Source organism: Giesbergeria giesbergeri (assembly GCF_054779375.1).
This window is the reverse complement of sequence record NZ_BAAGYJ010000001.1, coordinates 1-115,343: the sequence shown is the minus strand read 5'-3', so window position 1 is coordinate 115,343 and position 115,343 is coordinate 1. Positions and strand designations below refer to the sequence as shown.

Sequence of the window (115,343 nt, the reverse complement as noted above, 5' to 3'; positions counted from 1 at the left end):
CCTGTGTGGGATCGTGCTGCCCCTGGGCATTGGCCCAACCCCAGCGTTGTGCGGTTTCGCCCGGGTGGTGTGGTGCCAACGGAACCAAGGGCAGCACGGCTTGCAGACGGGCTATCAGTTCGGAATTGGGCACCACGGCAGCCATGTGCCAGCCGTTGCTTTGGCCCACATCCATGTACTCGATCAGCCGCAGCGTGATGCCTGTGCCCCGAAAGTGCTGGGCCATCGCCAATACGTCTTGTTCATTCACGCCCCGTTGCACCACCATATTGACTTTAGTGCCGGTAAAGCCTGCGGCCTGCGCTGCTGTCAGGCCCGCCAGTACCTCGCTCACGGCAAAGCCTACGCCATTCATTCGGGTAAAAATTGCATCGTCAAGTGCATCTAGGCTCACCGTCAGGCGTTGCAGTCCTGCCTTGCGCAGGGCGGCTGCTTTGCGCGCCAGCAGGGTGCCGTTGGTGGTCAGGGTCAGTTCTACGGCTTGGCCCTCTGGCGTGCGCAGCAGGGCTAACTGGGCAATCAAGGTTTCTAGTTGCGGGCGCAGCAACGGTTCCCCCCCCGTGAGGCGGATTTTGCGTACCCCTTGACCCAAAAACAACCTAGCCAAGCGCACGATCTCATCAAAATGGAGTTGTGCATGGCGTGGCAGGTAAGGGTAGTTAGGCCCGAATACCTCGGCAGGCATACAGTAGGGGCAGCGGAAATTGCAGCGGTCGGTAACGCTGATCCGTAGTTCACGCAGTGGTCTGCCCAGGGTGTCGGTCAGAGGCAGGGCTAGTGCTGACATGGGTCGTGGTCAGGGACAACAAGGGCTGGGCAGTGTGGCAGGTTCTTGCTTGCCGTGCAGTATTGGGCATCGGGGGGCGTCTGTGGGCTGTTGGGTACTGCAATGCGGGCCAGCTTGACTTGCATCATGGTACGGCCACCATGCAGGTTCCAGAATCACAGCATATTTCTTCCGCATCCACGACCCGGAGCATTTCATCGATGTTGTCTCTACCATCCTTGCCCGAGCGTTTGTTTTGTCCTAGCGTATCTGCCACCCCTGTGGTGCGGCGCAGGATGCTGTTGCAGATGGTCGGGGCGGTCGGCCTGTCGTCCGTGGTGGGGGCTGTGGGGGCACAGCCCCCTGGCCCCACGGCCAGCACTTGGTTGCATCGGGCCAGTCGCTTGGGGGCATTGGCGCAGCGCATGGCCAAGCTTTATTTGCAGCTTCACCTCAAAGTCCAGCCGGATGATGTCAAGGCCGCCCTCAGTGCTTCACAGCGGCTGGTGCAGGCTACGTTGGATGACATGACCAAGGTCTCTTGGCCTGCCGATATTGCCGGGCATCAGGCCCAGGTGCGCAAGCAGGCCGAAACGCTCGATGGACTGGTGCTGGTGCCAGCCACCCGTGAGGGGGCCACCGCAGTAGCAACCCAGGCCGATCAGATGCTGGTTGCCACTGAGGTGCTGTTTCATGGCCTAGAGCGTCTGGGCAAAGCGCCCATGCACCCTTTGGTGCAGGCCTCGGCAGGGTTGCGGATGCGTTCACAGCGATTGGCCAAAAGCTACTTTCTACAGGCTGCCGGACAGGATATGGCGGGCTTGCGCGAGCAGCGCCAAGCCGATCTGGACGAGTGCAAGCGTATCTTCAGCACCTTGGGTGCCGCTACCGTGACCAACACCAGCTTGCGCACCGAGTTGTCGGCGGCTGATATGCAATGGGTGTTTTTTGCCGCTTCTTTTGGCCGTGAGCCCGATGTTCGTGGCTTGCGTGCTATGGCCAGCGCCAGCGAGCGTTTGCTGGAGATTGCCGACAACCTCACGTTGCAGTATGAGGTAGCCCTCAAAGATCAGCGTGGTGCCGGTACTTTGTCGCCTCCCTGAATATGCGTACAGTGTTCACCATAGTGGCTTTGGTGCTGGCGTTGGCCGTGGTGGGCTTGCTGGCCCGTCAGCAGTTGTCTGCTTCTCGTGCGTCACTGCCATCGGCCCCAGGCGTAGCCCCCGGAGCGGCAGGACAGCCATTGCCACCCACGCAGCAGGTGCAGCAATACCGGCAGGCGGTTGAGGCCCAGATGCAACAGCCCAGACCTCTGCCTGCCGACGCCCAATAGGCGCTTTCTTGCCCCAAGTGCATTGCGCACCGGTCTATAGTGCAGGCCATGAATTTGCATGATGATGCCTACTGGATGCGACTGGCGCTAGAGCAGGCGCAAGCAGCTGCGCAGGCTGGCGAGGTGCCGGTAGGCGCCGTGGTGGTGCGTGCGGGCCAGTTGGTGGCTACAGGGCGTAATGGGCCAGTGGCGGGCCATGATCCTACGGCCCATGCAGAGATTGTTGCTCTGCGTGCAGCAGCGCAACAACTGGGCAACTACCGGCTAGAAGACTGTACCCTCTATGTCACGCTAGAGCCTTGTGCCATGTGCAGTGGTGCCATGCTTCACGCTCGCCTGCCACGGGTGGTATTTGGTGCTGCCGATGCCAAAACTGGTGTGGCCGGTTCGGTGCTCAATCTGTTTGCCCAAGCACAGCTTAATCACCACACCCAAATACAGGGGGGCGTGTTGGCGCAAGACTGCGCACAGATACTCGGGGATTTTTTTCGTCAGCGCCGCCGCCAGCGGCGGGCGGTGGCCTTGGCGGCCCATCCCTTGCGCGATGATGCCCTGCGCACCCCTGATGCACGTTTTGCTGCCCTGCCAGATTGGCCGTGGGCCGCACATTACTGTAGCGATCTGCCCGCATTGGCGGGGCTGCGACTGCATTATCTGGATGAGGGTGCCCCCCATGCCCCAACCGCTTGGCTGTGCCTGCATGGGCCACAGCATTGGGGTTATGTCTACCGCCACTTGGTCACTGCCCTCACGGCCCTTGACCAGCGGGTGTTGGTGCCGGATCTGATAGGGTTTGGCCGCAGCGACAAGCCCAAGAAAGAACGCTGGCATACCCCACAGCAGCATATGCAGGTGTGGTGTGAATGGATACAGCGGTTGGGCATTGCGCGTTGGGTGTTGGTGGTCGAAAGTCTGGGGCTGTATGAGGCCATGCTGCTGTCGCGGCAGCCTGTATTGCAGGGCTGTGTGGGGGTGTTGGTGCTGGAGGCTGGCCCCGCAGATCCCACTTTGGCGGCTGTGTGGCAGGCGCCTTTTCCAGATCGGGGTTTTGCGGCCGGGCCACGGGCTTGGGCATCCATGGCCCAGCACTCTTGTGGAGGGGCCATGGATGTGGCTGGTCTGCCAGTGTTGTATGGACAACAGCGCCACAGCAGTCGGGTCAAAGCAGCGGCGCTGGCGCAGCAGGCTATGGAATACTTCGGTGCCTGAATTTTTCTTTCTTGCAGGGTGCATCCAATGCTGGTGTACCCCTTTTTTAGCTTGCATGGAGCAGGCCCTTGTCGGGCCTGGATGTTTTGTCCGCTGACCACCCTTCCTGCCATTGCGGCCACCACCACAGCACCGGCCCCAAACACATTTATATCTATTCGCCCTCCAGTGCGGTGCGCGACAAAATCGCCTTCCGTCGGGGTGTGAAGCGTTTGCAGGCGCTGGGCTATGAGGTGGAGATTGATACCGATGCGCTGAGCAGCCATACCCGGTTTGCAGGCGATGACGCCACACGCTTGGCCGCCATTGGGCGTGCGGCCGCCAGTGGTGCCGATGTGGCGCTGATCTCTCGCGGAGGCTATGGCCTCACGCGCATTTTGCCGGGCCTGCCTTATGCGGCAGTGGCCAAGGCCATTGAGCGGGGCACACAGTTTGTGGGGGTGAGTGATTTCACGGCTTTTCAACTCGCTGTGCTGGCACAAACCGGGGCTACCACTTGGGCTGGCCCAGCCCTGTGTCCAGATTTTGGCGGTGTAGAGGCGCCTGATGACATCATGCAAGCCTGCTTTGAAGACTTGCTGGAAGGCCACGGCGAAGGCTCCGGTTGGCGGCTGCCACCTCTTCCCAAGCAGCCCATAGACCAACCACCCGCCCCAGCGCAGGAGCTGTATATCGAGTCTGGGCGGCTTTGGGGGGGCAACCTGACGGTGCTGTGCTCTTTGCTGGGCACCCCGTATTTTCCGCAGGTGCCGGGCGGCATCCTATTTTTGGAAGATGTGAACGAACACCCCTACCGCATTGAGCGCATGTTGACGCAGCTATTGCATGCCGGAGTGCTAGCGCAGCAACAGGCCGTGCTATTGGGGCAGTTTACGGGCTATACCTTGGCGGCCCATGACAAGGGTTTTAAGCTGGCTACGGTGGTGCAAGGGCTGCGCAGTCAGCTCCAAGTGCCGGTGCTGACGGGCCTGCCCTATGGTCATGTCGAGACCAAAGTATTGCTGCCCGTGGGGGCCACGGTAGAGCTGTCGGTGCAGGGGCGCGATGCGTTGCTGTATTGGGGGCATGTGCACGGGGCAGCCAGCCAGAGCCGTTGAGCCTGCCGCAGAAGGCATCCTCTTCTCCCCCAGCTACAGCCCTCCCGGTTGTGTGACCAAACTGGTGCTGCGTTGGGCGGCATACAGTCCCACGCGCACCATAGTGCGGTGGTTCAGTTCCATCGTTACGGTAGCGCGCGGCAGAGACGATTGGATCTGGGGTTTGCTGTCAGCGGTTTGGTGCAGGCGGGCTGGGCTGTATTGTTTGCCTTGGCGGTCGGCCAAACGGGCCACTAAGGGCAGGTTGGCTTTGTCGCTGCGGCGCAGCACGATGGCGGTATCGCCATTGTCCAGACGGACAAAGGTGCCCGGTGGACACAAGCCAATGCTGCGCACCAGCAAATAGCCTACCTCGTCACGCTGGTCAATGCCGGGGCCGACCAACGCCCGTACCGAGTCGGTGGCACTGCGCCCAGGGCGGCTGTGGCGTGGGCTGATCATGGCCGCATAGCGGTCGATGGTATTGAGCACACGGGTAAGGCGGTCTACTTCTTCCAGCGCCGCCAACGGTGTGCGTTGGGGCAGGTTGACATGGTGTTGGCCCACCACGTCTAGCCACAGGTGGTCGGTCACATACAGCCGCTCCAGAATGGCCTGCCCCTCTTCGGGGTGCTTGCGAATGGCTTCTTGCTGGGCGGCACTGGGGCGCTCGTGCTGATTGGCCAGTTCATCTTGCAAGGCCGTCATGCCGACGTTCATGGTCAGGGCGGCGCGCACCAAGGCGTTGCGCTCGCGCAGCGTCAGTGCCAACTCGCCTGCCATGATGTGGCACAGGGTGGCGCACACCAAGGCGTGCGAGGTGCTGTAGCCCACCGTGGAAGTGGACGCCAACTGAAACATCAAATACAGCGCAGCGTCAATGTCGTGCGCCACCAAGTCTTGCAACCAGCGGTCACATTGGCGCACCTTGGCGGCAAAATTCCGGGCCTGCATGGGATGCGCCAGCAACACCGACAGGGTGGATTCCAGATCGGCCCACAGACCTAGCAAATCTTCGTATTCCTCGTCTTGGGCGGCACGATGCTGTACTCTGGGATTCATGGTGGGCAGGCGCTCAACGGCGCTTCTCCAGCACCATCTGGTCTGGGGTGCGTGTCATCTGAAAATGGTTGAGAAAATTATTGCCCAGCAGCACATAAGGCATGGGTTGGGGCGTGACTACAGCCTCAATGCCATAGACCTGCACATCACCTAGGCGCACACTGTCGAGGCGCAAACGCCAGCCTTGGGCGGTGCCGTTGGCGGTGCTCATGCGCACGGGTTGACCGCTGCGGTAGTCTAGCCCTAGGCGCTGGGCTTGGGCCTGCCCCAGGGCAATGGTAGATGCCCCGGTATCGATCATGAACGGCATGGGCTGGCCATTGATTTGCCCTTGTTGGACAAAATGCCCTCGGGCATCGGCCATCAGCACCACACGCCGACCACTGCCGCCACCGCTGCCACCCACGCTCACAGGGGCTTGGCCCAGTTGTAGTGTGCTACGGCTGCCCGCCACCTCTACCACGGCCTCGTCTTTGCCTACCGAAATCACCCGCACTCCTAGGTGTGTTTCACCGGCTGCCATAGCCCGTGGCGCACCGTTGCCCACCACCAGCAGTGCCTTGTGCCCCAGCACGCCGCTCAAGGCTACGGTTTGTGCTGGCGTCAGTGTGGGGGCCAGCGCCAACAGCACCGCTGCCAGCGCCGAGCCGATGGGAGGCCGAAAGAGTGGGGGCATGGTGGGGTGTGCGCAGTGCTGTGGCGGTCTGGCTCAGTCGCGGAAGTTGTTGAACGACAGCGGCATATCGGCAATCTCTTTGCGGATCAGGGCCATGGCAGCTTGCAAGTCATCACGTTTGGCTCCCGTAACGCGCACCTTCTCGTCTTGAATGGCCGCTTGCAGTTTGAGTTTGCTCTCTTTGATGAGCTTTTGCAGCTTCTTGGCCAATTCGCCCTCGATGCCGTTGCGCACCTTGATGACCTGCTTGACCTTATCGCCGCCCACCTTTTGTGGCTTGCCAATGTCCAGAAAGCGCACGTCCACATTGCGTTTGGTCAATTTGTTGCGCAACAGGTCTTCTACTTGCTGGAGCTGGAATTCTGCATCACCAAACAGGGTGATTTCTTTGTCTTTGAGCTCAATGCCCGCAGAGGTGCCCTTGAAGTCAAAGCGGGTACCAATTTCTTTGGCCGCGTTGTCCACGGCATTCTTTACTTCGACAAAATCGGCTTCGCAAACGGTATCAAACGATGGCATGGTCGGTTTCTTTCCAAAAACAGGTGACGCACACAAGACTGTGCCCTATAGGGCTGGTGCGACAATCCGGGCGATGTTAGTCGAGAAAAACGTTTCCTTACAGCCTTGCAACACCTTTGGCATCATGGCCCGTGCCCAAACCTTGGTGCGGGTGCGCAGCGTAGACGATCTGTACGCCTTGCGCACCGACCCTTTGCTGGGGCGTCAGCCTTGGCTGATGCTGGGCGGCGGCAGCAATATCGTCTTTACCGGTGATGTGGCGGCTGTGGTGCTGAAAATGGAAATTCGGGGCCGTCGGCTGGTGCAAGAGACCGAGCGTGCTTGGATAGTGGAGGTAGGCGCTGGTGAGTCTTGGCACGACACCGTGGCTTGGACGTTGGCGCAGGGCTGGCCAGGGTTGGAGAACATGGCCTTGATTCCGGGCACGGTGGGCGCAGCGCCGGTACAAAACATCGGTGCCTATGGTGTTGAGCTGCAAGACCGTTTTGATGCTCTGGATGCCATCGACATGGCCACAGGCCAGACCTTTACCTTGGATGCCGCCCAGTGCGCCTTTGGCTACCGAGACTCGGTGTTCAAGCATCTGCCTGCACCCGGCACTGCCGATGGTTTGCCGCGCGGCATGGGGTTGGCTGGGCGTGCCATCATTACGCAGGTGCGTTTGCGTTTGCCCAAGCCCTGGAAGCCTGAGCTGGGCTATCTGGAGTTGGAGCGCCGCCGGGCCCAAGAAGGGGTGCAGCAACCCTGTGCGCAGCAGATTTTTGACTGGGTGTGCGAAATTCGCCGCGCCAAGTTGCCCGATCCGGCGGTGATTGGCAATGCGGGCAGTTTTTTCAAGAACCCCACGGTCACGCCAGAGCAGTGCCAAGACATCATCGCCAGAGATCCCAAGATCGTGCATTACCCTATGCCCGATGGCACCATCAAGCTGGCCGCAGGCTGGATGATTGATGCCTGCGGCTGGAAAGGCAAAACCGTGGGCCAAGCGGCTGTTTATGAAAAACAGGCGCTGGTGCTGGTCAATCGGGGCAGAGGTGAGAGCAGCGTCACTGGCGGCGAAGTGATGACGCTGGCCAAGGCCATTCAGACCAGCGTTTACGAACGCTTTGGCATCCGGCTGGAGCCAGAGCCTGTGGTGGTGTAGTGCGGTGCTGCTTCAGGAGTCCGGTGGCGTGCCATCGAGCAGGTAACGCTTGACCAGATCAAAGAAACTCTCGTAGAAGCTGTCGGAGGAGATGGTCTGGCTGCCCACCTTGACCAATGATTCGCCACCCGAAGTAAATGGCAGTGATACCGACCCCACACCCCCAACCCCCAAGCTGGCAGAGTTGTTGATCTTTTTGAGGGTGTAACTGTCTTGCACGGCCGTGACAAAGCCCAAGCTGACCGCACCGTTGTTGCCTTCGGGCACGCAGACAACCCGGATCAACATTTGCAGGTGGGTGTCGCCATTGGGCTGAAAGTTTTTCTTGCCCTCGATCAGGTCGGGGCGGCTGGTTTCAATGATGTAGCCCTGGCTGAGTAGTGCGCGGCGCGCAGCCTCGCAGGTTTGTGCCGGGGCAGCATCAAAGAGCCGTGAATAAGTCGCCACCGAGGAGAAATTCTCCTGTGGCCCCAGCACTTTGGTGCGGTTGGTTGCGCAGCCAGTCAGCAGTGCCAGACAGCACAGGCTGGCTGCCCAGGCCACACGGTGTTTGCCAGAAAAGGAGGGAAGGGGGTGAAGATGGCTCATTTTTCTACCGAGGCACTCCAACGGTCGCCCCAATCTCGGGCCCGTTCGAGTTCACGCCGGTTGCGTTTGGTGGGGCGGCCTTCGTGCAGGCTGGCGGCGGGTTCTGGGGCCAAGCGGCGCTGTTCGGCAGCCTGCTCGCGGGCCAAGAGGCTGTCAGCGGTTTCTTGGTACAACTGTTGTGCCACAGGGGCGGGGCCACGGGTATGGCTGATGCCTAGCACCAGCACTGTGCGTGGCACCTGTCCTTGGCGCAGAGACACCGTGTCGCCAGGGCGTACCTCGCGTGCGGCCTTCACAGCCTGACCATTGACGCTGACACGGCCTTTGGCAATCTCCTCAGCCGCCAGGCTGCGGGTTTTGAAAAAGCGCGCGCACCACAACCATTTGTCGATGCGCAAGGTTTCGGGTGGGTTCATGGCAAGGGTGGGTGGAGCATAGACTGGACAGATGTGGCTGGCACGGCAAAATCAAAGCCTGCAACTGTGCAACAAAATGGTGGTGGGGCTGGAATCATCAGGTGCATGGCGGTTGGGGCTTCATGCGGGGGCGTTGGGGTTGCGCATGGGATCGGTATCTTGTGGCACCGGGGCCAAGTCGGACAAGCGCGCCAGCCGCTCTGCGGCTTTATAGCCTTGCTCTACTGCACGGCGCAAGTCGCTCAGGCGTGCCAGCCAGTCGTATACCGCACTCACCTCCACCGCCCCGCCTGCACCGGCGTGCAACAAAGCGGCTTTGGCGGCCTGATAGCTGTCTTCAAAACTATCGCGTGCTTCGGCCAGCAGCCATTCATTGCCTGGGCCTTGCTGTTCTCCCTCGGGATCGGCGGCGGTAAAAAAATCCAGTGCCGCCTGAAACACCGGCACCACGCAAGCGACGATATCGCCGCTGGGCGTATGCGGGTGGTCGCCACTGGCATGGGCCGTATCCGCAGGCATTGCAGCGGTGGGGGTATTGGTGGGGGTCAGTATCTGTTGTAGCGCGTTGGGCAGTATCAGCAGTGAGGGGCCAGGGCTGGCCGTGGCCGGTTCGGGCCGGGGCATATGCCAGCCTTGCAGACCCACATGGTGCATCACACGCGCCAAGGTATCAAAGTGGGTGGCAATGCGCAACAGCTCGGGCAGTTGGCTCGACACATCCAAGGGCATGGGCTGGCGGCTGAGTTCGCCCACAAAGTGACCAATAGCGCGTTGCAGGTGCTCCACGGTCTCTAGCTCGCGGGCCAGTTGCTGGTCGGCGTGGGCTGGCGCAGCAGCCCAGGGCAAGGCCAAGGGGTTTAGGCGGGTGGCGTGGCTTCCCAGTTGGACTGCCAAATGGCCCATGCGGGCCAACTCACGCCGCAGGGCTTGCAAGGCCAGCACGGGCACGGCAGTGACGTTGCGGTCTAGGTAGCGTGGACGGGCCAGATCCTCATTGCTTTTGCCAAACCTGGCCAGCAGGAACGGAACCAGCCAGCGCGAGAGTGGCCACATGAGCAGGACACCCAGAAAATTGAAGGCGGTGTGAAACACCACCAGTTGTGTCACAGCGTCTCCACTGCCCACGGCACCCACGCTGATGGCATGGATCAGCCCCAGCAAGGGCGATAGCAGCGCCATGGCCACCACTGCCGTGACGGCGTTGAAAAACACATGCGCTGCGGCCAGACGCCGGGCATTGGCCGTGGCACCAATGGCGGCCAGAATGCCAGTCAGTGTGGTGCCCACATTGGCCCCAATCACCATGCCCGCGCCCACTTCCACCGTCATCATGCCCCCGGCCACGGCAGTGAGCACCAGCGTCAGGGTGGCTGATGAGGCTTGCAAAACGATAGTCAGCGCCAGCCCAATCAGCATGGCCGTGCTCACGCCGTGCCAGTCGTTGCCCAATTGGGGCAAAGATTCTGGCCCCAGCCCCGCAAAGCCGTTTTTGAGCATATCAATACCCAAAAACAGCACACCAAACCCCGCTAGCGCCATGCCCAGACCAGCCCGGCGCGTGCCCGATCCGGTGAGTTTGAGCGCCATGCCAATGCCGATAAAGGGCAGGGCAAAGGCGTCAATTTTCATTTTGAAGCCAATCCAAGCCACCAGCCAGCCCGTGACCGAAGAGCCTAAGTTGGAGCCAAACACCACCCAAAGTGCTGAAGAAAACGTGAGCAGCCCTGCATTGACAAAGCCAATGGCAGCTACCGTCATGGCGGTGGACGATTGCACCAGCGCCGTGAGCAAAATGCCCGTGATCAGTCCGTGCAGGCGGGTGCGTGTCCAAGCCGCCAAAATCCGCTCTAAGGCCCGACCTGCGGCCAATTTGAGGCCATCGGTCAGCATGGTCATGCCCAACAGGAACAAACCAATGCCGCCCAGCAGGGCGATGAGCATCATCGTGGGCGAAGGGGCCGCAGAGGTCATTGTTTTATCCTCCTGCAAAGGGCGATAGGCTGTGGGGGGACAGGTTTATGATGGGCGCCGTGATGGCCGTGTGCGTGCCGCAGCCTGACAGGCGCGGCGAAAGCGGCGCAGTGTTTGTTCGGCCAGTGCAAGCACGCTGCCTGTTTCTGCCGTCATGCGGGTGGCGTCCACGCCGGGGGTGCAGCCCGTGAGCAGGGCGATGCCATCACCCACATGGCTGGCCGTGTAGATATGAAATTGCCCTTGCGCCACCGCTTGCACAATGTGTGGCTCTAACATCAGGTGGTGGCGGTTGCGCGCTGGAATCAATACGCCTTGGCTGCCATCCAAGCCTGCTGCCGCGCAGGTGCGATACCAACCCTCGATTTTTTCATTGATACCACCCACGGGCAGCACCTCGCCATGCTGGTTCAAGGCACCAGTCACGGCAATGCCTTGTGCCAATGGCAAACCCGACAGCGCCGACAACAGGGCATACAGCTCGGCGCAGGAGGCCGAATCGCCCTCAACGCCGCTGTATTCTTGCTCAAACACAATCGATGCGTTCAGCGCCAGCGGGGCAATGTGTCCAAACAGCGCCATCAGGTAGCTGTGCAGAATCAGCACCCCTTTGTCGTGGATGGGGCCAGACATTTCTACTTCGCGTTCTATGTTGAGCAGTCCTTCGTGCCCCGCAAAGGCCCGTGCCGTGATGCGCACCGGAAAGCCAAAGCGGTAGTCGCCCAAGTCAATTTGTGTCAGGGCATTGATCTGGCCGATGTGGCTCCCGCGCAAACTCAGCAGCCGTTCGCCATCGGCGATGGATTCGTGCAGCTGTTCTTCGGGGTAGTTGTGGCGCAAGATGCGCGCTTGCAGGGCAGCGTCGATGTCGTAGGCTTCCACCAGTGTGCCATTGCGGCTGCTGCATTGGGCGGCACTCTCGATAGCCAGTGCCTCGGTTTGGGCAAACAAGGCGCTCTGGCGCGTTTGGTCGTCCGCCTCGCGGTGGCTTTGCTCTAGCAGCCGGGCCACAGCCGCCGCAGAAAAATGGGTGAGCTGGCGCTTGCGCACCGTTTGGGCGATAAAAACGGCAGTGTTGTGCCGGGTGTGTGCCGTAGCACGAAAAGATTCGACAAAATCGACCTTGACACGAAAGCGCCGGGCCACTTCGGGGTCGCCTTCTTGCAGGGCGTAATATTCTTCCACCGAGCCAATCAGCACAATTTTGACGTCTACCTGCACGGCCTCGGGTTGCAGCGCCACCGTAGCCAACTGGCCGTGTGGTGCGCCTGGCTCCTCAATTTGCAGCCGGTTGCAGCGCAAAAAGCGGCGCAGACGCTCCCACAAGCCCTCATCCTCTAGCAGGTCGCGCAGGTGCAGCATTAAGAAGCCGCCATGTGCCCGCAGCAAGCTACCGGCATGGATGCAGGAAAAATCGGCCAGCAGCATGTCGTCTTGGGCTTGGTATTCGATGCTGCCAAACAGGGTGCGCACCTGCGGGTTGTCTTCAATCAGCACTGGGGCGCTGTTCAGTCCGGCGTTGTCTACCACCAGATTGACATGGCAACGCGCCAGCAGGTCTTCCAGATCGTCCTTGCGCTCTTCTTCAGCAGCCTCGTTGGCGGACTCGCTGCCCACAAACAGTTCCAGATGCTCCAGTACCTCTTTTTGCACTTGGGCCAGCCATTGTGTCAGGCGGGTGTGGTTGGTCTCTGGAGTCTCTGGTGCCACTTGCAGACTGTGGAGCACCGTTTGCAAGGCCTGCTCTACCAAGGGCTGCGCTGTTTGGCGGCGCAATTGCTCTAGTGCCTCGTCGCGAGCGCGCTCCAATGGGCGGGTGGTATCGAGAAAATGGGCAATTTCTGCACGTAAACGCTGTTCAGCCGCCTCTATTTCAGTGCGGCGCTCACGGGGCAGGGCATGGGCCTCGTTCTCGGTGAGGGGGTGGCCTTTGGCGCCCAATAGCGTAAAAACCATGTGACCGTTATCGCGGCTGAGGCGAAAGTGCAGCGTCTCGGCCAAGGCATCCAGTGCGGCAAAGGCGGCGTTTTCTTGCGTTTGGTAGGTTTTTTCGATGCGTTCGGCTTCGGCACGAAAGTCGGCTCCCTCTAGCCGCTTGGGTAGCTCGGTTTGTAAGGTGCGGGTGCATTGCTCCATGCCTTGGCGCAACAGGCGGCCCTGGCCTGCAGGCAGACGCAGTGCATGGGGATGCTCGGGCGTATCAAAGTCGTGCAAGTAGCAGACGTCGGGTGGCACGGGGCGCTCTTGGGCCACTGCTTGCATGGCTTGGCGCAACAGGGAGGTGCGCCCGCTGCCCACTTCCCCCAGCACAAACAGATGGTAGTCGGGTTGGAGCAGTCCCAGACCAAATTGGGCTGCCGCTTGTGCGCGCTCTTGGCCTATCCAAGGTACTGGCAGCCCTTGCAGTTCTGCGGTGCTGGCAAAACCTAGGGTGGCCGGATCGATGGTCAGTCGCAGTTGGTGGGGGGCAAGGGCGGCAGCAGGCATGGATGGGTGTGGTGGAGGGGACAAGTGGTTAATCGGGGGCTTGGCAGACGCCGTTGGGCGCACCACCAGCCAAGGCGTGGGCCTTGGCGCTGGCCTGTGCTAGCCGGTCAGGGGCTTGGGTGGGCCAGCCCTGCAGGTGTTGCTGTGCAATGTGTTGCAGGGCCGCAATCCAGCTGGGGCTATCGTTGAGGCAGGCAATGTAGTGGAACTCTTTGCCCCCCGCGTGCAAAAAGGCCTCGCGCGCTTCTTGGTTGATCTCTTCCAGCGTCTCTAGGCAGTCGCTGCTAAAGCCGGGGCAGATCACATCCACCCGGCCTACCCCAGACTGGGCCAGTTGTACCAGAGTGGGTTCGGTATAGGGTTGCAACCACTTGGCCTTGCCAAAACGAGACTGAAAGGTGACTTGATAGTCGTCTGGGTGCAAACCCATGCGCTCGGCTAGCAGGCGCGCGGTTTTATGGCTTTCGCAGTGGTAGGGGTCGCCCAGGTGCAAAGTGCGCTCAGGCACGCCATGAAAGCTCATCACCAACTTGTCGGGGGGGCCGTGGTGTTTCCAGTGGGCCTTGAGGCTGGTGGCCAAGGCGTCGATGTAGCCTGCATCGTCGTGGTAGTGGTTGACAAAGCGCAGCTCGGGAATGTGGCGTGTGCGCGCGGCCCAAGCATAGACTGCATCCAACACACTGGCTGTGGTGGGGCCAGAGTATTGTGGGTATAGCGGCAGTATGAGGATGCGTGTGGCGCCTTCGGCTTTCAGGCTGTCGAGTTGGCTGGCAATAGAAGGGTTGCCATAGCGCATGGCATGTCGCACCAGCACCTGTTGTCCAGCATCGTCCAGCGCATCGTGCAGCAAGGCCGCCTGCTTGGCCGTCCAAACGGCCAGGGGGGAGCCTTCGGGCGTCCAAATGCTGGCGTATTTGGCGGCTGATTTGCGGGGGCGGGTGCGCAAAATGATGCCGTGCAGAATCAGCCACCACAGCGGTTTGGGAATTTCTACCACCCGCTGATCGGACAAAAACTGCCCCAGGTAGCGCCGTAGCGCCGATGCGGTGGGGGCATCGGGTGTGCCCAAGTTGCACAGCAAAATGGCTGTGCGGGCTGCCTGCCCGTGGGTGTAGGGAGGTTCGGTATGAAAGGGCATGGGCATCAATCCAGAGAGCGCACCAAGCGCAGAGCCAGGGGGGTGGTTTTGGGCAGGTCGCTCGTGGCCTCGCCGGTTCGGGTGTCTAGTGCCCAACCTAGCAGGGGGGATAGTCTGCTGCCGCCCTCGCCTGTGCGGCCTTGGGAAATGTTGGAGTAGTCGTACTGGTTGCCCGTGCTGTGCTGAATAGACGGGGTCGATGTCCAGTGCAGTTCGGTGGGCGATTTAGGAAACAGCCCCGGATGCAAACCGGGTGGTTTGCCATATTTTTCTACCAGATGCCGCAACTCGGCCACACGCGGCAGCCGCCAGCGCACACCCTCTGATTGGCTGCGTGCAGCTGCCAGCTCCAGTGCATCGGCATACTGGAACAACATGCGTTGCCCGATGCAGGTATTGCCCGTCCAGCGCATACCTTCGGCGCAGCGGGGCCATGCCAGTCGGCTGCGCAGGTCAAGGACATACTCGCCATCGGTGGAGATGATCAGGTGCGGCGGTGTGGGTGTGGCGGGGGGGCTGGGCAGTTCTGGGGTGATGGTCACGGTGATGCCACCTGATGCGGCCTGTGCCAGTGCCCGGACAGGAGCAGCACCCGCCACCAAACAAGCCAATGCACACAGAGCCGGGGAAAAAAGCATGGAGCTGAACATGGTAGGACGCCATCAACCAAAATAGAAAGATCACCAAAGCCTGTGCAGGGGCCAGACAGCGCCCGACCCCTGTAGGCTTTTAGTGTGCCTTGTGGTGTTGTTGTTCCCAGCGTGACTTGCAGGCCACGCAGTGCTGTGTTTGTGGCTCGATCTTGAGGCGCTCAAATGGGATATGGCAGCCACATTCGCCGCACAGGCCATAACTGCCGTCCTCCAAGGTCTTGAGGGCGTGGTCAATGCGTTGGATGTCGGCAGCCTCAATGTCGGTCAGCGCCTGTTCCACTTCGCGGGCCACATTGCGTTGCACCATGCCACCTTCATCGGCAGAAGGGGGGGCGAGGTTTTCGCGCTTTTGTGCGATTTGTGCCAGCAATTCGCTGCGGTGGGTTTGCAGCAGGGCTTTGAGTTCATCGCGTTGGGCTGCGGTCAGTGCTTGGGGCATGTGCTTCTCCTGTAGGGGAATGGGATCAAAAAAGATGGGCCTGGGGCCACGGTTCCAGAATACCCGCTTCAGCACCCGATGCAGGGCAAATGCAGCAACAATCGGGGTTTCTTGCGTGGGCGCGTGCATTGTGGCTGTGGTACTGCTCCATTCTGTGCTGCGTCTGTCCTTTGGTTTTTCTTTTGGTGCCCTGTCTTTCTGTGTCTGTACCTTGCCTTGATTTGGAACGTATCCGAGCCATCACTCTGGACTTAGATGACACCCTTTGGCCTGTTTGGCCCGCAATTGACCGTGCCGAGGTGGTGCTGCAAGCTTGGTTGGCCGATCATGCCCCCGCCACCCATGCGCTGTATGCAGAGCCAGGCGCCTTGCGGGCTGTTCGCAACCGCATGAATACTGAACGCCCCGATCTGGCCTACGATCTGAGCGCCTTGCGCCGTGAATCCATCCGTGTGGCTTTGCAGCAAGCGGGAGACAATCCGGCGCTGGCCGAACCGGCGTTCGAGGTGTTTTTTGCCGAGCGCCAACGTGTAGAGCTTTTTGAGGGTGTCGCGTCGGCGTTGGAGTTTTTGGCGGCCCGCTATCCAGTGCTGGCACTCACCAATGGCAACGCCGATGTGCATCGCATTGGTATTGGTCAGTATTTTTGTGGCAGCGTTCATGCCTTACAGGCGGGTGTGGCCAAGCCGGATGTACGTATGTTCCAACTGGCGGCCCAAACTTTGCAATTGCCAGTGGAGGCTGTGCTGCATGTGGGCGATGATGCCGTGTTGGATGTGCAAGGCGCACGCCGGGCAGGAATGCAGGCCGTGTGGGTTAATACGGCAGCGCAGGCTTGGTCGTGCCCGAACGAGCCATTGCCTGTGACGGTGCCGGGGCTGCCTCAGCTGTGTAGCTTGTTGGTCTGAGCATCAGGCGGCGCTCAAACTCAAACCCCTGTTTGTGCTGCTGCTTTGGCGGGCGCAGGACAATATGGCCCTTGCTTTCTGGAGGTGTTTTTCTGATGTTGTCGTTTCCCCTGTTGGCGTTGCAGCGGTGGCTGCCATGATTTTTGGCTTTACTGAAGAGCAGATCGCCGATTTCTTTCTCACCTACGGTGTGGGTGCTTTTATTTTGTTGATGCTGTTCATCATTGGGCAGTTGGCTTGGCAGTCCAAGGCGGGCAAGTTTGGCACCATGATCATGTTCATTGGTCTGGGGCTGGGCATTCTGGGCTTTGTGGCCAAAATGGTGTTGCAAGCACTCTTGCAGCCCTGAACGGTGCCTACGCCCTTCAGGTGGACGGCTGGTCTAGTACGCCCAAGCCCGCTGCGGTGCCACTGCGCACGGCACCTTCTAGGGTGGCCGGGTAAGGGCCAGCAATATAGTCGCCGCAGGCCCACAGACCATTAGAGATTTTGCGTGCAGGCCGTTGTAACCCCGGAGTGCAGGCAAAAGTCGCGCGCTTCTCTATCACGGTTTGTATGGGCACCAAGCCTTCCAAGCCCAGTTCGCGGCGGGCTTGCTCCAGCACCTGCTCTTGCACGCTGCTGCGGTCACCTTGGCTGGCGCTGGCTACAAAGGCCAGCAGTCCGGCAGGGCCGCCCAGTTGGCCTCGGTCAAACACAAATTGTGCTGGCCCATGCAGGTGGCTGCGCAGGGTCATCATGGGGCGTTGCAACACCGGCCCAGGGCCAGACTCGGGCACGGGGGCTTGGGCGTAGACGGTGGCAATGGCTTGGAACTGTAGTGCTTGCGCTGCTGCGGTCCAGTCGCACAGAGGCACCACCATCGCGGGGGGGGCCGTTTGCACACAATGCGATACCAGCCGTGCTGCTTCACTGCTGGAGCAGGCCAGCACCACGGCATCGAAGGGGGTGCCATTGATCAGCCAGCGGCCACTTTGTGGCATGGCGTTGAGGGTGCGTGCCCGCACTCCAGTGCGCACAATCGAGCCTTGACCCCGCAACCAACGGGCGGCCGCCTCCGGAAACACCTCACCCAGATTGACGCGGGGGAGTAATAAATTGGAGCCCCCCTGACCACTGAACACGCTGTCATGCAGCACCCGTAAAAAAACTTGACCACTGGCCTGCATGGCGGGGGTATTGAGTGCGGCCACACACAGTGGGTCAATGAACTCATCCAGCAGGCGTTGGGGCAGGGCAGAACACAACTCGGCCACCGTGACATGGGCATCGCAGCGAAAACGCCGCAGCCGCCACTTCAGTGCCGTGCGTAGCAAGGCCAGTCGCTCGCTGCGTTGCCAGCCTCGGGCGCTGGCAATAGCCAGCAAAGCATCCCAAGGCGGTGGGAGCCGAGACCATTGCAACCCACTGCCGTCGGCAAAGCGCAGCGCCAGCGGCAAGCGCAGCAGTGCGGCGTCCACATCCACACCCACTTGGCGCATCAGCCGCAGGGATTCGGTGTAGGCTCCAATCAAGATGTGCTGCCCATTGTCTAGCACCAGGGGGGTGTCTTGGTTGTCACTGTGGCACAAAATGGCCCGCGCCCTGCCTCCAATAACGCGTGCTGCCTCAAACACAGTGGCACGGTGCCCGCCCTGCACCACGGCTATCGCAGCCGCCATGCCCGCCCAGCCCGCGCCGATAATGGCCACTTTTTTCACAGGCGCCCCAAGGCTTGGACTTTCCAGGCCAGCCAGAATTTGCGCAGTGGTGTCAGGCTGATGCGCTGGTGCAGCACTTGGAAGTTTTCATCCTCAATCTCACGCAGCAGGGTGCGGTAGATGCTGGCCATCATCAACCCGGGCTTTTGTGCGCGTCGGTCGGCTGTGGGCAGCAAGGCCAGCGCCTCGTCGTACAGCCGGTGCGCCCGTTCGGCCTCAAAACGCATCAGCGCCGTGAAGCGGTCAGAATATTCGCGTTTGATGATTTCGTGGGCTTTCACATCAAACTGCTGCAAATCGTTCACGGGCAGGTAAATACGCCCGCGCAACGCATCTTCACCCACATCACGCAAGATGTTGGTCAGTTGCAAGGCTTGGCCTAGGCGGTGGGCATATTGCGTGGTGGCCGGGTCGGTCTGGCCGAAGATTTGTGCCGCTACCTCGCCCACGATGCCCGCTACCAAATGGCAATAGCGTTGCAGGCCGGCATAGTCCAGATAGCGGGTTTGGTCTAAGTCCATCAGGCAGCCATCAATCACAGCCTGCAAATGGCGCTGTTCCATGTGGTAGCTGGCGGCGTGTGGCATCAAGGCCTGCATCACCGGATGGCTGGGCTGGCCTTGGAAGGCCCGATGCACCTCTGCCTGCCACCATACCAATTTGTTGCGGGCCACACTGGGGTCAGAGACCTCATCGACCACATCGTCAACCTCCCTGCAGAAGGCATAAAACGCAGTAATGGCCGCCCGCCGTGGTGGGGGCAGGAACAGGAAGGCGTAATAGAAGCTGCTGCCCGAGGCGGCGGCTTTTTGCTGGACGTACTGTTCCGGATTCATGGTGCGGGATTGTCCCATGATGCATGACCGCTTCGGCAGTGGCTCTCGGGCGCTATCATCGCCGCCACCTTGGCCTGTTGGTGCCACTTCTTTCGCTTGTTCCCCATGTTCAATAACCTGCGTATCACCCAGCGTTTTATCGTTATTCTTTTTGCGTACTGGATATCCTTTACCGCTGTGGTGGGAGTCAGTTTTTCTGGGTTGGTGGCTGCGCGTGACAGTCTGCGCATTGTCCATGATCAAGCCATGCAGCGGGCAATGATGGCCGAGGAGTCCATGAGCGCCACCGTGAGCAACCGGCTACAGGTGCTGCTGGCGTTTCAGCACGCCCCTGAGAATCCGTTGGCTGCCGTACACAACCACCCTACCAGCAACCATTTGGAGGCCATTGCCGAAACCCGTGCCAAAGCCAATACCATCAACAAGGCAATGGAAGATGGGATCGTGGACCCTGAGGAGCGCAAGGTATATGACGCTACCAAACCGATCCGGGCTGCTTGGCGAGTCAAGCTCGATGAGGCCACAGAGGCCATTCGTGTAGGCAACTTCAGTGCCGAGGTGCTGGAGCGGTTTTTGGTAGCCAGCCGCACCGAGGGCGAGGCTGTCATGAAGTCGATGTCGCAGTTTCGTGATTACCAAATGGGCCGTGCCCACCAGGCCTACCAAGAAGCGCAACAACGTTACGAAACCGGCCTGTGGGTCTTTGGTTTGACCACCCTGCTCGGCGGCATCCCTGCCACCTTCTTGGCACTGACGCTGCTGTCGCGTTTGCGTTCGGGCTTTGGCATGGCCATTGAGACAGCCCATGAGATTGCGGGCAACGATCTGTCGCGTCCAGTACCCCACGCAGGCCATGATGAAATTGGTACCCTGTTGGGCCAGATGGAAATCATGCGCAGCAATTTGCACCAAATTGTCAGCCAAGTGCGCCGGGGGGCCGATGCTATTGCGGGCGCAGCCTCTGAGGTGGCCACTGGTACCCATGATTTGTCTGAACGCACCGAATCCCAGGCCAGCTCGCTTCAACAAACAGCCTCTGCCACAGAGCAGCTCTCCGGCACGGTGCAGCACAATGCCGACAATGCCAGCCAAGCCAATCAACTGGCCTCTGCCGCCACTGGGGTGGCACAGCGCGGCGGTACGGTCGTGGCCCAAGTGGTCAACACGATGGAGGCCATCAATACGTCTTCGCGCAAGATTGCCGACATCATCGGGGTGATTGATGGCATTGCCTTTCAAACCAATATTTTGGCGCTCAATGCAGCCGTAGAGGCTGCAAGGGCAGGGGAGCAAGGGCGTGGTTTTGCCGTAGTGGCCAGCGAAGTGCGCAATTTGGCGGGGCGCAGTGCCCAAGCCGCCAAAGAAGTCCGTGTGCTGATCACTGACTCGGTAGACAAGGTCGGACTGGGCAGCAACCAAGTGTCACAAGCGGGTGCGACCATGCAAGAAATTGTCTCAGGCATTCAGCGGGTATCCGACATCGTGGGCGAAATTGCCTCGGCCAGTGTGCAACAGTCTTCGGGGCTGACCCAAATCAATCAGGCGGTGGCCCAGCTCGATGGTGTTACGCAGCAAAATGCGGCCTTGGTTGAACAAACTTCGGCAGCCTCCAGTGCCTTGCAGGAGCAGGCACGCCAATTGGCAGTGCTGGCGGCCTCCTTTACCTTGGAGCCTGCTGCCGGCCAAGCTACTGCGCCAATGCAGTACGCTGCTGCGCGGGCACCCGTGGCGCTGCTGGGGCGTTGATGTATTGCAGGCATTGTGGGGCAGGGCCAGTGCTGCTACCGTGTTGCACGGAGCGGGCGGGCATTGCCGTTCTTGACGTTGATGATGGCCGATTATCTTGGGCCTTGTGCTGATTCAGTGGGGAAATCCATGTCCGTTCTTCAAATTCCAGGTCTTTCCTTTGAGGAAGCTGATAACCAGATCCTGCTGGTGGCTTTGCCCGCACCAGATCGTGAGCCAATAGATGGCAACACCCTGCACCACTTGTTGGAGCAGGCGGGTTATGGCAATTGTTCGATCAATCAAGAGGCAGTCCAGAGTGCTGCCGAGATGTGCAATGTGCAGAAAGAACCGTTTGGTATCGAGCTTGCACGCCGCTACGATGCCGAGTACCAGGTTCACATTGCCTCGGATGGCATGAATGCCACCCTGACCATCATTCCGCCCATCGGCGGTAAGGCAGCCAACACAGAAGATGCTTTGCGTGCGCTCACCAAGGTGGGCGTTACCTTTGGCATTGACCAAATTGCCGTACAAGACGCCTGCCAGCGTGGCAGTTGTACCAATGTCATTGTGGCCCGCGGGCAAGATGCAGTCGATGGCAACGATGCCTTGTTTGAAGATTTGACGCCCCACACCGTAGACCGTGAGCCTAAGGTGGATGAGAACGGCTTGATCGATTACCGCGAACGTGGCGAGATCGTGGCGGTGCAGCCCGGCGATCTTTTGATGCGGCGCGTGCCAGCCACCACCGGCACCGATGGACAAAGTGTCAAGGGTGCCGTGGTCAAGGCCCAGCCGGGCCGGGATCGCTCCTTTGCTGCTGGGCTTCAAGGGGCCGAAGTCTCTGCAGACGACCCCTTTGTATTGGTGGCTGCGGTAGGGGGCTTGCCTGTGCGTGTCGACGCGGGGGTGAATGTAGAGCCGGTACTGCGCTTCAAAGAAGTCAACATGGCTACGGGCAACATCCACTTTGATGGCAGTGTGCATGTCACTGGCGAAGTGGTGCAGGGCATGACAGTGCATGCCACTGGCGACATCGTGGTCGATGGCATGGTGGACTCCGGCATTTTGCAGGCGGGTGGAGATGTGCGCATTGCCGGGGGCATTATTGGACGCTCCAAAATCCAGGCCGAAGGCTCTGTCACTGCCCGGTTTGCCGAGGGGGTAGAGATTCGTGCCGGTACCGTGATTGCCCTGAAAGACATGGCCTTGGAGTGCGAATTGCACGCCATCAACCAAATCACCATTGGCACCGGATCGCGCAAAACGGGACGCTTGGTGGGTGGAACGGCTTCGGCCATGATGGCGATTCGCGTGGCCACACTGGGCTCGGACAAAGGGGGCACAACCAAAGTGACTTTGGGGGTCAACCCAGCCCTTGATGCAGAGTATGCGGCCCTGCTCAAGCGTATTGAGGAGGAAAAAGCCCAAGAAACCCGTTTGGAGCAATTGGTCAAACAGCTCAAAACGGCAGACCCCAAGGGGCTGTTGGAGCGTGCCCGTGCTTCTTGGCAACAGGCCGTGCAAACCTGGGGAAAATCGCTCAAAGAGCGTGAAGCCCTAGAGAAAGAATTGGAAAAAGCCCGCCTTGCGCGCCTAGAAGTTACCGTAGGTACAGAAGGCACTGTAGAGATTGCCCTGTGCAAGCTGGTGGCCCGTTTGCGCCAAGATTTCAGTGCGGGCGCCTTCAATTTGGATGAAGGCGGCAATCTGATCTTCACGGGCCGTGATGGCAAGCCCGTTATTTTGGCGCTGGGCTAAGCGGTCTAGTTTCTACATCGCCAGCGCCCGCGCCAGCATCAGCGGCGCATCCCAGGCGCGTATGCGGGGGCGTTTTTGCAGGCTGGCCCCGTGCAAACGGTCTACCTTGTCTAAGATGCGCAGGCCTCCTTGCACCACCAACCGCAGTTCCCAGCCAATGCGCCCCGGCAGTTGGTGTACCAACGGCGCACCACGCAACATTTCGCTGCGTGCCCATTGCGCACAATCCATGACCAAGGCCACGCTGGCGGGGGTGAGTTGTTGGGCCAGTAGGTCGCTTTGTTGCACACCGTGGCGGGTGCAGTCGGCCTCGGGCAGGTAAAACCGGCCCCGTGGAATATCCACACTCAGGTCTTGCCAAAAATTGATCAGCTGTAGTGCTGTGCAGATGGCATCGCTTTGTTGTAAGGCAAGGGCGTCATGCACACCATACAGGTGCAACAGCAGCCGTCCGACCGGGTTGGCCGAGCGGCGGCAGTAATCCAGCAGTTCTGGGCGATGGGCATAGCCTGCGGCAGCGGCTGTTTTTTGCACATCCTGAATGAAGGCACTCAGCAATTCATCTAACAACACCACCGGCAGTTGGTGGCTGCGCAATACAGCGGCCAGCGGTTTGAACACCCCTGCCCAACGGGCATGGGGGGCGGCACCAGCCGCCGTGGCATGCAGTTCCATGCGGTAGGCCGTTAAGTCGGCCAGCCTATCCGATGCAGGGGCATCGCCTTCATCGGCGATGTCATCTGCAGTGCGTGCAAAGGCATAGATGGCTGCAATAGGTGGGCGCAGTGCGGGCGGGCACAGCAGCGAGGCCACCGGAAAATTTTCGTAGTGGGTTATGGATGGGGATTGAGTCACAGGCTGGATTGTCGCTTGACAAGCAGGGCTACTATCCCCTAGATTACTAACCAGTCAGTCAGTAACTGCCCGCTACTCTGGATTCTTCATGCCTTTCTTGATCGCACCATCGTCCCGCAAGGGGCTTTTTTGGGTCTGTGCTGCCACGTTGTGTTTAGCCGCCTGTTCACGGCCTGAGCCTGCTCCCGAGCCTTTGCGTGCAGTCAAGCTCCTCACGGTGGGCCCCCAGAGTTTGCAGGCCCAGCATGAATATGCGGGTGAGGTGCGTGCCCGTGTCGAGTCGCGCTTGGGCTTTCGGGTGGCGGGCAAGATCGTGCAACGCCCAGTAGAGCTGGGGCAGCGGGTGCAGGCCGGTCAGGTGTTGGCGCAGCTCGATCCGCAGGACTACCAGTGGGCTGCACAGGCCGCACAAGCCCAAGTTACGGCAGCACAGACGCAACAGGACTTGGCTGCTGCCGATTACCAACGCTATGCCCGTCTGCAAGAGCAAAGTTTTATCAGTGGTGCCGAGTTGCAGCGGCGCGAAGCCACCCTCAAGGCAGCCCAGGCCACGTTAGCCCAGGCCCAGGCCCAGGCCTCTGTACAAGGCAACCAAACCCGCTATACACGCTTGTTGGCCGATGTAGCCGGAATCATTACTGGCATTGAGGCCGAGCCTGGCCAAGTGGTCACGGCAGGGACGCCTGTGGTGCGTTTGGCCCACGATGGGCCTCGCGATGTTGTTTTTGCCGTGCCAGAAGACAAGGTAGCCATGCTGCGCAATGGACAGGCCGTGCAGGTACGGCCTTGGGCGCAGGGTGTCGCTCCGCTGTCTGGGCGTGTTCGCGAAGTGGCCGCCAGTGCCGATCCTGTGACCCGCACCTATGCAGTCAAGGTAGGGCTAGAGGGCATGGAGGTGCCGCCGTTGGGGGCCACCGTCTACGTGGTGCCCCAGTCCCTGAGCCGTGCAGGGGTGTCGGCCATCACCGTGCCGACCACTGCCTTGCTGCAGCAAGGTCATGGTACTGCGGTATGGGTCTACGATGCGGCTACCGGCACTGTGCGCTTGCAGCCTGTGCAAATAGCCACTGCCGATGGCAATGCCGCAGTGGTAGCGTCTGGATTGAGCGTGGGTATGCAGGTGGTGTCCACTGGCGTGCATGTGCTGTCGCCGGGACAGAAGGTGGTGGTGTATCAGCCTAAGGCGGTGGCTGGTACAGCCAGCAAGGCCCAGACCGGCCCCGGTGATACGGTTCCTGCCAGCCCAGCGGCTCTTGTTTCTTCTCAGCATTGAAGCGGCCATGACCTTCAAGACCAAGCCCGAGGGCTTTAATCTGTCCCAGTGGGCGCTAGACCATCCGGCACTGACACGTTATTTGATGATCGTGTTGATGTTGCTCGGCTTTGCTGCTTATTTCCAGCTCGGTCAGGATGAAGATCCACCGTTCACCTTTCGGGTCATGGTGGTACGCACCTTGTGGCCCGGTGCCACCGCACAACAGGTGGCCGAGCAGGTGACGGACAAGCTAGAGCGCACCCTGCAAGAAGCCCCTTATGCCGACAAGATTCGCAGCTATTCCAAGCCGGGCGAGTCCCAAATCATTTTCCAGATCAAAGACTCCTCTCGGGCCAGTGAGGTGGCTAATGTCTGGTACACCGTGCGCAAAAAAATCACGGACATGCGCCACACCCTGCCACAGGGTATCCAGGGGCCGTTTTTCAATGACGAGTTTGGTGATGTGTATGGTGTGATTTATGCGTTGCAAGCCGACGGCTTCACCCCGGCTGAACTCAAGGTTTTTGCCGATGAAGCCCGCCAGCAATTGTTGCGCGTACCTGATGTCGCCAAAGTTGAACTCTTTGGCGTGCAGGATGAAAAGCTCTTTATCGAAATTTCGCAAAGGCGCCTGTCCCAATTGGGACTGGACATGAATGCCGTGCTGACCCAATTGGGGCAGCAAAATGCGGTCGAAAGTGCGGGGGCAGTACAAACACCCACCGACCAAGTGCAAGTGCGTGTGGCCGGGCAGTTCAATGCGGTTGAAGACTTGCAGGCCATGCCTATTCGGGGGGCTTCTGGGCGCCAGTTGCGTTTGGGTGATATTGCCGAAGTAAGGCGCGGCTATGTCGATCCGCCCAACGTCAAGGTGCGTCACGAAGGCCAAGAAGTGATTGCGCTGGGCGTCTCTATGGCCAAGGGGGGCGACATCATCGCCTTAGGCAAAGCCTTGCACCACACCATTGACGTGATTGGCAAGCAGCTTCCTGCGGGTGTTCGGTTGGTCAATGTGCAAGATCAGCCCCAAGCGGTAGCCCACTCAGTCAATGAGTTTGTCAAAGTGCTGATGGAGGCCGTGGTGATCGTGTTGCTGGTCAGCTTCATCAGCTTAGGTCTGCACCGTCGCCCAGGCAGCCAGCCGTGGTGGCGGCGCTGGACGCTAGATCCTCGGCCGGGCTTGGTGGTAGGCATCACCATCCCGTTGGTGCTGTCCATCACTTTTCTGGCGATGTGGTACTGGAACATCGGGCTGCACAAAATCTCGTTGGGGTCGCTCATCATCGCATTGGGTTTGCTGGTGGACGATGCCATCATTGCCGTAGAAATGATGGTGCTCAAGCTTGAAGAGGGCTACGACAAAGTGCGCGCCGCCACTTTTGCCTACGAGGCCACCGCCATGCCTATGCTCACTGGCACCCTCATCACAGCCGCAGGTTTTCTACCTATCGGCATCGCCAAATCGGTCACGGGCGAATACACCTTTGCCATTTTTGCCGTTACGGTGATTGCCTTGGTGTTGTCATGGGTGGTGTCGGTCTATTTCGTCCCTTACCTGGGCACCCTGATCCTCAAACCACCCCCGCATGTCCAACGGTTGCCCGCTGCACCAGGGACACCCGAAGGCATGCATGCCGACCCCCATGAAGTGTTTGACACCCCGTTCTACATCGCATTCCGTCGTTTGGTGCATTGGTGTGTCAGGCACCGCTGGCTCACCATTGGCGCCACTATCCTGATTTTTGTTTTGGGGCTGGCAGGCATGGGCCGGGTTCAGCAGCAGTTTTTCCCTGATTCCAATCGCCCAGAAATTTTGGTGGACGCATGGTTTCCCGAGGGCACCTCCTTTGCGGGCAACGAGGAAGTCACGCGCCGCATAGAGGCCCGACTGCGTACCGAGGCCGGTGTTACCAGCGTGACTACCTGGATCGGCTCGGGCGTACCCCGGTTCTATTTGCCCTTAGACCAAGTATTGCCACAAACCAATGTGTCGCAGTTCATCGTGATGTCCCAGGACTTGGCTACCCGTGCTGTTTTGTTGGATCAACTGCCTGCCGTTTTGGCCCGCGAATTTCCAGAAGTACGGGGGCGCGTCAAGCTCTTGCCCAATGGGCCACCAGTGCCGTATCCAGTGCAGTTTCGTGTAGTGGGGCCCGATCCACTGGTGTTGCGTGCCAGAGCAGACGAGGTCAAAGAAGTGCTGCGCACGTCACCACAGATGCATGGGGTCAACGACAACTGGAATGAGTCCATCAAGGTCATGCGTTTGGAGGTCGATCAAGACAAAGCCCGCACCTTGGGTGTGAGCAGTCAGGCCATTGCCCAGGCCTCTAGGGTGATGCAGTCGGGCGTGCAGATTGGTCAGTTCCGCGAAGGCGACAAACTGATCGATATGGTGTTGCGCCAGCCCGAAGAAGAACGCCGCTTTCTCACCGACATTGCCAATGCCTATCTGCCCACAGCATCAGGCCAGTCCATTCCGTTGATGCAAATTGCCAAGCCTGTATTTGCCTGGGAGCCAGGGGTGATGTGGCGCGAGAACCGTGACTATGCGATTACGGTGCAGGGCGATGTGGTGCAGGGCGTACAAGGGGCTACCGTCACAGAGGCTTTATCGCCCGCCTTGCGCCAAATAGAGGCGCGTTGGCACGCGGCAGGCCAGAATGCCTACCGCATTGAGGTGGCCGGTGCCGTAGAAGAAAGTGCCAAGGGTTCGGCATCGATTGCAGCGGGTGTGCCGGTCATGCTCTTCATCACATTCACCCTGCTCATGTTGCAATTGCACAGCTTTAGTCGGGCGTTGCTGGTGTTTATGACCGGGCCATTGGGAATTGCGGGTGTCGCGGCGGCACTGCTGTTGTTGGATCGCCCCTTTGGTTTTGTCGCCTTGCTCGGTGTGATTGCCTTGATGGGCATGATTCAGCGAAATTCCGTCATCCTCATCGATCAGATCGAGAAAGACCGGGCGCGTGGTGTGCCCGCTTGGGATGCCATTGTCGAGGCTGCCGTGCGCCGCTTGCGTCCCATTGTGCTCACCGCAGCGGCGGCCGTGCTGGCCATGATTCCACTGTCGCGCAGTGTGTTTTGGGGGCCGATGGCCATAGCAATCATGGGGGGATTGATCGTGGCTACGGTCTTGACCTTACTGGGCTTACCGGCCTTGTATGCAGCCTGTTTTCGGGTGCGCCAACCAGATCCTTTGCTGCCAGATGTCTGAAACCCTTTGCCAACAGGTTAAAATGACAAACTAACCAATTTCATACAGGTGGCAAATTGAGCTTTGCCACCCTGTTTGTAGAAGTGCGCGGGTGGCGAAATTGGTAGACGCACCAGGTTTAGGTCCTGACGCCAGCAATGGTGTGGGGGTTCGAGTCCCCCCCCGCGCACCACTCTTTTTTGTAAAACCTTGCCCCCTTCCGGCGCGCGCTATGGCGTCACAGGCAGGTTGAATCCCCCCAAAAAAATAGGAATCGCCATGGCTGTTACCGTTGAAACCCTCGAAAAACTCGAACGCAAGATCACCCTGAGTTTGCCTACCACTGCCATCGAGACCGAAGTGCAATCTCGCCTCAAGCGTCTGGCCCGCACTGTCAAGATGGACGGCTTTCGTCCTGGCAAGGTGCCACTGAGCGTGGTGGCCCAACGCTACGGCTATTCAGTGCAATACGAAGTGCTCAACGACAAGGTGGGTGAGGCGTTTGCCGCTGCCGCCAACGAAGCCAACCTGCGCGTGGCTGGTCAACCCCGCATCACCGAAAAAGAAGGTGCCCCCGAAGGCGAACTGACTTTCGATGCCGTGTTTGAAGTGTTCCCCGAGGTCAAAATCGGCAACCTGAGCGAAGTCACGGTAGAAAAGCTCACCGCTGAAGTCGATGACGGTGCTATCGACAAAACCATCGACATCCTGCGCAAACAACGCCGTACCTTTGCCCAACGCCCACAAGACGCTGCCGCCGAAGACAGCGACCGTGTAACGGTTGACTTTGAAGGCAAAATCGATGGCGAACCGTTCCAAGGTGGCAAAGCAGAAGACTTCCAGTTTTTGGTTGGTGAAGGCCAAATGCTGAAAGAGTTTGAAGACGCTGTGCGTGGCATGAAGGCTGGCGAAAGCAAGACCTTCCCGCTGGCCTTCCCTGAGGACTACCACGGCAAAGATGTGGCTGGCAAGACAGCCGACTTCTTGGTCACCGTGAAGAAGATCGAAGCCGCCCATTTGCCTGAAGTCAACGAAGCCATGGCCAAGTCGTTGGGCATTGCAGATGGCAGCATCGATGGTCTGCGCACAGACATCAAGAGCAACCTGGAGCGTGAAGTCAAGTTCCGTTTGCTGGCACGCAACAAGCAAGCCGTGATGGATGCCCTGCTGTCCAAAGCTGAACTGGATCTGCCCAAGGCCAGCGTTGATGCCGAAGTCGAGCGCCTGCGTGAAGGTGCCGTGGCTGACCTCAAGCAACGTGGTATCAAAGACGCCGACAAGGTAGAGATTCCTGCCGACGTGTTCCTGCCCCAAGCAGAGCGCCGTGTGCGTCTGGGTCTGGTGGTGGCCGAGTTGGTGCGTGCCAACGATCTCCATGCCAAGCCAGAACAACTCAAGGCCCATATTGACGAGTTGGCTGCCAGCTACGAAAAGCCCGAAGAAGTGGTGCGTTGGTACTTTGGCGACCGCCAACGTCTGGCCCAAGTAGAAGCGGTAGTGGTTGAGAACAATGTGTCTGATTTCGTGCTGGGTCAGGCCCAAGTGACTGAAAAAGCGGTAGCCTTTGACGAATTGATGGGCCAGAGCTAATCCACGATTCCATCATGCTGGGGTGAATTTTCGTTTCGCCCAAGCTCTTTGGCATCCTGGGGGCTTGTGCTGGTGCGCACAAGCCCCAATTTGTTTCTGGGTACAGTACCCGCCTGACAGGAGAAAAACATGAGCGCACTGGAAACACAAGGCCTGGGCATGATCCCGATGGTCATCGAGCAGTCGGGCCGTGGTGAACGGTCTTACGACATTTATTCACGTCTGCTCAAAGAGCGGGTAATCTTTCTGGTTGGCCCCGTCAATGACCAGTCGGCCAACTTGGTGGTGGCCCAGCTGTTGTTCCTGGAAAGCGAAAATCCCGATAAGGATATTTCGTTTTACATCAACTCGCCCGGTGGCTCGGTCAGTGCTGGCATGGCGATTTTTGATACCATGAACTTCATCAAGCCCGATGTTTCCACCCTGTGCACAGGCATGGCGGCTAGCATGGGCGCATTCTTGTTGGCCGCTGGAGCCAAAGGCAAGCGTTTTGCGCTGCCCAATTCCAAGGTCATGATCCACCAGCCCTTGGGCGGCATGCAAGGTCAGGCCACCGAGATTGAGATTCATGCCCGCGAAATCCTCAAGACCCGCGAGCAGTTGAATAAGATCTTGGCCGAACGCACCGGCCAGCCGCTGGAAAAGATTGAACGCGACACTGAGCGCGACTATTTCCTCTCGGCCTCTGAAGCCAAGGATTACGGTTTGGTCGATCAAGTCATTGACAAACGCGCCTGAACGTAGCCACTGTACCGTGGACGGCGTTTTCCCCACAGGGAAGGCGCCGTTTCTGTTTGGTTATCATCGCAGGCCCATTTTCTTCATTCTCGTGACAAGGCATTCTTCCCATGGCCGATAAAAAAGGCTCTCCCAGCGAAAAAACCCTTTACTGCTCTTTCTGTGGCAAAAGCCAGCACGAGGTAAAGAAGCTGATTGCCGGCCCGTCGGTTTTCATCTGCGATGAGTGCATCGACCTGTGCAATGAAATCATCCGTGACGAGTTGCCCGCCGATGCTGGCCGTGATGCACGCGGTGATCTGCCCACCCCCGCAGAGATCAAAGCCAACCTCGACAGCTATGTGATCGGCCAAGAGATGGCCAAGCGCACCCTGTCGGTGGCGGTGTACAACCATTACAAGCGTTTGCGCCACAAAGACAAGGCCCACAAAGACGATGTGGAGCTGTCCAAGAGCAACATCTTGCTGATTGGCCCTACTGGCTCGGGCAAAACCCTGCTCGCCCAGACACTGGCCCGGATGTTGGATGTGCCCTTTGTGATGGCCGATGCCACGACCCTGACCGAAGCGGGTTACGTGGGCGAAGACGTAGAAAACATCGTGGCAAAGCTGTTGCAAAGCTGCAATTACGATGTTGAGCGTGCCCAACGTGGCATTGTCTACATCGATGAAATTGACAAAATTTCGCGCAAGGCCGACAACCCCTCCATCACCCGTGATGTCTCTGGTGAAGGCGTGCAGCAGGCGCTGCTCAAGCTCATTGAAGGCACGATGGCTAGCGTCCCGCCCCAAGGTGGGCGCAAGCACCCCAACCAAGATTTTCTGCAAATTGATACCACCAATATCCTGTTCATTTGTGGTGGTGCCTTTGCAGGTCTGGAAAAAGTGATCGAAAACCGTACGGAAGCTTCTGGTATTGGCTTTGGTGCGGCTGTGCGTAGCAAGAAGCAGCGATCTTTGTCCGATGTGTTCACCGAGATCGAACCTGAAGATTTGATCAAGTTCGGCCTGATTCCTGAACTGGTGGGGCGGATGCCCGTAGTGACGGCGCTGGCTGAACTCAGCGAAGACGCATTGGTACAAATCCTGACCGAGCCCAAAAATGCATTGGTCAAGCAGTACAGCAAACTGTTGGCGATGGAAGGGGCTGAGCTGGAAATTCGGCCCACTGCGCTCAAATCTATCGCTCGCAAGGCGCTGGCACGCAAGACAGGTGCGCGCGGTCTGCGCTCCATTTTGGAGCAGGCCTTGATTGGCACCATGTTCGATCTTCCCACCATGAACAACGTGGAAAAGGTGGTGGTGGAAGAATCCACGATCGAAGAAAGTAAGCCCCCGCTGCTGGTCTACCGCGAAGCCGCCAAGCAAGCCTGATCTTTGATGGCCTTGCCCGGTTCAGGGCAGGCCAGCGTTCTTCTACAGGTATTGCTACGCTGGTGGGTTGAAAACCCCTGTCTGTGGGCCATCTTCCATCCAGTTTCATGAGAATTCCCATGTCCGGACACACCCCCTTGCCCGCTACCCCCGTTGATCTGCCACTGTTGCCTTTGCGCGATGTGGTCGTTTTTCCCCATATGGTCATACCGCTGTTTGTCGGTAGGCCCAAAAGCATCAAGGCTTTGGAGCTGGCGATGGAGGCCGACCGGCGCATCATGCTGGTGGCACAGAAAGCAGCCGCCAAAGATGAGCCATCGGTGGGCGATATGTTTGATGTGGGCTGCATCTCCACCATCTTGCAAATGCTCAAGCTGCCCGATGGCACCGTGAAGGTGCTGGTTGAGGGCCAGCAGCGCGCACTGGTCAAAGAGATTTAAGATGTGCAGACCCACTTCTCTGCCACCGTCCTACCGGTGGAGTTGGAGCTGACAGCAGGTAAACCCAGCGAGATCGAGGCTTTGCGTCGTGCGGTGATGCAACAGTTTGACCAATACGTCAAACTGAACAAGAAAATTCCCCCAGAGATCCTGACGTCCATCTCCAGCATTGAAGACCCAGGTCGCTTGGTCGATACGATTGCCGCCCATCTGCCGCTCAAGTTGGAAAACAAACAGGCGGTGCTAGACCTGTCCGACATCAAAGATCGGCTTGAGAACCTGTTTGAGCAGCTTGACCGTGAAGTCGATATCCTCAACGTTGATAAAAAAATCCGAGGCCGCGTGAAGCGCCAGATGGAAAAAAATCAACGTGATTTTTATCTGAACGAGCAGGTCAAGGCCATCCAAAAAGAACTGGGTGAAGGCGAAGAGGGCGCTGATCTAGAAGAACTGGACAAAAAAATCCGCTTGGCCAAGATGCCGCTGGAGGCGCGCAAAAAAGCCGAGAACGAGCTGAAAAAACTCAAGCTCATGTCGCCCATGTCGGCAGAAGCCACTGTGGTGCGCAACTATATCGACGTTTTAGTAGGCCTGCCTTGGAGCAAAAAGACTAAGGTCAAGCACGACTTGGGCCATGCCGAAACTGTGCTCAATGAAGACCATTACGGCCTTGACAAAGTTAAAGACCGTATTTTGGAATACCTTGCCGTGCAGCAGCGCGTGGACAAGGTGAAGGCTCCCATTTTGTGTTTGGTCGGGCCGCCTGGCGTGGGCAAGACCTCGTTGGGGCAATCTATTGCCAAGGCCACTGGGCGCAAGTATGTGCGTATGGCCTTGGGGGGCATGCGCGATGAGGCAGAGATTCGCGGCCACCGCCGCACCTACATTGGTGCCATGCCGGGCAAAGTGTTGCAGAGTCTGAACAAGGCTGGTGCGCGCAACCCACTGTTTTTGCTCGATGAGATCGACAAACTGGGTACCGATTTTCGGGGTGATCCATCCAGCGCCTTGCTTGAAGTGCTCGACCCAGAGCAAAACAGCAAATTTGCCGACCACTATGTGGAGGTCGATTTCGACTTGAGCGATGTGATGTTTGTTGCCACCTCGAACTCGATGAACATTCCTCCTGCCCTGCTTGACCGTATGGAGGTTATTCGCCTGTCGGGTTACACCGAGGATGAGAAAACCAACATTGCGACCAAATACCTGATTCCCAAGCAGTTTGGCAACAATGGCGTCAAGGCCGAAGAACTGCGCATTGAGGAGTCAGCCGTACGCGACATCGTGCGCTATTACACCCGCGAAGCTGGCGTGCGCTCGTTAGAGCGTGAACTATCCAAAATCTGCCGCAAGGTCATTAAAGGCTTGCAGCTCCAGCAGTTACAAGCCCCGGTGGTGGTGGGCGGTGACAATCTGTCCGACTATCTGGGCGTACGCAAATACAGTTATGGCCGTGCCGAGCAACAAAACCAAGTCGGTCAAGTCGTTGGTTTGGCTTGGACAGAGGTGGGCGGCGATTTGCTGACCATTGAGGCGGCCACCATGCCCGGCAAGGGTGTGATTACCCGCACCGGCTCGCTGGGCGATGTGATGAAGGAATCGGTCGAGACGGCGCGCACCGTGGTGCGCAGCCGTGCCCATGCACTGGGTATTTTGGATGAGGCTTTTGAAAAGAAAGATGTCCATATCCATGTGCCTGATGGTGCGACCCCCAAAGATGGCCCCAGTGCTGGTGCCGCCATGACCACAGCCTTTGTCTCGGCGCTCACGGGCATCCCTGTGCGTGGTGATGTAGCCATGACGGGCGAAATCACCTTGCGCGGTGAAGTCACGGCCATTGGCGGTCTGAAAGAAAAACTGTTGGCTGCCTTGCGTGGTGGCATCAAGACGGTGCTGATCCCTGAGGAAAACATCAAGGATTTGCAAGAAATTCCAGACAACGTCAAAAGTGGCTTGGAGATTGTGCCCGTCAAATGGATTGATAAGGTGCTAGAAATTGCCCTTGAGCGCCAGCCCGTACCACTGACCGGGGAGCAAGTGCAGGCACAGGTGGCTGCTGCATCCAAAGCAACCACTAGTGCGGTAGCTGCCACCGTCGCGGCTCCTGTCCCAGCAAAAACCAGAAAAGTGCCGGTGAAACACTAAAACTTGCGCCAAACACAAAAACTACGCTACAATAGCGAGATTGCAGCAATCGTTAGGTTGTTGCAGTATGCGGGATTAGCTCAGTTGGTAGAGCGATACCTTGCCAAGGTATAGGTCGAGAGTTCGAGTCTCTTATCCCGCTCCAAATTAGAATAAAAGGGAAGCGACCGCTTCCCTTTTGTATTCGGACAGTAAGGCGCGGTAGCAAAGCGGTTATGCCCCGGATTGCAAATCCGGTTAGTCCGGTTCGACTCCGGACCGCGCCTCCAAATTTAGAGCTTGTAAAAGCTCTGGTATAATCAGAAACCACAAAATTGTGGTGACTCTGCGGGATTAGCTCAGTTGGTAGAGCGATACCTTGCCAAGGTATAGGTCGAGAGTTCGAGCCTCTTATCCCGCTCCAAATTAGAATAAAAGGGAAGCAACCGCTTCCCTTTTGTTTTGGTTATTGCCTTGGCGTGAAGGCCGGGTTACGCTGTGGTAAAACCGTGTACACAGCGCCCATGCCCCGATGGTGAAATTGGTAGACACTGCGGACTTAAAATCCGCCGCTTCCTGAAAAGGGGCGTGCCGGTTCGATTCCGGCTCGGGGCACCATTACGATTCAATCATGTCAAATTACAACGCTCCCTTTGAAATCCATGTGCATGGCGAGGTGTTGCTGCGCCCCGATGTTCAATATGCACAGTTGCAAGAGGCGCTCAAGCCCTTGTGGCACTATGCTGGGGCGCGCTCTTTGGCTGCTGGGGCAAGCAGTTCCTATGAAGAGGAGCCAGGCATCAAGTTTGATGCCCAAGACCATGTGTTGCGCATGTGCTGGACGGTGCGCGGAAATGATGATTTCCGTCAATCCTTGGACGAGATGTGTATGGGCCTCAATGAGCTGGCCGAGCAGGGCGCTCCCATTGAGGTCACGTTCTACGACACCGATTTTGACGAAGACGAAGAGGATGATGGCACCGAGTCTCGCGACGACTTTTTGATGCTATTTGTGGGGCCAACGCCCGCAGCCATTATGCAAGTCCAGCGTGATTTGTTGGTGCGGGATGTGGTTCACATGATGGAGCGCCATTTTGATGGCGCCGAGTTGGGTGGGGTAGTGACAGAGATTGACAAGTTGTTTACCCAGCGGTTCGATGCTTTGGTGGACTCGCTAGAAATCAGCAAGCCCCCCCGTGGTGGTTCGGGGGGCGGTCATGGGGGTGGCCGTCGGCCCCGCCATTTGCACTGAGCAGTGGCCTTGGTTGGTCATGGGGTGCCAGCAGCAGCTTCGCCCCTCAAAGACTTTCCCTATTTGCAGGCTTATCCTGAAGCCTTGCGTCAACAAGTAGCGGCTGTGATGGCGCAGGATGGTGGCTTGGCTGCGCTATTGCAGCGCAAATATCCACAGGCACATGTAGTGCGTACCGACAAGGCTTTATACCACTACGCTAGCGCCTTAAAGAGTCGTTATCTGCGCAATGCAGAGGTGGTCAACAAGGTGGTGTTTGACAGCAAAATTCATGTGGTACGCCATGCACTGGGGCTGCATACCACAGTCTCTCGGGTGCAGGGAGGGCGCTTAGCGGCTAAGCACGAGATTCGCATTGCGGCCATGTTCAAGCAGGTGCCTGACGAGTTTTTGCGCATGATTGTGGTGCATGAACTGGCACATCTGCGCGAACGTGAGCACAACAAAGCGTTCTACCAACTGTGCGAGTACATGGAGCCTGCTTACCACCAATACGAACTGGATCTGCGCTTGTATTTAACCCATCTAGAGAAATCTGGAATGCGGCTGTGGCAAACCACCGGGCCGCTGGGGATGGAATAGGCGTTTTAGTTGTGGGGTAGTGTGATGGTTTGGCACCAAGTGGCTGGCACTTGTAGCCAGCGCATGGCTGCTGTTTGCAGTGCCGATAGGGTGCCCGTGGTGTACAACTGCACGGGAGTCTGGCTGGCAGACGGTGTGCCTTCATCGCATAAGGTGCCTGCCGCTTGCAACAGGCGCCGGGTTTGGCGGGCTACAGGCTCTCCAGTGGCAATCAGCCGTATCTCTGGGCCTAGCAATGCCCGGAAATCGTCCTGTGCAAACAGATAGTGTGTGCAGCCCAGTACGAGGCTGTCTATCTCCCCTGGTCGATGACCAAAATTACCCAGGGCTTGGGTGTAGCGTGCGCACAAGGCACGGGTAGCTGTGTGGCCAGGGTTGTTTTCTGACACGGTGTGCAGGGTGCTGCATTCGATTGCATGGGCCAACCCATCGCAGGCTTGCAAGACAAAATCGGCTTGCCCTTGCAGAGAGGCCAGTAGTTTGCCAAAGCGGGTGCTGCCCAACGTGCCACGGGTGCCTATTACCCCGATGCGTTTGGTCTGGCTTTGGGCCACAGCGGGTTTGAGTGCAGGCTCTAAACCGACGAGGGGGAGGTCTGGATACTGCATGCGCAGTTCATCAATGGCCGCAGCCGTAGCAGTGTTGCAGGCCACCACCAGTGCTTTGATCTGGTGTTGTTGGCATAGGTAATCAGCAATCGCACGGCTGCGTGCCGTGACAAAAGCGTTACCCCGTTCTCCATAGGGTGCATAGGCACTGTCGGCCAGATAGACAAATCGCTCATGTGGCAATTCGGCCCGCAGGGCTTGGAGCACGCTCAGTCCTCCCACACCACTATCAAAAACACCAATGGGGGAGGATGGGAGTGGCATGGTGCAAAACGGCCGGATGGACAAAGATCAAGGCCCGATTGTAGGAAAACAGTGCCCCCTTATACCCGTGACACAATGCGCAGGCATGGAGTGGGCCAAAAGAAAACCGCCCAAAGGCGGCTTTCTTGGCATACAGAGAGGGCTAGTGCAGGTTTAGGCTGCAGTGACTCCAATGCCCTTGAACTCGCCTGTGGCAATGCGTTTTTCCCATTCGGCAGGGCCGGTGATGTGGGCACTGGTGCCACCAGCATCCACTGCCACTGTTACAGGCATATCGACCACATCGAATTCGTAAATCGCTTCCATGCCCAAGTCTTCAAAGCCGACCACTTTGGCCGTTTTGATGGCTTTGGAGACGAGGTAGGCTGCACCGCCCACGGCCATGAGGTAGGCACTTTGGTGGTTTTTGATGCTTTCGATAGCGACCGGGCCGCGCTCGGCTTTGCCGATCATGGCGATCAGGCCGGTTTTTTCCAGCATCATGTCGGTGAACTTGTCCATGCGCGTGGCCGTGGTAGGGCCAGCGGGGCCAACGGCTTCGTCACGCACAGGATCGACCGGGCCAACGTAATAGATCACGCGGTTGGTGAAATCGACTGGCAGCTTTTCACCCTTGGCCAGCATATCTTGGATGCGCTTGTGTGCGGCATCGCGGCCGGTGAGCATTTTGCCGTTGAGCAGCAGGGTATCGCCGGGCTTCCAGCTGGCTACTTCTTCTTTGGTCAGGGTATCAAGGTTGACCTTTTTGCTCTTGTTGTAGTCGGGTTCCCAGTCGATTTTGGGCCACAGGTCGAGGCTGGGTGGGTCGAGGTACACCGGGCCCGAGCCATCCATGACAAAGTGGGCGTGGCGTGTGGCGGCGCAGTTGGGAATCATGGCTACGGGCTTGGAGGCCGCGTGGGTGGGATACATCTTGATTTTGATATCCAACACGGTGGTCAGGCCGCCCAAGCCTTGGGCGCCAATGCCCAAGGCGTTGACCTTCTCAAACAGCTCCAGACGCAGCTTTTCCACATCGTCCAAAGCGGCACCGCTGGCAGCTTTGGCTTGCAGCTCGTACATGTTCAGGTCGTCCATCAGGCTCTCTTTGGCCAGCAGCACGGCTTTTTCGGCCGTGCCACCAATGCCAATGCCCAACATACCCGGTGGGCACCAGCCGGCACCCATGGTGGGGACGGTTTTGAGCACCCAGTCCACCAAGTTGTCGCTGGGGTTCATCATGATCATTTTGGACTTGTTTTCCGAGCCGCCGCCTTTGGCTGCTACGGTGATGTCCACGGTGTTGCCTGGCACGATTTCAGTAAAGATCACGGCGGGCGTGTTGTCTTTGGTGTTTTTGCGGGCAAACAGAGGGTCGGCTACCACGCTAGCGCGCAGGGTATTGTCAGGGTGGTTGTACCCTTGGCGCACGCCTTCGTTGATGGCGTCGTCCAAGCTGCCGGTAAAGCCGTCCCAGCGCACGTCCATACCCACTTTCAAAAACACATTGACGATGCCAGTGTCTTGGCAGATGGGCCGGTGGCCTGTGGCACTCATTTTGCTGTTGGTCAAAATTTGGGCCATTGCGTCTTTGGCGGCAGGGCTTTGTTCACGCTCGTAGGCGCGTGCCAGATGCTCGATGTAGTCGCTGGGGTGGTAGTAGCTGATGTATTGCAGCGCAGCAGCGATGGAATCGATCAGGTCTTGTTGGCGGATAGTGGTGGTGCTCATGGCGTCGAGGGTGGGGAGTAGTCCGTTTTCGAAGCGTGGATTATCCCCCGGCCAGGCTTGCGTTGTGCTGTCGCTAGCCCAGGACTGCGCTAGCGGTATGCTGTGGCCTGTCCATCCGCCGTTTTCTTTTTCTCACATGCGTGTCGGATGCAGGAGCTAGGCCATGACGACAGAATCTTCCACTTCTACACGCACCGAATTCGATACCCTCGGCCCTATCGAGGTGCCAGCACAGCGGCTTTGGGGAGCCCAGACCCAGCGTGCTTTGGTGCATTTCGCTATTTCTGAAGAGCGCATGGCACCGGAGTTGCTGCGGGCGCTGGCACAAATCAAGCGCGCCTGTGCCTATGTCAACCATGCCCAAGGGCGTTTGCAAGCTGCCAAGGCTACCGCCATCATTGCCGCAGCCGATGAGCTGATCAATGGTGAGCATGCGGATGAGTTTCCACTGTCGGTGTGGCAGAGTGGCTCTGGCACCCAGACCCACATGAACGTGAATGAAGTGCTTGCCAACCGGGCCAGCGAATTGTTGGGCGGCCCCTGTGGGCAGGGGCGCTGGATACATCCCTATGAGGATGTGAACCTGGGGCAGGCCAGCAATGACGTGTTTCCCACGGCCATGCACGTTGCGGCTGTCGAGGTGTTGTTGCGGTGTTTGTTGCCCGCACTGCAATGCCTGCGCAGTACCTTGACCGACAAGGCACAGGCTTTTGCAGACTTGGTCAAGCTGGGCCGTACGCATCTGCAGGATGCGGCTCCTTTGACCTTGGGTCAAGAGATTTCGGGTTGGGCGGCGCAGTTGCAGCAAGCAGAGCAGCATGTGCGCGATGCTTTGCCCCACCTGTGTGAATTGGCCTTGGGTGGCACGGTGGTTGGTACAGGTTTACATGCCCTGCCCGACTATGCTCCGGAGGTGGCCCAAGAGCTGGCCGACTTGACGGGGCTGCCGCTGGTGACCGCCCCGAACAAGTTTGAGGCCTTGGCCTCTTGCGATGCTTTGGTGCATGCCCATGGTGCTCTCAAGACTTTGGCGACCAGTTTGATGAAGATTGCCAACGATATTCGTTGGATGGCCAGTGGTCCGCGTGCTGGTTTGGGCGAGATCACGATTCCAGAAAATGAGTCTGGAGCTTTTATCTTGCCCGGAAAGGCCAACCCCACGCAGTGCGAGGCACTGATGATGTTGTGCTGTCAGGTGTTGGGCAACGATGTGACGATCAACATCGGCGGCGCTTCGGGTAACTTTCAGCTCAATGCGTTTCGGCCTGTGGTGATTCACAATTTTCTGCAAAGTGTGCGTTTGCTGGCCCAAGGTATGCAGAGCTTTCATGACCATTGTGTGGTCGGTATCGAGCCACAGCGTAGCCATATTGCTGAGCTGCTCAGTCGCTCGTTGGTGCTGGTAGCTGCGCTTCGTCCCCATCTCGCAGAGGAGAAAGTGGCTGAAATTGCCCGCAAGGCCTACACCGAACACACCAGCTTGCGCGAGGCAGGCATTGCGCTGGGCTATCTGACCGCCGAGCAGTTTGATGCTTGGGTAGACCCTGGACATTTGGCAGGTTTTTGATAAAGCCCTGTGTTCTGCCCCGAAAGAAAGGCTTTGTGGGCTATATTCGCCCAATACCAGCAACCCGTTGATTGGGCACCTTACACATCATGAAAGTTAGCGACATCCTGCGCGTCAAGGGCAACACCCTCTACACCGTCGATCCCTCCCGGCATCTGTCCGAAGCTATTCAGATCATGTCGGAGCGGGACATTGGCTCTTTGGTCGTCATGGAGCATGGTGATCTGGTGGGTATGCTCACTTTCCGCGAAATTATCCAGAGCTTGGTCAAAAACGATGGCAGTGTTGGCACCCTGCGGGTGCGTGCCGCTATGGACGATGCCCCCCTGACCTGCACGATGGAAACCGATATGGATGAGGTGCGACGCATGATGCTCGATCGCCATGCCCGCTATATGCCGGTGATGGACAGTCGGATGCTGATGGGTGTCATCAGTTTCTACGATGTGGCTAAAGCGGTGGTAGACAGTCAGAACTTTGAGAACCAAATGCTCAAAGCCTACATCCGTGATTGGCCCGATGAGGACAAAGCCCAAGCCGCCGCTGGTGCTTGAGAGGAATGGCCGGTTGGGGCTGTGGCTCTGGGATAATCCTTCTCCATGAGTGGCAATACCTTCGGAACCCTTTTTACCGTCACCAATTTTGGTGAGTCCCACGGCCCGGCCATTGGCTGCGTGATTGATGGCTGCCCGCCAGGCATGGCCCTGAGTGAGGCAGATATTCAGCTGGATCTAGATCGGCGCCGCCCCGGCACCAGTCGCCATGTCACGCAGCGCAACGAACCTGACGCGGTCGAAATTCTCTCGGGGGTGTATGAAGGCTATACCACCGGCACGCCCATTGCTTTGCTGATTCGCAATACCGACCAACGCAGCAAAGACTATGGCGATATTTTGCAAACCTTCCGCCCCGGCCATGCCGATTACACCTATTGGTACAAATATGGCATTCGTGATCCGCGCGGCGGTGGTCGTTCTTCGGCCCGCCTGACGGCGCCTACGGTGGCTGCTGGTGCTGTAGCCAAAAAGTGGCTGGCCGAAAAATTTGGTACCCAGTTTCGCGCTTGCATGACGCAACTGGGCGAACTGCCCATCCCATTCGAGAGCTGGGAGCATGTGCCGCACAACCCATTTTTTGCCCCGGTAGCCAATGTTGCAGCCTATGAGAGCTACATGGATGCCTTGCGCAAGGCGGGAGACTCTTGTGGCGCGCGCATCCGCGTGCAGGCCCAAGGTGTGCCGGTGGGTTTAGGCGAACCTCTGTTTGATAAGCTCGATGCCGATATCGCCTACGCCATGATGGGCCTGAATGCCGTTAAGGGGGTAGAGATTGGGGCTGGTTTTGCCAGCGTTGCCCAGCGCGGCACTGTGCATGGCGACTCGCTCACGCCAGAGGGCTTTGCCAGCAACCACTCGGGTGGAATTTTGGGGGGCATCAGCACTGGGCAAGATATTGAAGTATCGATTGCCATCAAGCCAACCAGTTCCATTCTGAGCCCGCGCGATTCTATCGATATCCACGGCAAGCCAGTCGAGGTGAGCACCAAGGGCCGCCATGATCCGTGCGTGGGCATTCGTGCTGCACCCATTGCGGAGGCTTTGTTGGCGCTGGTGCTCATGGATCACGCCTTGCGCCATCGTGCTCAGTGTGGCGATGTTGTGCAGGCGGTGCCGCCGATTCCTGCGGCCATCTGATCGCTATGCTGTTGCGGCTGCCGGGGCTGGTGGGTGCGCTGGTGCTGGCTGGGTGTGCTGGGGTAGCCGCACCACCGTCCCCGCACATGGAGATTGCCCTGCTGGGCTTCAATGATCTGCATGGGCAGTTAGAGCCACCACGCCAGTCTGTGGTGCTGCCCAGCACCCACAAGGCCCAAGGCACTATCACCGTGCCCGTGGGCGGCTTGGCCTATCTGGCAGGCACGGTGGCGGCACTGAAGGCCCGCACGCCCCACCATGCAGTGGTGGCAGCAGGCGATGTGGTAGGTGCCTCGCCGATGATGTCGGCGCTGTTTTTGGATGAGCCAACCATAGAAGCCCTGAACCAGATGCAGGTGGATGTCAGCGCGGTGGGCAACCATGAACTTGATCGAGGGTGGCTGGAATTATTGCGTTTGCAAAATGGGGGCTGTGCGCGTTATACGGCCCGCCAGCCGTGCCAGCTCAATCCAGCCTTTGCCGGGGCTCGTTTTCAGTTTCTGGCGGCTAATATCGTGCCGGAGGGCCGTGGTGAGTCGCCATTGCCTGCCACTGCCATTAAGCGATTTACACAAGGCGATCACACCGTGACGGTGGGCTTTATTGGCGTGACCTTGCAAGCAGCCCCCAAGGTGGTCTCGCCCGCTGGTGTGCGTGGTTTGCAGTTTGCGGATGAGGCCGAGAGCGCCAATGCCCAAGCGGCGCGTTTGCGGGCAAATGGGGCCGATATGGTGGTGCTGGCTTTGCACGAAGGCGGTGCCACCACGGCCAGTGCCGTAGAGACCAGTTGTGCCGGTCTGCGTGGCGATATCGTGCCGATATTGGAGCGACTGAGCTCGGCCATTGATGTGGTCATTTCTGGTCATACCCACCAAGCCTATGTTTGCGATTACGCCAGCATCAACCCGGCTAAACCTTTTTTGCTCACCAGTGCTGGGGCTTACGGTATGTGGGTCACAGACATTGTGCTGCGCTTTGATTTGGCGACGCGGCGTTTGGTACACAAGAGTGCTCGCAATGTGGCCGTGCAGAACGGCGGTTACGAGAGCAGTGCAGGCAAAATCATGCCTTCACCGTTGTATCCCAGCTATGTGCCCGATGTGGGGGTGCAAGCGGTGTTGGATCGCTACCGGGTGGCTGCTGCCCCGTGGATCGACAAACCCGTGGGGCGATTGTTGGGCACAGTGACCCGCCAGACAGCACCCTCTGGTGAGAGTGCCTTGGGCAACTTGGTGGCCGATGCCCAGCTCTGGGCCACCCAGTCCCCCGATGCTGGTGGTGCCCAAATATCTTTGATGCATGCGGGTGGGCTGCGGGCGGATTTGCTGCCCGATGTGCAAGGGCAAGTACGTTATGGACAGCTTTTCGCGGTGCAGCCGTTTGGTAATCATTTGGTGGTGCAAACCCTGACGGGCGCACAAATTCGCACTTTGCTGGAGCAGCAGTTTGATCCATTGGCACAGCCATCACAGCGCAGCCGTGTGTTGTCGGTGTCCAGCGGTTTTAGCTACCGCTATGACCTATCAAAACCACCTGGTGCCCGTGTTATGGCAATGACATTGCATGGACAAGCGATGGAGGAGGCGCAAGACTATCGGGTGGTGGTTAGCAGTTTCTTGGCCCAAGGGGGGGATCGCTACCCCGTATTCACCCAAGGTCGTGACGTGCTGGGGGGGATGTTGGATGTGGATGCGCTGGAAGGCTATTTTGGTGCGCAGGGCATGGTGCAGCCACCAATGCCAGACCGCATCAAGCGCACCGATGTGCTCGTACGGCGTTGACGCTGGGCTACATGTGCAGCCACTGGCTTACTGACGCACTTCGTCTACCAAGGTTTTGAAGTCGTTGATGTCTTCAAAGCTGCGGTAAACGCTGGCGTAGCGGATATAGGCAACCTTGTCGAGCTTTTGGAGTGCCCGCATCACCAGCTCGCCGATGCGGCTGGAGGGCACTTCGCGTTGGCCCAAATTGAGCAGGGTCTCTTCAATGCCCTCGATGGCGGTGTCAATTTGTGCTGTGCTGACTGGGCGTTTGCGCAGCGCAATGTTGAACGATCCTAGCAGCTTGGCACGGGTGTATTCGGTGCGACGGCCATCCTTTTTGACAACCACCGGAAAGCTCACCTCTGGGCGCTCATAGGTGGTGAACCGTTTCTCGCAGGCGCTGCAACGCCGCCTGCGGCGAACGACGTCCCCTTCTTCAGACACCCTGGTTTCAACGACTTGCGTCTCTTGGTGGCTGCAAAAGGGGCATTTCATCGCATTAAACCGGCTTAACGGTACACCGGGAAGCGTGCGGTCAAGGCGTTGACCTTGGCGCGCACCGCTGCAATGTTGGCTTCGTCACGCGGGTTGTCCAGCACATCGGCAATCAGGTTGGCGGTGATGCGTGCTTCCTCATCCTTAAAGCCACGGGTGGTCATTGCAGGAGTACCCACACGGATCCCGCTGGTGACCATGGGCTTTTCAGGGTCGTTGGGAATGGCATTCTTGTTGATGGTCATGTGGGCAGCACCCAACACGGCCTCGGCTTCCTTGCCAGTGATGCCCTTGGCACGCAAGTCCACCAGCATGACATGGCTTTCGGTGCCGCCACTGACGATGCGCAGGCCGCGCTGGGTCAGGGTTTCGGCAATGATTTGCGCGTTCTTGACCACCTGTTGTTGGTAGGTTTTGAACTCAGGTTGCAGCGCCTCTTTGAACGCTACGGCTTTGGCTGCAATAACGTGCATCAGCGGGCCACCTTGCAGGCCGGGGAAGATGGCGCTGTTGATGGCTTTTTCGTGCTCGGCCTTCATCAGGATGATGCCGCCACGGGGGCCGCGCAGGCTCTTGTGCGTAGTGGAGGTGACCACATCGGCAAATGGCACGGGGTTGGGGTAGACACCAGCAGCAATCAGACCCGCATAGTGGGCCATGTCTACCATGAAGATGGCACCCACATCTTTGGCTACTTTGGCAAAGCGTTCAAAGTCGATGCGCAGGCTGTAGGCCGATGCGCCAGCAATGATGAGTTTGGGCTTGGTTTCGTGGGCCTTGCGCTCCATGGCGTCGTAGTCGATGGCCTCGTTGGCGTCAAGGCCGTAGCTGACCACGTTGAACCATTTGCCCGACATATTCAGGGGCATACCGTGGGTGAGGTGGCCGCCTTCGGCCAAGCTCATGCCCATGATGGTGTCACCTGGCTTGACAAAGGCCAAGAACACGGCCTCGTTGGCAGAAGCGCCGCAATGGGGCTGCACATTGGCTGCTTCTGCGCCAAAAATTTGTTTGATGCGGTCAATGGCCAACTGCTCGGCGATATCGACATATTCGCAGCCACCGTAATAACGCTTGCCAGGATAGCCTTCGGCGTATTTGTTGGTCAGTTGTGAGCCTTGTGCGGCCATGACGGCGGGCGAGGCATAGTTTTCGCTGGCGATCAGCTCAATGTGCTCTTCTTGGCGCTGATTCTCGGCCTGAATGGCAGCGTAAAGCTCGGGGTCGGTTTGCTCGACAAGGATATTGCGTTGGTACATGGTGTGTGGCAGTCCTGTGAATTGGAGTCCCTTGAAGCAAGGGCTGCCCAGGCGAACGGCGGAATCACCAAGGGTCTGACAGACCCCTGGCGGCACGCTTCCCAGTGGTTTCACCGCCAAGGTTTGGTCAGTTTCCACGTCAGCAACAGCATCTTGCAGTTGGAGATGCTATGCCTATCGCCAGTCGCGTGCTTGGTTAGTGTAGCTGACAGTGCAGATGGCTGTCTTGCTTCAAAGGCCCGACAGCAGCGCCACCTTTTCTGTGGTGTTGGCTGGTGCAGCCGCTTCGGCAGGTGGGGTGGCTGTGGTTGTCTTGTTGTCGGGCTTGCGCTCGGCCAAGAGTGGGAAGGGGGATGTGGGGGCTTTGCGCTGACCGGCTACTTGTCGCAGACGGGCATGTTCGGCTAGCACTTTGGCAGCATAACCCCCATCATCGGCCATGTCGGCGGCACCCACATAACAGCCCAAGCCGCCTTCGACGGAGCCGGTGCGGGTGATGCAGTCCATCAGCACTTTGACGCCTACGCGCAGGTTGGTCACAGGATCAAATGCGGCCAGTTTGCCGCCCACACGCTCATATTTATCGGTGTGTACGCGGGTCATGACCTGCATCAGGCCTTGCGCTCCCACGGAACTTTGGGCAAAGGGGTTGAAGCTCGATTCCACTGCCATGATGGCCAGAATCAGGGTGGGATCTAATTGAACCCGTGTGCCAGTCGCATAGGCTTCTGCCACCAACAGGCCCAGCGGTTCTGGGGCAACGCGGTATTTCTTGCTCAGCCAGTAGGCCACTTTGGCCTGCTCTTTGGGCAAGTCTTTGGGGTTGACGGCCAGTGTGCGGTCGCTGGGCTCAGGTTCTGGCTCGATTGGCCCCAGCAGGGCTTCCTGCCGGGCCTGTAACCAGCCTATCAGTTGTTCCTCTCCTGCTTGGCGCAGGTCGGGGCGTGCCACCAAGGTAGCGGTGGTAAAAACAACGAGCAGCCCAACAAGGGCAAAACTGTTGCGGGTGATGGCAAGAAATCCTGTGATCACATCGGTGGCAAAGGTATGCACACCGGAGACCCATTTTCCTGACGCTGTCATAGCTTTCCTTTCTCGGCGGCGGGGGCCTGGACATCGGGTGCCCTTGTGAGGCACCGCAAAGTCAGGAGATCTCGCCTGGATTGGTACGCCATCAAGTTCGTGCTGGGGCAAGGTGCCCGAAAGAACGCACGGAACTGACTTAGCCGGATTCGGCAGCGGTTGGGTTGGTACTGGCCTGCTGTGAGGCTGAGGCGATTCTAGGATTGGGTTAAATAGCAAGTCAATACTAACGATTTTACATTTAATACTTTAAAGTTATGAATTGAGGGGAATTCTGTGGCTCCCGCTGAGCGTGCAGAGTGGATATCCCGCAAAATCTCGTTATGCAAATTTCTTCTCTTCGTCACAAGTCCTGGGTGCGCTGGGGGCTTGTCGTGCTCGCTGGCTGGATGGTGCTTTGGCTGTTGGGCTGGTTGGTGTTGCCATCGGTGCTGCGCAGTCTGGGAGAAAAGATGGGCACTGAGCGCCTGGGGCGTACGGTGCAAATTGGCCAGATCGACTTTCGTCCTTGGAGTCTGGAGCTGACGGTGCGGGACATACAGATTGCCGGTACCGCTTCAGACCGGCCCTTACTGCAAGTGCAGCGTTTCTATCTGGATGCGCAATGGCAGTCGTTGTGGTATTTGGCGCCTGTGCTTGATGCTCTGGAGGTAGATGCGCCAGTGTTGCATCTGACCCAACAGGCACCGGGGCGTTATGACATTGATGACATCATGGCCCGGCTTGAGGCTGCAAGACAGCAGGAGCCTGACCACAGTGAGCCGATGGTGTTCGCCCTCTACAACATCGTGTTGCGTGGTGGGGAAGTGCATTTTCAGGATCAGACCGTGGGCAGCACCCATGCACTGCGCCATTTGCAATTGCAGCTTCCCTTGCTGAGCAATTTGCCTACTGAGCGCGAGATCAAAGTGCAGCCGCATTTGGCTTTTGAGCTCAACGGTAGCCCTTTTAGCTCCAGTGCCGAGGCGACGCCATTTGCACAGCAACGCCAAGCGGATATTCGCTTGCATTGGTCGGGGTTGGATCTCAAACCCTATTTGGGCTATTTGCCTGCCAGTTTGCCTGTGCGTTTGCAGTCGGCATTGTTGGATGCCGATTTGCGTGTGCATTTTGCGCAAGCCCAGACGCCTGTGCTGCGTCTGAGTGGTCGTGTGGGGGCGCGTGAATTGCAATTGACCGATGTGGCCGCCAGTGAACTATTGTCAGTGGCTGCGTTGACGTTGGAGTTAGAGGATGTGCGTCCACTGGAGCGCCGTGTGCAGTTGCAATCGGTGCAGATCGATGCGCCTCATGTTCATGTGCGCCGCCATCGTCAGGGGCACCTGAACTGGGCGGGTGGAGGGGCACCGTCTCCAACCACCACCACGGTGACACCTACATCACCCGATGACCAAGCCCCTACAGGCAGTGACTGGCGTCTGGACGTCAACCAAATTACTGTGCAGCACGCACAACTGGACTGGCAAGACGAAACCCTGCCAACGCCTGCACGTCTCAGGTTGCAGGAGCTGGGCTTGCAGGCCAGCAATCTCCGCTGGCCCTTAGAGCACCCCGTGCAGTTTGCTGGACAGATGCAACTGGTGGCCCCTGATGATAGTCGGGGGCCAGCAACACTGGCCTTTGAGGGACAAGCCACCCATCAAAAAGCCAAGGTGGCGTTGTCGGTGCAGGCACTTCCCTTAGGTTGGGGCAGGCCGTATTTGGCGCAATCGTTGGTGCCTCGTTTGGAGGGCATGCTCAATGCCGATCTGGGCTTGGCTTGGGATGATCCGGCGCTGGTGGCTCAGGTGGCACAACTGAACATTGATGGCTTGGAACTCGCTTGTGCGCCCAATGCCAAGTGTGTGCCAGCCGTGGCCTCTGGATTGGCCTTACGTGGTCAGAACACACTGGCCGAGCTGAAGAAACTTCGCATAGAAGGCGCACAAGTGCATCTGGCCAAGCGATCTGTGACGGTGCAGAGCATGGCCCTGACCCAGCCACGTTTGTTGGTGGAGCGTGACAGTGAGGGGCAGTGGATGTTTGAACGCTGGTTGCCTGCCAATGAGCCACAACCTGCCACTGCGACCAAGGCGGGGGAGGCGCCACTTCCTTGGTCGTTGCGCTGGGCTGATTTGGCACTGCATGGTGGCACAGTGGCCTTTCGTGACGGGTTTGTGGCCTCTCCGGTGGCTTTGCTGGTGTCAGGGCTGCAAGTGCAGCTCAAAGATTTTGCGCCATTGGCTTCCAACACACCCCCATCGGCATTGAGTGTATCGGCTCGGGTTGGGGCGGGGCGTACCGATCCAGGTCGACTGGAATACGATGGGACGGTGGGCTTAGCCCCCTTGGCCGTTCAAGGCAAGGTGCGGGCGCACCAATTGCCGTTGCATGCCTTCGAGCCTTATGTCACTAAGGATCTGAATGTGGACATTCGTCGGGCCGATGGCAGCTTTCAGGGGCAGGTGGCCTATGCCCAGTTGCCTGCTGGCCCTCAGCTCAGGGTAGAGGGCGATGCCGCCCTGGACGATGTGCGTGTACGCACTGTGGTCTCTCGCCAGGATGTGGGTGACAGCGCCTCACCCGATTTGCCGATGCTGGGGCGTGCAGAGGAGTTACTGAACTGGAAATCGCTGGCTGTGCGGGGCATTTCTATGGCCATGGTGCCTGGTCAGGCTTTGCAACTGGACGTGCGCGAAACGGCACTGATGGACTTTTTTGCCCGTGTGGTGGTGCAGGAAGATGGGCGTCTCAACTTGCAGGATTGGCGCAAAGCCGCACCAATCCCTGTTGCTGCCCCTACAGGGGAGGCCACAACACCGGCCAGCATGGCTGCTGGACAGGCCGCCCCGGCCCCCATCGTACGCATTGGCCCGATCACATTGACAGGAGGGCGGGTAGACTTTTCCGACCACTTCATCAAACCGAACTACTCTGCCGACTTGAGTGGATTGGCTGGGCGCCTCAGTGCATTTTCTTCGGTGCCAGCGGTGCCGGGGATGCCTCCACTCATGGCGGATTTGGAATTGCGGGGCCGTGCACAAGGAACGGCATCGCTGGACATCACGGGTCAGCTCAATCCATTGGCACAGCCTTTGGCGTTGGATATTCGGGGCCAGATGCGCGATTTGGAGCTGCCCCCCTTATCGCCTTACACCATCAAATATGCAGGGCATGGCATTGAACGTGGCAAGCTCAGTATGGATGTGAGCTACCAAGTGCAACCCAACGGGCAATTGACGGCAGGCAACAAGCTGGTGTTGCACCAGTTAAAGTTTGGCGACCCGATAGAGGGCGCACCGGCCAGCCTGCCTGTGCGTTTGGCAGTGGCCCTGTTGGCCGACCGCAATGGGGTGATTGATGTGGATTTGCCTATCAGTGGCTCACTCAACGACCCAGAATTTAGACTCGGATCGGTGATTTTGAAGGTGGTTGGAAATCTGATCGTCAAAGCAGTGACCGCCCCATTCTCTTTGCTGGCAGGCATCTTGGGTGGTGGCGCTGAACAGGGCGTGGTGGCCTTTACACCAGGCACGGCACAACTGGATGCGGTGGCCCGTCAAAGTCTAGACAAGTTGGCTCAGGCCATGAAAGACCGGCCATCGTTGAATATGACCGTGGTGGGGCAGGCCAGTGCCCCCGCAGAACGCCAAGCTTGGCAGCGCGACAAACTGCAACAGTTGGTGTTGGCGCACAAACGCCGCGTGGCGGTGCGGGCCGGACAGGACGTTGATACAGTGGAGGCGGTGAGTGCCGAAGAATATCCCGTCCTGCTTAAAGAGGTGTACCGTCGGGCCGATTTGAAGAAAGAGCGCAACCTGATCGGCATGACCAAGGATGTGCCTTTGGCACAAATGGAAGCGGTGCTGTTGGATAGTATTCCGGTGCCTGACGATGCCATGCGTGAGCTGGCGCTGGCCCGTGCGGTGATGGTGCGTGACTATCTGGCTTCGCGTGATTTGCCTCTGTCGCGTTTATTTTTGGGGGCACCAGAAACCATAGGTGCCGATGCCGACTGGAAGCCGCAGGCCAAGCTGGGCTTGGCAGTTCATTGATCCAATGGGGTAGGTGTCAGGCCAAATCCCGGTCAAAATAGCGCCTTCTTCGACATGGGTCAGTATGCTGATCCGCAGTTTGTCCGCTATTGCTGCCCGAGATACGTCTCGGGTGGTCGTTTCTTCCACAATCCATGCTTTCTTTTCTTTCACGCAATAAAATGTCCGACGCTCCCGAAAACCATCCGGCCCCTGCCAAGACCCCTGAAGCGCATCCCTTGGATGGTCTCACTGGTGGGGCTTTTTCGGCGGCAACGTCGGGCGAGCGTGCTGCGCGTATCCGCGAGTGGCTCTCTACCCAGCCCACCCCCGAACAATTGCAAGAAGTGTTCAAAGAGCTGAGCGGCCGTGACAAGGGCGCGGCGCGCGCCGTGCGCGAACGCATTGATGAGTTGCGCCGGGCTAAGAACCAAGAAGCCATCGCTGCCGAATGGGCTGACAAGGCCAACGCGTTGTTGGCTGCGGTCAAACTCAATATTGCCGATGCCTTGGCTTGGCAGCGGGATGCGGCCAAGGCCGGTGCTCCACTGTCGCGCGAGCCACTGTCGCTGCTGAAAGTGCAACTGGCTGAGCGTATCAAGGTGATTGAGGATTTGCAGCACCGTGTGCAGGTGCAGCGTGAGGCCGCTGTGCTGTTAGCCCAGCGCATCGAGGTGCTGTCTACCAAATCTTGGCGTGATGCACAGGCTGCACTGGAGGTGTTGCGTGCCGATGTGCAACATTGGCAGGATCAGGCGCAGGCCTTGGCCGGAGACCCAAACTGGGTCAGTGTTGAGGCGCGTTTTCCAGCCCTGTTGGATGCCTCTCGTGGCCAGTTGCTGGTCGTGTGGGATGCCTTCCAGCCCGCTTTGGCCCAGGCCGTAGCAGCAGCAGAAGATGCCGCCGCTCCCCTGCCACCTGTGCCCGTTTGGGCCGATGAATTGCGTGTTGCGCGTGGCCTGCCCACTGAGGCCGTTGCCGAGCGTCCGGCCCGTGTCGCTAAACCCAAGGTTGCTCCCGAAGTGGTCGCCAAGGCGGTGCAGTCGGTTCGCGATGCCCTGGCCAAGTTGGAGCAAGAAACTGCAGAAGGACATGGCAAAGCCAGCGCAGGTGCTGCGGCTGCCTTGCGTGCGGTACTGAAAGACCACGGCAAACACATTGATGCTGCCTTGGAGCAGCAGGTGCATAGCGCATTGGTGGCTGCGGGTGAACTCGAAGGCTGGCAGCGGTGGAGTGCTGATCAGGTGCGTGAAGAGTTGGTGACTAAGGCCGAAGCCTTACTCCAGCGTCCCGACGGTCAGTCTTTGGGTGGCCGAAAGATTCAGGAAAGTCTGCGCCAATTGCGCGAGCAATGGAAAAAAACGGACCAAGGCGGTGCCCCCAACCACGCACTGTGGAAGAAATTTGACGAGGCCTGCAATGCAGCGCACAAGGTCGTGGAGGCGTGGTTAGACAAGATTCGGGCTGAAGCAGCAGAACATAAAGCCCAACGGTTGGCGTTGATTGAGGAACTCAAAGCTTGGGCTGCCAGCCCTGCCGCCTCTTCCGACTGGAAAGCAGTCAATCGCGCGCTGTACCAGTTTGCCGACCGCTGGCGTGCCAGTGGTCATGTGGGTGAAAAGCTCTTTGCCGAGCTGCAACCGCTTTGGAAGCAGGCAATCACGGCAGCCGCGGCACCACTGGAGGCCGCACAAAAGGCCAGCATTCTGCGCCGTCAGGCCATGATTGAAGAAGCCACGGTGTTGGGCGCTGCCCCAACATTGCGCATTGATGCCATCCGTGCCTTGCAACAACGTTGGCAAGCCGAAGCCCAAGGCGTGCCCTTGGACCGTAAGCAGGAGCAAAAGCTGTGGGATACCTTCCGTAAACCCATTGACGATGCTTTCCAGCGCAAGACGGCAGATCGTGAAAAGCAGGCTACCGAATTGAGCGCCCGTGACCGTGCCGTCGTAGATGCTGCCAAAGCGTTGGAAGCGGCCAATGCCAGTGGCGATGCACAGCAAATTCGCCAAGCCATGACTGCATTGGAGGCAGCATTGCGTGGTCAGGCCCAAGCCCGTGCAGATGCTGCGGCACAGGCCAGCGACCAAGGGACAGCCGCACCAGCAGCAGAGACAGCAGCTACCCCAGACGCTACGGCGGCCGATGTGCAGGCCGTGCCAGAAGAGGCTGCCACGGCTGCCCCCAAGGCGGCCAGCCGTCCGGTGGTGGCTGTCCGTGGTGATGACCGCCCCGGTATGAAAAAAGACGCCCCCGCTGCCGCCCCTGTGGGCCGTAATGGCAAACCAGGTGGTGATCGCCGCGATGCCCGTCCAGGCCGTGATGGAGTTCGTCCAGATGCGCGTGGGGGTCGTTTTGCTGATCGGGCTCCCGCCTTCGAAGACCGTGGCCCCCGTTTGGGTGATGCGGCCTTCCGCGCCCAGCGTGAAGCCATGGAGCATGCCCAACAGGCACTGAAGAAGTTGGCTGCCCAAGCACATGGCGAAGCCTTGACCCAGCTGCTTACCGCTTGGGAAAAGCGTGATCCGGCTCTGTTGCCCTCTGCCCAAGAACTGGGTGGGCGGGTGGCACCCGCTGTGCGCACGGCATGGACACAGGCTTTGGGTAAGGCTGCTACAGGGGATGCTGCCCAATCTTTGCTGCGCCTAGAAATGGCTGCTGAAGTGCCGACTCCGGCAGAGCAGTTGTCGGCACGGCGTATGTTGCAATTGCAATTGCTCACGCGCCGCAACGATCCAGCACCCACTGAAACCTGGGGCCGTGATGTAGCCACAGTGTTGGCCAGTGCCAGCGAGGCCACCAGCGCCCGCCGTTTGCAGAACGTGCTCAAGGCACTGCTGCGCAAGGCCTAAGCCGATAGTTGCCTTGTGAGATAGAGGCCCACGGGTGCATGCGCCTGTGGGCTTTTTTGGGGCGTGGTGGAGGCGTTAAAAACAAAAAAGCCGTTGCGCAATGCAACGGCTTTTGAATTTGGTGCCCAGGAGAGGACTCGAACCTCCACGGAGTTACCCGCTAGTACCTGAAACTAGTGCGTCTACCAATTCCGCCACCTGGGCTTTCAGGAAAGAATGGGATTGTAAAACAATACCCAGAACTTTTTAAATTTTCTTAAAACTTCCAAGTCGAAAACAAGGCATAAAATGCTGCATGTCGTTAGACTTGGTGCCCAGGAGAGGACTCGAACCTCCACGGAGTTACCCGCTAGTACCTGAAACTAGTGCGTCTACCAATTCCGCCACCTGGGCATTTCAGGAAAGAACCAGATTGTATACCAAAAAAATGAAATTTAACACCAAGGCAGCACCTTCTTCGGACGAAATTGAGGGCAGCGTGCAGGGCCATCGGGATGGGCACGGTTTTTTGTTGCGCGACGATGGTCAGCCGGATGTTTTCTTACCACCCAATGAAATGCGGGCCGTACTGCACCAAGATCGGGTGCGTGTGCGCGTGGTGCGTCAGGATCGGCGTGGACGCCCCGAAGGCCGGGTGGTCGAAATCATCGAGCGTCCTGCACGTCCTCTGATAGGTCGTTTGTTGCAAGAGAGCGGTGTTTGGTTGGTAGCCCCTGAAGATAAGCGTTATGGTCAAGATGTGTTGATTCCGGCCAATGCGTTGGGGCAGGCACAGCCCGGTCAAGTGGTTGTGGTGGAGCTGACTGAGCCGCCTGCGCTGTTTGGTCAGCCGGTGGGGCGGATCACTGAAGTGTTGGGCGAGGTCGATGACCCCGGCATGGAGATTGAAATTGCCGTGCGCAAATACGATGTGCCGCACATTTTTTCTGAGGCTTGCTTGGCACAAGCGGCTGCCTTGCCCGATAAAGTGCGCGCTACCGACAAACGCCAGCGCATTGACCTCACCGATATCCCCCTGGTGACCATCGATGGCGAAGATGCACGCGATTTTGATGACGCCGTGTATTGTGAGCCCGCCAAAGTGGGGCGCAGTAAGGGGTGGCGCTTGTTGGTGGCTATTGCCGATGTGAGCCATTATGTGCAAACCGGCAGTGCCATTGATATTGACGCCTACGACCGCGCCACCAGCGTCTATTTTCCGCGCCGCGTCATTCCGATGTTGCCTGAAAAACTGTCTAACGGCTTGTGCTCACTCAATCCAGATGTGGAGCGTCTGTGCATGGTCTGCGATATGCTGGTCACGACCAAGGGCGAAGTCCATGCCTACCAGTTCTATCCGGCGGTGATGTTCAGCCATGCGCGCTTCACTTATACCGAGGTGGCCGCTATTTTGGCTAACACCCGTGGCCCTGAGGCGGCCAAGCGTGCGGAGCGTGTGCGCGATTTACTCAATTTGCATGATGTGTATCGGGCTCTATTGCAAGCACGCCAAGCGCGCGGTGCGGTAGATTTTGAAACCACCGAGACACAGATTGTTTGCGATGAGAATGGCCGTATTGAAAAGATCGTGCCGCGTACGCGCAACGATGCCCATCGCCTGATCGAAGAGGCCATGTTGGCCGCCAATGTGTGCAGTGCCGACTTTATTGCCCAAGGCAAACAACATGGCCTATACCGCGTTCATGAGGGCCCTACGCCTGAAAAACAAGACATTCTGCGCAGTTACCTGAAGGCGATGGCCGTGGGGATGTCTATCAGTGAGAATCCCCAGCCGTCTGAATTCCAAGCGATTGCTGAGGCCACCAAAGACCGCCCCGATGCACAGCAAATTCATACCATGCTGTTGCGTTCGATGCAGCAAGCCATTTACACACCCATCAATAGCGGACATTTTGGCTTGGCCTTTGATGCCTACACGCACTTTACCAGTCCGATTCGGCGTTACCCCGATTTGCTGGTGCATCGGGTGATCAAAGCGATTTTGAGCCATACCAAGTATCAATTGCCAGCACTGCCCACTCCTGGCGATGCCCATGCCAAGTTGACCAAACGGCTGGCCAAACGTGTGGCCCCACCGTTGGCTCCCGGAGAAAAGCCACGTAAGAAAGAAACAGGCGCAGCATTGGCCGAAACCCAGTCTTGGGAGGCTGCGGGCTTGCATTGCAGCGCCAATGAGCGCCGTGCCGACGAGGCCAGTCGCGATGTGCAAGCTTGGCTCAAGTGCAAATACATGCGCGAGCATCTGGGTGAGGAATACAGCGGTTTGGTCAGTGCGGTGACCAGCTTTGGCATTTTTGTCACGTTAGACAGCATGTATGTCGAAGGGCTGGTACACATTACTGAACTGGGCGGCGAATACTTCAAGTTTGATGAAGCCCGCCAAGAGTTGCGCGGTGAGCGCAGTGGCATCCGTTATGCCATCGGTACACGGGTGCAGGTGCAAGTGGGCCGGGTAGATTTGGATGCGCGGCGCATTGATTTCAGGTTGCTCCATGAAGATGAGGGGCTGCCTGCACGGCCGACGAAAGATTGGAGCAAAGACCGTCCTAAAGACAACCCAGCACGCAGCAAGGCCCAACCTGCAGGGCGCACCGATGCGGCAGGCGTGGTGGGGGCAAAGAAGGGCCACGCCAAGGCGCGGCGGGCGAAAAGTGGTGGTAGGCGTTCCTAAAAGGCTGGGCTAGACCCAGTGTGCCACCCAGGTTCAAGCCAGTGGCAATAGTCGGCAAGCCAGTGCGTTGGCGGTCAGTGGTAGGTTTGGTGGCCAGAGGTCTGCCGCCTCGCCGTGTGCAAAAACTGCACCGCAGGCTGCTGCATCTGGATTGAGACCCAAGGCCAGACAAGCGCCCACCATGCCGGCCAGCACATCGCCGGTGCCTGCACTGGCCAGTCGGGCATTGCCTGTAGGATTGAGTCGTGGGGGTTGATTTGGTGTGGCAATGATGGTGCCAGTGCCTTTGAGCACAGTGATACACCCAAAACGTTGTGCGAGTTGTTGGGCTGCCTGTAAACGCTGTGCTTGCACCCAGCCCACCTCCGTGCCAAGCAGCCGTGCTGCCTCTAGTGGATGCGGCGTGAGCACCGTGTGGTGTTGACGATGCGCACGCGCTTGCAGGGCTTCTTGCAGCAAGGGATCAACAGCGATTGCATTAAGCGCATCGGCATCAAGCACCAGCTGCGCCGAGTGGGTCAGTATTTGGTGCAGAACTGCATGGATGGCTTGGCCGCCGCCGCAGCCACAGACCACGGTCAACTGCTCAAGGTTCAGAGCTTGGATATGGCGCAGCATCAGTTCGGGTTGCACGGTGTCTATGCTGGGGCTGGCGTCATCGCACAGGCACAGCAAGACGCGTCCAGCACCGCTGTGCAGTGCTGCTCGGGCGGCGAGCAAGGCCGCACCACCCATGCCCATGCCGCGCTGGCCCAAGCCCTCCCCACCGATGACAGCCACATCACCATAGTTTCCCTTGTGACTGGCATGCAGGCGTGTGGCTGGTGCTGGGCGAGCATTGAGCCAGGCGGTGGGTTGCTGTGGGAGCTGAGGGCAGCCCAAATCATCAAACCAGACGGTGCCTGCGGCATCGCGCCCTGCCCCTGTGAATAACCCTGGCTTGAGCGTGAGCAAACTCAGGGTATGGCGAGGGTTGGCATTCAGGGTGCCAGGCGCTGGGGCCAGTCCTGTAGCAAACTGACCCGTGTCAGCCAGCAAGCCGCTAGGCACATCGACAGCCAGCACTGGCGCAGTGCAGGAGCGTATCTGGGCCAAGGTACTCAGCAGTGGATGATGGGCCGACAAAGGGCGTTGTCCGCTGGCGGACAGCCCCACCCCCAACAGGGCATCAATGCACAGATCTTGCGGCCCCAAGGCCGGAGGCTGGTTAGAGAAGCACACACCGGCCTGCTGGGCACGTTGCCAAGAGCGGAGCGCGTCTGCTGGGAGTCGCTCACGTTCGCCCAACCAAGTGACGACTACAGGCAGGTTGTGTTGGTGCAGGTGCATCGCTGCCTCAAAGCCATCACCACCGTTGTTACCGGGGCCACAGACTATCCAAAAGGTGCGTGCATGGGGTGCCAACGCTCTGGCTAACTGCGCTAGCGCCAGCCCCGCCCGTTGCATCAGGGTGTGCGGTGGCAACAGGGCTGCTGCGGCAGTCTCCAGTTGCCTTGTGCTCGCACTGTCCAGTAAGGCATGTGCTGGCCCAGGTGTGATGCGGTACATGGCAAAAGACTTTTAGAGCTTGTGGGTGACGAGCTTGAAGTCGGGGTCTTCTTCGTAAGACTTGATGGCGAATCCTAGGCTACGCATCAATTTGAGCATGGGGCTGTTGTTGGCTAATACCAAGCCTTCAATGTCGTTCAGACCCTTCTCGCGTGCTACGTCCATGATGCTGTGCATCAGGCGTGAGCCCAACCCCTTGCCATTGAAGTCATCGGCCACCACCAAAGCGAATTCGCAACTGGTGCGATCGGGGTTGGTGACGTAGCGCGATACACCCACCATGCGTTCGGTTTCATGGATCTCTCCATCTTCGGTAGCCGTGCGCTGTTTGTGGATGGCTACAAGCGCCATCTCACGGTCGTAATCGATCAGCGTGAAGCGTGCCAGCATCGAAGGTGGCAATTCCGCCATAGAGGAAACAAACCGGTAATAGCGGCTTTGCGGCGACAAGCTCTGCACCAGCGTTTGCAGCATTTGCGCATCGCCTGGATGGATCGGTCGAATAGTGTATTCACCGCCACCGCGCAGCGGCCAGATTTGCTCGTGGCGGGCTGGGTAGGGCAGGATAGCCAGATGGCTGTATTGCAGGTTGCCGCTGGTGTTGGATTGGGGTGCATGGTCAATTGCAATGCGCGCATCTACGGCCACAGCACTGTGTTCATCCACGATGATGGGATTGATGTCCATCTCGCGCAATTGGGGCAGTTCGCAGGCCATTTCAGAGACGCGCAGCAGAATTTGCTCGAGCGCCTCCAGATTGGCGGGGCCAGTACCGCGCCAAGCCCCCAAGGTTTCGGCCACACGCGAACGCTCGATCAGACGGTGTGACAAAAATTGATTCAATGGGGGCAATTCCATTGCTTTGTCGTTGATCAGTTCAATCATGGTGCCACCAGCACCGAAAGAGATCACCGGGCCAAAGGGGTCGTCGCAGACCAGACCAATGCAAATTTCGCGGCCCCGGTGTGTTCGGGCCATCTTTTGCACCGTAACGCCATTGATGCGCGCTTGGGGTTGTGCCTGGGCCACACGTTGCACCATGTCGGTAAAGGTGTCACGGGCGCTGGTGCCGTTCATGATGTTGAGGGCCACGCCCCCCACGTCGGATTTGTGTGTGATATCGGGCGAATCAATTTTGAGTGCCACCGGGAAGCCCAGCTGCGTGGCAATCATCATGGCCTCGTGGGCGCTGCGGGCCAAAATGGTCTTGGTGACTGGGATGTGAAAGGCCGCCAACAGCGTTTTCGATTCCATTTCAGTCAGTACCTTGCGCCGCTCGGCCAAGGCGCTTTCAATCACCAGCCGGGCACCCTCGATGTCGGGTTTGGCCAAGGTGGACAGCGGTGAAGGCGTTTGTTGCAGCAGTTGCTGGTTTTGGTAAAACGAAGCAATGTTGCCAAAGGCTCCAACGGCAGCTTCAGGTGTCCGAAAGCTCGGAATAACCGCATCTTTGAGTATGCTGCGTCCTGGGCCCACAGAGGCATCGCCCATCCAGCAAGTCAGCAAGGGCTTGGCCATGTGGGCTTTGGCGTTAGCCAATGCTTGGGCAATAGCTTCGGCATCGGCGCCAGGGCGTGGAGAAAAAATAGCCAGCACGCCGTCAATCTGGCGCTCTTTGTTGGCTGCCTCAATGGCGGCTTGGTAGTGTTCGGGGCCAGCACATTCAGACAGATCGATCAGGTCGGTGAGTGAGGCCCGGCTGGACAGCTGTGGTCGTAGTGCGCTGATGGATTCTGGCGAGAGCTTGCCCAGTTCTAGGCCAATTTCGTTCACCCAGTCGGCTGCCAGCACACCGGGGCCACCGCCATTGGCCACAATAGCCAGCCGTTTGCCCACTGGGCGGTAGCGCGAAGCCAGGCATTTGGTGGCAGAGAACAATTCGACAAATGAGCGCACGCGCACGGCACCAGCCCGCCGCAGAGCGGCATCAAATACATCGTTGCTGCCAACAATGGCGCCGCTGTGGGTTTGTGCTGCCTCGTTGCCTGCGGCCTTGCGCCCCCCCTTGAGCACCACCACCGGTTTGGCATTGGCCGCCGAGCGCAGGGCGCTCATGAACCGGCGTGCGTTGCTGATGCCTTCCATGTAAACCACGATGCTTTGCGTGAGGCGGTCGTGTGCCAGGAAGTCGAGCACTTGGGCAATGTCGATGCTGGTATTGGGGCCGAGCGACACCACGGAGGAAAAACCCACGCCATTGTTGCGTGCCCAGTCCAAAATGGAGGAAGTGAGCGCACCAGACTGGCATACCAGTGCCAGTGATCCTGTGTGCGCCAGTGCGCCTGCTGCGCTGGCATTGAGGTGCAGGGGCGGGCGTTGCAAGCCTAGGCAGTTGGGGCCCAGCAGATGAATGCCTTCACGCTCTGAAATATGCTTGAGCCGGGCAGCCTCTTCTGCACTGGTGCTGCTGGAGATGACCAGTGCCGAGCGGCACTTCATTCGTCCGGCCAGCTCTAGGGCATTGCCCACCTCGTCTGGGGGCAGGGCAATGATGGCCAAATCTGCCTTGGTTTGTGCCAGATCAGCCAGCGTGCCGGTGGACTGTATGCTGATGAACTGAAGCGAGCCGCTGTACTGTTGCGCCTTGAGCGATTCACACAACATCCGTGCTTGCGCCGTTTGGGTGTCTGGGGCATCTGGCTGGCCCGCAAAAACGACAATCGATTGAGGGGAAAAGAGCGGGGTAAGGTAGTGGTTGTCCATGTTTTCTTACTCGAAGGGCCATCAAAATGCCGACCCCGACCAAGTCGGGCGCACAGAAGATGCAGCCAAAACTACATCACAGACACTGTAGCCAGTCTTGGGCTGTATCTGGAGAAAAAATTAAGCCGTAGCGGGCTACTGCCGAGCCAGAGCTTCCTCAACACGCAGCCCAATATGCAGCACCGTATCGTCATGGAGTGCGGTGTGCCAGAGCATCAAGCCCACAGGCCATTCACCTTGCTGGTGGCAGGGCAGTGACAACGCACAGCCATCCAGCAAATTAACTACGCTGGTATTGCGCAGCAGCAGCGCATTGGTGCGGAAGAATTCGGCATCGCGCTCGGCATCTTGGGCAGCATCTTGGTGTCTGGCAGGCGCCACGGAGGCTATGCTGGGGGCCACAATCGGTACGGTGGGAGACAGCAAAGCATCGACATTGGCCAACTGACGTTGCATCCGTTCCATCCAGTGTTGGCGCGTGCGTAGCAGATCCAAATAATCAGCCGCCAACATGCTGGCCCCCCGCTCAATGCGGCTGCGCACGCGTGGGTCGTATTGCGGGCCATATTGGCTGAGCAGTTGGCGGTGCCAAGCGTAGCTTTCTGCCGCTGTCAGACCACCGCCTGTTTGCAAAGCCAGTACATCGGTGGTCTCTGGCAAGGCCATTTCGGTGATGTGGGCGCCTGCACGGCGTAGGGTCTGTAGTGTGCGGGCAAAGACATGGGCCACATGGCTGTCCAGAGACTCCAAAAAAAGTGCCCCCGGCACCGCCAGCCGCCAACCCGATAAGGGGACTGGATTGTGCCGGACGCGCCGTGCAGCCAATACCTCATGGGCCAGCACTGCGTCACGCACGGAGCGTGTCAGTGCGCCTACTGTATCTAAGGTGGGGGACAGTGGCACCATGCCAGCGGTGGGCACCAGCCTGGCCGTACTCTTGAAGCCAACAAGACCGTTGAGTGCTGCTGGAATGCGCAATGAGCCACCTGTGTCAGAACCCAAGCCAATAAATGCAGCCCCAGTGGCTACCGAGATAGCGGCCCCTGAGGAGGAACCTCCTGGCACAAGTGCTGGGCCGGGCAAGGCACCAAAGCGTCCATCCCAGGCGGCAGGGGTGCCAAAGTGCGGATTGGTGCCCACACCCGAGAAAGCAAATTCCACCATGTTGCTCCGCCCGATGAGCACAGCGCCTGCTGTGCGCAGCCGGGTTACGGCAGGCGCATCTTGTCGAGCCACTGGCGCATGGGCGAGCGCCACAGAACCTGCCGGAGTGGGCTGGCCTTCAATGTCAAACAGGTCTTTCACCGAGACTGCCAGCCCCGCCAGTGGCAACCGTGCCACCGCAGGCTGTGCAGCATGGTGGCGCGCCTCCTCAAACATCGTGCGGGTAAAGGCATGTGCACAGGCTGAAGACTGGGCGCTGGCAATGCTGCGCTCCATCTCGGCGCTGGCGCTGCTTTGGCCACGCTGCACCAGTTGCCGTGTGGTGTCAAGGTCGTTCATCATGGATATGCTAGAATATTAGGGTTTTGCCGACTGTCAGAGGCCGTTTCCTTGGGCACTACAGTCTAGTGGCAAGACTAATCCCAAACCAGCCCATTCAAGGTGTTGTCGTCCGTATTGGGCACAAATGTCGGGCTGGGTTTTAGACCCAACCTTTGGAAAAATACCATGTCCGTTACCATGCGCGAAATGCTGGAAGCCGGTGTCCACTTTGGTCACCAAACCCGCTTCTGGAACCCCAAGATGGCCCCGTTCATCTTCGGCCATCGCAACAAGATTCACATCATCAACTTGGAAAAGTCTCTGCCTTTGTTGCAGGACGCCGCCAAGTTTGCCAAGCAACTGTCGGCCAATGGCGGCACCATCCTCATGGTGGGTACCAAGCGCCAAGCCCGCGACACCATCGCTGCTGAAGCCGCCCGTGCTGGCGTGCCTTTCGTCAACCAGCGTTGGTTAGGCGGTATGCTGACCAACTTCAAGACGGTCAAGACTTCGATCAAGCGCCTCAAGGACATGAAGGCCCAGCAAGAAGCTGGTCTGGAAGCCATGAGCAAGAAAGAGCAGCTGATGTTTGCTCGCGAGATCGAAAAGCTGGAAAAGGACATTGGCGGCATTCAAGACATGACCGCTTTGCCCGATGCCATCTTCGTCATCGACGTGGGCTTCCACAAGATTGCTATCGCTGAAGCCAAGAAGCTGGGCATCCCACTGATTGGTGTGGTCGATACCAACCACTCGCCCGATGGCATTGGCTACGTTATCCCCGGCAACGACGACTCGGCCAAGGCCGTGGATCTGTACGCCCGCGTGATTGCTGACGCCATCATCGAAGGCCGTGCCAATGCCGTGGAAGATGTAGCCCGTGCCGTGGCTGCACCTGAAGGTACCGACGAGTTTGTGGAAGTGCAAGACGCTGCCGCCTAATCGGCCAGCCTCACTGCGCGGATCGCGGTAAAAAGCGGGGCTGATGTAGCCCCCTTTTTTTATCTTGAATCGATTGAACTGAATACGGAGAAAACAAATGGCTGCAATTACCGCAAGCATGGTCGCTGAACTGCGCGCTAAGACCGATGCCCCGATGATGGAATGCAAAAAGGCACTGACCGAAGCCGATGGCGACATGGCCAAGGCCGAAGAGTTGCTGCGTGTCAAGCTGGGCACCAAGGCAGGCAAGGCTGCTTCGCGCATCACCGCTGAAGGCGTGGTGGCTGTGCACATTGAAGGCAATGTGGGTGGTCTGATCGAAGTCAACAGCGAAACCGACTTCGTTAGCAAGAACGATAGCTTCATCGCTATGGCCAATGCTGCTGCCAAGCTGGTGGCACAAAACAATCCTGCCGATGTAGCAGCACTGGGCGCTCTGGCCTACGAGCAAGACAGCTTTGGCCCCACCTTGGAAGACGTGCGCAAGGGTCTGATCGGCAAGATCGGTGAGAACATGTCTTTCCGCCGCTTCAAGACCTTCTCGGGCGGTAGCCAATTGGCTTCCTACCTGCACGGCTCGCGCATTGGCGTAGTGGTCGAGTATGAAGGTGATGCTACGGCTGCCAAGGACGTGGCTATGCATGTGGCCGCCATGAAGCCCGTGGCCTTGACCAGCGCCGAAGTGCCTGCCGACCTGATCGAAAAAGAGCGCAGCGTGGCAACTGCCAAGGCTGCCGAATCGGGCAAGCCCGCCGACATCGTTGCCAAGATGGTCGAAGGCTCTGTAGCCAAGTACCTCAAGGAAGTCTCACTGGCTGACCAAGTGTTCGTCAAGGCTGCCGATGGCAAGCAAACCGTGGCTCAGATGCTCAAGGCCGCCAACACCACCATCAAGGGCTTTACCCTGTACGTAGTGGGCGAAGGCATTGAGAAGAAGGTTGACGACTTTGCTGCTGAAGTGGCTGCCCAAGTGGCCGCTGCCAAGGCTGCTGCCTGATTGTTGACTGGCCCCACCCATTTCCCCTTTCATCACCTACCCTTACGGAGAATTTCCCATGACCCTCGTGACACCGGCCTACAAGCGCATCCTGCTCAAGTTGTCGGGCGAGGCCCTGATGGGCGATGATGCTTTTGGTATTAACCGAGCAACCATCGAGCGCATGGTCTCTGAAGTGGCCGAAGTCACCGCCATGGGGGTAGAGGTGGCCGTGGTGATTGGTGGGGGCAATATCTTCCGTGGGGTTGCGGGCGGATCGGCAGGTATGGATCGCGCCACAGCAGACTACATGGGTATGCTGGCCACGGTGATGAATGCCTTGGCGCTGGCCGATGCCATGGATCGCCAGGGTCTGACAGCGCGTGTGATGTCGGCCATCTCGATTGAGCAGGTGGTCGAGCCTTATGTGCGTCCCAAGGCCCTGCAATACCTCGAAGAAGGCAAGGTGGTGGTTTTTGCTGCTGGCACCGGCAACCCCTTCTTCACCACCGACACTGCGGCTGCTTTGCGGGGGGCCGAAATTGGGGCCGAACTGGTGCTAAAGGCTACCAAGGTAGATGGTGTCTATTCTGCCGATCCGCACAAAGATCCTACCGCCACGCGCTATGTTCAGTTGAGCTTTGATGAGGCGATGGTGCGCAATCTGGGCATCATGGACGCTACCGCTTTTGCCCTGTGCCGCGACCAGAAACTGCCTGTAAAAGTGTTTTCCATCATCAAGCCTGGCGCCCTCAAGCGTGTGGTGCTCGGTGAAGATGAAGGCACGCTGGTTTACGCTTGACATGTGGGTCTGTATTGCCACGCTGTGTGGCACATGGGCCAGCATTGCATTTCAGGAAACAACATGACGATTGCCGATACCAAGAAAACCATGGAAACCAAAATGGATCAGTCCATTGTGGCTTTCAAAAGCAACCTGCAAAAAATCCGCACAGGTCGGGCCAATCCGGCTTTGTTGGATGTGATCCACGTCGAATACTATGGCTCGATGGTGCCCCTGAGCCAAGTGGCCAATGTGTCGCTGCTGGATTCGCGCACCATCAGCGTGCAGCCGTGGGAAAAGAACTTGGGCTCCAAGATCGAAAAAGCCATCCGTGAGAGTGATTTGGGTCTGAACCCCGCCTCGATGGGGGATTTGATTCGCGTGCCCATGCCTCCTATGAGCGAAGAGCGCCGCAAAGAGATGACCAAGTTGGCGCGCAACGAGGGCGAGTCGGCCAAAATTGCCATTCGCAACCTGCGCCGTGATGCCAACGAATCGGTGAAAAAGCTTGTCAAAGACAAGCTCGCTTCTGAAGACGAGCAAAAGCGATCTGAAACCGAAATTCAGAAAGTCACAGACCGGCATATTGCTGAGATCGATACGCTGGTAGCGGCCAAAGAGCAAGAAATTATGGCGGTTTGAGGCCAGGCAGCAGCGTTCTGTGTCTACCGCTCTTTCTGCACCAGTTCCCCACCATATTGCCATCGTGATGGATGGCAATGGGCGTTGGGCTCAGCGCCGTTTCCTGCCGCGTCTGGCCGGGCACAAACAGGGTGTAACAGCCTTGCGTCGATGTGTGCAAGCTTGTGCACAGCGGGGTGTGGCCGTGCTGACGGTATTTGCGTTTTCTTCCGAAAATTGGGGCCGTCCTGCTGAAGAGGTCACGGGTCTGTTGGACTTGCTGGCTTTGGCCTTATCGCGTGAAGTGCCCCAGTTGTGCAAGGATGGCGTGCGTGTGCGCTTTATTGGCGACCGCGTCAGTTTGTCCTCTAGGGTGCGTCAAGGCTTGGAGCAGGCCGAAGCCACCACCGCCCACAACAGCCGCTTGCTGCTCAACATTTGCTTTAATTATGGTGGCCGTTGGGATATTGCCCAAGCAGCGGCCACATTGGCTGCTCGTGGCGAGCCGATCACTGAAGCTAGTTTGAATGCAGCAATGGCTCTGTCGGGGGTGTCTGATCCCGATTTGCTCATTCGCACCGGTGGGGAGATGCGCCTGAGTAATTTTCTGCTCTGGCAGTCGGCTTACTCTGAACTGTTGTTCAGCGATAAACTCTGGCCCGACTTTGATGAAGCTGCATTAGACGCAGCGATTGCCGATTACCGCACGCGTGAGCGCCGTTTTGGTAAAACCTCCGAGCAAGTGCTGGCCGTGCCTAGCCCCTCTTTGCCAGCCTGAAAGGGCACCATGCTGCAACAGCGCGTACTCACGGCCTTGGCTTTGCTGGCAATTTTGTTGCCAGCCCTGATCTATCCCTCGTTTGTGCCTTTTGCCTTGGTGGTATTGGTGCTGATGGCGGCTGCCGCTTGGGAGTGGGGACGGCTCAATGGCTGTGCCATGTTGCCTGCTTTGTTGTTAGGTGCAGGCTGTGTGGCATTGTGTTTACTGACTTGGTGGCTAGGTTGGCTACAGCAAGCCCTGATGCCATTGTGGTTGGGCGCTGGGCTGTTTTGGGTGGTGAGTGTGGTGCTCATGTTGCGTGCGGGGGTCACGGGTTGGCCACGCATTCCGATGACAGTGCGGTTGGTCGCTGGGGTCGTGGCGCTGTGGCTGGCTTGGCTGGCAGCGGTGCAAGCCCGTCTGGTAGGTATCAATTTTTTGCTCTCGGCGCTGGCCTTGGTGTGGGTGGCCGACATTGCCGCCTACGGTGCAGGCCGGGCATTGGGTTTGCGTTTCACTCGCCAGAAGTTGGCACCATCCATCAGCCCTGGTAAAACATGGGAAGGCGTGGGTGGCGCGGCGGTGGGTGTGCTGTTGTTGGCTTGGGGCTGGGTAGCAGCCGAGGCTGCTTGGCATACACCCGTGGCCAGTTTGTTTGCGCGCCTAGCCCAGCAAAGCTGGTGGTTGCTGTTGCCTGTGGTGTTGTTTATGGTGGCGATGAGTGTGGCGGGTGATTTGGTCGAATCACTCATCAAGCGTGCTGCAGGTGCTAAAGACAGTAGCCGCCTGTTACCTGGTCACGGTGGTGTGTTAGACCGCGTAGATGCCTTGCTGCCGACCCTGCCTTTGGCGATGATGTTTTTCTCTTTGCTGTAAAAAGCGAGCACAAGAAGCCCATGAAACAACGGATTACGGTGCTGGGTTCGACCGGCTCGATTGGTAGCAATACCTTGGATGTGCTGGCACGCCATCCAGAGCGTTTTGAGGTTTTTGCTCTCAGTGCTGCCACCCAAGTGGACTTGATGCTGACGCAATGTGCCCAGTTCCGGCCCCGTTATGCTGTCATGGCCAGTGCCCCCCATGCACAGCTGCTGGCAGACAAAATGCAAGCCCAGGGGCTGACAACCCAAGTGCTCTCTACCCCTGATGCGCTAGAAACCATTGCAGCCCACCCTGATGTGGATGCGGTGATGGCCGCCATTGTGGGTGCGGCGGGTTTGGCTCCCTGTCTGGCGGCTGCACGGGCTGGCAAACGATTGCTGTTGGCAAACAAAGAGGCGCTGGTGGTGGGGGGCGAGGTGTTTATGCGTGCCGTGCGTGAAGGTGGTGCAACCCTGTTGCCCATCGATAGCGAGCACTCCGCTATTTTCCAATCCCTGCCCGAAGACCCTTCTACTTGGGAGCGGCGGGTCGAAAAAATTATCCTGACTGCTTCGGGGGGGCCATTTCGCAGTCGAGCCCCCGAAACCTTGCGGGAAGTGACCCCAGAGCAAGCTTGTGCCCATCCCAACTGGGTGATGGGGCGCAAAATTTCGGTTGATTCAGCCACCATGATGAACAAAGCCTTGGAGGTGATTGAGGCCCGTTATCTGTTTGGTTTGGCTCCGGCACGGCTGGATGTGGTCATTCATCCACAAAGCATCATTCACTCGATGGTGCAGTACCGCGATACCTCGGTGGTGGCACAGTTGGGTACGCCCGATATGCGCGTGCCAATCGCTTACGGCCTTTCTTGGCCCGATCGCATCGAGTCTGGAGCGGCTGCATTGGACTTTCATGCGCTCTCCGCCATGACTTTCGAGGCCATTGACGACCACGGTCACCCAGGGCGTTTTCCAGGGCTACGGCTGGCCTGGGAGGCGCTGGAGGCACCAACAGGCACCACAGCGGTGCTCAATGCTGCCAATGAGGTCGCTGTCGCCACCTTTCTGGAGCGCCGCATCCGCTTTGATCAGATCCATGCGGTGAATCAAGCCACCTTGGCGGCGGTAGTGCCGGCACATCCAGATTCTTTACAAGATCTGTTGGCACTGGATGCACAGGCCCGTGCCGCCGCACACCGTGCTGCGGCACGTATGGCTGCATGAAGCGGTTTGTCCTGCTGGAGACATCTCTACCATGCTGACCGTTGTGGCTTTTGTATTGGCATTGGGGATCCTGATTGCTGTGCATGAATATGGGCACTATCGGGTGGCAGTGGCTTGTGGTGTCAAGGTGCTGCGGTTTTCTGTGGGGTTTGGTCAACCGTTGTGGCGTTGGCAATCCCCTGTGTCCGGAACGGAGTTTGTACTGGCAGCCTTTCCTTTGGGCGGTTATGTACGGATGCTGGATGAGCGCGAGGCACCTGTGCCAGCCCATGAGCGCCATTTGGCATTCAATACGCAACCTTTACGGGTGCGGGCCGCCATCGTGGCTGCGGGGCCAGTAGCCAATTTGCTACTGGCTATCTTCCTGTATGCAGGGGTGAATTGGACAGGGGTGGAAGAGCCAGTAGCACGGCTAGCCAGTCCGGTGCCAGAGTCAGTTGCGCAAAAGGCCGGTTTGCAGGGTGGCGATTGGGTGCGCAATGCAGCTATGGGGAGCGAAGAACTCCGTCCGGTGCGTTCGTTTGAAGACCTGCGCTGGATGTTGACCCAGGCGGCACTGGACACAACCTCAATTCGGTTAGAGGTGCAGTCGGCAGAAGGTGCGCGCTTGCGTTCAGTGGTATTGTCTTTCGAGCAACTCGATGTGCGAGAGGCTGATGCCCAGCTTTTGCGCAAGGTGGGCATTGTTTCACCCTGGACTCGTCCACTGATTGGTAGCCTCAAGCCTGAAGGGGCCGGTCAGCGGGCTGGTTTGCGCGAGGGCGATTTGGTCTTGCAGGTGGGCGCTGTTGATGTGGTTGATGGGCAACAGTTGCGTGAACTGATCCGAACCTCTGTCCGCGCAGGTCAGCCCATCACACAGACTTGGCGTTTGCAACGTGCTGGGCAGGTATTGACACTGGAAGTGACCCCAGATTTGATGCAGGAGCCCGCCGGTATGGTGGCCCGCATTGGTGCTTATGTGGGCGCTCCTCCTGAACTGGTGGTGGTGGAATATGGCCTGGGGGAAAGTCTCTGGAATGGTGCTGTGCGCACTTGGGATGTAGCACTGCTGACCCTGCGCATGATGGGGCGTATGGTGGTGGGAGAGGCTTCGCTCAAAAATCTGAGCGGCCCACTCACCATTGCCGATTATGCGGGGCGTTCTGCCAGCATGGGGCTGACCCAGTATGTGTTGTTCTTGGCACTGATCAGTGTCAGCTTGGGTGTGCTCAATCTGTTGCCCTTGCCGGTCTTGGATGGTGGGCACCTGATGTATTATCTTTGGGAGGGCGTAACAGGCAAAGGGGTTTCCGATGCTTGGATGGAGCGCCTACAGCGTGGCGGTGTTGCTCTGCTGTTGCTCATGATGTCTATCGCCTTGTTCAACGATATCACCCGGCTTTTCGGCTAATCTTACGCACACCGCTGGATGGCAGCGGTGGCATTCGCTTGATCCATGAAAACACATATCCACCGCTTTGGCATGCGTACTGCATCGGCTGTTGCCGCCATGATTTTTGCTGCCCAGGCAGCGTGGGCACTGGAGCCTTTCCAGGTTCAAGACATCCGTATTGAGGGCTTACAACGCATTGAGCCAGGCACTGTGTTTGCCTCCATGCCGCTGCGGGTGGGTGAACAATACAACGACGAAAAGGGTGCCGCAGCTATCCGTGCCTTGTTTGCGTTGGGTGTGTTCAAGGATGTGCGCCTGCAAGCCAATGGTAATGTGCTGGTGGTGGTGGTTGAAGAGCGCCCTACCATTGCCGATGTGGATTTTGCAGGCACCCGCGAGTTTGATAAGGATGCACTCAAAAAGAGTATGCGCGATGTGGGCTTGGCCGATGGCCGCCCCTATGACAAGGCGCTGACCGATCGGGCCGAGCAAGAGCTCAAGCGCCAATACATCAACAAAGGGTTTTATGGGGCCGAGGTGGTCACCACCGTCACTCCTGTGGAGCGTAACCGGGTGAACCTCAGCTTCACCATTGTCGAAGGCGAGAGCGCACGCATCAAAGATATTCAGATCGTGGGCAACAAGGCATTCAGTGATGCCACCTTGAAAGACTTGTTCAATCAGGATACCGGGGGCTGGTTGAGTTGGTATACCAAGTCCGACCGTTATGCACGCTCCAAACTCAATGCCGATCTGGAAGCACTGCGCTCTTACTACCTGCAACGGGGCTATCTGGAGTTCCGCATCGATTCGACCCAGGTGGCTATTTCGCCCGACAAGCAGGATATTTCCATCACCATCAACGTCACGGAGGGTGAGCCTTACGTGGTGTCGGCAGTCAAGCTCGAGGGCAACTACCTGGAGCGTGAGAACGAATTCAAGGCATTGGTAGCCATTCGCCCCGGTGAGCCTTACAACGCTGACCAAGTAGCCGAGACCACCAAGGCATTCTCAGAGCATTTTGGTAATTTTGGTTTTGCCTTTGCCCGTGTAGAAGCCGCCCCAGAAATTGACCGAGAAAACAATCGGGTGGTACTGGTGTTGCAGGCCGAGCCATCGCGTCGAGCCTATGTGCGCCGCATTCAGTTGGCAGGTAACAACCGCACCCGCGATGAAGTCATTCGCCGCGAATTCCGCCAGTTTGAATCCTCATGGTACGACGGCGAGAAAATCCGTCTCTCCCGCGACCGGGTAGATCGGTTGGGTTACTTCACCAGTGTGGACATTGAGACTCAGGAAGTCCCTGGCGCTCCCGATCAGGTGGATTTGGTCGTTACCGTAGCGGAAAAGCCAACCGGATCGCTGCAATTGGGCGCTGGCTTCTCGAGCGCCGAGAAGGTATCGTTCTCTTTCTCCATCAAGCAAGAAAATGTGTTTGGTTCTGGCAACTACCTTGGGGTGGATGTCAATACCAGCAAGTACAACCGCAATTTGGTTTTTAGTACCACCAACCCATATTTCACAGCCGATGGTATTTCGCGCACCCTCGACCTGTACCATCGTACCAACAAGCCCTATCAAGACCAGGGCGGCAACTACGAGTTGATCAGCACCGGGGCCAGCGTCCGTTTTGGCATTCCGTTCAGTGAGACCGATACCGTATTCTTTGGTGGTGGTGCCGAGCGCAACCAGATTAAGGCGGGCACCAATATCCCAGCGGCTTACTTGGCCTACGCAGACGAGTTTGGCGATACCAGCACTTCCGTGCCTCTGACCATTGGCTGGGCGCGTGATGCCCGCGACAGCGCGCTGGCACCCAACACCGGCCGCTATCAGCGCCTGAATTCTGAATGGTCGGTGGCTGGTGACGCGCGTTACGTGCGTGCCAATTACCAGTATCAGCAATATGTGCCATTGAGCAAGCGATTTACGCTGGCTTTCAATGGAGAATTGGGCTGGGGCAAAGGGATGAACAACCGACCCTTCCCAGTGTTCAAGAATTTCTACTCGGGTGGTCTGGGTTCGGTGCGTGGTTTTGACCAAGGTACGTTGGGGCCACGCGATGTGACAGGGGCGTCTTTGGGTGGCCCGAAAAAAGTCACGCTTAACCTGGAGTTGATCACGCCCTTCCCAGGGGCGGGTAACGACCGCACTTTGCGCATGTTTACCTTTGTTGACGCAGGCAATGTGTTTGGCGAAAACGAGAAGGTCGCTTGGGGTGATATGCGGGCATCTGTGGGCTTGGGTTTGAGTTGGATTTCTCCCTTGGGGCCACTGCGTCTGGCCTTTGCACAGCCAGTGCGTAAGTTTGCTGGCGATAGAATCCAGAAACTGCAATTCCAGATTGGAACGTCTTTCTAATGAAAACATTTTCTCGCTCTCTGTCCCTGGCACTGGTGCTGGGTTCCTTGGTTGTGGCTGCACCTGTACAGGCGCAGGACTTCAGGGCCGGCTTTGTCAACACCGATCGCATCTTCCGTGAAGCTGGCACGGCCAAAGCGGCACAAGGCCGTCTGGAGCAGGAGTTTTCCCGCCGCGACAAGGAAATCATCGACCAAGGCAACGCCCTGAAGGCTGCTACAGAAAAATTCGAGCGTGAAGCACCCACGATGGCGGAGAGCCAGCGTTTGGCCCGCCAGCGCCAATTGGTGGATCAAGACCGTGACCTGCAACGCAAGCGCCGCGAGTTTCAAGAAGACCTGAACACCCGCAAAAATGAAGAACTGGCCCAAGTGTTGGAGCGTGCCAACAAGGTGGTCAAGCAGGTGGCAGAGGCAGAAAAATACGATGTGATTCTGGATCAGGCGGTTTACATCAATCCCAAGCACGACATCACTGACAAAGTGATCAAGGCGTTGAATGCCGCAGCCAAGTAAGGCGCAGTTTTGGCAGGTGGGTGGCGCGTGAGCTTGTCTCTTGGTGAAATCGTTGCGGCGCTGGGTGGCTCACTGGAGGGAAACCCTCAAGTCACCATAGAGCGTCTGGCCCCGCTGGAAGTGGCGGGGCCGCAAGAGCTCAGTTTCTTGAGCAATCCCCGCTATCGGCAGCAACTGGCCGCCTCCCGGGCGGCCTGTGTCATTGTGGCCCCTGCATTGCGGGAGGTTGCACTGGTGCGGGGGGCTTGTATCGTCAGTGACGATCCTTACGCCTACTTTGCCAGAACCACGCAGCTCTGGAAGCAGCGCCACGCTGTCCCAGTGCTTGCCGGTATTCATCCGAGCGCGGTGGTTGATCCCGCGGCTGTGATCGACCCTACGGCCTCGATTGGCCCTTTGTGTGTGGTCGAGCGCGGTGCGGTCATTGGTGCTGGTACGGTGCTCAAATCTCGGGTCACGGTCAGCGAAGGTTGCCAGATTGGTGCGCGCTGTATTGTGCATCCTGGGGTGGTGATTGGTGCTGATGGTTTTGGTTTTGCCCCCCAGCAGAAACAGTGGATCAAAATTGAGCAGCTCGGTGCGGTACGCATTGGTGACGATGTGGAAATTGGCGCCAATACCTGTATTGACCGGGGTGCATTGCAGGACACCGTGATTGAAGATGGTGTCAAGTTGGATAATCTGGTGCAAATTGGTCACAACGTGCGTGTCGGCCAACACACGGCCATGGCCGGTTGTGTGGGTGTAGCGGGCAGCGCCACCATTGGTTCTCATTGCACCATTGGTGGTGGTGCCGTTGTGCTGGGGCATTTAACCTTGGCCGATGGCGTCAACGTTTCTGCGGCCACTGTCGTCACACATTCACTCAACCGCCCCGGACATTACACCGGCATGTTTCCCATTGATGACAATGCGCAATGGGAAAAAAACGCTGCCACACTCAAACAACTACACCGGCTGCGTGAACGCATCAAGGCGCTAGAGCGCGGCCCTGACGCAGCCTGAACGGAACCGATCATGATGGACATCCACGCAATTCTCAAGCAACTGCCCCACCGCTATCCTTTTTTGTTGGTGGATCGTGTGGTGGAGTTGGAGCGCAATCAGCGCATCCGGGCGATCAAGAACGTCACGTTCAATGAGCCTTACTTCACAGGTCATTTTCCAGGCCGTCCGGTCATGCCGGGTGTGCTGATTCTGGAGGCTTTGGCGCAAGCGGCAGGGCTGTTGGCCTTTGATGCGATGGGGCAGGTGCCCGATGAGAACAATATCTATTATTTTGTGGGCATCGACAGCGCACGCTTCAAGCGGCCTGTAGAGCCGGGTGACCAGCTCATTCTCGATATCACCATCGATCGGGTGCGTGGCGGTATCTGGAAGTTCAAGGGCGTGGGGCGCGTGGGTGAGGAGGTCGCTTGCGAGGCTGAACTGATGTGTACCATGCGCAGCGTGGCCTAAGCGGGAGTGGCAGGTTTTGGCTGTGAGCACGATTCACTCTACGGCGTTGGTCGATGCTGCCGCGCAGATAGATAGCAGCGTCACCATTGGGCCTTATGCCGTCATTGGCCCCCACGTCACGATAGGGGCGGGTTCTACGGTGGGAGCCCATTGTGTCATTGAGGGGCACACCACTATCGGGCAGGACAACCGCATCTTTCAATTTGCCTCGTTGGGCGCCGCCCCGCAAGACAAGAAATATGCAGGTGAACCCACCCGATTGGTGATTGGGGATCGCAACACCATTCGCGAATTCTGCACCTTCAATACTGGTACGGTACAAGACCAAGGCATAACCACCATTGGCAATGACAACTGGATCATGGCTTATGTCCATATCGCCCACGATTGTGTGGTGGGTAACCAGACCATTCTTGCCAACAATGCAACATTGGCAGGCCATGTGCAAGTGGGCGATTACGCCATCATTGGTGGCCTGACGGGCGTGCACCAGTTCACTCAAGTGGGTGCCCATGTGATGGCCGGTTTTGCCAGCCATATCTCGCAAGATGTGCCGCCGTTCATGATGGTGGACGGCAACCCGTTGGCGGTGCGTGGCTTTAATTTGGAAGGGCTGCGCCGACGCGGGTTTTCTCCGGCCCGCATCGCGGCTGTCAAGCAGATGCACCGCCTGTTGTACCGGCAGGGTCTGACGCTGGATGCCGCCCGCAGCGCGATTGCTGAGTTGCCCGCCACCTACCCGGAAGCTACTGACGATATTGCCTTGTTATTGGCCTTCCTTGAGGCATCCGCACGCGGTATTGCCCGCTAGGCAGACACTGATGAGCAAGCATCTACCCCGCATTGCCATGGTGGCAGGCGAAGCCTCTGGCGATTTACTGGCCGGGTTGCTACTGGACGGTATGCAGCACTATTGGCCCGGCTTGCCCAGCCAAGGCATTGGTGGCCCACAAATGGCCCGGCGGGGGTTTGAGGCATGGTGGCCCAGCGACAAGCTGGCCGTACATGGTTATAGCCTTGAAGTGTTGCGCCGCCTGGGGGAAATCATCCAGATCCGCCGCCAGTTACGCACGCGATTGTTGCAAGACAAGCCGGATGTATTCATTGGGGTGGATGCCCCCGATTTCAATCTGGGGCTGGAACGTGATTTGCGGGCCGCTGGGATCAAGACCGTGCATTTTATTTGCCCTTCTATTTGGGCTTGGCGTGCCAAACGGGTAGAAAAAATTCGCCGGGCGGCCCACCATGTGCTGTGTGTCTTTCCATTCGAGCCAGAGTTGTTGGCCCGTCATGGGATTGCCGCCACGTATGTAGGGCACCCTTTGGCAAATGTGATTCCGCTGGAGCCAGACCGTTTGGCGGCCCGTAAGGCGTTGGGCTTAGAGCCGGAAGATACGGTGTTGGCTATTTTGCCAGGCAGCCGTGGGGCAGAAATCAAATACATCACGCCAGCCTTTTTGCAGGCGGCTGCTTTGGTGCGCCAAGTCTATCCGGGCTTGAAGTTGGTGCTGCCTGCCGTACCCGCATGGCGGGCGACGATTGAAGGCATGGCCCATGCTGCGGGTCTGGACGGAGTGTTGCAAGTGGTCACTGGGCAATCGCATACTGTGCTGGCCGCTTGTGATCTGACCTTGATTGCCAGTGGTACCGCTACCCTAGAGGCGGCTTTGTTCAAGCGACCGATGGTCATTGCCTACCGAATGCAGTCCCTGAGTTGGCAACTCATGCAGCGTAAGCAGTTGCAGCCTTGGGTAGGCCTGCCTAATATCCTGTGTGGTGAGTTTGTGGTGCCAGAGCTGATTCAAGGGGCTGCTACGCCTCAGGCTTTGGCCGGTGCGGTGCTCGAATGGCTGGATGCACGCCAACACGCTCCCGAGCGTATCGCGGGGCTGCATCAGCGTTTTATGGCTTTGCACCATAGCTTGCGCCGCAACACTTCTGCTTTGGCTGCCGATGCCATCCGACAAGTTCTTGCTGCCTGAACAGCATTGTTTGCCTTGGCATCCTCCAGGCTTGGTAGCCGGGGTGGATGAGGCTGGGCGGGGGCCGCTGGCAGGGCCAGTGGTGGCTGCGGCTGTCATTCTGGATGAATTGCACCCCATTGAGGGGCTGGCCGATTCTAAAAAACTGACGCCAACTCGGCGCGAGGCGCTGTTTGATGAGATTCGTGCCAAGGCACTGTGTTGTAGTATTGCCCAAGCCAGCGTAGAAGAAGTCGACCGCCTGAATATCTTGCAAGCTACCCTGTTGGCTATGCGCCGCGCCGTGCTGGGGCTGCGCCTCAAGCCAGTGATGGCGCTGGTCGATGGCAACCGTCTGCCCCAACTGGACATGCCCGCTGAGGCGATTGTCAAGGGCGATGCGCTGGTGCCCGCCATTTCGGCAGCCTCTATTTTGGCCAAGGTGTACCGAGACCGCTGGTGCCTGCAAGCCGATACACAGTATCCAGACTATGGTTTTGCGCTACACAAGGGCTATGGCACCGCAGCCCATTTGGCCGCCTTACAAGCGCATGGCCCTTGCCCGCTGCACCGCTACTCTTTTGCTCCGGTGGCTAAGGCCCAACGGGCCGTTGTTAGCGTAAAAGACGTTTTATGACCGCTCCTTCCGTCACTCTGATCCACTCCCGCGATAACCCCCTGCTCAAAGATTTGCGCCGTCTGGCCCAAGACAGCACCGCTTACCGTAAGCAGGGCCGGGTTTGGCTAGAGGGCGATCATCTTTGCCGTGCTGCCTTGGCGCGGGGTTTGCAACCGGCTGTCGCGGTCTTTGCAGAATCTTTCTGGTCGGCGGCACCGCCCGCATGGGCACAAGGGGCTGGCCGGGTGGTGGTGATACCGGACGGGTTGTTTGCTGACATCAGCGGCCTAGAGTCGCCAGCCCAAATGGGTTATGTGATGGATTACGCTGCCGCCCCGGCCGTGCTGCCCGATGCACCCACTGTGGTGCTAGACCGGGTGCAAGATGCGGGCAATGTGGGTTCCATTTTGCGCAGTGCGGCCGCTTTTGGCTTTGTGCAGGTGTTGGCCCTCAAAGGTACAGCGGCACTGTGGGCACCCAAAGTGCTGCGGGCTGGTATGGGTGCACATTTTGGTTTGCGCTTGCTCGAAGGTTTACAGCCTGAGGCCTTGGATGCTTTGCAGATGCCCTTGATTGTCACCAGCTCGCACCAAGGGGCCTTGATTCAGCACCAAACCCTGCCTTGGCCTTGCGCTTGGGCTTTGGGCCACGAAGGCCAAGGGGTGGGCGATGCGGTGGCGGCCCGCGCGGCTTTGTCGGTACGCATTGCCCAACCCGGTGGTGAAGAATCACTCAACGTGGCCGCAGCCGCCGCCATCTGCTTGCACGCCAGCGCGGTGGCGGCTTTTGCCCCTGCTTCAGCCACTTGAGGCCACGGGTTTTCCCTGAAACTGTCATTCAGAAATCATGGTCATTGGCTATAATAGGCGGCTTTTACGCATCCCTTACGCCTAGCGCAGCTTCATAGCCGACCCCCACAAGAGCTTTTGCACGAGACTCCATCCTGTCTCCTGCTCCGCTGGGCGTGCCCGTAACCAAACCGGAGAACCCAGTGCTATTGTCTCTACAGGGAACCTTCCCGCCCGCCATTCTGGCGCTCGCAGACGGCACGGTCTTTATCGGCAATTCGATCGGTGCCACCGGCACCACCGTTGGTGAAGTGGTGTTCAACACCTCTATCACCGGCTACCAAGAAATCCTGACAGACCCCAGCTATTGCCAGCAGATCGTGACCCTCACGTATCCGCACATTGGCAACTATGGCGTCAATGCCGAGGACATCGAAGCCGACAAAGTCCACGCCGCAGGCCTCATCATCAAAGACCTGCCTTTGCTGGCCAGCAATTTCCGCTCCACCGAAACGCTGTCGCAATACTTGGTGCGCGAAAACACGGTCGCCATTGCCAACATCGACACGCGCCAGCTCACGCGTTTGCTGCGTAGCCAAGGGGCGCAAAACGGCGCTATCGTTGGTTTGGCTGTGGGTGAAGCGGTCACACAGGCACGCATTGACGAAGCCATTGCTGCTGCCAAGGCCGCCCCCCCCATGAAGGGCTTGGATTTGGCCCAAGTAGTGACCACCACAGCCCCCTACCAGTGGGAACAAACCGAATGGAAGCTAGGCCAAGGTTACGGCCAGCAGACCGCCCCGCGCTTCCATGTGGTGGCCTACGATTTTGGCGTGAAGAAAAACATCTTGCGCATGTTGGCTGAGCGCGGTTGCAAACTCACGGTGGTGCCCGCCAAAACCCCAGCTGCCGAAGTGCTGGCGCTGAACCCTGATGGCGTATTCTTGTCCAACGGCCCCGGCGACCCACAGCCTTGCGATTACGCCATTGCTGCTGCCCAAGCCATCATTGAGTCGGGCGTGCCCACCTTTGGTATTTGCTTGGGCCACCAAATCATGGCGCTGGCCTCGGGGGCCAAAACCTTCAAGATGGACAACAGCCACCACGGCGCTAACCACCCGGTTAAAGACTTGGACAATGGCCGCGTCAGCATTACCAGCCAAAACCACGGTTTTGCGGTAGAACTGCAATCGCTGCCCGCCCATCTGCGTGCCACCCACATCAGCCTGTTTGATGGCACCTTGCAAGGCTTGGAGCGTACCGACAAGCCCGCCTTCTGCTTCCAAGGCCACCCAGAGGCTTCACCCGGCCCGAACGACATCGCCTACCTGTTTGACCGCTTCACCGCGCTGATGGAGAAGAAATAATGCCCAAGCGCACCGACCTCCAATCCATCCTCATCATTGGCGCTGGCCCGATCATCATCGGCCAAGCCTGCGAGTTTGACTATTCCGGCGTGCAAGCCTGCAAGGCCTTGCGCGAAGAAGGCTACAAGGTCATTCTGATCAACAGCAACCCTGCCACGATCATGACCGACCCGGCCACTGCCGATGTCACCTACATCGAGCCGATCACTTGGCAAACGGTCGAGAAGATCATTGCCAAAGAGCGCCCTGATGCCATCTTGCCCACCATGGGCGGCCAAACAGCACTCAACTGTGCTTTGGACTTGTGGCACCACGGCGTGCTGGAAAAATACAAGGTGGAGCTGATTGGCGCAACCCCCGAGGCCATTGACAAGGCCGAAGACCGCCTCAAGTTCAAAGATGCCATGACCAAAATTGGTCTGGGCTCGGCGCGCTCCGGCATTGCCCACAGCATGGAAGAGGCGTGGGCGGTGCAAAAGAGCGTGGGCTTCCCCACCGTGATTCGCCCCAGCTTTACGCTGGGTGGCACCGGCGGTGGCATTGCCTACAACCCCGAAGAGTTTGAGACCATCTGCAAGCGTGGTTTGGAGGCTTCGCCCACCAATGAGCTGCTGATTGAAGAATCGCTGCTGGGTTGGAAAGAGTACGAGATGGAAGTGGTGCGCGACAAGGCGGACAACTGCATCATCATCTGCTCGATCGAAAATCTCGACCCAATGGGCGTCCACACGGGCGATTCCATCACCGTAGCTCCAGCACAAACCCTGACCGACAAGGAATACCAAATTCTGCGCAACGCCAGCTTGGCGGTGCTGCGCGAGATTGGTGTGGATACCGGCGGCTCCAATGTGCAGTTCTCCATCAATCCCAAAGATGGCCGCATGGTCGTCATTGAGATGAACCCGCGTGTGTCGCGCTCCTCGGCGCTGGCCTCCAAGGCTACCGGCTTCCCAATTGCCAAGGTGGCGGCCAAGCTGGCCGTGGGCTATACGCTCGATGAGCTGAAGAACGAAATCACTGGCGGCGCGACTCCGGCCTCGTTTGAGCCGTCGATTGACTACGTAGTCACCAAGATTCCGCGTTTTGCCTTCGAAAAGTTCCCCGCTGCCGACAACCGCTTGACGACGCAAATGAAGTCGGTGGGCGAAGTGATGGCGATGGGCCGTACTTTCCAAGAATCCTTCCAAAAAGCCCTGCGTGGTTTGGAAGTGGGCGTAGACGGCATGAACGAAAAAACCCAAGACCGCGAAATCTTGGAAAAAGAACTGGGCGAACCCGGCCCCGAGCGCATTTGGTACGTGGGCGATGCCTTTGCGATGGGCTTGTCGGTGGATGAAGTCCACGACCTGACCAAAATCGACAAATGGTTCTTGGTGCAGATTGAAGAAATCGTCAAGATTGAGTTGGAACTAGACCAACTCACGGCCAGCCATGCAGATGCCGCTTTGGCCCAACTGGATGCTGCCACGCTGTTGGCACTCAAGAAGAAGGGTTTCTCGGATCGCCGTTTGGCCAAGCTGCTCAAGACCACGGAAAAAGCCGTGCGCGACCAGCGCCGCGCCCTGAAGGTGCGCCCAGTCTATAAGCGGGTTGATACCTGCGCGGCTGAATTTGCCACCAACACCGCTTATCTGTATTCGACCTACGAGCAAGAGTGCGAGGCCGAGCCTACCGATAAGAAAAAGATCATGGTGCTGGGCGGTGGGCCCAACCGTATCGGTCAAGGCATTGAGTTTGACTATTGCTGCGTCCATGCCGCTTTGGCGATGCGTGAAGATGGTTATGAAACCATCATGGTCAACTGCAACCCCGAAACCGTCTCCACCGACTACGACACCTCCGACCGCCTGTATTTTGAGCCAGTGACGCTCGAAGACGTGCTCGAAATCGTCGATAAAGAAAAGCCCGTGGGCGTGATTGTTCAGTATGGCGGTCAAACGCCACTGAAGCTGGCGCTGGGCTTGGAGGCCGAAGGCGTGCCGATCATTGGCACCACGCCCGACATGATCGACGCTGCCGAAGACCGCGAGCGCTTCCAAAAGCTGCTGCATGAACTCAACCTCAAGCAGCCACCGAATGCTACTGCCCGTACCGAGGCCGATGCGCTGGAAAAAGCCGCCGCGCTGGGTTATCCATTGGTGGTGCGCCCCAGCTACGTGCTGGGTGGCCGGGCGATGGAAATCGTGCATGAACAACGCGACCTAGAGCGTTACATGCGCGAAGCTGTCAAGGTGAGCAACGACAGCCCGGTGCTGCTCGACCGCTTCTTGAGCAACGCTATCGAGTGCGATGTGGATTGCGTGCGCGACAACACCGGCCAAGTGTTTATCGGTGGTGTGATGGAGCATATTGAGCAAGCGGGTGTCCATTCGGGCGATTCGGCCTGTTCTTTGCCCCCTTACTACCTCAAGGCAGAGACCGTTGCTGAAATCAAGCGCCAAACCGCTGCGATGGCCCAAGGGCTGAACGTGGTTGGCCTGATGAATGTGCAGTTTGCTATTCAAGAAGCCGACGGCCAAGACATCATCTATGTGTTGGAAGTGAACCCACGTGCTTCGCGCACCGTGCCGTTCGTGTCTAAAGCCACGGGCATCCAGTTGGCTAAGGTGGCGGCACGCTGCATGGCTGGACAAACGCTGGCTAGCCAAGGTATCACCAAGGAAGTGACACCACCGTACTTCAGCGTGAAAGAAGCGGTGTTCCCCTTCGTCAAGTTCCCTGGCGTGGACACCATCCTCGGCCCCGAGATGAAATCCACTGGCGAAGTCATGGGCGTGGGCAAAACCTTTGGCGAAGCCTTTGTCAAGAGCCAATTGGGGGCAGGCACGAAGCTGCCCACAGCGGGCAAAGTGTTCTTGACGGTGCGTAACAGCGACAAGCCCCGTGCCGTGGCCATTGCCCGCGAGCTGGTAGCCATGGGCTTTGCCCTGTGCGCCACCAAAGGCACTGCGGCTGCGATTGCCGAAGCGGGTGTGCCAGTGCAAACCGTGAACAAAGTGGCCGAAGGCCGCCCGCACATCGTCGATATGATCAAGAACGATGAAATCGTGATGGTGATTAACACGGTGGAAGAACGCCGCAACGCCATTGCCGATTCGCGTGCGATTCGCACCAGCTCTTTGCTGGCCCGTGTGACCACCTTTACCACTATTTTCGGTGCTGAAGCAGCGGTAGAAGGCATGAAGCACATGAACCAATTGGACGTCATCTCGGTGCAAGAGATGCACGCGCAATTGCAAGCGGCCTGATACGCTAGCGCATGGGGCTTGCATGCCCCACAAGCCCCTGCTCTGATAGGCAGGGGCTTTTTTCATGGTGAGGCGGTGTGTCTGCCCATTTCTGTATTGATGCGTTTGGCCGTGGCGACAAAATCGGCAGCGGCTACTGGGCGCGAAAACAGATACCCTTGGCCGTAGCCGCAACCCATAGCGCGCAACAGGTCGAGCTGCGCGGCTTCTTCAACCCCTTCAGCCACCACATTCAGCCCCAAACTGCCCGTCATGGTGATGATGGCGTCGACCAGAGTGTGGTCATCGTTCATGTCCATGATGAACGATTTATCCACCTTGACGGTATCCATCGGAAAACGTTTCAGATAAGACAATGAAGAATAGCCAGTGCCAAAATCATCCAGGTAAATGCGCAGACCGGCGGCGCGCAATTGTGCTATCCAGTTTTGGGCAACCGATACGTTGCTCATTAAGACGCCTTCGGTGATTTCGAGGGCGATGGCGTGGCTGGGCAGGCCGTAGCTGTTCAGGGTTTCCAAAATGGATTCTGGGGGCAGTTCTTCGGGGATTTGGCTGGCCGACACATTGACAGAGACATAAATCTCCAGTCCATCTCGACGCCAATGGGCTACTTGGCGACAAGCATCGTCAAGCACTTGGCGGCCAATTTCTCCAATCAGGCCGATACGCTCTGCCAGTGGAATGAACACCTCTGGCGAGACGGCACCCCGTTCGCTATGTTGCCAGCGCAACAGTGCTTCGGCACCAGCGAGCAAGCCGGTGTGCAAATCGACAATGGGCTGAAAGAACAATTTCAATTCTCGTTGCTCAACCGCAAGACGCAGATCATCTTCGAGGCGGCGGCGGTATTCCACCTGCTGGAGCAATTCAGGATGAAAGAACAGGTGTGGGTGGGTTTGTGCCCCATGGCGTGAAGCATGGGCACTGCCCAGTGCCAATTCAGCACAATGCAGTAGATTCTGCATATCCACTCCATCACCGGGAAACAGCGCCAGCCCTGCACTGGAGCCTATGGATATCGGTGTTGTATCGGTTTTGTAGGGCTCGCCCAACCGTGCTTGCAAGTGGCTGATCCATGCCTCGATGGCACTGCGCTCTGCCATGCCACGCAGCACAATGACAAACTCGTCGCCCCCCACCCGCGCTAGAAAAGAGTCGGGGTTGGTGGATTCACGAATGCGGTTAGCCGCCATCAAGAGGATTTGATCACCAACGCTAAACCCGAGGGCATCGTTGATTTGCCTGAACCCTGCAAGATCAATCATGGCCACCACCAACGGTGCGTCCGCAGTGACATGCATGCCCGCATGGGCTTGAAACAACCCCTCGCGGTTGGCAAAGCCCGTCAGTGGATCTGTGACGGCTAAGCGGCGCGCAGAAATCTCCTCGCGCTTGCGTGCGGTGACGTCAGTGACTGTCCCTTGCACAGTGCCATCCCCCAAGGGTAGCACTACGATATTGAGCCAGCGTTCATCACCGCGTCGGCCATGCAGCAGCAGGTCGGCGGCACACGATTCATGCTGTTGTGTGCTGTGTTCGATCAGTTGGAGCAGCTGTTGGCTTTCGGCCCAACGCGGTTCGCTCAGGTTGCGCCAAGGCTGTTTGGCAGAAGGTTGGGGCAGCCAAGTCAGCTCAATGAACGCTGGGTTGAAAGACAGCAGTTGACCATGTAGATCAGCGACAAAAATGCCAGAGGTTGAGTGATCAAACACATCTTGGTACATACGCTGGGCAATGTCTTGTTGCCAACGCAGTTCGCGCTCCTGATCGAGCGTGCTGATGAGACGCAGTTTCAGATCATTGATGTCTCCTACCAGCCGTCCCAATTCGGTTTTGTCGTGGCCTTCAGGGATGGTCAATGTTTCGCTGCTGGTGGCATCCAAGTGGTGCAAGCGGTCAGAAATCATCTTGATGGGCAGAACCACTACCCAAAAGACCATGCCTGCGGTGCCAAGGATCATGAGCCAGGTTTGGGCCGATAGCAACAGCATGGCATAGCGGGCATCGGCATCCACTTGGCTGTAGATGGCATTCCAATCGGCATCTAGGAGGCGGATATGCCCGATGACTTCTCCTTTTTTGAACGGTGACATCAAACGGCGCTGCACGGGAGGCTGGCTGGTGTTTTGCGGCCCCGAAGACTCAGCATGGGCCAGAGGAGCAGCCGCACCGTGGATGCTGACGCGGCGCACCTCGCTGTTACGCAGCAGCCCTTGCACCACTTCACGTGCCAGCTGCTCATCATTGGCAAAGGCGGCCACACTGGCAGTGTTCTCAACCGTGTCTAGCAATTGTTCTAGGCGACGCTGTGCATCGGTATGGGCGCGAACTACCACCTGCTCTCTGAGCATCAGACTGCACAGACCGCCGATCAGTGCGCTGAGCAAGGTGACGGCGGCCAAGCTGCGAAAGACGATCCCATTCCACCAATGCACTGCGTTGCGTTCGGCCATCATGTCACTCCGGCAATTGGAAAACCACCATAACACGGGCATCGACCTTGGAACGCTCCACATAGGCCAGTGCTCCCGGAGTGCGTGCCACCAGTTGCAGGGCTTGCTCGCTGTTGTGGACTACCCGTGGTGGCCGGGTCTTGCCAGAGAAAGTCAATCTTGACCAATAAGCATTGATTTCACCCACACTTTTGTCTACCAGATGGCGGTAGAAATGTGCCCGGATGGGGGCATCCATTGCCTGATCAATGGGTTCAGCCGTCAGACCTGAGGCCAGATAGCGGTAGCGGCCTAAGTAGATGTTGACCACCTCGTCGTGCGATAGTGCTTTCAGGCCCGATTGCGGATTGGCTACCAGTACCCAATCTGCTGCCATGGCCGGCATAGCCGACAAGGCAAGCAGCAGAAGCAGTTTTTGGAGTAAGGCACGCATGGTTAAAAGACGAAATCGAGCGTCAGGCTCAAAACATCGGTACGGCCATTCCAGCCCGGTTTTTCGGCCCGGTAGGGGAAAATGGAGCGGGGCTTGCCGCGTACAGCATCCCATTGGGCTTTCAGTGCCATATTGGGCATGATGTCCCAACGGGCGCCTAGCGTGTAGGTTTTTTGGTCACTGCCTGAATCGCGCACGATGCTGTCAAATCCTTGGTTGAGTGCGATCAGAGCCCCCGTGTGGGGCAAGCCCGTGGTCAAGTTTTTGGATTTGCTTTTCCACCATGAATAGCCTACATAGGGCGTGACAGCCCCCAGGCGGTAGGCGCTCATGAGGTAGCCCGCCCTGGAGTTTTCGAAGGCGCCTGTTTGGTGGTGGATCGTATTGACCATGCCTTGGATCTGTAGTGGCCCATCGTCATACACCATGCCCACGGTCATGAACTGGCTGGTGGTACCTCCTACGGCCAGTGCCTGGGCGGCCTCAATGGCTTGTGGAATGCCCAGTGCCGTGCCCGCTGCACGCAGGCTGTGGGGCAAAGGGTCGAAGGGCATGTCCCGAGACAGGCGGACTTGGGCCGTGCTGGCGCGCACCTGCCAAGGGCCGTTGAAATAATCGAATACCAGACCCTTCAGGGTGGAGTCGCTGGCATCCCAGACGATGCCGCCAGCCGAGCCTTTTTCTTTGCTTCGACCTGCATAGGCTTTGGTGCGCAGCAAACCGCCTGCCACAGGCAAGGTGGCACTGGCATCGACGCCATCGAAGTAGGAAAAAAGCAGAGGGCCAAAATAATCCACCGAAGGCCGCACGGGCAAATACGAATAACCCACCAGCCGTGAATCGGCACCGATCAAAAAATCAGCACCCAGTCGTCCGGCCCGCAGTTCAAGGCGACCATCGATGTCCCATTTGGCAAACCCCCACATCACTTCTAACGCACGGCTGCCATCGTACTGATAACGACTGACCACCTGTCCTACCAGTTCCAGCTCCTGTGTGGCTTGCCAATTGGCTTGTAACCCGATGACTGAATCAATGCGGCCCGACCAATGGTTGGCAATTCCACGCGGTTGTGACAGGTCACGCACAAACTCTGCCTGATCGGAAGACGAGCGCGCAAGACCCAACGTACCGAATCCACGCAGGGTGAGTGCCGACTCGGCCACTGTGTCTGGCAGCTCTTTGGGCCGTTCTGTGGCCCCAGCCGACGTGTGGAGGCCTAAGACAACGGTGCAGGCCAGGAGGGACAGATGCCATGGCCACCACTGGCGTGGGAGCCTGTGCAACGGATGCGTGGTCATAATTGAGGAGCCTCCTTGAACGGGATAGTATGCACCAGATTACTGACACTTTTGGCTTTGGGCTGAGGTTGGCGCAGTGTTTGGCATCCAACAGCGCCTTTTTCGTGGAGCGTTGAGAGTGCCCTAAAAGCCTTGAGGCATAATTACCTCTACACCGCCGACCGGGAACGATCGGCGGTTTGCTTTTGGAGAACACACAATGGCTACCATTCCCATCACCAAGCGCGGTGCCGAGTTGCTCAAGACAGAGCTACACCGCCTCAAGACTGTTGATCGTCCAGCCGTGATCGCTGCGATTGCTGAAGCCCGCGCGCAGGGCGATTTGAGCGAAAACGCCGAATACGAAGCTGCCAAAGATCGCCAAGGCTTTATCGAGGGCCGAATCCAAGAGGTAGAGGGCAAACTGTCTGCCGCACAGGTGATTGATCCTTCTGCGCTGGATGCCGGAGGGCGGGTCGTGTTTGGTGCTACCGTTGATCTTGAAGATGAAGACAGTGGCGACGCCGTGACCTATCAGATCGTTGGTGAAGATGAGGCCGACCTGAAACAGGGTTTGATCAACATCAGCAGCCCGATTGCCCGCGCCTTGATCGGCAAAGAAGAGGGTGACACTGCCGAGGTGCAGGCTCCTGGTGGTTTGCGCCGTTATGAAGTGGTAGGCGTGCGCTATCTTTGAGCGCACCACTTATTGGTTGACGATGCAAGAACGCCTGCCGGTGCTGGTGGCTGCCCTGTGGTGGGGCAGTTTGGGTGCTATCGGATTCATGGCAGTGCCCCTGTTGTTTGCCCACTTACCTAGTCCTGCAATGGCAGGCCACATGGCTGCACGCTTGTTTGCCGCCCAAACTTGGGTGTCTGTGGCCTGCTGTGTCGTTTTATTGCTGTTGTCCAGACCCAGAGGCAGCGAGGCCTTGGAGCCGTGGGCGCACAAGGCTATGGCCTTTGTGCTGGGCGGGATGTTGTTGGCACTGCTGGTGCAGTTTGGTGTGGCGCCGCGCATTGTGGCCCGCCAAGACCTGCGCCTATGGCACAGCGTGGGCACCGTGATGTACGTGGCCCAATGGCTGTGCGCTGCTGTGGTGCTGTGGCGTGCTGCTGCGTCTGTACGGCGGCGCTAAAGGGTGGCCTATTCGCGCCAGTGCTCGCCTACCCAAGTGGCCGGTTGGATAAAGCGCAAACGCCGGTTGCGTCTGCCTGCCAAAGCATCGGGTGGGTTGCATTCGCCATGAAAGATCACGATACGCGCGCCTGCAGGCACAAAGGGTGCTTTCCAGTAGTTGGTGGGCCAGCGCGGAATACCGTGGTATTTGAAGCTGGGGCACCAAGCTTTAGGCCAATAGGCCAGCTTGCCCTGCCGGTGCAGAAAGTCCGACAGATAGGCTTGCTCATTGCGAAATTGCTTGCGAATGCTGTCAAAGTGACCGCGAAAGTATTCCAGCACATCGGGATGCGCACCCAGCTCAAAGCGATACACCGACGAGTTGCCCGTGATGCGCCAAGGCCGTTTGTAGTCGTGGATGATGAGAAACTCGCCCGGTTGCGTGAAGAAATCGTCTAACGCTCCCGTGATGACCACATCCACATCCAAAAACAGTGCCGTACCGCGCAAGCCGTGTAGATCGGCGCTGAAGGTGGCCAATTTAGTCCAGCCACGCTCAGGAATGCCTGCGGGCAAGTCTAATGGTGGGATGGGCAAGCACTGCACTTCTGGGCGTATGCCAGCAGAGTTGTCTGTCAGGCAGACGAAGTGGAAGTCGCCGCGCAAATGGCGACGCACCATCGCGTACAGGCGGTTGACGTATTCTGGCCCGTACTTGGTACCCCACTTCATGCACAAAATATGGCGCTGCGGCGCCTGGGCTGCGACAGCACACATGGGATCAATCGGCCTGGCGTTTTTTGACCGAAGTGGGCTTGCGTTTTTTGGCCCGCTTGATTTGGCCCCCAGGCGTCAGGCGCTGGTTACCCAATACCCGCAAGGTTTTGATTTCGGGGCGCTGGCCGCCACGCTTGCTGTATTTGAGCACCCGCACATCTTTGGGGCCAGGCATCCGGTCTTCGTCAATGGCACGTTCCTTTTCAGGCATGGGGCGCCACAGTACCAGCAACTTGCCAATGTGCTGGATGGGCGCAGCATCAAGTTCGGCCGCCAGCTCTTGGTACATCAGCTCGCGTGCGGCACGGTCATCGTTGAAGACGCGAATTTTGATCAGGCCATGTGCGTTGAGGGCAGCATCTACCTCTTTGCGTACGCCAGGGGTGAGGCCATCACTACCGATCAGGACGACCGGATTCAGATGGTGGGCTTGGGCACGTTGTTCTCGGCGCTCGGCCGGAGTGAGTTCAATTTGGGGCATGGGCCGTATTATCGAGGCAGGACAGGAAAAGCTCGACATCCCCTCTGCTCTAAAGGACGGAAATTCCCTCTACAGGCGTGCGACGCCCCGCATGGGCGCTTGATTTGCTCAGAATATTTTTGGCGGTATTCACATCCCGATCATGCCCACCATCACCCCCCGAACAAACCCAGGGTCTTCTTGGGCGGAGCAGGGGCCATTCGTGATAGTGCCCTTGGGCAGGGGGTGCGAGTTGAACACCCAAAAGGTATGGCCTTTGCGCCCCAAGTCGCACGCGTATTCTTTCCGTATTGTTAACCCACAGTGCAGCCGATAGGCGGCTGCGCTCCTTTCCCTCCTTGGCATGTATGCCGGGGCTTCTCGGAGCATTTCATGAAGATCAAAACACAAAGCAAGAAGGTGAACAAGGCTTGGCTGAACGACCATGTTAACGACACCTACGTCAAATTGGCGCAAAAGGAGGGCTATCGTGCCCGCGCTGCTTACAAGCTCAAGGAGATTGATGAGCTGTTTGGTCTGATTCGCCCCGGCCAGGTGGTGGTGGACTTGGGCAGCACGCCGGGGGCTTGGAGCCAGTATGTGCGGCGGCGGCTGTCGCCGGGTGGGGCTGCCAGTGGCACGTTGGATGGAGCCATCATTGCACTGGATATTTTGCCCATGGAGCCGATCGAGGGCGTCAGTTACATCAACGGTGATTTTCGTGAGCCTGAGGTGCTGGCCCAATTAGAAGCCGCAGTGCAAGGCCGGGCCGTCAATGTGGTGGTGTCGGACATGGCGCCTAATTTGTCTGGCATTGGTGCTACCGATGCTGCGCGGATTGAGCATTTGGTAGAGCTGGCGGTGGATTTTGCCCGCCAGCATCTGCACCCCGAAGGGGCATTGGTGGCCAAATTGTTTCATGGGGGAGCCTATACGCCATTGGTGCAGTTGTTTAAGGACACGTTCCGCATCGTCAAGCCGGTCAAGCCCAAGGCGTCACGGGATAAATCGTCAGAAACCTTTCTGGTTGGAATTGGTCTTAAGAACCAAGGCTGAAACCCCTGAAACGGGTGGTGCAGACTAAATCCATGTCTGCACTATGGCAGTCTGGGGCTATTGCTGTTCCACCTTGCCTTGAAAAGCCTAAAATCCCGCCTTATCTTCTCTATCGCTCTTCGCACTCTCTCTGGAGTCCCGCTTGAATAATCAGTGGTTTTCAAAAGTCGCCGTTTGGCTGGTCATTGCCATGGTGCTGTTCACCGTATTCAAACAGTTTGACACGCGCGTGGGCGTGGCTGCTGGCTATATCGGATACTCGGAGTTTCTAGACGAAGTGCGCAACAGCCGCATCAAGAGTGCCACCATTCAGGAAGGGCAAGGCGGCACTGAGATTGTGGCTGTCACCAATGATGAACGCCGCATTCGCACCACGGCCACTTATCTAGACCGGGGTTTGGTGGGCGACCTGATTGCCAACAACGTGAAGTTTGATGTGAAGCCGCGCGAAGAGGGCTCGCTGTTGATGACGCTGTTGGTCAGTTGGGGGCCTATGCTGTTGTTGATTGGTGTTTGGATTTACTTCATGCGCCAAATGCAGGGTGGCGGCAAGGGCGGTGCTTTTAGCTTTGGCAAGAGCAAGGCCCGTATGTTGGATGAGAACAACAACAGCGTCACTTTTGCGGATGTGGCCGGTTGTGACGAGGCCAAAGAGGAAGTCAAAGAAGTCGTGGATTTTTTGAAAGATCCACAAAAGTTCCAGAAGTTGGGGGGGCGCATTCCGCGTGGTTTGCTGCTGGTAGGCCCACCCGGTACGGGCAAGACGCTGTTGGCCAAATCCATTGCGGGTGAAGCCAAGGTGCCGTTCTTCAGCATTTCGGGTTCGGACTTCGTTGAAATGTTTGTGGGTGTGGGTGCCGCCCGTGTGCGTGACATGTTTGAGAACGCCAAAAAGAACGCCCCCTGCATCATCTTCATTGACGAAATCGATGCTGTGGGCCGCCAGCGTGGTGCCGGTTTGGGCGGTGGCAACGACGAGCGGGAACAAACCCTCAACCAGATGCTGGTCGAGATGGACGGTTTTGAAACCAATTTGGGTGTGATTGTGGTGGCCGCCACCAACCGCCCCGATATTTTGGATGCCGCACTGTTGCGTCCGGGCCGTTTTGACCGTCAGGTGTATGTGACGCTGCCTGATATTCGGGGCCGTGAGCAAATCCTGAACGTACACATGCGCAAAATTCCGGTAGGCCAAGATGTGAACCCCGGTGTGATTGCACGCGGCACGCCGGGTATGTCGGGCGCTGATTTGGCTAACCTGTGTAACGAGGCGGCCTTGATGGCAGCGCGCCGCAATGCCCGCACCGTAGAAATGCAGGATTTTGAAAAAGCCAAAGACAAAATCCTGATGGGCCCAGAGCGCAAGAGCATGGTTATGCCCGAAGAGGAGCGCCGCAACACGGCCTACCACGAAGCGGGCCACGCGCTCATTGGCAAACTGCTGCCCAAGTGTGACCCAGTGCATAAAGTGACCATCATTCCGCGTGGCCGTGCTTTGGGTGTAACCATGAGCCTGCCCGCACAAGACCGCTATAGCTATGACAAAGACTACATGCTCAACCAAATTAGCATGTTGTTTGGTGGCCGCATTGCCGAAGAAGTGTTCATGCACCAAATGACCACTGGGGCCAGCAACGACTTTGAACGGGCTACCCACATTGCCCGTGATATGGTGATGCGTTATGGCATGACGGAGGCGCTTGGCCCTATGGTCTACGCTGAAAACGAGGGCGAGGTGTTTTTGGGCCGCTCGGTCACCAAAACCACCAACATCAGCGAAGAGACCATGCAAAAGGTGGATGCAGAGGTGCGCCGCATCATTGATGAGCAGTACTCGCTGGCCCGGCGCTTGATTGAAGAGCACAGCGACAAAATGCACGCGATGGCTAAAGCGTTGCTGGAATGGGAAACCATTGATACCGAGCAACTCGATGACATCATGGCGGGCAAGCCGCCCCGTCCGCCCAAAGACTGGACGCCTCGCAACACCCCTTCATCTTCTGGTGGAGACAGTGGTAGTGGTGGGGTGCCCGCCGTTACGGCAGACACAGCCACCGCTGGGCCAACGGCTTCTACCGTGGTGTAAGGCAACACCTTTTCTTTTGCATACGGGGCCGAGTGCCCCGTTTTTTATGGGCGCTGTGATGGCGTCTGAACAAGTATGTTTTGGCACACTACCCGCTTTCATATCGACCTCACAACGCCCCAAATCATGGGGATTGTTAACGTCACCCCCGATTCTTTTTCAGACGGTGGTCAGCACGCCAACAGCGTAGCAGCGTTGCGCCACGCCGAGCAGTTGCTGCACGACGGTGCCCATATTTTGGATATTGGCGGTGAATCTACCCGGCCCGGTAGCCCTGCCGTACCTTTGGCGCAGGAGCTAGAGCGCGTCTTGCCTGTGGTGCGTGAAGCTGTGCGTTTGGGTGTGCCAGTATCGGTAGATACCTACAAGCCCGAGGTCATGCAGGCTGTGCTGGATTTGGGCGCAGACATCATCAACGATATTTGGGCTTTGCGCCAGCCGGGGGCCGCACCAGTGGTGGCGCAGCACCCTGGTTGTGGGGTTTGCCTGATGCACATGCACCGTGACCCACAAACCATGCAGGCAGCCCCGATGGTGGGCGATGCTGTGGGGGAAGTGGTTACCTTTTTGGCACAGAGCGCCCAAAACCTGCAAACCTTGGGTGTAGAGCCGCAGCGGATTGTGCTGGACTATGGCATTGGTTTTGGCAAGACGGTAGAGCAGAACTTTGCCCTGCTGGCCCGTCAAGGCGCCTTGTTGGCGCTGGGTTATCCGGTGCTGGCTGGGTGGTCACGCAAGTCGTCGATTGGGGCGGTGACTGGGCTGGATATAGGCCAGCGTTTGGTGCCCAGTGTGGCAGCCGCTTTGTTGGCTGTGGAGCGTGGAGCGCGTATTGTGCGGGTGCATGATGTGCGTGAAACCACCCAGGCATTGCAAGTCTGGCAGGCTTCACAAATTGGTTGTTGACCGCTGTTCAGGTGCTGCTAGGCCGACGCACCATACAGACGGCGGTGGCACTCGCCACCAGTGTGTCGCCTTGCCAGAGTTCGCCACATACATTGCAGATATTTTTACCTTGGCGCTCAAAACGGGCTTTGCCGATCACTGGGCCGGCCTTGGCAGAGGATAGAAATGATGTGTTCAGACTCAGTGTGGCGCAAAAGGTGCCTGGTTCCAGTGTGGCAGTGACCAAGACGGCGGTTACATCGTCCAACATGGCACTGAGCATGCCGCCCTGCACTTGCCGCGCAGGATTCAGAAACTGTTCTGTGGCTTGGTAGTGAACCACAATGGTGCCTGCCGCTAAGTCCAGAGCTTGGATTTGCTGGTCTAGTAGGTGGGTGACGGGGGTTTGGCTCAACAGGGCTTGCAGGCTGGCAGGAATGGAGGCAGTGGTGCTCATGGCGGGCTGTACAGATTCAAAAAAATACTACGCTCTGGGGCGTGGCAGGATCAGGCGGTAGGCGTGTCAGGCCTTGGCCTGCCAATCGGCAAATTTCTTGCCCTCACGCACCAGTTGCTGCAACAAAGGGGCTGGCTGCCACCAATAACCATCTTGGGCATAAAAGCGTTCAATGTCTGCCAGAACCTGCTCCAGTCCGATACGGTCAGCCAAGTACATGGGGCCTCCGTGGTGGGCTGGAAAACCATAGCCGGTCAAGTAGGTGATGTCGATGTCACTGGGGCGCAGTGCAATACCCTGCTCTAGCAGTTTGGCCCCTTCGTTGACCATGCCATAAAGGCAGCGTTTGAGAATTTCTTGCTCGTCCAGTGGTTGACGCTGGATTCCCATCCGGACGGACTCTTCGGCAATGTATTGTTCGAGTTCGGGGTCTCGTTGTGGCGTGCGATCACCGGGAGCGTATTGATACCAGCCTTTGCCGGTTTTTTGCCCCAGACGGCCCAGATCGCACAGTTTCATGATCAGGTCGTTCCAGCGTCGGTCTTGGGGGCGGGAGGCCATCTGGGCTTTGCGGGTTTGGTAGCCTACATCGTTGCCCGCCATGTCGTGTACGGCAAAAATGCCCATGGCATAGCCAAATTTCTTCAGCGCCGCATCCACTTCATGGGGCAGGGCACCATCTTCTACCGCGAAGTGGGCTTCTCGGGTGTATTGACGAAACAGTGCATTGCCAATAAAGCCAGGATAGATCCGTGCCAGCACTGCAATTTTGCCCATGCGCCGACCCAAGTCCATCAGGGTGGCAATCACATCGGGGGCCGTTTGGCTAGCCCGCACAACTTCCAACAGCTTCATCACATGGGCTGGGCTGAAAAAATGTGCGCCCACCACGTCTTGGGGGCGGTGGGTTGCCGCGGCGATCTCATCGACGTCCAGCCCAGAAGTGTTGGTCGCCAAGATAGCGCCGGGTTTGCAGTGCTCGTCCAACTGACGAAAGATGCTTTGCTTGAGCCCCATGTCTTCAAACACGGCCTCAATCACCATGTCGGCATCTTGCACATCGGCCATTTGTATAGAGCCGTGGATGAGCGACAGACGTTGCTCCATGTCTTGTGGGCGCAGTTTGCCCCGTTGCACGCTGGTGGTGTAATTGTCTTGGATGCGGCGCAGGCCACGTTCTAGCCCTTCTTGGTTGGCATCGATCAGGGTGACTGCAATACCTATGTTGGCCAGCGACATAGCAATGCCGCCGCCCATAGTGCCTGCACCAATCACGGCCACTTTGTGAAGGGGCCGCAGCGTGGTGTGGGCCGGAATATCTGGGATGACGGCTGCTTGGGCTGCAGCCCATTGGGCATGGGCCAGTGCGCGTTCGCGTTCGGCATCACTGACGGTAAAGAAATCTACGGTATTCATCATGTCTCCTGCGGCTGGGTTCTCAGGCTGGGTGGCGCTGTAGTTTTTCGGCCTTGCCGTCAACAAAATCGCGCAGGCGAGCTTCGGCTTCTGGTGGGCGGGCCCGGGCCGAATTCAGTTGTTCAACAAACAGCCCGTCATCGTGGGACATGTCGTGAATGCGTGGCAGCACGTTGATGATCATCCAGTTGGTTTCTAGGCTGTTTTTGGCGATGCGGGCAGCCAGTTCTCGGGCTTTGTTCAAGGCTTCACCTGTGGGCACGAGATAGCGCACCACATGCTCTTGTAAGGATTCGGCGGCATTGAGCAGCCTGCCGGTGAGCATCATGTCTGTCATGACGGTGGTGCCGACCACCCGCTGGATACGCACAGTGCCGCCACCGCCGACAAAGATGCCGCGCTGCCCTTCGGGCAGGCCGCAGAGCAGGGATTCGTCACCCACCCGCACATGGGCTGCAGTAGCCAGTTCCAGCCCACCACCCACCACCGCACCATGCAAGGCTGCCACAAAGGGAATGGGGCCACGCGCAATCAGGTCAAAGACTTCATGCCAGTTGTGGCGGCGGCGCTTGCGTGGCGGCTTGATCTGACCCGTAGCCCGTGCCAGGGCTTCGGCCAGATCCAGTCCAGCGCAGAAGTTGCTGCCATGACCAAACAGCACGGCCACATCGGCTTCTTCGTGGGCGCGCAGCACGGCGCTGCGCAAGTCATCGATCAGGGGGTCATTGATCGCGTTGCGTTTGTCGGGGCGGTTGAGTCCGATCAAGGCCACAGGGCCGTCGAGTTGGTAGGTAATCAGTGATTCGTTCATGGGGTAGTCTCCAAAGTTGGTTATGGCCTGTGCCGGTGGTTACAAGTCCAGCACCAATCGCTCACTCTTGGCACCCGAGCAGCAGACCATCATGCGGTCGTTGGCTGCTTTTTCGGCTGGGCTCAAAACCAGATCTCGGTGGTCGGGGGTGCCGCACAGCACTTTGACTTCGCAGGTGCCACAGAGGCCTTCTCGGCATGAGTAGGGCGGCTCGGCACCAATGGCTATCAGGCCATCGAGGAGCGTTTGACCCGCCTCTATCTGAAGGGTTTTGCTGCTGCGCTGGAGTTCTACGGTGTAGCCGCCGCTCTCAGTGGCACCAGCCTCTGGGGCCGCGAAGTACTCCATGTGCACACGGTGGGGTTCGAGGCTGGCGGTGGCCTTGGTGTAGGCATCCAGCATGGCCACGGGGCCACAGCAATAGAGATGGGCACCGGGGGGCAACGAGGCTGCGATAGTGGCTAAATCCAGCAGCTTGCCCCCTGGTGCATGGTCAAAATTGAGCAACAATTCGGCACCGGGCTGGTGCTGGTAGCTTTCTAGCAAACCAACAAAGGCTGCATGCTGGCGGGTGCGGGCGCTGTAGTAGAGCTTCCAAGGGGTGCCCAAGGTGTGGCAGCGTGCCACCATGCTCAGCATGGGCGTGATGCCTATGCCTCCAGCAATGAACACATTGCAGGGGCTGGTTTCGTCCAGCGGGAAATGGTTGCGGGGGTGGCTGATCTGAAGGACGCTGCCAGTGCGCAATTCGTCGTGCAGATAGCGTGATCCACCCCGGCTATGGGCATCTCGGTTGACGGCAATCACATAACGGTGGCGTTCTTGTGGATCGTTCAATAACGAGTAACTGCGCACCAGTCCATTGCCCAAGTGCAGGTCGATATGGGCACCTGCGGTAAAGGCAGGCAGATTGGTGGCCGGGGGCAGCGGGCACAGCTCAAAAGACAGGATGCCTTCGGCTTCGAAGGTGGTGGCCCGCACACGGACTTGAAGAAGGGGAGTGCTCATCGCATCGTTCCTGTCGCTGCTCAGTCGGGTTGAAAGCCAGAAGCCTTGATGATGGGTGCCCAGGTGGCCAGTTCGTGGCGTTGTAAACGGGCCATTTCTTCGGCATTGCGGTAATGCGGTACTACCGACAGACGCTCCATCAGATATTCTTTGACTTGCGGTTGCGCCAGCACCTTTTGCAGTGCTTGTTGCATACGGGCAATTTCTGCCACGGGGGTTTTGGCGGGTGCCCACATGGCTGTCCAGGCATCGCCAGAAGATACTTTGTAGCCCTGTTCGGCAAAGGTGGGGATGTCGGGCACCAGTTCTGACCGCTGGTCACTGAAAATGCCAATAACCTTGAGCTTGCCGCTTTTGCGGTGTTTGATGAGCTCGTCCATCAGCGAAATGCCCGCAGGTACATGACCGCCAATCAGGTCGGTGATCATGGGCGGTGTGCCTTTGTAGGGGGTCATGGGCAGTTCAATGCCTGCCACTTTGGCAAATTGCACACCCAGAAAATGGTTTTGTCCCCCAGTGCCAGGGGTGCCAAAACTGGCCTTGTGTGGATGGGCACGAACCCATTGCACAAACTCTTGTACGTTGTGGATGCCAAGCTCCGCATTGACGGCCATGCCCAGGGGGTAAGAGGTCAGTCCTGCCACGGGGGCAAAGTCGCGCCAAATATCCCATTTGGTCTGTTTGCCAAACACCAAGGTCTGGAAGGTTGGGGTGGCGTTGGGGGCGATCATCCAGGTCAGGCCATCGGGGGCAGCCGTCATCAAGGCATCGCCTGCCAGACGGCCCCCAACCCCAATCCGGTTGTCAATAATGACGGGCCGCCCCAGAGGCTCGCGCAGCCGTTCTGCAATGTAGCGGGCAATGGCATCGGTGCCACCGCCGGGGGGCAGGCCCACCAAGATGCGAATCGGGGGCTTGTCTCCACCCTGGGCATGCAGGGCAGAGCCAATCAGTGCCAAGGCCGAAGCCGTCAGCCAGGTTCTGCGGCTCAGTGTCATTGCGCAGTCTCCATTGTTGTGCTGTGTTGTTCCTGGGGGGCGGGCAGGTGTTGCGCACCGACCGCCCTGGGCGCGGGGTTAGTCCACCAGTTGATGCCAATCGGCATCGGCAGGTAGCACACCACCCACCGAGCGGATTTGGCGGTAATTCAGATCTGGGTGGTGGGCCAGTGTGGGGGCCTTGCCTTCTGCAAACTCACGCGCGGCCTTGATGAGCAATTGGCGTACACGGATGACGGCACCATCGGCAGAGCACAGTTGTTCGTCGCTGCGGTCGTACACCGGCCCTTGGCTGATGAACATGGCAAAGTCTTCGGTGCCCAAGTGCTGGGGAAAGCCAGAAAAGTGGCCGCGTTTCATGATGTCGCGGTTTTGGCCCCAGTTGTCTTTGGCCTCGCCCGGTGGCAGTGGTGGGAAGTTCCAGACATCGGGCGAGGCCGACATGATGGTCATGCCCAATGGACGCTGGGGGTTGTAGTGAACAAACCAAGCCCGATGGTGGGTATCGTCCACGGGGGTGGAGAAGAACACGGTGGTAGGGCCGTTGGCATCGGGTGGACAGATGATGCCGTACCAAGGCATGACGAAGTTGTTGACGCGGGCATACACATTGCCATCGGGCAGTGGACGCAGTGCAGCGTAGCGGTAGCCGTAGGGGCGATCTTCAAAGTCGAGCTTGGGCGCGCGTGCTTTGTTCATGTTTTGGCGCTCGTTGCCGGGGCCAGCGGTGAGCTGTGTGGTCGATTCGTGCAAGAAACTCACATGCGAGGAGTCCATGGATGCCTCAACGCCTTGCACCCAATTGGTGGGGATTTCGACACTGGTGACCGAGCGTTGCTGTTGGGGCAAATCCATGAATGGCAGATCAGGAAAGGGGGGGGGCGTCTCGCCCTTGCCCAGCCAAACCCAGACAATCCCGCCACGGTCTACGGTGATGTAACGGTTGACACGCACATGGTTACAGAACTGCTCTTGGTTGCCGGTGTGGTTGGGGGCTTCTACCACCTCCCCTTTGACGTTGAACTTCCAGCCGTGGTAGATGCAGCGCAAGCCGTTGTCTTCGTTGCGCGCCAGCGCCAGGGATGCCTTGCGGTGCGAGCACTGTTCATCCAGCACACCCACTTCGCCATTGGTCGCACGAAAAGCGACGAGGTTGGTGCCTAGCAGGCGCACCCGCACCGGGGCGCCATCGGCCTCCAGCTTGACGGAGGGCACGGCGGGCAACCAGTAGTGTTGGCGAATCATCTCGCCCATGGGGGCGCCGTTTTCGACGCGGGTTAGCAGGTCGTTGTCTTCTTTGCTCAGTGGCATGTATGTCTCCTTGTGGGAAAGGTGGCGCAAACCCGCGCCGGGGGATGGACGCTGGCGGGCGTCTGGTTAACAGTCTTCGTCTTTGCGGAAGGCGCGTGAGTAGATGCGACGGCAGTTGCATTCGAAGATGTTCTGCCGCTGGGCTTCGGTGAGCCAGTCGATGCTCTCGATCACGGGTTTCATGTCGTCGTAGTCGCGGCCACTGATAGGGTCACGCGAGCTGCCGGTGCCGGGCTTTTCGGTGCCAAACAGCACGTTGTCGGTGCCTGCCACTTTGAGCAGCAGCTCGATGGATTCTTTGCTGTAGTTGCAGGTATCAAAGTAGAGCTTGCGCAGCTGCTCATCAAAGGTTTCTTTCTCGCCCTTGCGCACGCTCCAGGAGCGAAAGCGTCCCATCTGGTAAGGAATGGCACCGCCACCGTGGGCCACCACGATTTTCAGTGTGGGGAAGGTGTCGAAAATCTTCGCGTGCAGCAGCGAAATGATGGCGATGCTTTCTTCGTTGATGAACTTGAGCGTGTAGGACTCGCGGGCGCTGCAACTGGCGGCGGAATGGATCAGACCGGGCACATCCAGCTCGGTCATGGCTTGGTACAGCGGGTGCCAATAGGGGTCGCCCAAGCCGGGAGGATCGCCCAGCCCTTCGGTCGGGTCGGGGTTGATGAGCGTGCCCACAAATCCCAGCTCTTGAATGCAGCGGCGCAACTCGGGAATGACCCGTAGTTCCAGTGCCTCGTCCATGTACTGTGGCAGGCCAGCGACCCCCCGAAAACGGTCGGGAAACAGTTGAACGAACTGGGCGATCAGGTCGTTGCAATGCCGGTTCCACAGTTCGGCCACCCGGCCAGGCTTGACCGAGTGCATTTGCAAATAGGGCCGTGGTGAGATGAATTGCACATCGGTACCTACCGAATCCATGCCACGCACCAGCTCTTCGGCCACTTTGCGCACCGAGGCTTCGGGAATTTTGGGCAGGGTGTTGGGGTTGGCTCGGCCACCGACCAGTTCCGCCATGAAGCGAAAGCTCTCGGGGGGCATGACGATGTGGGCATGCGAGTCAATGATCATGGGGGCAGTCTCCTTAGCGTGGATGGGGGATGTGTGATTTATTGGATGACGGCCATGGCCTCAAGCTGCACAGCCATGCCGTGTTGCAGTTCATAGACGAGGATGTGGCGCGCTGGGCGGTCGTGTGGGTCGGGGAAGCAGGCGAGCCATTCGGTATTGATGGCTTCGCGCACAGCGTTGTCCCGGATGTAGACGGTCAGCTTGACCACATCAGAGAGTTGGGCACCACCGGCCTGTATGAAGGTTTTGAGGTTGGCAAAGGCTTGGGCCACTTGGGCTGCCGGATCGCTGGGCAGTTGGCCGGTGGCCGGATCTTTGCCCGAGATGGCTGAAGAGCACAGCACATTGCCCACGCGGGCACCCGCAGGAATGGGGGCATTGTGCGAGGCACCTGGAACCTCGATGGAGCGGTGGTGCAGGGTCATGGGGTGGCAGCTTTCAGAGGTCGTTGGATTCGGTATCGAAGAAACTGCTGGGCATGCGGGCCAGAAACTCGGAAAAGCCGGTCGAGCCTGCTGGCACATGCAGCAGCATGGTGTGTGAGGCCAATGATTCGTCACCTTCTTGGATGGCACGGGCCACCTTCAGGTGCTCTTGCAGAGATTTGCTGATCTGTGCCTTGGTGTGAAAGTCGCGGATGCGGTATCGCTGGATTTGGCGGCGGGCATTGCGGATCAGTTCGGCCAAATAGGGGTTGCGGCTGCCGGTGTAGATCGTTTCGTGAAAAAAGCTGTTGGCAATGGCGTACTCAGCCATGCCACCCTGCACCGCTGCATCTTGGCAGCGTTGCACCGCTTCATCGAGCTGGTGGCGCAATGGTTCATCCACGCGGCGGGCCGCTAGCTTGGCGCACAGTGCCTCGAGTTCACCCACGCTTTCCATGATGGAGCGCACCTGACTGACGGACAAGCGCGACACGCTCACGCCTTGGCGCGGGGCAATACGCACCAGATCGCGGGCGGCCAGTTGTTGCAAAGCCTCACGCACGGGGGTGCGTGAGACCTGAAATCGGGTAGCCAACGCGCGCTCATCCAGTGGTGCCCCAGGCGGCAAGGTGCCACTTTCAATTTCTTCTTGCAAGGTGGTACGAATTTCGTTGGCCCGACCACCGCGTGGACGCAACTCATCTGCGGAGCAAGGCAGTTCTGTCTCCAGTGGCAGGTGCTCCATCAGGGCGGTGGTGGGGTCGGTGTGTTTCATAGGCATTTGAAATATATCTCCAAAGTGTTGTGGTATGCAATAGTTTTTTTAAAAAATGCCACAAAGGGTTGGGTAAGGCCCGCAAGACGTGGGCTACACCAGCGGGTACCGCTTGCTATTGTGCGGTCAAGTGCAAGACGTTGATTTTTGTCTGCTGCTATAGGGATGTAAGAGAGAAAACAGCGGGCCATAGCCTCTGTTGGTCTGGGGGAAGCAGTACACCGGAAGTGGTGAGTGAGGCTTTTTGGTGTGCAAATACAGAAGTAACTAGCCATTAGTACAAACCCTTAAAACACCTAATTTGCATTTCTGGTGTATTGAAAATGGGTTTTATGTATGCCAGAATCGGCCCCATTCGGCGGTGCTGCTTTGGCAAACCGCGTTTCCCTTACTTCTCCCACAAGGATCTGTCTGCATGAACCCGTCTGCCCGGAGTCAAGAAGAGCCCAGCGTTTTTGCTGTTGATCACATCCTCCAGCCCCGTTCCATTGCCATCGTTGGGGCTTCTGCCGACCCTCGGGCTTTTGGTGGTTTTGTACTCGCCAATTTGGAGCGTTATGCCTACGGTGGGGTGATCCATCTGGTCAGTCGCAGCAGCACGGAGATTCATGGACACCCGTGCGTAGCCACGGTGGATGCGCTGCCTGAAAACATCGATCTGGCTGTGCTTGCCATTCCAGAGGCTGGGGTGTTGGATGCCATCAGGGCACTGGCGGCCCGCCGTTGTCGTGCGGCGGTGTTGTTTGCCTCGGGCTATGCGGAGGCGGGTGAAGAAGGCCAAGCACGCCAAGCAGAATTGGCCCAAGTGGCGCAAGAGGCGGGCATTTTGTTGGTTGGGCCTAATTGCATGGGGTTTACCAATTTGGCCGCAGGGGTGCCTATTACTTTTGAGCCGATGCCCGTGCGCGCCCGTGAAACCCGCCCTGGGGTAGGGGTGGTGGCACAGAGTGGGTTCATGGCAGCCAACCTGCGCGATGCTTTGTTGGGCCGTGGTGTTCCGGTGACTTCGGTGTTTTCTACGGGCAACGAGGTGGCGGTGGCAGTGGAAGACATCGTGGCGCACTACCTTGCCGATGCGCAGACCCGGGTGATCACCGTGTATGCCGAGCAGATTCGTCGGCCCCGTGTGTTTTTGCAACTGGCTGCCCGAGCGCGTGCGCTAGGCAAGCCCATTGTGCTGTTGATGCCGGGGCGCAGCGCCCGTGCGCGAGAGGCTGCCCAGTCGCATACCGGCGCTTTGGCGGGCGACCACGCCACGGCCACAGCCCTGTTGCAACGTGAGGCGGTGGTGGTGGTGGAGTCGCTGGATGAGCTACTGGATGTGAGTGCGGTTTTATTGCGTTACCCACAGCCACCGGCTGGAGGCACTGCCTTTATGACTGGCTCGGGGGCGATGAAGAACATTGCGCTCGATTTTGCTGACAGTTTGGGCCTGGATTTGCCTGCACTGACCCCCGCCACCGTAGAAAAACTGACAGCCTTGCTGCCCGGATATGCGGTGGCCGAGAACCCACTGGACTACACCACCATCAGTGTGCGCAACCCTGGGGTGGTGGGCGAGTTGTTGCTCACCATGTTGGAGGACGCCCACATTGGCAACATTGTGCTGGCCATCCCGGTAGGGCCAACCGTAGCGCAACAAGACAAGGCCGAACACATTATTCCCACCATCGCCCAAGCTACTAAGCCCACGGTGCTGGTACTGACGGGGGATACCAGCCCGGTAGAGCCATTCTTTTTGGAGGCCATCCAGCGCAGTGGTGTGCCGTTGTTTCGCTCGGCAGACCGGGCTTTGCGTGCTGTGCGCCGCGTGGCCGTCTATGGCGAGGCCTTGCAGCGGGCCGCTCGGGCCAGTGCAGCGCCAGTGCAGGCCTTGCCATTGCCCGGCGCAGTGCCCCCCAATGGGATTTTTGCTGAATACCAAGGCAAGGCTTGGTTGCAACAGGCCGGGTTGCCAGTGCCCCAGGGTATGTTGGCCCGTACCGCCCACGAGGCCGTGCAGATCGCGGCCGATATTGGCTACCCCGTGGTGCTGAAGGCGCAGGCCAGTGCTTTGCCCCACAAAAGTGATGTGGGGGGGGTGCTGGTAGGACTGGCCGACGAGGCTGCGTTGCGTGCAGGCTGGGTACAGCTGTTTGCCAATGTGCGCCAGCACCGCCCTGATCTGGTGCTGGACGGTGCGTTGATTGAGGGGATGGGGCCGCGCGGGCTGGAGTTGGTGGTGGGAGCCAAGCGCGATGCCGAATGGGGGCCAGTGGTGCTGGTGGGCTTGGGGGGCGTTTGGATCGAGGCCTTGAAAGACGTGCGCCTGATTCCTGCTGACATGGCGGAGCAAGACATTGTGGTGGAGCTGGGTCGACTCAAAGCGGCAGCGGTATTGCAAGGCGTTCGCGGGGCTGTGGGGGTGGATTTGCAAGCCATTGCCAAGGTGGTGGCGCTGGTGGGTGCGCAGATGCGGGCCAATCCGCAGATTACCGAGATCGACATCAACCCGTTGGTGGCTTATCCCGCAGGCAGCACACAACCCGTGTTGGCGCTGGATGCCTTGGTGCTGGCCAGCGCCTGATCCACCCCAAGGAGATTGACCATGAAATTACAGTTTTCTCCGGAAGAAGAAGCTTTTCGTCTGGAAGTTCGGGCATTTGTCCAACAACACCTGCCTGCTGATATTCGGCGCAAGGTGGAGGGTGGGTTGCGTCTGGAGCACCAAGACTATGTGACCTGGTTTCGCATTTTGGAAGCGCGCGGCTGGCTGACGCCCAGTTGGCCGGTGGAGTACGGTGGCCCCGGCTGGAGCCATGTGCAACGTTATATTTTTGACGAAGAGACCTTGCTCGGTGGTGCCCCACGCATTATTGCCAGTGGTATCCAGATGCTGGGGCCGGTGCTGCACGCCTTTGGCACCGAGGAGCAAAAAAGAAAGTATTTGCCCGACATTCGCCAGAGCAATACGTGGTGGGCCCAGGGGTTTTCGGAGCCGGGTGCAGGCTCGGATCTGGCGGCGGTGCGCACCACGGCGGTGTTGGAGCCAGATGGAAAGCACTTTGTGGTCAATGGGCACAAAGTCTGGACTTCCTATGCCCACTGGTGCTCGATGATGTTTGCACTGGTGCGTACCGACCCCCATGCCACCAAGCCGCAGGAGGGGATCTCTTTTCTCCTCATTGATATGAATTCGCCCGGGTTGACGGTGCGGCCTATTCGCATGCTGGAGGGCGGAGAAGACCTCAACGAATGCTATTTGGACAACGTGCGGGTGCCGGTGGACAACTTGGTGGGTGAGCTGCACAAGGGCTGGTCTTATGGCAAGTATTTGCTGGGCCATGAGCGCACTGGTATTGCGGGCATTGGTTCTTGCAAGCAGCAATTGGCCCGTGCGCGGCGGCTGGCACAGCAGCAGGGCTTGGGCGAAGACGGCCTGTTGCAGGCCCGTTTGGCGCAATTTGAGGTGGAGCTGATGGCGCTGGAGTTTACGGCGCTGCGCCTGCTCAGTGCCAACCAACAAAGTCGCATTCCGGCTGTCGAGGCTTCCATGCTCAAGGTGCGAGGCACCGAGCTGCGTCAGGCCATTTACGAAACCTTGGTGGACATCGCTGGCCCCGACGCGGTGCCCTTCTCGGTGGAGGCGCAGTGTCTGGAGCATCTGCACCAGGCTGCCACGGGCGAGGAGTTGGTGGCCTTGGCCGCCAACTGTCTGGATTCTCGCAAGGTCACGATCTATGGCGGCACCAATGAAGTGCAGCGCAACCTGATTGCCCGTGCCGCACTGGATGCCTTTTGACCCACCGATGCCCCATGAATGGCACAAGGATTAACGATGGATTTCGCTCTGAACGATGACCACTTGGCTCTGCGCGATGCTGTGCAGCGTTTTTGTGAGGGGGAGTACCCGGCTGAACACCGGGGCAATCCCGAAACGCCGCCACAGGCGGCCCAACGTTGGGTTGCAATGGCTGAGCTGGGTTTGCTGGGCCTGCCTTTGGCGGCCCATGTGGGGGGCAGTGAGCAAGGCCCAGTAGAGGTGATGTTGGTCGCCCAGGAGTTGGGCCGTGCTTTGGGGGGCGGTGCATTTGTCTCTAGCACCGTGATGGCCGGACAGTTGCTGAGCCGCTTGGGGTCTGCCGCACAACAACAGCGTTGGTTGCCTGCACTGGCCGATGGCAGCTTGCAGGCGGCTTTGGCCTTGTATGAGGATGGCGCACGTTATGACTGGCAACAGGTACAGACCCATGCCACGGCCAAGGCTGCCGGTTATGTCCTGCAAGGTCGTAAAACCTTGGTCTTGCATGGTGATACCGCTGGGCTCTTGCTGGTGGTGGCGCGGACTGAAGGCGCCGGGGCTGGCCCCCAAGGGCTGACCGTGTTGGCCGTAGAGGCACAGGCACCGGGTGTGCAGGTGCAAGGTTTTGACACCCTGGATGGGCGCCGCGCGGCCCATGTGGAGTTCAACCAGGTGCAGGTGCCTGCTGAACAGGTGATTGGCACGCCTGGTCAGGCCGCCGAGGGTGTGGAGGCCGTGCTGCAGGCCGGTGTGGCGGCCCTGTGTGCCGAAGCGGTGGGCGCTGTCGATGCCTTGTTGACCCACACCGCAGAGCATTTGCGTACCCGCAAGCAATTTGGCGTGCCACTGGCGAAGTTTCAGGTATTGCAACACCGCATGGCCGACATGGTGATCGCGTTGGAGCAACTCAAGTCTATGGCTTGTGCCGCAGCCATGGCAGTGCAGGCCGGTGATGCCGCCCAGCGTCGCCGCATCGTATCGGCGGCCAAGGTCTTGACCAGCCAGCAGGGGCGTCAGATAGGGCTGACGGCCATTCAGATGCACGGGGCGATGGGCATGACCGACGAGTGCCGTGTGGGGCATTACGCCAAGCGTTTGATGGTGATTGGGCAACTGCTGGGGGATTCTGCCTACCACCTGCAACAACTGATGGCCCCCACGGCACCTTGAGGTCTGCTGTGCCAGCGATTTTCATAAAAAAACCGGAGACAAACCTATGAAACTTTTACAGACATTCAAGGCCACGCTGGTGTGTATGGCGGTGGGCCTGAGCCTATCGGCCACGGCCCAAGACAAACACCCCATCAGGATCTTGGTGGGCTTTCCGCCCGGTGGCTCTACCGATACCGTGGCCCGCGTGCTGGCCGATAAATTGGCCGTTGTGCTCAAGCAGCCGGTGATGGTGGACAACAAGCCCGGCGCTGGTGGCCGTTTGGCCGTCCAAACCCTCAAGACCTCGGCCCCCGATGGTCTGACCTACATGCTGGCCCCCAATGCCACTCCGGTGTTTCAGATGCTGCTCTACCCCGAGACAGTGCTCAAGTACAACCTGCTGACCGACTTCACTCCGGTGGGCTTGGTGGTTTCTTACCCCTTGGCATTGGCCGTTAGCAACCACACCGGTGCCAAGACCGCCAAAGAATATGCCGATTGGGTGAAGAACAACCCTAAAGACGCTACGTTTGGCTCGGCTGGCGCTGGGGGCCATACCCACTTCACAGGGCTGCAATGGGGCAAGATCATCGGTCAAGAATTGCAGGTGGTGCCCTACCGGGGCAATGGCCCCTTGGCTACCGACTTGTTGGGCGGGCAAATTGCCGCTGGAATCATGACGGCAGGCGACATCATTCAGCACCAGCGCAGCGGCAAGGTGCGGGTGGTGGGGCAGTTCGGTGCCAAGCGGTCTCCGGTGCTGCCCGATGTGCCCACGCTGATGGAGCAGGGCTACAAGCTCGATGCTGGAGACGCTTGGACTGGCATGTGGGCACCTGCCAAGACCCCCAAGGCTGAGATTGAGCGCATGCAGAGCGGCCTCAAGCATGTGTTGGGCTTGCCCGAGGTGCGCGAGATTTTGGTCAACAAAGCCACGCTCAATCCCGATTTTCGCAGTGGCGAAGAGATGGACAAGCTCCAGCGCAAGGAGCTGCAATTCTGGGGCCCCATCATCAAAGAGTCGGGCTTCAAGCCGGAGTCTTGAGCCATCGGCCTTTCTTTTTGGGGGCTGTGGCCCTCCCACCCGTCAATAGTGAAGCACGCACCATGAGTTTGAACGGTTCCGCCTACATTGTGGGAGCCTATGAGCACCCCACCCGCAAGGCTGATGATCTGTCCGTTGTTCGCCTGCATGCCGATGTGGCCAAAGGCGCACTGGAAGATGCAGGCTTGTCCAAAAACGACATCGATGGTTATTTTTGTGCTGGTGATGCCCCCGGCCTAGGCACCACCACCATAGCCGAATACTTGGGGCTGCAATTGCGCCATGTCGACTCCACAGAATGTGGCGGTTCGGCTCCCATCTTGCATGTGGCCCATGCGGCTGCGGCCATTGCTGCCGGGCGTTGCAACGTGGCGCTGATCACCTTGGCCGGACGTCCGCGTGCCCAGATGGCGGCTGCCCAGCAGGCTGCCAAGGAGGGCAAGGGTGGCAAAGCGCCGCTGGCCTTGAAGGCCCCTGATCCAGATGCGCCCGAGCTGGCTTTTGAGTTGCCTTATGGCCCGGCCACACAAAATCTGTATGCCGCTGTGGCCAAGCGCCACATGTATGAGTTTGGTACCACCAGCGAGCAACTGGCGTGGATCAAGGTGGCGGCATCGCACCATGCCCAGCACAACCCCCACGCCATGCTGCGTGATGTGGTGACGGTGCAAGACGTGCTTGAGTCACCTATGGTCAGTGATCCATTGCATCGTTTGGATTGCTGCGTGATGAGCGATGGCGGTGGCGCCCTGATTGTGGCCCGCCCAGAAATTGCCCGCGAATTGGCCCGCAAGAATGGCCGCCCTCTGGTCAAAGTGCGTGGCACTGGCGAGGCACCCAAGCATGGCATGGGTGGCCGCATGGATTTGACTTACTCGGCAGCGGCTTGGTCTGGCCCCTTGGCCTTTGCAGAGGCCGGTGTAACGCCCGCCGATATCCAGTATGCCTCGCTCTACGACAGCTTCACCATCACGGTGCTGATGCAGCTGGAAGACCTGGGTTTTTGCAAAAAGGGCGAGGGTGGACGGTTTGTGATGGACGGCAACCTGATCTCTGGCGTGGGCAGGTTGCCCTTTAACACCGATGGTGGTGGCCTGTGCAACAACCACCCGGCCAACCGTGGTGGCGTCACCAAAGTGATTGAGGCCGTGCGCCAACTGCGCGGCGAGGCCCATCCTGCGGTGCAGGTGCCCAACTGTGCCCTGGCGTTGGCCAATGGCATTGGTGGGGCGCTGGCCTCGCGTCACACCGCTGGCACCTTGATTTTGGAAAGGGTCTGACACCATGAACACCCCCGCAAACACTCCAGAGAAACCAGCCCACCGGCGCAAGGTGCCCGCGCCCAGGGTATTGCCCGAAACCTTGGCCTATTGGCAAGCCGCTGATGAGGGGCGTCTGTTGGTCAAGCGTTGCCGCACCTGTGGTGAATTTCACCACTATCCGCGCGACATCTGTCCCCATTGCCTCAGCAGTGACACCGAATGGTGCCAAGCCTCTGGTATGGGCAAGGTCTACTCCTTGAGCACGATGGGCCGGGGCGAGGCGGCCTACACGCTGGCCTTTGTGACGCTGCAAGAGGGCGTGACCCTGATGAGCAATTTGGTGGATTGTGATCCTGCCCGCATAGCAATTGGTGATCCGGTGCGCGTGGTGTTTCAGCCCACCGATGGTCATGCGGTGCCCATGTTTACCCCTATTTGACAGGGAATGCCAATGTCTGCAAGCCAAACCCGCCGTCAAGGGCCACTGTCGCGTTTCACTATCCTGGACGCCTCGCGGGTGCGTGCCGGCCCCACGGCCATTCGTACCTTTGCCGATTTGGGAGCCAGGGTCATCAAGCTGGAAATCCCGCCGGGAGCGCCCGGTGGCGACGACATGATTGGTAGCCGCGATCACAACCGTGCTGATTACGAAAACCTGCACCGCAACAAAGAAAGCCTGACCCTCAACATGAAGGAGCCACAGGGGTTGGAGATCCTGCATGCACTGGTCAAGACGGCAGATGTGTTCATTGAGAACTATCGCCCAGACGTCAAGTACCGCTTGGGCATAGGCCCAGACGACCTGCGCGCCATCAATCCACGGTTGGTGTATGCCAGCATTTCTGGCTTTGGACAAGATGGCCCGTATGCCAACTGGCCGGGGTTTGACTCTATTGCTCAGGGCATGGGGGGCTTGATGAGCGTTACCGGCCAGCCTGGGGCGGGGCCGATGCGGGTGGGCATTCCGATTGCCGATTTGTGTGCAGGCCACTTTTGCGCCCAAGCCATCATGGCGGCGCTGCTAGAGCGCGAAGTCACGGGAGAGGGGCAGTGGGTGCAATCTTCACTGCTGGAGTCCCAAATTGCCATGCTGGATTTTCAGGCGGCCCAGTGGCTTATTGATAAAAAAGTGCCGCAGTCCACCGGCAATGAGCACCCACTGACTGTGCCTACCGGGGTGTTTGCCACCAGCGATGGTTATATCAATCTGGCGGCCATAGGCAACACCATGTTCCGTCGCTTGTGCCAGGCGTTGGAGATGCCCGATTTGGTGGATGAGCCTGGCATGGGCTCAGACCCCGAGCGGGTGCGCAACCGTGGGCGTGTCAATGCCGCCATTGGTGCGGCCTTTAAGCTGCGCACGACCGCAGACTGGACGCAGCGCCTGTTGCAAGCCGGGGTGCCTTGCGGCCCGATCTATACGGTCGACCGCATGTTTGCCGACCCACAGGTACAACATTTGGGCATGGCCCGCACCATGCACCACCCGGAGTTGGGTGATATCGAGGTGGTGGCACTGCCCATGCAGTTCTCACGCCACCCGCGCAACGATGGCCCATTACAGCCCGCGCCGTACCAAGGCGACCAGACCGAGCAGATTCTGGGGGGGCTGGGCTATAGCACCGAGCAGATTGCTGCTTTGCGCGCCCAATTTGTTGTCTGATTTTTGGAAAGAGAACCTGCACTATGGCAAAACTCGTCGCCGCTTTTGGTTCCTCACACAGCATCATGCTGGTGTCACAGCGTGAGGATTGGCAACACCACTTTCAACTGATTGACCCGAAAAATACCCACTACTACGACAAGCAAGGCCACAAGACGGACTATGCCGCCTTGCTGGCGGCGGTGCCGCCAAACAGTGCGGCACTGGTAACGCCAGACAAAATGAGCGAGCGTTATGACGCCGCCGAGGCCGCAATGGATGTGCTGCATGAGCGCATCAAGGCGGCGCAGTTGGACGTGCTGCTCATAGTGGGCGATGACCAGACAGAGCTGTTTAGAACCAGCAACAACCCGGCCATTGCCATCTATTACGGCCACACCATTCGCAACACAGCCCGCGAGCCCGCCAGCCCCGATGACAACTGGGTCAAAACTGCCCGCATGTGGCGCCACGAACCAGAGCAAGACCGCGAATACCCGGTCAAGAGCGATATGGCCGAGTGGCTGATCCGCCAGCTTTGCGACCGTGATTTCGATATTGCGGCGCTAGACAGCATAGAGCCAGGCAAGTTTGAGGGGCATGCTTTTCAGTTCGTCCACCGCCGCTTGCTCAAGGAGCATGGTCTGGCAGTGATTCCGGTCATTCTCAATACCTTTGATCCGCCCAACCAACCCACCCCCCGACGCTGTGTGGCTCTGGGGCAGGCGCTGCGTGAACTGATTGCCCAGTGGCCGCAAGAGCTGCGTGTGGGCGTGATTGCCTCAGGTGGTTTGAGCCATTTTGTGGTCGATGAAGAACTAGACCAACAGGTGCTTAGCGCCATCCGCAACAAGGACAGCGCCGCCTTGGCCGCCTTCGATCCCAAGCTGTTGCAAGCGGGCAGCTCAGAAATTCGCAACTGGCTGGTGGTGGGCGAAATGGCTAAGGAGTTGGACTTGGAATGGGTGCAGTACGTGCCCGGATACCGCACCCCCGCCCTCACGGGTACTGGGCTGGCCTTTGCCGCCTGGAAAACCTTGCCCTGAACCTTTGTGCCTACCAAGGAAAACCATGACTGATTCCCCAAACCATGTGCAGCGTTTGCGCCGTCTGGACGCTTGCGCTGTGTCGGATGCACTGGACAAACTGGGTCTGCCCGGTGTGGTAACCCACCTTGCCCAACGCAGCAGCGGCCCCGGTGGTGCCAGCCGCATTGCAGGGCGTGCCGTGACCATGAAGGTCGGCCCCGGTCAGCCTCCTGCGGGCCCACCCCGGCATCTGGGTTGTAGTGCCATTGAGCAGGCCGACAGCCACAGCGTCATTGTGGTCGAGCAGCGCAGTGGCGTGGAAGCCGGTTGCTGGGGGGGGCTGCTGACACTCGGGGCCAAGGTGCGTGGCGTGGCCGGTGTCATTGCCGATGGCCCTTTGCGGGATGTAGACGAGGCCATAGCGTACGAATTCCCCATCTATAGCCGCAGCCTGTCTGCACGCACTGCACGGGGCCGGGTGGTGGAGTTGGGCACCCAAGTGCCCGTGACCATCGGTGTTGGCACCGGCCCCGGTTTGGGTGGCGAAGTGCTTGTCAACCCCGGTGACTATGTGCTGGCCGACCGCAGTGCCGTCATTTTTATTGCGGCAGAACAAATTGAACAGGTGCTGGAGGCTGCCGAGACCATTGTGGCCAAAGAGGCTGCTATGGCCAAGGCCATTTTGGCAGGAACGCCCATGACGCAGGTCATGGGTGGCAACTACGAACACATGCTGGAGAAATCAATATGAGCAATATTCCCCAAGACGAAAACGTGGCCCGTGCCGCTCGGCTCGACACCCCCACCCTCTCGGACGCTTTGGACAAGCTGGGCATTGTGGGCCAGTGCTACAAGATCAAGCCCCGCAGCAGCGACTTTCGCATGGCAGGCCGTGCTTGGACACTGAAATACGGCCCGGCACAAAACCCGCCCGGCACGGTGGGCGACTTTATCGACGATGTGGCTCCCGGCAGCGTGATCGTACTGGACAACAATGGCCGTGAAGATGCCACGGTCTGGGGTGACATTCTGACCGAAATTGCCCACCGTCGCGGTATTGCAGGCACCGTGATCGATGGCATCAACCGTGATACCCATCTTTGCTTGTCACTGGGTTATCCGGTGTTTTCCAAAGACCATTGGATGCGCACAGGCAAAGACCGGGTGCAGGTGGAGGCCACGGGCATTCCGGTGCAAATTGGTGGCGCTCGCGTAGCCCCCGGCGACATCTTGAAGGGCGATACTGACGGTGTTGTGGTCATCCCCCAAGAGCATGAAGACCGTGTGCTGGCGATAGCTGAGGAAATCGAGGCGGCAGAGAACCACATTCGAGCCGCAGCACGTAGCGGTATCCGGCTGGATGCAGCACGCAAGCAGTTCAAGTACCACCAACTTCAGAGCCGGGAGGCCACATGAGCCAGCTCTTGGATCGGGTAGATCCCGCATCAACCACATGCCTGAATTTTCAGCGCCTCTCGCCAGCCTTGGTGGCTGCCGCCGCATGTCTGCCCACAGCAACGCTGCATGAAGCAGCGAAAAAGAAAGGGGCGCTGCCCTCGGCCATCAAGCCAGTGGCCCCTCACTTCCGTTGTGCAGGCTCTGCCCTGACGGTGCATTCACCCGGTGGAGACAATCTCTGGCTGCATCGCGCACTGGAGCTGTCACGGCCCGGAGATGTGTTGGTGGTTCACACCAGTGGGGTGTATGAGCATGGCTATTGGGGTGAAATCATGACCACTATGGCCAAGGTGCGCGGGCTGGCCGGCTTGGTGATTGACGGTTGTGTGCGCGACAGCGTGTTGTTGGCCGACATTGGTTTTCCGGTGTTTGCACGCGGCCTGTGCATCCAAGGAACGGGCAAAGATTTTGGTGCCACAGGCTGGATCAACCATCCAGTCATGATGGGGCAAGTGGTGGTGCAAGCGGGCGATTTGGTGGTGGGCGATGCCGATGGGGTGGTTGCCATTGCGCAGTCCTGTGCTGCGGAGGTGGTGGCCGAGGGGCAGCAGCGCGAGGCCGACGAGGCCGCCATCTTGCAGCGCCTGCAAGCGGGCGAGAGTACCTTGGCTGTCTACGGCTGGCATTGAGCCGGTGGGGCGTGGTGTCGCTGTGGTGGAGAGCGCATGCGCTGTCTGCACAGGTATTCTTGCGCCTTTGTCAATGCAGCCCATCTCCTTGTGCATCGAAAGAACCGTATGTCTGACACCCTTGCCCCTACCCCATCTACGCCTGTTTTCTCCCTTGCCGCAGGCGGCGTGGCCACAATCACGCTCAACCGTCCGGCACACCGTAACCGACTGGAAAATGCCGATCTGAAAGCCCTGCTGCACCTGTTTGCCCAAATAGATGCTGATCCCAGCATCCGGGTGGTGGTGCTCACGGCCAACACGACCGATCAGCCCAAGCCGGTGTTTTGTGCGGGCTACCACATTGGTGGTTTTGGTGGGGAAGATGAGAGTGGCTCGGCATTGTTTGAGCGTGTGGCCGATGCCTTGGCCGTGCTGCATCCGGTGACGATTTGCGCCCTGAATGGCAGTGTGTACGGTGGTGCCACCGATTTGGTACTGGCCTGTGATTTGCGTGTGGCCCTCGATGGTATTGAGTTTCGTATGCCTGCCACCGCCTTGGGGTTGCACTACTACCCCAGCGGTCTACAACGCTATGTGGCACGGCTGGGGGTCTCGGCAGCCAAGCGTGCTTTTCTGACAGCCCGACCTTTTACTGCGCAAATGCTCTGGAATACGGGTTGTCTGGAGGCGGTGGTGCCCGACGTGGCCGCTATGGATGCTACCGTGGCCGACTTGGTACAAGAGGTGTCGGCATTGGCCCCGCTGGCCGTACGGGCGACCAAGCAATCGATCAATGAGATTGCTACGGGCCAGCCCAACTGGCCCGCCATGCGCGAACGCGAGGCGCTCACATCCGAAAGCGCCGACTTTGCCGAAGGACGCCGTGCCTTTGCCGAGCGGCGCAAGCCGGTGTTTACCGGACATTGAGCCAGACGTTAAAAAAGCCGCAATGCCCGACAAGGCATTGCGGCTCATCGCCCTACAGGAACTGAATCAGGAGCCGACCAGATCACGCACCTGTTGCAGCACGGCGGGGTCTTCCATCGTGGTCAGGTCGCCCGGATCACGCTTTTCGGCCACGGCTTGCAAGGCGCGGCGCAAGAGTTTGCCGCTGCGGGTTTTGGGCAGCAGCCCCACCAGATAAACGCGCGATGGACGTGCCACGGCACCCAGCTTGTGGTCCACCACTTGCATCACTTCGGTCTCTAGTGCCTTGCGGGCAGCGTCATCGCCCAGGCTGCTGGCATCGCGTGGTACGGCAAAGGCCAAGGCGACTTGGCCTTTGAGGTTGTCGGCCACACCCACCACGGCCACTTCAGCAATGTTGGGGTGCGAAGCAATGCACTCCTCAATCTCGCGGGTACCCAAGCGGTGCCCAGCCACGTTGATCACATCGTCGGTGCGGCCCAAAATGAAGTGGTAGCCATCGGCATCGCGGATGCCCCAGTCAAAGGTGCTGTAAATCAGGCGGCCCGGAATGCTCTTCCAGTAGGTGTTGACGAAGCGGTCGTCGTCGCGCCAGACGGTTTGCATACAGCCGGGGGGCAGTGGGCCTTCAATCGCTACCACGCCTTTTTGGTTGGGGGTGGTCAGTTCTTCGCCGGTGGCTTCGTCAATCAGCTTGACGTTGTAGCCATACACGGCCTTGCCAGGGCTGCCAAAGCGGGTGGATTGTGGCTCGACGCCATTGGCCAGCGTGAGGATGGGCCAGCCGGTTTCGGTTTGCCAGTAGTTGTCAATGATGGGCACATTGAGCGAGCTGCTGATCCACTGGGCGGTAGGCTCATCCAGCGGTTCACCGGCCAGCCACAGGGCTTTGAGGCTAGAGACGTTGTATTTAGCCAGATAAGCGGGGTCTTGCTTTTTGAGCACGCGCACAGCCGTGGGGGCCGAGAACATGTGCGTGACCTTGTATTTCTCGACAATGCTCCACCAGATGCCTGCGTCGGGGCGGGTGGGCAAGCCTTCGTACATGATGGTGGCCATGCCAGCAATCAGGGGGCCATAAATGATGTAGCTGTGGCCCACCACCCAGCCGATGTCGCTGGTAGCAAAGAAGGTTTGACCTGCTTCGGCATCAAAGATGTGCTTCATGCTGGCAGCCAGTGCTACGGTATAGCCGCCGGTGTCGCGTTGCACGCCCTTGGGCTTGCCCGTGGTGCCGCTGGTGTAGAGGGTGTAGCTGGGATCGGTGGACTCTAGCCACTCGCAAGGCACTTGGGCATTCAGGTGCTGCTCGCGCAGGCTGGCCCAATCTTGGTCGCGGCCTTCTACCCAATCCATCGGGGCCAAGCCGCGGTTGACCATCAACACGGCTTGGGGTTTGTGGCTGGACAACGCAATGGCTTCGTCCAACAGCGGCTTGTAAGGCACCACTTTGCCACCGCGCGAACCAGCATCGGCACTGACCACGGCCACGGGCTGTGCGTCTTCAATGCGTGAGGCCAGCGAGCCCGAGGCAAAACCACCAAACACCACCGAGTGCAGGGCGCCAATGCGCACACAGGCCAACATGGCAAAGGCGGCTTCGGCAATCATGGGCATGTAGATCAGGACGCGGTCACCCTTTTTCACGCCCAAGGCTTGCAGGCTGGCGGCCATGCGTTGCACCTCGGCGTGCAACTCGGCAAAGCTGTAGCTGCGCTCGGTGTTGGTTTCGGTGGAGATGGCGATGAGCGCGGCTTGATCGGCGCGGCTAGCCAGGTGGCGATCTACGGCGTTGTGGCACAGGTTGGTCGTGCCGCCGACAAACCAACGGGCAAAGGGCGGGTTGCTGTAGTCGCAAATTTGCTGGGGCTGGGTTTGCCAGTCAATCAGGCGAGCCTGCTCGGCCCAGAAAGAGTCCCGTTCAGTGATGGAGCGTTGGTGAAATTCGGCGTAGCTGGTCATGCAATGTCTCCGAGGGGCGCGCACAGGTAGTGGCAATTTTGAATTCATAATTATTTATCTTGTGTGCTTGCGGGAAGCTGACGCGGTTTGTCATTGACATCCTCCCCGCCCTAAAGGACGGGGATTCCTACTGCTAGACGGCGATGCCCCGCCGCGAGAATGTTGCGTGCTGCATTCACATCGCGGTCGTGTTCCGCCCCGCAATCGCTGCACTTCCACTCTCTTATTCGCAAACCCGCTCTACCTTTCGGACTGCTGGCA

General features: G+C 58.5%; 96 protein-coding genes, 7 tRNA genes, 1 pseudogene and 1 riboswitch (1 of these 105 running past the window's edge). Of the genes and pseudogenes, 64 read left to right on the top strand and 40 right to left on the bottom strand.

Translation table 11 applies throughout. The features are described 5' to 3' along the window. A protein-coding gene (moaA, locus tag ACYVB2_RS00520) for a GTP 3',8-cyclase MoaA (protein WP_382431582.1) crosses the window boundary here: on the bottom strand, positions 1-787 show its 5' portion. It extends 290 nt beyond the left edge of the window; only the first 787 of its 1,077 coding nucleotides appear in the window; its start codon is at positions 785-787; its stop codon lies off the left edge, out of view. A gap of 200 nt (positions 788-987) precedes the next feature. Here moaA and ACYVB2_RS00515 point away from each other — a divergent pair, with 200 nt between their 5' ends. From ACYVB2_RS00515 to ACYVB2_RS00500, 4 genes are all read left to right on the top strand, one after another. After that, complete coding sequence (locus ACYVB2_RS00515) at positions 988-1,869, top strand: hypothetical protein (RefSeq protein ID WP_382431584.1); 882 nt, start codon at positions 988-990, stop codon at positions 1,867-1,869. Positions 1,870-1,871: 2 nt separating this feature from the next. Beyond that, entirely contained in the window at positions 1,872-2,099 is a 228-nt protein-coding gene (locus ACYVB2_RS00510; RefSeq protein ID WP_382431586.1) for a hypothetical protein, read from the top strand. 48 nt (positions 2,100-2,147) lie between these two features. Continuing rightward, positions 2,148-3,308, top strand: a complete 1,161-nt coding sequence (tadA, locus tag ACYVB2_RS00505; protein WP_382431588.1) for a tRNA adenosine(34) deaminase TadA — start codon at positions 2,148-2,150, stop codon at positions 3,306-3,308. 68 nt (positions 3,309-3,376) lie between these two features. After that, positions 3,377-4,405: an LD-carboxypeptidase gene (locus ACYVB2_RS00500; protein ID WP_382431590.1), complete on the top strand. Its 1,029-nt coding sequence runs from the start codon at positions 3,377-3,379 to the stop codon at positions 4,403-4,405. 33 nt (positions 4,406-4,438) lie between these two features. On the opposite strand, the gene ACYVB2_RS00495 is transcribed toward ACYVB2_RS00500, so the two are convergent. Genes ACYVB2_RS00495 through ACYVB2_RS00485 form a run of 3 tightly spaced genes read right to left on the bottom strand, consistent with a single transcriptional unit; the run spans position 4,439 to position 6,641 of the window. After that, a complete protein-coding gene (locus tag ACYVB2_RS00495; RefSeq protein ID WP_382431592.1) occupies positions 4,439-5,446 on the bottom strand; it encodes an HD-GYP domain-containing protein in 1,008 nt (335 codons plus the stop codon). A gap of 13 nt (positions 5,447-5,459) precedes the next feature. Continuing rightward, positions 5,460-6,122, bottom strand: coding sequence for a retropepsin-like aspartic protease family protein (locus ACYVB2_RS00490; RefSeq protein ID WP_382431594.1), 663 nt, complete (start codon positions 6,120-6,122; stop codon positions 5,460-5,462). Positions 6,123-6,155: 33 nt separating this feature from the next. Then, positions 6,156-6,641 (bottom strand): YajQ family cyclic di-GMP-binding protein, encoded by a 486-nt coding sequence (locus tag ACYVB2_RS00485; RefSeq protein ID WP_382431596.1) that lies wholly within the window; start codon positions 6,639-6,641, stop codon positions 6,156-6,158. 73 nt (positions 6,642-6,714) lie between these two features. Between ACYVB2_RS00485 and murB the strand changes: the two genes are divergently transcribed. Further along, positions 6,715-7,785 (top strand): UDP-N-acetylmuramate dehydrogenase, encoded by a 1,071-nt coding sequence (gene murB / locus ACYVB2_RS00480; protein ID WP_382431598.1) that lies wholly within the window; start codon positions 6,715-6,717, stop codon positions 7,783-7,785. Between the two features lie 12 nt (positions 7,786-7,797). Here the strand turns inward: murB and ACYVB2_RS00475 are convergent, their stop codons facing one another. From ACYVB2_RS00475 to ACYVB2_RS00445, 7 genes are all read right to left on the bottom strand, one after another. Continuing rightward, a complete protein-coding gene (locus ACYVB2_RS00475) occupies positions 7,798-8,373 on the bottom strand; it encodes a DUF2242 domain-containing protein (protein WP_382431600.1) in 576 nt (191 codons plus the stop codon). Continuing rightward, positions 8,370-8,789: an RNA-binding S4 domain-containing protein gene (locus ACYVB2_RS00470; RefSeq protein ID WP_382431602.1), complete on the bottom strand. Its 420-nt coding sequence runs from the start codon at positions 8,787-8,789 to the stop codon at positions 8,370-8,372. Before ACYVB2_RS00470 ends, ACYVB2_RS00475 begins: the two co-directional genes overlap by 4 nt. Before the next feature lie 120 nt (positions 8,790-8,909). Then, entirely contained in the window at positions 8,910-10,760 is a 1,851-nt protein-coding gene (locus tag ACYVB2_RS00465) for a Na/Pi cotransporter family protein (RefSeq protein WP_382431604.1), read from the bottom strand. Positions 10,761-10,805: 45 nt separating this feature from the next. Continuing rightward, positions 10,806-13,247, bottom strand: a complete 2,442-nt coding sequence (locus ACYVB2_RS00460; protein WP_382431606.1) for a Lon protease family protein — start codon at positions 13,245-13,247, stop codon at positions 10,806-10,808. A 28-nt stretch (positions 13,248-13,275) separates the two neighbouring features. Further along, on the bottom strand, positions 13,276-14,391 hold the full coding sequence (hemH, locus tag ACYVB2_RS00455; protein ID WP_382431608.1) for a ferrochelatase: 1,116 nt from the start codon (positions 14,389-14,391) through the stop codon (positions 13,276-13,278). Next, entirely contained in the window at positions 14,391-15,023 is a 633-nt protein-coding gene (locus ACYVB2_RS00450) for an Lcl C-terminal domain-containing protein (RefSeq protein ID WP_382431610.1), read from the bottom strand. The genes hemH and ACYVB2_RS00450 overlap by 1 nt, the downstream gene beginning before the upstream one ends. A 91-nt stretch (positions 15,024-15,114) precedes the next feature. Further along, positions 15,115-15,477 carry a TraR/DksA family transcriptional regulator gene (locus ACYVB2_RS00445; protein WP_382431612.1) on the bottom strand — a complete coding sequence of 121 codons (363 nt, stop codon included), beginning with the start codon at positions 15,475-15,477 and terminating at the stop codon, positions 15,115-15,117. A 221-nt stretch (positions 15,478-15,698) separates the two neighbouring features. On the opposite strand from ACYVB2_RS00445, the gene ACYVB2_RS00440 reads away from it, so the two are divergent. Both ACYVB2_RS00440 and ACYVB2_RS00435 read left to right on the top strand, forming a co-directional pair. Further along, positions 15,699-16,385: an HAD-IA family hydrolase gene (locus ACYVB2_RS00440; protein ID WP_382431614.1), complete on the top strand. Its 687-nt coding sequence runs from the start codon at positions 15,699-15,701 to the stop codon at positions 16,383-16,385. Positions 16,386-16,521: 136 nt separating this feature from the next. Beyond that, entirely contained in the window at positions 16,522-16,734 is a 213-nt protein-coding gene (locus tag ACYVB2_RS00435; protein ID WP_382431781.1) for a DUF2788 domain-containing protein, read from the top strand. Between the two features lie 16 nt (positions 16,735-16,750). Here ACYVB2_RS00435 and hpnE read toward each other — a convergent pair whose 3' ends face one another. Beyond that, positions 16,751-18,085, bottom strand: a complete 1,335-nt coding sequence (hpnE, locus tag ACYVB2_RS00430; protein WP_382431616.1) for a hydroxysqualene dehydroxylase HpnE — start codon at positions 18,083-18,085, stop codon at positions 16,751-16,753. Next, complete coding sequence (hpnD, locus tag ACYVB2_RS00425; protein ID WP_382431783.1) at positions 18,082-18,921, bottom strand: presqualene diphosphate synthase HpnD; 840 nt, start codon at positions 18,919-18,921, stop codon at positions 18,082-18,084. The genes hpnE and hpnD overlap by 4 nt, the downstream gene beginning before the upstream one ends. A 105-nt stretch (positions 18,922-19,026) precedes the next feature. Here hpnD and ACYVB2_RS00420 point away from each other — a divergent pair, with 105 nt between their 5' ends. Both ACYVB2_RS00420 and ACYVB2_RS00415 read left to right on the top strand, forming a co-directional pair. Further along, positions 19,027-20,667 carry a methyl-accepting chemotaxis protein gene (locus ACYVB2_RS00420; RefSeq protein WP_382431618.1) on the top strand — a complete coding sequence of 547 codons (1,641 nt, stop codon included), beginning with the start codon at positions 19,027-19,029 and terminating at the stop codon, positions 20,665-20,667. A 129-nt stretch (positions 20,668-20,796) separates the two neighbouring features. After that, positions 20,797-22,410, top strand: a complete 1,614-nt coding sequence (locus ACYVB2_RS00415; protein WP_382431620.1) for a FapA family protein — start codon at positions 20,797-20,799, stop codon at positions 22,408-22,410. A 12-nt stretch (positions 22,411-22,422) separates the two neighbouring features. Here ACYVB2_RS00415 and hpnC read toward each other — a convergent pair whose 3' ends face one another. Then, complete coding sequence (gene hpnC, locus ACYVB2_RS00410; RefSeq protein ID WP_382431785.1) at positions 22,423-23,274, bottom strand: squalene synthase HpnC; 852 nt, start codon at positions 23,272-23,274, stop codon at positions 22,423-22,425. A 79-nt stretch (positions 23,275-23,353) separates the two neighbouring features. On the opposite strand from hpnC, the gene ACYVB2_RS00405 reads away from it, so the two are divergent. The 13 genes and pseudogenes from ACYVB2_RS00405 to ACYVB2_RS00345 all read left to right on the top strand — a co-directional run bounded on the left by ACYVB2_RS00405 (position 23,354) and on the right by ACYVB2_RS00345 (position 35,815). Beyond that, complete coding sequence (locus ACYVB2_RS00405; protein ID WP_382431622.1) at positions 23,354-24,538, top strand: efflux RND transporter periplasmic adaptor subunit; 1,185 nt, start codon at positions 23,354-23,356, stop codon at positions 24,536-24,538. 7 nt (positions 24,539-24,545) lie between these two features. Then, positions 24,546-27,737, top strand: a complete 3,192-nt coding sequence (locus tag ACYVB2_RS00400) for an efflux RND transporter permease subunit (RefSeq protein WP_382431624.1) — start codon at positions 24,546-24,548, stop codon at positions 27,735-27,737. Between the two features lie 85 nt (positions 27,738-27,822). Beyond that, a tRNA-Leu gene (locus ACYVB2_RS00395) sits at positions 27,823-27,909 on the top strand. Between the two features lie 86 nt (positions 27,910-27,995). Then, positions 27,996-29,306 (top strand): trigger factor, encoded by a 1,311-nt coding sequence (gene tig, locus ACYVB2_RS00390; RefSeq protein WP_382431626.1) that lies wholly within the window; start codon positions 27,996-27,998, stop codon positions 29,304-29,306. A 129-nt stretch (positions 29,307-29,435) separates the two neighbouring features. Beyond that, positions 29,436-30,044, top strand: a complete 609-nt coding sequence (gene clpP, locus ACYVB2_RS00385) for an ATP-dependent Clp endopeptidase proteolytic subunit ClpP (protein WP_382431628.1) — start codon at positions 29,436-29,438, stop codon at positions 30,042-30,044. Between the two features lie 110 nt (positions 30,045-30,154). Continuing rightward, positions 30,155-31,417 carry an ATP-dependent Clp protease ATP-binding subunit ClpX gene (gene clpX / locus ACYVB2_RS00380; protein WP_382431630.1) on the top strand — a complete coding sequence of 421 codons (1,263 nt, stop codon included), beginning with the start codon at positions 30,155-30,157 and terminating at the stop codon, positions 31,415-31,417. A gap of 119 nt (positions 31,418-31,536) precedes the next feature. Further along, positions 31,537-34,002 (top strand): annotated as a pseudogene (gene lon, locus ACYVB2_RS00375) (endopeptidase La). A 69-nt stretch (positions 34,003-34,071) separates the two neighbouring features. Further along, positions 34,072-34,147 (top strand) — tRNA-Gly (locus ACYVB2_RS00370). A gap of 50 nt (positions 34,148-34,197) precedes the next feature. After that, positions 34,198-34,271, top strand: a tRNA-Cys gene (locus tag ACYVB2_RS00365). A 58-nt stretch (positions 34,272-34,329) separates the two neighbouring features. Continuing rightward, positions 34,330-34,405, top strand: a tRNA-Gly gene (locus ACYVB2_RS00360). 102 nt (positions 34,406-34,507) lie between these two features. After that, positions 34,508-34,599: transfer RNA gene (locus ACYVB2_RS00355), tRNA-Leu, on the top strand. A gap of 13 nt (positions 34,600-34,612) precedes the next feature. Then, entirely contained in the window at positions 34,613-35,233 is a 621-nt protein-coding gene (locus ACYVB2_RS00350) for a DUF6806 family protein (RefSeq protein WP_382431632.1), read from the top strand. Positions 35,234-35,341: 108 nt separating this feature from the next. After that, the gene (locus ACYVB2_RS00345; protein WP_382431787.1) at positions 35,342-35,815 is read left to right on the top strand and encodes a M48 metallopeptidase family protein; all 474 of its coding nucleotides are present in this window, start codon (positions 35,342-35,344) and stop codon (positions 35,813-35,815) included. A gap of 5 nt (positions 35,816-35,820) precedes the next feature. Here ACYVB2_RS00345 and murI read toward each other — a convergent pair whose 3' ends face one another. Together murI and ACYVB2_RS00335 are read right to left on the bottom strand one after the other, a co-directional pair. Beyond that, complete coding sequence (gene murI, locus ACYVB2_RS00340) at positions 35,821-36,687, bottom strand: glutamate racemase (RefSeq protein ID WP_382431634.1); 867 nt, start codon at positions 36,685-36,687, stop codon at positions 35,821-35,823. A 153-nt stretch (positions 36,688-36,840) separates the two neighbouring features. After that, the gene (locus ACYVB2_RS00335; protein ID WP_382431636.1) at positions 36,841-38,397 is read right to left on the bottom strand and encodes a fumarate hydratase; all 1,557 of its coding nucleotides are present in this window, start codon (positions 38,395-38,397) and stop codon (positions 36,841-36,843) included. 163 nt (positions 38,398-38,560) lie between these two features. Between ACYVB2_RS00335 and fumC the strand changes: the two genes are divergently transcribed. From fumC to ACYVB2_RS00315, 4 genes are all read left to right on the top strand, one after another. Then, positions 38,561-39,964: a class II fumarate hydratase gene (fumC, locus tag ACYVB2_RS00330; protein WP_382431638.1), complete on the top strand. Its 1,404-nt coding sequence runs from the start codon at positions 38,561-38,563 to the stop codon at positions 39,962-39,964. Between the two features lie 89 nt (positions 39,965-40,053). After that, complete coding sequence (locus ACYVB2_RS00325) at positions 40,054-40,518, top strand: CBS domain-containing protein (RefSeq protein ID WP_382431640.1); 465 nt, start codon at positions 40,054-40,056, stop codon at positions 40,516-40,518. Between the two features lie 45 nt (positions 40,519-40,563). Next, positions 40,564-41,658: a chorismate synthase gene (aroC, locus tag ACYVB2_RS00320; protein ID WP_382431642.1), complete on the top strand. Its 1,095-nt coding sequence runs from the start codon at positions 40,564-40,566 to the stop codon at positions 41,656-41,658. Positions 41,659-41,663: 5 nt separating this feature from the next. After that, positions 41,664-43,439 (top strand): bifunctional metallophosphatase/5'-nucleotidase, encoded by a 1,776-nt coding sequence (locus tag ACYVB2_RS00315; RefSeq protein WP_382431644.1) that lies wholly within the window; start codon positions 41,664-41,666, stop codon positions 43,437-43,439. Positions 43,440-43,466: 27 nt separating this feature from the next. Here the strand turns inward: ACYVB2_RS00315 and nrdR are convergent, their stop codons facing one another. From nrdR to ACYVB2_RS00300, 3 genes are all read right to left on the bottom strand, one after another. Beyond that, positions 43,467-43,916 (bottom strand): transcriptional regulator NrdR, encoded by a 450-nt coding sequence (nrdR, locus tag ACYVB2_RS00310; protein ID WP_382431646.1) that lies wholly within the window; start codon positions 43,914-43,916, stop codon positions 43,467-43,469. A gap of 14 nt (positions 43,917-43,930) precedes the next feature. Beyond that, on the bottom strand, positions 43,931-45,175 hold the full coding sequence (gene glyA, locus ACYVB2_RS00305) for a serine hydroxymethyltransferase (protein WP_382431648.1): 1,245 nt from the start codon (positions 45,173-45,175) through the stop codon (positions 43,931-43,933). A gap of 38 nt (positions 45,176-45,213) precedes the next feature. Further along, a riboswitch (ZMP/ZTP riboswitch) is annotated at positions 45,214-45,373 on the bottom strand. Between the two features lie 33 nt (positions 45,374-45,406). Beyond that, a complete protein-coding gene (locus ACYVB2_RS00300) occupies positions 45,407-46,258 on the bottom strand; it encodes a lytic transglycosylase domain-containing protein (protein ID WP_382431650.1) in 852 nt (283 codons plus the stop codon). Positions 46,259-46,581: 323 nt separating this feature from the next. Here ACYVB2_RS00300 and ACYVB2_RS00295 point away from each other — a divergent pair, with 323 nt between their 5' ends. Then, positions 46,582-50,292, top strand: a complete 3,711-nt coding sequence (locus ACYVB2_RS00295) for a DUF748 domain-containing protein (RefSeq protein WP_382431652.1) — start codon at positions 46,582-46,584, stop codon at positions 50,290-50,292. A gap of 161 nt (positions 50,293-50,453) precedes the next feature. Next, positions 50,454-53,123 (top strand): DUF349 domain-containing protein, encoded by a 2,670-nt coding sequence (locus ACYVB2_RS00290; RefSeq protein WP_382431654.1) that lies wholly within the window; start codon positions 50,454-50,456, stop codon positions 53,121-53,123. Positions 53,124-53,242: 119 nt separating this feature from the next. Here the strand turns inward: ACYVB2_RS00290 and ACYVB2_RS00285 are convergent. Beyond that, positions 53,243-53,327, bottom strand: a tRNA-Leu gene (locus ACYVB2_RS00285). Between the two features lie 104 nt (positions 53,328-53,431). Beyond that, positions 53,432-53,516 (bottom strand) — tRNA-Leu (locus ACYVB2_RS00280). Between the two features lie 34 nt (positions 53,517-53,550). On the opposite strand from ACYVB2_RS00280, the gene rnr reads away from it, so the two are divergent. After that, positions 53,551-55,794, top strand: coding sequence for a ribonuclease R (gene rnr / locus ACYVB2_RS00275; RefSeq protein WP_382431656.1), 2,244 nt, complete (start codon positions 53,551-53,553; stop codon positions 55,792-55,794). Between the two features lie 33 nt (positions 55,795-55,827). Here rnr and ACYVB2_RS00270 read toward each other — a convergent pair whose 3' ends face one another. The 3 genes from ACYVB2_RS00270 to ACYVB2_RS00260 form a co-directional block, all read right to left on the bottom strand. Continuing rightward, entirely contained in the window at positions 55,828-57,342 is a 1,515-nt protein-coding gene (locus ACYVB2_RS00270; protein ID WP_382431658.1) for an NAD(P)H-hydrate dehydratase, read from the bottom strand. A 12-nt stretch (positions 57,343-57,354) separates the two neighbouring features. Further along, complete coding sequence (locus ACYVB2_RS00265) at positions 57,355-60,045, bottom strand: bifunctional acetate--CoA ligase family protein/GNAT family N-acetyltransferase (RefSeq protein WP_382431660.1); 2,691 nt, start codon at positions 60,043-60,045, stop codon at positions 57,355-57,357. Positions 60,046-60,180: 135 nt separating this feature from the next. Next, positions 60,181-61,551 carry an amidase gene (locus tag ACYVB2_RS00260; RefSeq protein WP_382431662.1) on the bottom strand — a complete coding sequence of 457 codons (1,371 nt, stop codon included), beginning with the start codon at positions 61,549-61,551 and terminating at the stop codon, positions 60,181-60,183. Between the two features lie 165 nt (positions 61,552-61,716). On the opposite strand from ACYVB2_RS00260, the gene rpsB reads away from it, so the two are divergent. The 18 genes from rpsB (at position 61,717) to carB (ending at position 81,392) form a co-directional block, all read left to right on the top strand. Continuing rightward, positions 61,717-62,472, top strand: a complete 756-nt coding sequence (gene rpsB, locus ACYVB2_RS00255; protein WP_382431664.1) for a 30S ribosomal protein S2 — start codon at positions 61,717-61,719, stop codon at positions 62,470-62,472. 97 nt (positions 62,473-62,569) lie between these two features. Then, entirely contained in the window at positions 62,570-63,469 is a 900-nt protein-coding gene (gene tsf, locus ACYVB2_RS00250; protein ID WP_382431666.1) for a translation elongation factor Ts, read from the top strand. A gap of 58 nt (positions 63,470-63,527) precedes the next feature. After that, positions 63,528-64,250, top strand: a complete 723-nt coding sequence (gene pyrH, locus ACYVB2_RS00245; RefSeq protein ID WP_382431668.1) for a UMP kinase — start codon at positions 63,528-63,530, stop codon at positions 64,248-64,250. A 63-nt stretch (positions 64,251-64,313) separates the two neighbouring features. After that, entirely contained in the window at positions 64,314-64,874 is a 561-nt protein-coding gene (gene frr, locus ACYVB2_RS00240; protein WP_382431670.1) for a ribosome recycling factor, read from the top strand. A gap of 19 nt (positions 64,875-64,893) precedes the next feature. Beyond that, on the top strand, positions 64,894-65,631 hold the full coding sequence (gene uppS, locus ACYVB2_RS00235) for a polyprenyl diphosphate synthase (protein ID WP_382431672.1): 738 nt from the start codon (positions 64,894-64,896) through the stop codon (positions 65,629-65,631). A 9-nt stretch (positions 65,632-65,640) separates the two neighbouring features. Continuing rightward, entirely contained in the window at positions 65,641-66,489 is an 849-nt protein-coding gene (locus ACYVB2_RS00230) for a phosphatidate cytidylyltransferase (RefSeq protein WP_382431674.1), read from the top strand. A gap of 20 nt (positions 66,490-66,509) precedes the next feature. After that, positions 66,510-67,700, top strand: a complete 1,191-nt coding sequence (gene ispC / locus ACYVB2_RS00225; RefSeq protein ID WP_382431676.1) for a 1-deoxy-D-xylulose-5-phosphate reductoisomerase — start codon at positions 66,510-66,512, stop codon at positions 67,698-67,700. A gap of 31 nt (positions 67,701-67,731) precedes the next feature. Next, positions 67,732-69,093 (top strand): RIP metalloprotease RseP, encoded by a 1,362-nt coding sequence (gene rseP, locus ACYVB2_RS00220; RefSeq protein WP_460534782.1) that lies wholly within the window; start codon positions 67,732-67,734, stop codon positions 69,091-69,093. A 45-nt stretch (positions 69,094-69,138) separates the two neighbouring features. After that, positions 69,139-71,436, top strand: a complete 2,298-nt coding sequence (gene bamA, locus ACYVB2_RS00215; protein WP_382431680.1) for an outer membrane protein assembly factor BamA — start codon at positions 69,139-69,141, stop codon at positions 71,434-71,436. After that, positions 71,436-71,951, top strand: a complete 516-nt coding sequence (locus ACYVB2_RS00210; protein ID WP_382431682.1) for an OmpH/Skp family outer membrane protein — start codon at positions 71,436-71,438, stop codon at positions 71,949-71,951. Before bamA ends, ACYVB2_RS00210 begins: the two co-directional genes overlap by 1 nt. 27 nt (positions 71,952-71,978) lie before the next feature. Further along, positions 71,979-72,956, top strand: a complete 978-nt coding sequence (lpxD, locus tag ACYVB2_RS00205) for a UDP-3-O-(3-hydroxymyristoyl)glucosamine N-acyltransferase (protein ID WP_382431684.1) — start codon at positions 71,979-71,981, stop codon at positions 72,954-72,956. A 12-nt stretch (positions 72,957-72,968) separates the two neighbouring features. After that, a complete protein-coding gene (gene fabZ, locus ACYVB2_RS00200) occupies positions 72,969-73,409 on the top strand; it encodes a 3-hydroxyacyl-ACP dehydratase FabZ (protein WP_382431686.1) in 441 nt (146 codons plus the stop codon). Positions 73,410-73,431: 22 nt separating this feature from the next. Beyond that, complete coding sequence (gene lpxA, locus ACYVB2_RS00195; protein WP_382431688.1) at positions 73,432-74,220, top strand: acyl-ACP--UDP-N-acetylglucosamine O-acyltransferase; 789 nt, start codon at positions 73,432-73,434, stop codon at positions 74,218-74,220. A gap of 10 nt (positions 74,221-74,230) precedes the next feature. After that, positions 74,231-75,391, top strand: a complete 1,161-nt coding sequence (lpxB, locus tag ACYVB2_RS00190) for a lipid-A-disaccharide synthase (protein ID WP_382431690.1) — start codon at positions 74,231-74,233, stop codon at positions 75,389-75,391. After that, positions 75,363-76,007 carry a ribonuclease HII gene (rnhB, locus tag ACYVB2_RS00185; RefSeq protein WP_382431692.1) on the top strand — a complete coding sequence of 215 codons (645 nt, stop codon included), beginning with the start codon at positions 75,363-75,365 and terminating at the stop codon, positions 76,005-76,007. The genes lpxB and rnhB overlap by 29 nt, the downstream gene beginning before the upstream one ends. Beyond that, a complete protein-coding gene (locus ACYVB2_RS00180) occupies positions 76,004-76,798 on the top strand; it encodes a TrmH family RNA methyltransferase (RefSeq protein WP_382431694.1) in 795 nt (264 codons plus the stop codon). The genes rnhB and ACYVB2_RS00180 overlap by 4 nt, the downstream gene beginning before the upstream one ends. 182 nt (positions 76,799-76,980) lie before the next feature. Continuing rightward, the gene (gene carA, locus ACYVB2_RS00175; RefSeq protein ID WP_382431696.1) at positions 76,981-78,144 is read left to right on the top strand and encodes a glutamine-hydrolyzing carbamoyl-phosphate synthase small subunit; all 1,164 of its coding nucleotides are present in this window, start codon (positions 76,981-76,983) and stop codon (positions 78,142-78,144) included. Next, complete coding sequence (gene carB, locus ACYVB2_RS00170; RefSeq protein ID WP_382431698.1) at positions 78,144-81,392, top strand: carbamoyl-phosphate synthase large subunit; 3,249 nt, start codon at positions 78,144-78,146, stop codon at positions 81,390-81,392. Before carA ends, carB begins: the two co-directional genes overlap by 1 nt. A gap of 62 nt (positions 81,393-81,454) precedes the next feature. Here the strand turns inward: carB and ACYVB2_RS00165 are convergent, their stop codons facing one another. Genes ACYVB2_RS00165 through ACYVB2_RS00155 form a run of 3 tightly spaced genes read right to left on the bottom strand, consistent with a single transcriptional unit; the run spans position 81,455 to position 85,582 of the window. Next, positions 81,455-83,848: a putative bifunctional diguanylate cyclase/phosphodiesterase gene (locus tag ACYVB2_RS00165; protein WP_460534771.1), complete on the bottom strand. Its 2,394-nt coding sequence runs from the start codon at positions 83,846-83,848 to the stop codon at positions 81,455-81,457. Positions 83,849-83,852: 4 nt separating this feature from the next. After that, positions 83,853-84,224, bottom strand: a complete 372-nt coding sequence (locus ACYVB2_RS00160; protein ID WP_460534768.1) for a hypothetical protein — start codon at positions 84,222-84,224, stop codon at positions 83,853-83,855. 59 nt (positions 84,225-84,283) lie between these two features. Continuing rightward, a complete protein-coding gene (locus ACYVB2_RS00155) occupies positions 84,284-85,582 on the bottom strand; it encodes a hypothetical protein (protein WP_382431704.1) in 1,299 nt (432 codons plus the stop codon). A gap of 199 nt (positions 85,583-85,781) precedes the next feature. Here ACYVB2_RS00155 and greA point away from each other — a divergent pair, with 199 nt between their 5' ends. Both greA and ACYVB2_RS00145 read left to right on the top strand, forming a co-directional pair. After that, on the top strand, positions 85,782-86,258 hold the full coding sequence (greA, locus tag ACYVB2_RS00150; RefSeq protein ID WP_382431706.1) for a transcription elongation factor GreA: 477 nt from the start codon (positions 85,782-85,784) through the stop codon (positions 86,256-86,258). 22 nt (positions 86,259-86,280) lie between these two features. Next, entirely contained in the window at positions 86,281-86,700 is a 420-nt protein-coding gene (locus tag ACYVB2_RS00145; RefSeq protein WP_382431708.1) for a DUF4149 domain-containing protein, read from the top strand. An 8-nt stretch (positions 86,701-86,708) separates the two neighbouring features. On the opposite strand, the gene ACYVB2_RS00140 is transcribed toward ACYVB2_RS00145, so the two are convergent. Both ACYVB2_RS00140 and ACYVB2_RS00135 read right to left on the bottom strand, forming a co-directional pair. Then, positions 86,709-87,458, bottom strand: a complete 750-nt coding sequence (locus ACYVB2_RS00140) for a glycosyltransferase (RefSeq protein ID WP_382431710.1) — start codon at positions 87,456-87,458, stop codon at positions 86,709-86,711. 4 nt (positions 87,459-87,462) lie between these two features. After that, positions 87,463-87,939 carry a YhbY family RNA-binding protein gene (locus ACYVB2_RS00135; RefSeq protein ID WP_382431712.1) on the bottom strand — a complete coding sequence of 159 codons (477 nt, stop codon included), beginning with the start codon at positions 87,937-87,939 and terminating at the stop codon, positions 87,463-87,465. Between the two features lie 372 nt (positions 87,940-88,311). Here ACYVB2_RS00135 and ACYVB2_RS00130 point away from each other — a divergent pair, with 372 nt between their 5' ends. From ACYVB2_RS00130 to folP, 3 genes are all read left to right on the top strand, one after another. Next, positions 88,312-88,974: an RlmE family RNA methyltransferase gene (locus ACYVB2_RS00130; protein WP_382431714.1), complete on the top strand. Its 663-nt coding sequence runs from the start codon at positions 88,312-88,314 to the stop codon at positions 88,972-88,974. A gap of 142 nt (positions 88,975-89,116) precedes the next feature. Next, the gene (gene ftsH, locus ACYVB2_RS00125; RefSeq protein WP_382431716.1) at positions 89,117-91,060 is read left to right on the top strand and encodes an ATP-dependent zinc metalloprotease FtsH; all 1,944 of its coding nucleotides are present in this window, start codon (positions 89,117-89,119) and stop codon (positions 91,058-91,060) included. 75 nt (positions 91,061-91,135) lie between these two features. After that, complete coding sequence (gene folP, locus ACYVB2_RS00120) at positions 91,136-91,966, top strand: dihydropteroate synthase (protein ID WP_382431718.1); 831 nt, start codon at positions 91,136-91,138, stop codon at positions 91,964-91,966. Between the two features lie 7 nt (positions 91,967-91,973). On the opposite strand, the gene ACYVB2_RS00115 is transcribed toward folP, so the two are convergent. The 9 genes from ACYVB2_RS00115 to ACYVB2_RS00075 form a co-directional block, all read right to left on the bottom strand. Further along, positions 91,974-92,402 (bottom strand): PaaI family thioesterase, encoded by a 429-nt coding sequence (locus tag ACYVB2_RS00115; RefSeq protein ID WP_382431720.1) that lies wholly within the window; start codon positions 92,400-92,402, stop codon positions 91,974-91,976. A 66-nt stretch (positions 92,403-92,468) separates the two neighbouring features. Next, positions 92,469-93,818, bottom strand: a complete 1,350-nt coding sequence (locus ACYVB2_RS00110; protein ID WP_382431722.1) for a 3-hydroxyacyl-CoA dehydrogenase — start codon at positions 93,816-93,818, stop codon at positions 92,469-92,471. Positions 93,819-93,840: 22 nt separating this feature from the next. After that, positions 93,841-94,629: a crotonase/enoyl-CoA hydratase family protein gene (locus ACYVB2_RS00105; protein WP_382431724.1), complete on the bottom strand. Its 789-nt coding sequence runs from the start codon at positions 94,627-94,629 to the stop codon at positions 93,841-93,843. Positions 94,630-94,668: 39 nt separating this feature from the next. Then, on the bottom strand, positions 94,669-95,637 hold the full coding sequence (locus ACYVB2_RS00100; protein WP_382431726.1) for a PDR/VanB family oxidoreductase: 969 nt from the start codon (positions 95,635-95,637) through the stop codon (positions 94,669-94,671). Positions 95,638-95,657: 20 nt separating this feature from the next. Then, positions 95,658-96,635 (bottom strand): Bug family tripartite tricarboxylate transporter substrate binding protein, encoded by a 978-nt coding sequence (locus tag ACYVB2_RS00095; protein WP_382431728.1) that lies wholly within the window; start codon positions 96,633-96,635, stop codon positions 95,658-95,660. A gap of 78 nt (positions 96,636-96,713) precedes the next feature. Continuing rightward, complete coding sequence (locus ACYVB2_RS00090; RefSeq protein ID WP_382431730.1) at positions 96,714-97,946, bottom strand: Rieske 2Fe-2S domain-containing protein; 1,233 nt, start codon at positions 97,944-97,946, stop codon at positions 96,714-96,716. Between the two features lie 66 nt (positions 97,947-98,012). Next, positions 98,013-99,014, bottom strand: a complete 1,002-nt coding sequence (locus ACYVB2_RS00085; protein ID WP_382431732.1) for an amidohydrolase family protein — start codon at positions 99,012-99,014, stop codon at positions 98,013-98,015. 38 nt (positions 99,015-99,052) lie between these two features. Further along, complete coding sequence (locus ACYVB2_RS00080; RefSeq protein WP_382431734.1) at positions 99,053-99,439, bottom strand: RidA family protein; 387 nt, start codon at positions 99,437-99,439, stop codon at positions 99,053-99,055. Positions 99,440-99,452: 13 nt separating this feature from the next. Next, positions 99,453-100,220, bottom strand: a complete 768-nt coding sequence (locus tag ACYVB2_RS00075; protein ID WP_382431736.1) for a GntR family transcriptional regulator — start codon at positions 100,218-100,220, stop codon at positions 99,453-99,455. Positions 100,221-100,629: 409 nt separating this feature from the next. Between ACYVB2_RS00075 and ACYVB2_RS00070 the strand changes: the two genes are divergently transcribed. The 12 genes from ACYVB2_RS00070 to ACYVB2_RS00015 all read left to right on the top strand — a co-directional run bounded on the left by ACYVB2_RS00070 (position 100,630) and on the right by ACYVB2_RS00015 (position 113,120). Continuing rightward, positions 100,630-102,780: an acetate--CoA ligase family protein gene (locus ACYVB2_RS00070; protein ID WP_382431738.1), complete on the top strand. Its 2,151-nt coding sequence runs from the start codon at positions 100,630-100,632 to the stop codon at positions 102,778-102,780. A 21-nt stretch (positions 102,781-102,801) separates the two neighbouring features. Beyond that, positions 102,802-103,995, top strand: a complete 1,194-nt coding sequence (locus tag ACYVB2_RS00065) for an acyl-CoA dehydrogenase family protein (RefSeq protein ID WP_382431740.1) — start codon at positions 102,802-102,804, stop codon at positions 103,993-103,995. Positions 103,996-104,031: 36 nt separating this feature from the next. Next, positions 104,032-105,165 carry an acyl-CoA dehydrogenase family protein gene (locus ACYVB2_RS00060; RefSeq protein WP_382431742.1) on the top strand — a complete coding sequence of 378 codons (1,134 nt, stop codon included), beginning with the start codon at positions 104,032-104,034 and terminating at the stop codon, positions 105,163-105,165. A 46-nt stretch (positions 105,166-105,211) separates the two neighbouring features. Next, positions 105,212-106,192 carry a Bug family tripartite tricarboxylate transporter substrate binding protein gene (locus ACYVB2_RS00055; RefSeq protein WP_382431744.1) on the top strand — a complete coding sequence of 327 codons (981 nt, stop codon included), beginning with the start codon at positions 105,212-105,214 and terminating at the stop codon, positions 106,190-106,192. Positions 106,193-106,254: 62 nt separating this feature from the next. Next, positions 106,255-107,472: a thiolase domain-containing protein gene (locus tag ACYVB2_RS00050; protein ID WP_382431746.1), complete on the top strand. Its 1,218-nt coding sequence runs from the start codon at positions 106,255-106,257 to the stop codon at positions 107,470-107,472. Positions 107,473-107,476: 4 nt separating this feature from the next. Continuing rightward, entirely contained in the window at positions 107,477-107,893 is a 417-nt protein-coding gene (locus ACYVB2_RS00045) for a Zn-ribbon domain-containing OB-fold protein (protein WP_382431748.1), read from the top strand. A 12-nt stretch (positions 107,894-107,905) separates the two neighbouring features. Then, positions 107,906-109,117, top strand: coding sequence for a CaiB/BaiF CoA transferase family protein (locus tag ACYVB2_RS00040; RefSeq protein ID WP_382431753.1), 1,212 nt, complete (start codon positions 107,906-107,908; stop codon positions 109,115-109,117). Positions 109,118-109,140: 23 nt separating this feature from the next. Continuing rightward, positions 109,141-110,142, top strand: coding sequence for a DODA-type extradiol aromatic ring-opening family dioxygenase (locus ACYVB2_RS00035; protein WP_382431755.1), 1,002 nt, complete (start codon positions 109,141-109,143; stop codon positions 110,140-110,142). A gap of 25 nt (positions 110,143-110,167) precedes the next feature. After that, positions 110,168-110,875, top strand: coding sequence for an RraA family protein (locus ACYVB2_RS00030; RefSeq protein ID WP_382431757.1), 708 nt, complete (start codon positions 110,168-110,170; stop codon positions 110,873-110,875). Next, the gene (locus tag ACYVB2_RS00025; RefSeq protein WP_382431759.1) at positions 110,872-111,540 is read left to right on the top strand and encodes an RraA family protein; all 669 of its coding nucleotides are present in this window, start codon (positions 110,872-110,874) and stop codon (positions 111,538-111,540) included. Before ACYVB2_RS00030 ends, ACYVB2_RS00025 begins: the two co-directional genes overlap by 4 nt. Continuing rightward, positions 111,537-112,211: a 4-carboxy-4-hydroxy-2-oxoadipate aldolase/oxaloacetate decarboxylase gene (locus ACYVB2_RS00020; RefSeq protein WP_382431761.1), complete on the top strand. Its 675-nt coding sequence runs from the start codon at positions 111,537-111,539 to the stop codon at positions 112,209-112,211. The genes ACYVB2_RS00025 and ACYVB2_RS00020 overlap by 4 nt, the downstream gene beginning before the upstream one ends. A gap of 108 nt (positions 112,212-112,319) precedes the next feature. Continuing rightward, complete coding sequence (locus ACYVB2_RS00015) at positions 112,320-113,120, top strand: enoyl-CoA hydratase/isomerase family protein (protein ID WP_382431763.1); 801 nt, start codon at positions 112,320-112,322, stop codon at positions 113,118-113,120. A 66-nt stretch (positions 113,121-113,186) separates the two neighbouring features. Here the strand turns inward: ACYVB2_RS00015 and ACYVB2_RS00010 are convergent, their stop codons facing one another. Together ACYVB2_RS00010 and ACYVB2_RS00005 are read right to left on the bottom strand one after the other, a co-directional pair. Further along, positions 113,187-115,082, bottom strand: coding sequence for a propionate--CoA ligase (locus ACYVB2_RS00010; protein ID WP_382431765.1), 1,896 nt, complete (start codon positions 115,080-115,082; stop codon positions 113,187-113,189). A gap of 110 nt (positions 115,083-115,192) precedes the next feature. Beyond that, on the bottom strand, positions 115,193-115,315 hold the full coding sequence (locus ACYVB2_RS00005; RefSeq protein WP_382431789.1) for a zinc ribbon domain-containing protein: 123 nt from the start codon (positions 115,313-115,315) through the stop codon (positions 115,193-115,195). Between the last annotated feature and the right edge of the window lie 28 nt (positions 115,316-115,343).

What these genes read in the sequence shown, in the direction of transcription:
- ACYVB2_RS00515 (WP_382431584.1), top strand. Translation starts at nt 988, where the DNA reads ATGTTGTCTCTACCATCCTTGCCCGAGCGTTTGTTTTGTCCTAGCGTA.
- ACYVB2_RS00510 (WP_382431586.1), top strand. Translation starts at nt 1,872, where the DNA reads ATGCGTACAGTGTTCACCATAGTGGCTTTGGTGCTGGCGTTGGCCGTG.
- tadA (WP_382431588.1), top strand. Translation starts at nt 2,148, where the DNA reads ATGAATTTGCATGATGATGCCTACTGGATGCGACTGGCGCTAGAGCAG.
- ACYVB2_RS00495 (WP_382431592.1), bottom strand. Translation starts at nt 5,446, where the DNA reads ATGAATCCCAGAGTACAGCATCGTGCCGCCCAAGACGAGGAATACGAA.
- ACYVB2_RS00490 (WP_382431594.1), bottom strand. Translation starts at nt 6,122, where the DNA reads ATGCCCCCACTCTTTCGGCCTCCCATCGGCTCGGCGCTGGCAGCGGTG.
- ACYVB2_RS00485 (WP_382431596.1), bottom strand. Translation starts at nt 6,641, where the DNA reads ATGCCATCGTTTGATACCGTTTGCGAAGCCGATTTTGTCGAAGTAAAG.
- murB (WP_382431598.1), top strand. Translation starts at nt 6,715, where the DNA reads ATGTTAGTCGAGAAAAACGTTTCCTTACAGCCTTGCAACACCTTTGGC.
- ACYVB2_RS00475 (WP_382431600.1), bottom strand. Translation starts at nt 8,373, where the DNA reads ATGAGCCATCTTCACCCCCTTCCCTCCTTTTCTGGCAAACACCGTGTG.
- ACYVB2_RS00470 (WP_382431602.1), bottom strand. Translation starts at nt 8,789, where the DNA reads ATGAACCCACCCGAAACCTTGCGCATCGACAAATGGTTGTGGTGCGCG.
- ACYVB2_RS00465 (WP_382431604.1), bottom strand. Translation starts at nt 10,760, where the DNA reads ATGACCTCTGCGGCCCCTTCGCCCACGATGATGCTCATCGCCCTGCTG.
- ACYVB2_RS00460 (WP_382431606.1), bottom strand. Translation starts at nt 13,247, where the DNA reads ATGCCTGCTGCCGCCCTTGCCCCCCACCAACTGCGACTGACCATCGAT.
- hemH (WP_382431608.1), bottom strand. Translation starts at nt 14,391, where the DNA reads ATGCCCATGCCCTTTCATACCGAACCTCCCTACACCCACGGGCAGGCA.
- ACYVB2_RS00450 (WP_382431610.1), bottom strand. Translation starts at nt 15,023, where the DNA reads ATGCTTTTTTCCCCGGCTCTGTGTGCATTGGCTTGTTTGGTGGCGGGT.
- ACYVB2_RS00445 (WP_382431612.1), bottom strand. Translation starts at nt 15,477, where the DNA reads ATGCCCCAAGCACTGACCGCAGCCCAACGCGATGAACTCAAAGCCCTG.
- ACYVB2_RS00435 (WP_382431781.1), top strand. Translation starts at nt 16,522, where the DNA reads ATGATTTTTGGCTTTACTGAAGAGCAGATCGCCGATTTCTTTCTCACC.
- hpnD (WP_382431783.1), bottom strand. Translation starts at nt 18,921, where the DNA reads ATGAATCCGGAACAGTACGTCCAGCAAAAAGCCGCCGCCTCGGGCAGC.
- ACYVB2_RS00420 (WP_382431618.1), top strand. Translation starts at nt 19,027, where the DNA reads ATGTTCAATAACCTGCGTATCACCCAGCGTTTTATCGTTATTCTTTTT.
- ACYVB2_RS00415 (WP_382431620.1), top strand. Translation starts at nt 20,797, where the DNA reads ATGTCCGTTCTTCAAATTCCAGGTCTTTCCTTTGAGGAAGCTGATAAC.
- ACYVB2_RS00405 (WP_382431622.1), top strand. Translation starts at nt 23,354, where the DNA reads ATGCCTTTCTTGATCGCACCATCGTCCCGCAAGGGGCTTTTTTGGGTC.
- ACYVB2_RS00400 (WP_382431624.1), top strand. Translation starts at nt 24,546, where the DNA reads ATGACCTTCAAGACCAAGCCCGAGGGCTTTAATCTGTCCCAGTGGGCG.
- tig (WP_382431626.1), top strand. Translation starts at nt 27,996, where the DNA reads ATGGCTGTTACCGTTGAAACCCTCGAAAAACTCGAACGCAAGATCACC.
- clpP (WP_382431628.1), top strand. Translation starts at nt 29,436, where the DNA reads ATGAGCGCACTGGAAACACAAGGCCTGGGCATGATCCCGATGGTCATC.
- clpX (WP_382431630.1), top strand. Translation starts at nt 30,155, where the DNA reads ATGGCCGATAAAAAAGGCTCTCCCAGCGAAAAAACCCTTTACTGCTCT.
- ACYVB2_RS00350 (WP_382431632.1), top strand. Translation starts at nt 34,613, where the DNA reads ATGTCAAATTACAACGCTCCCTTTGAAATCCATGTGCATGGCGAGGTG.
- ACYVB2_RS00345 (WP_382431787.1), top strand. Translation starts at nt 35,342, where the DNA reads ATGGCGCAGGATGGTGGCTTGGCTGCGCTATTGCAGCGCAAATATCCA.
- murI (WP_382431634.1), bottom strand. Translation starts at nt 36,687, where the DNA reads ATGCCACTCCCATCCTCCCCCATTGGTGTTTTTGATAGTGGTGTGGGA.
- ACYVB2_RS00335 (WP_382431636.1), bottom strand. Translation starts at nt 38,397, where the DNA reads ATGAGCACCACCACTATCCGCCAACAAGACCTGATCGATTCCATCGCT.
- fumC (WP_382431638.1), top strand. Translation starts at nt 38,561, where the DNA reads ATGACGACAGAATCTTCCACTTCTACACGCACCGAATTCGATACCCTC.
- ACYVB2_RS00325 (WP_382431640.1), top strand. Translation starts at nt 40,054, where the DNA reads ATGAAAGTTAGCGACATCCTGCGCGTCAAGGGCAACACCCTCTACACC.
- aroC (WP_382431642.1), top strand. Translation starts at nt 40,564, where the DNA reads ATGAGTGGCAATACCTTCGGAACCCTTTTTACCGTCACCAATTTTGGT.
- ACYVB2_RS00315 (WP_382431644.1), top strand. Translation starts at nt 41,664, where the DNA reads ATGCTGTTGCGGCTGCCGGGGCTGGTGGGTGCGCTGGTGCTGGCTGGG.
- nrdR (WP_382431646.1), bottom strand. Translation starts at nt 43,916, where the DNA reads ATGAAATGCCCCTTTTGCAGCCACCAAGAGACGCAAGTCGTTGAAACC.
- glyA (WP_382431648.1), bottom strand. Translation starts at nt 45,175, where the DNA reads ATGTACCAACGCAATATCCTTGTCGAGCAAACCGACCCCGAGCTTTAC.
- ACYVB2_RS00300 (WP_382431650.1), bottom strand. Translation starts at nt 46,258, where the DNA reads ATGACAGCGTCAGGAAAATGGGTCTCCGGTGTGCATACCTTTGCCACC.
- ACYVB2_RS00295 (WP_382431652.1), top strand. Translation starts at nt 46,582, where the DNA reads ATGCAAATTTCTTCTCTTCGTCACAAGTCCTGGGTGCGCTGGGGGCTT.
- ACYVB2_RS00290 (WP_382431654.1), top strand. Translation starts at nt 50,454, where the DNA reads ATGTCCGACGCTCCCGAAAACCATCCGGCCCCTGCCAAGACCCCTGAA.
- rnr (WP_382431656.1), top strand. Translation starts at nt 53,551, where the DNA reads ATGAAATTTAACACCAAGGCAGCACCTTCTTCGGACGAAATTGAGGGC.
- ACYVB2_RS00270 (WP_382431658.1), bottom strand. Translation starts at nt 57,342, where the DNA reads ATGTACCGCATCACACCTGGGCCAGCACATGCCTTACTGGACAGTGCG.
- ACYVB2_RS00265 (WP_382431660.1), bottom strand. Translation starts at nt 60,045, where the DNA reads ATGGACAACCACTACCTTACCCCGCTCTTTTCCCCTCAATCGATTGTC.
- ACYVB2_RS00260 (WP_382431662.1), bottom strand. Translation starts at nt 61,551, where the DNA reads ATGATGAACGACCTTGACACCACACGGCAACTGGTGCAGCGTGGCCAA.
- rpsB (WP_382431664.1), top strand. Translation starts at nt 61,717, where the DNA reads ATGTCCGTTACCATGCGCGAAATGCTGGAAGCCGGTGTCCACTTTGGT.
- tsf (WP_382431666.1), top strand. Translation starts at nt 62,570, where the DNA reads ATGGCTGCAATTACCGCAAGCATGGTCGCTGAACTGCGCGCTAAGACC.
- pyrH (WP_382431668.1), top strand. Translation starts at nt 63,528, where the DNA reads ATGACCCTCGTGACACCGGCCTACAAGCGCATCCTGCTCAAGTTGTCG.
- frr (WP_382431670.1), top strand. Translation starts at nt 64,314, where the DNA reads ATGACGATTGCCGATACCAAGAAAACCATGGAAACCAAAATGGATCAG.
- ACYVB2_RS00230 (WP_382431674.1), top strand. Translation starts at nt 65,641, where the DNA reads ATGCTGCAACAGCGCGTACTCACGGCCTTGGCTTTGCTGGCAATTTTG.
- ispC (WP_382431676.1), top strand. Translation starts at nt 66,510, where the DNA reads ATGAAACAACGGATTACGGTGCTGGGTTCGACCGGCTCGATTGGTAGC.
- rseP (WP_460534782.1), top strand. Translation starts at nt 67,732, where the DNA reads ATGCTGACCGTTGTGGCTTTTGTATTGGCATTGGGGATCCTGATTGCT.
- bamA (WP_382431680.1), top strand. Translation starts at nt 69,139, where the DNA reads ATGAAAACACATATCCACCGCTTTGGCATGCGTACTGCATCGGCTGTT.
- ACYVB2_RS00210 (WP_382431682.1), top strand. Translation starts at nt 71,436, where the DNA reads ATGAAAACATTTTCTCGCTCTCTGTCCCTGGCACTGGTGCTGGGTTCC.
- fabZ (WP_382431686.1), top strand. Translation starts at nt 72,969, where the DNA reads ATGATGGACATCCACGCAATTCTCAAGCAACTGCCCCACCGCTATCCT.
- lpxB (WP_382431690.1), top strand. Translation starts at nt 74,231, where the DNA reads ATGAGCAAGCATCTACCCCGCATTGCCATGGTGGCAGGCGAAGCCTCT.
- rnhB (WP_382431692.1), top strand. Translation starts at nt 75,363, where the DNA reads ATGCCATCCGACAAGTTCTTGCTGCCTGAACAGCATTGTTTGCCTTGG.
- ACYVB2_RS00180 (WP_382431694.1), top strand. Translation starts at nt 76,004, where the DNA reads ATGACCGCTCCTTCCGTCACTCTGATCCACTCCCGCGATAACCCCCTG.
- carB (WP_382431698.1), top strand. Translation starts at nt 78,144, where the DNA reads ATGCCCAAGCGCACCGACCTCCAATCCATCCTCATCATTGGCGCTGGC.
- ACYVB2_RS00165 (WP_460534771.1), bottom strand. Translation starts at nt 83,848, where the DNA reads ATGGCCGAACGCAACGCAGTGCATTGGTGGAATGGGATCGTCTTTCGC.
- ACYVB2_RS00160 (WP_460534768.1), bottom strand. Translation starts at nt 84,224, where the DNA reads ATGGCAGCAGATTGGGTACTGGTAGCCAATCCGCAATCGGGCCTGAAA.
- ACYVB2_RS00155 (WP_382431704.1), bottom strand. Translation starts at nt 85,582, where the DNA reads ATGACCACGCATCCGTTGCACAGGCTCCCACGCCAGTGGTGGCCATGG.
- greA (WP_382431706.1), top strand. Translation starts at nt 85,782, where the DNA reads ATGGCTACCATTCCCATCACCAAGCGCGGTGCCGAGTTGCTCAAGACA.
- ACYVB2_RS00145 (WP_382431708.1), top strand. Translation starts at nt 86,281, where the DNA reads ATGCAAGAACGCCTGCCGGTGCTGGTGGCTGCCCTGTGGTGGGGCAGT.
- ACYVB2_RS00140 (WP_382431710.1), bottom strand. Translation starts at nt 87,458, where the DNA reads ATGTGTGCTGTCGCAGCCCAGGCGCCGCAGCGCCATATTTTGTGCATG.
- ACYVB2_RS00135 (WP_382431712.1), bottom strand. Translation starts at nt 87,939, where the DNA reads ATGCCCCAAATTGAACTCACTCCGGCCGAGCGCCGAGAACAACGTGCC.
- ACYVB2_RS00130 (WP_382431714.1), top strand. Translation starts at nt 88,312, where the DNA reads ATGAAGATCAAAACACAAAGCAAGAAGGTGAACAAGGCTTGGCTGAAC.
- folP (WP_382431718.1), top strand. Translation starts at nt 91,136, where the DNA reads ATGTTTTGGCACACTACCCGCTTTCATATCGACCTCACAACGCCCCAA.
- ACYVB2_RS00115 (WP_382431720.1), bottom strand. Translation starts at nt 92,402, where the DNA reads ATGAGCACCACTGCCTCCATTCCTGCCAGCCTGCAAGCCCTGTTGAGC.
- ACYVB2_RS00110 (WP_382431722.1), bottom strand. Translation starts at nt 93,818, where the DNA reads ATGAATACCGTAGATTTCTTTACCGTCAGTGATGCCGAACGCGAACGC.
- ACYVB2_RS00105 (WP_382431724.1), bottom strand. Translation starts at nt 94,629, where the DNA reads ATGAACGAATCACTGATTACCTACCAACTCGACGGCCCTGTGGCCTTG.
- ACYVB2_RS00100 (WP_382431726.1), bottom strand. Translation starts at nt 95,637, where the DNA reads ATGAGCACTCCCCTTCTTCAAGTCCGTGTGCGGGCCACCACCTTCGAA.
- ACYVB2_RS00095 (WP_382431728.1), bottom strand. Translation starts at nt 96,635, where the DNA reads ATGACACTGAGCCGCAGAACCTGGCTGACGGCTTCGGCCTTGGCACTG.
- ACYVB2_RS00090 (WP_382431730.1), bottom strand. Translation starts at nt 97,946, where the DNA reads ATGCCACTGAGCAAAGAAGACAACGACCTGCTAACCCGCGTCGAAAAC.
- ACYVB2_RS00085 (WP_382431732.1), bottom strand. Translation starts at nt 99,014, where the DNA reads ATGATCATTGACTCGCATGCCCACATCGTCATGCCCCCCGAGAGCTTT.
- ACYVB2_RS00080 (WP_382431734.1), bottom strand. Translation starts at nt 99,439, where the DNA reads ATGACCCTGCACCACCGCTCCATCGAGGTTCCAGGTGCCTCGCACAAT.
- ACYVB2_RS00075 (WP_382431736.1), bottom strand. Translation starts at nt 100,220, where the DNA reads ATGCCTATGAAACACACCGACCCCACCACCGCCCTGATGGAGCACCTG.
- ACYVB2_RS00070 (WP_382431738.1), top strand. Translation starts at nt 100,630, where the DNA reads ATGAACCCGTCTGCCCGGAGTCAAGAAGAGCCCAGCGTTTTTGCTGTT.
- ACYVB2_RS00065 (WP_382431740.1), top strand. Translation starts at nt 102,802, where the DNA reads ATGAAATTACAGTTTTCTCCGGAAGAAGAAGCTTTTCGTCTGGAAGTT.
- ACYVB2_RS00060 (WP_382431742.1), top strand. Translation starts at nt 104,032, where the DNA reads ATGGATTTCGCTCTGAACGATGACCACTTGGCTCTGCGCGATGCTGTG.
- ACYVB2_RS00055 (WP_382431744.1), top strand. Translation starts at nt 105,212, where the DNA reads ATGAAACTTTTACAGACATTCAAGGCCACGCTGGTGTGTATGGCGGTG.
- ACYVB2_RS00050 (WP_382431746.1), top strand. Translation starts at nt 106,255, where the DNA reads ATGAGTTTGAACGGTTCCGCCTACATTGTGGGAGCCTATGAGCACCCC.
- ACYVB2_RS00045 (WP_382431748.1), top strand. Translation starts at nt 107,477, where the DNA reads ATGAACACCCCCGCAAACACTCCAGAGAAACCAGCCCACCGGCGCAAG.
- ACYVB2_RS00040 (WP_382431753.1), top strand. Translation starts at nt 107,906, where the DNA reads ATGTCTGCAAGCCAAACCCGCCGTCAAGGGCCACTGTCGCGTTTCACT.
- ACYVB2_RS00035 (WP_382431755.1), top strand. Translation starts at nt 109,141, where the DNA reads ATGGCAAAACTCGTCGCCGCTTTTGGTTCCTCACACAGCATCATGCTG.
- ACYVB2_RS00030 (WP_382431757.1), top strand. Translation starts at nt 110,168, where the DNA reads ATGACTGATTCCCCAAACCATGTGCAGCGTTTGCGCCGTCTGGACGCT.
- ACYVB2_RS00025 (WP_382431759.1), top strand. Translation starts at nt 110,872, where the DNA reads ATGAGCAATATTCCCCAAGACGAAAACGTGGCCCGTGCCGCTCGGCTC.
- ACYVB2_RS00020 (WP_382431761.1), top strand. Translation starts at nt 111,537, where the DNA reads ATGAGCCAGCTCTTGGATCGGGTAGATCCCGCATCAACCACATGCCTG.
- ACYVB2_RS00015 (WP_382431763.1), top strand. Translation starts at nt 112,320, where the DNA reads ATGTCTGACACCCTTGCCCCTACCCCATCTACGCCTGTTTTCTCCCTT.
- ACYVB2_RS00010 (WP_382431765.1), bottom strand. Translation starts at nt 115,082, where the DNA reads ATGACCAGCTACGCCGAATTTCACCAACGCTCCATCACTGAACGGGAC.